The 115,343-nt window shown below is 72.4% G+C and carries 86 protein-coding genes (2 of these 86 only partly in view); 45 read left to right on the top strand and 41 right to left on the bottom strand.

Annotation, left to right across the window (positions count from 1 at the left end; translation table 11 throughout):
- The 3 genes in view from ACH4G3_RS21505 to ACH4G3_RS21495 are tightly spaced (each overlapping or abutting the next) and all read left to right on the top strand, a layout consistent with a single transcriptional unit that may run on beyond the window.
- On the top strand, nucleotides 1–681 hold the 3' portion of the coding sequence (locus ACH4G3_RS21505) for an Ldh family oxidoreductase (protein ID WP_397626003.1). The gene continues 549 nt to the left of window position 1, outside the view; 681 of the gene's 1,230 nt are visible here — the last part of the coding sequence; the start codon falls outside the window, past its left edge; it ends in the stop codon at nucleotides 679–681.
- Nucleotides 678–1,622 carry a Gfo/Idh/MocA family protein gene (locus ACH4G3_RS21500; protein WP_397626002.1) on the top strand — a complete coding sequence of 315 codons (945 nt, stop codon included), beginning with the start codon at nucleotides 678–680 and terminating at the stop codon, nucleotides 1,620–1,622. Before ACH4G3_RS21505 ends, ACH4G3_RS21500 begins: the two co-directional genes overlap by 4 nt.
- Nucleotides 1,619–2,032 (top strand): DUF6917 domain-containing protein, encoded by a 414-nt coding sequence (locus ACH4G3_RS21495; protein ID WP_397626001.1) that lies wholly within the window; start codon nucleotides 1,619–1,621, stop codon nucleotides 2,030–2,032. The genes ACH4G3_RS21500 and ACH4G3_RS21495 overlap by 4 nt, the downstream gene beginning before the upstream one ends.
- Before the next feature lie 2 nt (nucleotides 2,033–2,034).
- On the opposite strand, the gene ACH4G3_RS21490 is transcribed toward ACH4G3_RS21495, so the two are convergent.
- Complete coding sequence (locus ACH4G3_RS21490) at nucleotides 2,035–4,185, bottom strand: 2-oxo acid dehydrogenase subunit E2 (protein ID WP_397626000.1); 2,151 nt, start codon at nucleotides 4,183–4,185, stop codon at nucleotides 2,035–2,037.
- A gap of 1 nt (nucleotide 4,186) precedes the next feature.
- Nucleotides 4,187–5,137: a thiamine pyrophosphate-dependent enzyme gene (locus ACH4G3_RS21485; protein ID WP_397626185.1), complete on the bottom strand. Its 951-nt coding sequence runs from the start codon at nucleotides 5,135–5,137 to the stop codon at nucleotides 4,187–4,189.
- A 429-nt stretch (nucleotides 5,138–5,566) separates the two neighbouring features.
- On the opposite strand from ACH4G3_RS21485, the gene ACH4G3_RS21480 reads away from it, so the two are divergent.
- From ACH4G3_RS21480 to ACH4G3_RS21445, 8 genes are all read left to right on the top strand, one after another.
- Complete coding sequence (locus ACH4G3_RS21480; protein WP_397625999.1) at nucleotides 5,567–6,865, top strand: cysteate synthase; 1,299 nt, start codon at nucleotides 5,567–5,569, stop codon at nucleotides 6,863–6,865.
- Nucleotides 6,862–14,499 carry an amino acid adenylation domain-containing protein gene (locus ACH4G3_RS21475; RefSeq protein ID WP_397625998.1) on the top strand — a complete coding sequence of 2,546 codons (7,638 nt, stop codon included), beginning with the start codon at nucleotides 6,862–6,864 and terminating at the stop codon, nucleotides 14,497–14,499. The genes ACH4G3_RS21480 and ACH4G3_RS21475 overlap by 4 nt, the downstream gene beginning before the upstream one ends.
- 6 nt (nucleotides 14,500–14,505) lie before the next feature.
- The gene (locus tag ACH4G3_RS21470; protein ID WP_397625997.1) at nucleotides 14,506–20,754 is read left to right on the top strand and encodes an amino acid adenylation domain-containing protein; all 6,249 of its coding nucleotides are present in this window, start codon (nucleotides 14,506–14,508) and stop codon (nucleotides 20,752–20,754) included.
- Between the two features lie 57 nt (nucleotides 20,755–20,811).
- Entirely contained in the window at nucleotides 20,812–24,795 is a 3,984-nt protein-coding gene (locus ACH4G3_RS21465; protein WP_397625996.1) for an amino acid adenylation domain-containing protein, read from the top strand.
- 22 nt (nucleotides 24,796–24,817) lie between these two features.
- Entirely contained in the window at nucleotides 24,818–25,030 is a 213-nt protein-coding gene (locus tag ACH4G3_RS21460) for an MbtH family protein (protein ID WP_397625995.1), read from the top strand.
- Nucleotides 25,031–25,080: 50 nt separating this feature from the next.
- The gene (locus ACH4G3_RS21455) at nucleotides 25,081–25,809 is read left to right on the top strand and encodes a thioesterase II family protein (RefSeq protein ID WP_397625994.1); all 729 of its coding nucleotides are present in this window, start codon (nucleotides 25,081–25,083) and stop codon (nucleotides 25,807–25,809) included.
- 36 nt (nucleotides 25,810–25,845) lie between these two features.
- Nucleotides 25,846–26,670, top strand: coding sequence for an SDR family oxidoreductase (locus ACH4G3_RS21450; RefSeq protein WP_397625993.1), 825 nt, complete (start codon nucleotides 25,846–25,848; stop codon nucleotides 26,668–26,670).
- 113 nt (nucleotides 26,671–26,783) lie between these two features.
- Nucleotides 26,784–29,339, top strand: a complete 2,556-nt coding sequence (locus tag ACH4G3_RS21445) for a non-ribosomal peptide synthetase (RefSeq protein ID WP_397626184.1) — start codon at nucleotides 26,784–26,786, stop codon at nucleotides 29,337–29,339.
- A 32-nt stretch (nucleotides 29,340–29,371) separates the two neighbouring features.
- Here the strand turns inward: ACH4G3_RS21445 and ACH4G3_RS21440 are convergent, their stop codons facing one another.
- Both ACH4G3_RS21440 and ACH4G3_RS21435 read right to left on the bottom strand, forming a co-directional pair.
- Entirely contained in the window at nucleotides 29,372–31,483 is a 2,112-nt protein-coding gene (locus ACH4G3_RS21440) for an acyltransferase family protein (protein ID WP_397625992.1), read from the bottom strand.
- Nucleotides 31,484–31,676: 193 nt separating this feature from the next.
- Nucleotides 31,677–33,233 carry an aromatic amino acid ammonia-lyase gene (locus ACH4G3_RS21435; protein WP_397625991.1) on the bottom strand — a complete coding sequence of 519 codons (1,557 nt, stop codon included), beginning with the start codon at nucleotides 33,231–33,233 and terminating at the stop codon, nucleotides 31,677–31,679.
- A 141-nt stretch (nucleotides 33,234–33,374) separates the two neighbouring features.
- Here ACH4G3_RS21435 and ACH4G3_RS21430 point away from each other — a divergent pair, with 141 nt between their 5' ends.
- The 4 genes from ACH4G3_RS21430 to ACH4G3_RS21415 are packed head-to-tail and all read left to right on the top strand — an operon-like array spanning nucleotide 33,375 to nucleotide 36,648.
- Nucleotides 33,375–34,409 (top strand): ABC transporter ATP-binding protein, encoded by a 1,035-nt coding sequence (locus ACH4G3_RS21430; RefSeq protein ID WP_397625990.1) that lies wholly within the window; start codon nucleotides 33,375–33,377, stop codon nucleotides 34,407–34,409.
- Entirely contained in the window at nucleotides 34,406–35,047 is a 642-nt protein-coding gene (locus ACH4G3_RS21425; protein WP_243381700.1) for an ABC transporter permease, read from the top strand. The genes ACH4G3_RS21430 and ACH4G3_RS21425 overlap by 4 nt, the downstream gene beginning before the upstream one ends.
- Nucleotide 35,048: 1 nt before the next feature.
- Nucleotides 35,049–35,711 carry an ABC transporter permease gene (locus ACH4G3_RS21420; RefSeq protein ID WP_397625989.1) on the top strand — a complete coding sequence of 221 codons (663 nt, stop codon included), beginning with the start codon at nucleotides 35,049–35,051 and terminating at the stop codon, nucleotides 35,709–35,711.
- Between the two features lie 10 nt (nucleotides 35,712–35,721).
- Nucleotides 35,722–36,648: an ABC transporter substrate-binding protein gene (locus tag ACH4G3_RS21415; protein ID WP_397625988.1), complete on the top strand. Its 927-nt coding sequence runs from the start codon at nucleotides 35,722–35,724 to the stop codon at nucleotides 36,646–36,648.
- A 44-nt stretch (nucleotides 36,649–36,692) separates the two neighbouring features.
- Here ACH4G3_RS21415 and ACH4G3_RS21410 read toward each other — a convergent pair whose 3' ends face one another.
- The 5 genes from ACH4G3_RS21410 to ACH4G3_RS21390 all read right to left on the bottom strand — a co-directional run bounded on the left by ACH4G3_RS21410 (nucleotide 36,693) and on the right by ACH4G3_RS21390 (nucleotide 41,953).
- Nucleotides 36,693–37,751, bottom strand: coding sequence for a vWA domain-containing protein (locus ACH4G3_RS21410; RefSeq protein WP_397625987.1), 1,059 nt, complete (start codon nucleotides 37,749–37,751; stop codon nucleotides 36,693–36,695).
- 113 nt (nucleotides 37,752–37,864) lie between these two features.
- The gene (locus ACH4G3_RS21405; protein WP_397625986.1) at nucleotides 37,865–38,485 is read right to left on the bottom strand and encodes a GTP-binding protein; all 621 of its coding nucleotides are present in this window, start codon (nucleotides 38,483–38,485) and stop codon (nucleotides 37,865–37,867) included.
- Complete coding sequence (locus ACH4G3_RS21400; RefSeq protein WP_397625985.1) at nucleotides 38,433–38,876, bottom strand: DUF742 domain-containing protein; 444 nt, start codon at nucleotides 38,874–38,876, stop codon at nucleotides 38,433–38,435. Before ACH4G3_RS21400 ends, ACH4G3_RS21405 begins: the two co-directional genes overlap by 53 nt.
- 49 nt (nucleotides 38,877–38,925) lie before the next feature.
- A complete protein-coding gene (locus ACH4G3_RS21395; protein WP_274814499.1) occupies nucleotides 38,926–39,402 on the bottom strand; it encodes a roadblock/LC7 domain-containing protein in 477 nt (158 codons plus the stop codon).
- Nucleotides 39,383–41,953: an ATP-binding protein gene (locus ACH4G3_RS21390; RefSeq protein ID WP_397625984.1), complete on the bottom strand. Its 2,571-nt coding sequence runs from the start codon at nucleotides 41,951–41,953 to the stop codon at nucleotides 39,383–39,385. Before ACH4G3_RS21390 ends, ACH4G3_RS21395 begins: the two co-directional genes overlap by 20 nt.
- A gap of 531 nt (nucleotides 41,954–42,484) precedes the next feature.
- Between ACH4G3_RS21390 and ACH4G3_RS21385 the strand changes: the two genes are divergently transcribed.
- Nucleotides 42,485–43,645, top strand: coding sequence for a substrate-binding domain-containing protein (locus ACH4G3_RS21385; RefSeq protein WP_397625983.1), 1,161 nt, complete (start codon nucleotides 42,485–42,487; stop codon nucleotides 43,643–43,645).
- 80 nt (nucleotides 43,646–43,725) lie between these two features.
- Here ACH4G3_RS21385 and ACH4G3_RS21380 read toward each other — a convergent pair whose 3' ends face one another.
- The 8 genes from ACH4G3_RS21380 to ACH4G3_RS21345 all read right to left on the bottom strand — a co-directional run bounded on the left by ACH4G3_RS21380 (nucleotide 43,726) and on the right by ACH4G3_RS21345 (nucleotide 55,772).
- Nucleotides 43,726–44,661 carry a D-alanyl-D-alanine carboxypeptidase family protein gene (locus ACH4G3_RS21380; protein WP_397625982.1) on the bottom strand — a complete coding sequence of 312 codons (936 nt, stop codon included), beginning with the start codon at nucleotides 44,659–44,661 and terminating at the stop codon, nucleotides 43,726–43,728.
- Nucleotides 44,662–44,819: 158 nt separating this feature from the next.
- Nucleotides 44,820–45,503, bottom strand: a complete 684-nt coding sequence (locus tag ACH4G3_RS21375) for a TetR/AcrR family transcriptional regulator (RefSeq protein ID WP_397625981.1) — start codon at nucleotides 45,501–45,503, stop codon at nucleotides 44,820–44,822.
- Nucleotides 45,504–45,576: 73 nt separating this feature from the next.
- A complete protein-coding gene (locus tag ACH4G3_RS21370) occupies nucleotides 45,577–47,274 on the bottom strand; it encodes an allophanate hydrolase (RefSeq protein ID WP_397626183.1) in 1,698 nt (565 codons plus the stop codon).
- Between the two features lie 5 nt (nucleotides 47,275–47,279).
- The gene (uca, locus tag ACH4G3_RS21365; protein ID WP_397625980.1) at nucleotides 47,280–50,876 is read right to left on the bottom strand and encodes an urea carboxylase; all 3,597 of its coding nucleotides are present in this window, start codon (nucleotides 50,874–50,876) and stop codon (nucleotides 47,280–47,282) included.
- The gene (locus ACH4G3_RS21360) at nucleotides 50,873–51,694 is read right to left on the bottom strand and encodes an urea amidolyase associated protein UAAP2 (protein WP_397625979.1); all 822 of its coding nucleotides are present in this window, start codon (nucleotides 51,692–51,694) and stop codon (nucleotides 50,873–50,875) included. Before ACH4G3_RS21360 ends, uca begins: the two co-directional genes overlap by 4 nt.
- 1 nt (nucleotide 51,695) lies before the next feature.
- Nucleotides 51,696–52,607, bottom strand: coding sequence for an urea amidolyase associated protein UAAP1 (locus tag ACH4G3_RS21355; protein WP_397625978.1), 912 nt, complete (start codon nucleotides 52,605–52,607; stop codon nucleotides 51,696–51,698).
- A gap of 50 nt (nucleotides 52,608–52,657) precedes the next feature.
- Complete coding sequence (locus ACH4G3_RS21350) at nucleotides 52,658–54,256, bottom strand: amino acid permease (protein WP_397625977.1); 1,599 nt, start codon at nucleotides 54,254–54,256, stop codon at nucleotides 52,658–52,660.
- A gap of 130 nt (nucleotides 54,257–54,386) precedes the next feature.
- Nucleotides 54,387–55,772: an acetamidase/formamidase family protein gene (locus tag ACH4G3_RS21345; protein ID WP_397625976.1), complete on the bottom strand. Its 1,386-nt coding sequence runs from the start codon at nucleotides 55,770–55,772 to the stop codon at nucleotides 54,387–54,389.
- A gap of 271 nt (nucleotides 55,773–56,043) precedes the next feature.
- Between ACH4G3_RS21345 and ACH4G3_RS21340 the strand changes: the two genes are divergently transcribed.
- Nucleotides 56,044–56,856 (top strand): hypothetical protein, encoded by an 813-nt coding sequence (locus tag ACH4G3_RS21340; protein ID WP_397625975.1) that lies wholly within the window; start codon nucleotides 56,044–56,046, stop codon nucleotides 56,854–56,856.
- A gap of 41 nt (nucleotides 56,857–56,897) precedes the next feature.
- Here the strand turns inward: ACH4G3_RS21340 and ACH4G3_RS21335 are convergent, their stop codons facing one another.
- Nucleotides 56,898–58,418, bottom strand: coding sequence for a PucR family transcriptional regulator (locus ACH4G3_RS21335; protein WP_397625974.1), 1,521 nt, complete (start codon nucleotides 58,416–58,418; stop codon nucleotides 56,898–56,900).
- 234 nt (nucleotides 58,419–58,652) lie between these two features.
- Here ACH4G3_RS21335 and ACH4G3_RS21330 point away from each other — a divergent pair, with 234 nt between their 5' ends.
- The 6 genes from ACH4G3_RS21330 (at nucleotide 58,653) to ACH4G3_RS21305 (ending at nucleotide 64,218) form a co-directional block, all read left to right on the top strand.
- On the top strand, nucleotides 58,653–59,588 hold the full coding sequence (locus tag ACH4G3_RS21330; RefSeq protein ID WP_397625973.1) for a polysaccharide deacetylase family protein: 936 nt from the start codon (nucleotides 58,653–58,655) through the stop codon (nucleotides 59,586–59,588).
- 122 nt (nucleotides 59,589–59,710) lie between these two features.
- On the top strand, nucleotides 59,711–61,201 hold the full coding sequence (locus ACH4G3_RS21325) for an APC family permease (RefSeq protein ID WP_397625972.1): 1,491 nt from the start codon (nucleotides 59,711–59,713) through the stop codon (nucleotides 61,199–61,201).
- Nucleotides 61,198–61,893: an SDR family NAD(P)-dependent oxidoreductase gene (locus ACH4G3_RS21320; protein ID WP_397625971.1), complete on the top strand. Its 696-nt coding sequence runs from the start codon at nucleotides 61,198–61,200 to the stop codon at nucleotides 61,891–61,893. The genes ACH4G3_RS21325 and ACH4G3_RS21320 overlap by 4 nt, the downstream gene beginning before the upstream one ends.
- 1 nt (nucleotide 61,894) lies before the next feature.
- Nucleotides 61,895–62,668: an SDR family NAD(P)-dependent oxidoreductase gene (locus ACH4G3_RS21315; protein WP_397625970.1), complete on the top strand. Its 774-nt coding sequence runs from the start codon at nucleotides 61,895–61,897 to the stop codon at nucleotides 62,666–62,668.
- A gap of 31 nt (nucleotides 62,669–62,699) precedes the next feature.
- Nucleotides 62,700–63,668 (top strand): agmatinase, encoded by a 969-nt coding sequence (speB, locus tag ACH4G3_RS21310; protein WP_397625969.1) that lies wholly within the window; start codon nucleotides 62,700–62,702, stop codon nucleotides 63,666–63,668.
- Nucleotides 63,669–63,825: 157 nt separating this feature from the next.
- The gene (locus tag ACH4G3_RS21305) at nucleotides 63,826–64,218 is read left to right on the top strand and encodes a VOC family protein (protein WP_397625968.1); all 393 of its coding nucleotides are present in this window, start codon (nucleotides 63,826–63,828) and stop codon (nucleotides 64,216–64,218) included.
- Between the two features lie 170 nt (nucleotides 64,219–64,388).
- Here the strand turns inward: ACH4G3_RS21305 and ACH4G3_RS21300 are convergent, their stop codons facing one another.
- On the bottom strand, nucleotides 64,389–65,801 hold the full coding sequence (locus ACH4G3_RS21300) for a cytochrome P450 (RefSeq protein ID WP_397625967.1): 1,413 nt from the start codon (nucleotides 65,799–65,801) through the stop codon (nucleotides 64,389–64,391).
- Nucleotides 65,802–65,978: 177 nt separating this feature from the next.
- Here ACH4G3_RS21300 and ACH4G3_RS21295 point away from each other — a divergent pair, with 177 nt between their 5' ends.
- Nucleotides 65,979–66,611 (top strand): DUF2461 family protein, encoded by a 633-nt coding sequence (locus ACH4G3_RS21295; RefSeq protein ID WP_397625966.1) that lies wholly within the window; start codon nucleotides 65,979–65,981, stop codon nucleotides 66,609–66,611.
- Nucleotides 66,612–67,259: 648 nt separating this feature from the next.
- Here ACH4G3_RS21295 and ACH4G3_RS21290 read toward each other — a convergent pair.
- Complete coding sequence (locus ACH4G3_RS21290; protein WP_397625965.1) at nucleotides 67,260–67,565, bottom strand: DUF1330 domain-containing protein; 306 nt, start codon at nucleotides 67,563–67,565, stop codon at nucleotides 67,260–67,262.
- 188 nt (nucleotides 67,566–67,753) lie between these two features.
- Between ACH4G3_RS21290 and ACH4G3_RS21285 the strand changes: the two genes are divergently transcribed.
- A complete protein-coding gene (locus ACH4G3_RS21285) occupies nucleotides 67,754–68,656 on the top strand; it encodes a LysR family transcriptional regulator (RefSeq protein WP_397625964.1) in 903 nt (300 codons plus the stop codon).
- Nucleotides 68,657–68,902: 246 nt separating this feature from the next.
- On the opposite strand, the gene ACH4G3_RS21280 is transcribed toward ACH4G3_RS21285, so the two are convergent.
- From ACH4G3_RS21280 to ACH4G3_RS21270, 3 genes are all read right to left on the bottom strand, one after another.
- Nucleotides 68,903–69,859: a hypothetical protein gene (locus ACH4G3_RS21280; protein ID WP_397625963.1), complete on the bottom strand. Its 957-nt coding sequence runs from the start codon at nucleotides 69,857–69,859 to the stop codon at nucleotides 68,903–68,905.
- A gap of 3 nt (nucleotides 69,860–69,862) precedes the next feature.
- Nucleotides 69,863–70,276, bottom strand: coding sequence for a hypothetical protein (locus tag ACH4G3_RS21275; RefSeq protein WP_397625962.1), 414 nt, complete (start codon nucleotides 70,274–70,276; stop codon nucleotides 69,863–69,865).
- A 240-nt stretch (nucleotides 70,277–70,516) separates the two neighbouring features.
- Nucleotides 70,517–74,014 carry a CHAT domain-containing protein gene (locus ACH4G3_RS21270; RefSeq protein WP_397625961.1) on the bottom strand — a complete coding sequence of 1,166 codons (3,498 nt, stop codon included), beginning with the start codon at nucleotides 74,012–74,014 and terminating at the stop codon, nucleotides 70,517–70,519.
- A 269-nt stretch (nucleotides 74,015–74,283) separates the two neighbouring features.
- On the opposite strand from ACH4G3_RS21270, the gene ACH4G3_RS21265 reads away from it, so the two are divergent.
- The 3 genes from ACH4G3_RS21265 to ACH4G3_RS21255 all read left to right on the top strand — a co-directional run bounded on the left by ACH4G3_RS21265 (nucleotide 74,284) and on the right by ACH4G3_RS21255 (nucleotide 76,656).
- On the top strand, nucleotides 74,284–74,706 hold the full coding sequence (locus ACH4G3_RS21265) for a hypothetical protein (protein WP_397625960.1): 423 nt from the start codon (nucleotides 74,284–74,286) through the stop codon (nucleotides 74,704–74,706).
- Nucleotides 74,684–74,869 carry a helix-turn-helix domain-containing protein gene (locus ACH4G3_RS21260; protein ID WP_397625959.1) on the top strand — a complete coding sequence of 62 codons (186 nt, stop codon included), beginning with the start codon at nucleotides 74,684–74,686 and terminating at the stop codon, nucleotides 74,867–74,869. Before ACH4G3_RS21265 ends, ACH4G3_RS21260 begins: the two co-directional genes overlap by 23 nt.
- A gap of 401 nt (nucleotides 74,870–75,270) precedes the next feature.
- Entirely contained in the window at nucleotides 75,271–76,656 is a 1,386-nt protein-coding gene (locus ACH4G3_RS21255; protein ID WP_397625958.1) for an MFS transporter, read from the top strand.
- Nucleotides 76,657–76,714: 58 nt separating this feature from the next.
- Here ACH4G3_RS21255 and ACH4G3_RS21250 read toward each other — a convergent pair whose 3' ends face one another.
- The 4 genes from ACH4G3_RS21250 to lnt form a co-directional block, all read right to left on the bottom strand.
- On the bottom strand, nucleotides 76,715–78,661 hold the full coding sequence (locus ACH4G3_RS21250; protein ID WP_397625957.1) for a helix-turn-helix domain-containing protein: 1,947 nt from the start codon (nucleotides 78,659–78,661) through the stop codon (nucleotides 76,715–76,717).
- Nucleotides 78,662–78,735: 74 nt separating this feature from the next.
- Nucleotides 78,736–79,536 carry a 3-hydroxybutyrate dehydrogenase gene (locus ACH4G3_RS21245; RefSeq protein WP_397625956.1) on the bottom strand — a complete coding sequence of 267 codons (801 nt, stop codon included), beginning with the start codon at nucleotides 79,534–79,536 and terminating at the stop codon, nucleotides 78,736–78,738.
- A 54-nt stretch (nucleotides 79,537–79,590) separates the two neighbouring features.
- Nucleotides 79,591–80,070, bottom strand: coding sequence for an NUDIX hydrolase (locus ACH4G3_RS21240; protein ID WP_397625955.1), 480 nt, complete (start codon nucleotides 80,068–80,070; stop codon nucleotides 79,591–79,593).
- A 67-nt stretch (nucleotides 80,071–80,137) separates the two neighbouring features.
- On the bottom strand, nucleotides 80,138–81,754 hold the full coding sequence (lnt, locus tag ACH4G3_RS21235) for an apolipoprotein N-acyltransferase (RefSeq protein ID WP_397625954.1): 1,617 nt from the start codon (nucleotides 81,752–81,754) through the stop codon (nucleotides 80,138–80,140).
- 315 nt (nucleotides 81,755–82,069) lie between these two features.
- Here lnt and ACH4G3_RS21230 point away from each other — a divergent pair, with 315 nt between their 5' ends.
- Entirely contained in the window at nucleotides 82,070–83,077 is a 1,008-nt protein-coding gene (locus ACH4G3_RS21230) for an O-antigen ligase family protein (RefSeq protein ID WP_397626182.1), read from the top strand.
- Nucleotides 83,078–83,089: 12 nt separating this feature from the next.
- Here ACH4G3_RS21230 and ACH4G3_RS21225 read toward each other — a convergent pair whose 3' ends face one another.
- Complete coding sequence (locus ACH4G3_RS21225) at nucleotides 83,090–83,644, bottom strand: hypothetical protein (RefSeq protein WP_397625953.1); 555 nt, start codon at nucleotides 83,642–83,644, stop codon at nucleotides 83,090–83,092.
- 168 nt (nucleotides 83,645–83,812) lie between these two features.
- Entirely contained in the window at nucleotides 83,813–84,598 is a 786-nt protein-coding gene (locus tag ACH4G3_RS21220; protein ID WP_397625952.1) for a glutamate racemase, read from the bottom strand.
- Between the two features lie 39 nt (nucleotides 84,599–84,637).
- Between ACH4G3_RS21220 and ACH4G3_RS21215 the strand changes: the two genes are divergently transcribed.
- Entirely contained in the window at nucleotides 84,638–85,831 is a 1,194-nt protein-coding gene (locus tag ACH4G3_RS21215; protein ID WP_397625951.1) for a glycosyltransferase, read from the top strand.
- Between the two features lie 28 nt (nucleotides 85,832–85,859).
- Here the strand turns inward: ACH4G3_RS21215 and ACH4G3_RS21210 are convergent, their stop codons facing one another.
- Complete coding sequence (locus ACH4G3_RS21210) at nucleotides 85,860–87,158, bottom strand: TerD family protein (protein WP_397625950.1); 1,299 nt, start codon at nucleotides 87,156–87,158, stop codon at nucleotides 85,860–85,862.
- 296 nt (nucleotides 87,159–87,454) lie between these two features.
- On the opposite strand from ACH4G3_RS21210, the gene ACH4G3_RS21205 reads away from it, so the two are divergent.
- The 4 genes from ACH4G3_RS21205 to ACH4G3_RS21190 all read left to right on the top strand — a co-directional run bounded on the left by ACH4G3_RS21205 (nucleotide 87,455) and on the right by ACH4G3_RS21190 (nucleotide 92,199).
- Nucleotides 87,455–87,886: a DUF6643 family protein gene (locus tag ACH4G3_RS21205; protein WP_059423876.1), complete on the top strand. Its 432-nt coding sequence runs from the start codon at nucleotides 87,455–87,457 to the stop codon at nucleotides 87,884–87,886.
- Nucleotides 87,887–87,931: 45 nt separating this feature from the next.
- The gene (locus tag ACH4G3_RS21200) at nucleotides 87,932–88,750 is read left to right on the top strand and encodes an MOSC domain-containing protein (protein WP_397625949.1); all 819 of its coding nucleotides are present in this window, start codon (nucleotides 87,932–87,934) and stop codon (nucleotides 88,748–88,750) included.
- 174 nt (nucleotides 88,751–88,924) lie between these two features.
- Nucleotides 88,925–89,530, top strand: a complete 606-nt coding sequence (locus ACH4G3_RS21195; protein WP_397625948.1) for an Rv1733c family protein — start codon at nucleotides 88,925–88,927, stop codon at nucleotides 89,528–89,530.
- 227 nt (nucleotides 89,531–89,757) lie between these two features.
- Nucleotides 89,758–92,199: a right-handed parallel beta-helix repeat-containing protein gene (locus ACH4G3_RS21190; RefSeq protein ID WP_397625947.1), complete on the top strand. Its 2,442-nt coding sequence runs from the start codon at nucleotides 89,758–89,760 to the stop codon at nucleotides 92,197–92,199.
- Here the strand turns inward: ACH4G3_RS21190 and ACH4G3_RS21185 are convergent.
- A complete protein-coding gene (locus ACH4G3_RS21185) occupies nucleotides 92,169–94,610 on the bottom strand; it encodes a hypothetical protein (RefSeq protein ID WP_397625946.1) in 2,442 nt (813 codons plus the stop codon). The two genes, ACH4G3_RS21190 and ACH4G3_RS21185, sit on opposite strands and share 31 nt — an antisense overlap.
- A 282-nt stretch (nucleotides 94,611–94,892) precedes the next feature.
- Between ACH4G3_RS21185 and ACH4G3_RS21180 the strand changes: the two genes are divergently transcribed.
- Both ACH4G3_RS21180 and ACH4G3_RS21175 read left to right on the top strand, forming a co-directional pair.
- Nucleotides 94,893–95,723: a DeoR/GlpR family DNA-binding transcription regulator gene (locus ACH4G3_RS21180; RefSeq protein ID WP_086854236.1), complete on the top strand. Its 831-nt coding sequence runs from the start codon at nucleotides 94,893–94,895 to the stop codon at nucleotides 95,721–95,723.
- A gap of 63 nt (nucleotides 95,724–95,786) precedes the next feature.
- Nucleotides 95,787–96,257, top strand: a complete 471-nt coding sequence (locus ACH4G3_RS21175; protein WP_397625945.1) for an SRPBCC family protein — start codon at nucleotides 95,787–95,789, stop codon at nucleotides 96,255–96,257.
- A 31-nt stretch (nucleotides 96,258–96,288) separates the two neighbouring features.
- Here ACH4G3_RS21175 and ACH4G3_RS21170 read toward each other — a convergent pair whose 3' ends face one another.
- Nucleotides 96,289–97,413, bottom strand: coding sequence for an L-cysteine desulfhydrase Cds1 (locus ACH4G3_RS21170; protein ID WP_397625944.1), 1,125 nt, complete (start codon nucleotides 97,411–97,413; stop codon nucleotides 96,289–96,291).
- Nucleotides 97,414–97,816: 403 nt separating this feature from the next.
- Between ACH4G3_RS21170 and ACH4G3_RS21165 the strand changes: the two genes are divergently transcribed.
- Both ACH4G3_RS21165 and ACH4G3_RS21160 read left to right on the top strand, forming a co-directional pair.
- Nucleotides 97,817–98,140 carry a hypothetical protein gene (locus ACH4G3_RS21165; protein WP_020274729.1) on the top strand — a complete coding sequence of 108 codons (324 nt, stop codon included), beginning with the start codon at nucleotides 97,817–97,819 and terminating at the stop codon, nucleotides 98,138–98,140.
- Between the two features lie 183 nt (nucleotides 98,141–98,323).
- Nucleotides 98,324–98,857 carry an ATP-binding protein gene (locus ACH4G3_RS21160; protein WP_397625943.1) on the top strand — a complete coding sequence of 178 codons (534 nt, stop codon included), beginning with the start codon at nucleotides 98,324–98,326 and terminating at the stop codon, nucleotides 98,855–98,857.
- A 53-nt stretch (nucleotides 98,858–98,910) separates the two neighbouring features.
- Here ACH4G3_RS21160 and ACH4G3_RS21155 read toward each other — a convergent pair whose 3' ends face one another.
- From ACH4G3_RS21155 to ACH4G3_RS21145, 3 genes are read right to left on the bottom strand one after another with little or no spacing between them, the layout of a single operon-like run.
- A complete protein-coding gene (locus tag ACH4G3_RS21155; protein ID WP_397625942.1) occupies nucleotides 98,911–101,472 on the bottom strand; it encodes an ABC transporter permease in 2,562 nt (853 codons plus the stop codon).
- On the bottom strand, nucleotides 101,469–102,224 hold the full coding sequence (locus ACH4G3_RS21150; RefSeq protein ID WP_397625941.1) for an ABC transporter ATP-binding protein: 756 nt from the start codon (nucleotides 102,222–102,224) through the stop codon (nucleotides 101,469–101,471). Before ACH4G3_RS21150 ends, ACH4G3_RS21155 begins: the two co-directional genes overlap by 4 nt.
- Entirely contained in the window at nucleotides 102,221–102,502 is a 282-nt protein-coding gene (locus ACH4G3_RS21145) for an SHOCT domain-containing protein (RefSeq protein WP_397625940.1), read from the bottom strand. Before ACH4G3_RS21145 ends, ACH4G3_RS21150 begins: the two co-directional genes overlap by 4 nt.
- 187 nt (nucleotides 102,503–102,689) lie before the next feature.
- Between ACH4G3_RS21145 and ACH4G3_RS21140 the strand changes: the two genes are divergently transcribed.
- Genes ACH4G3_RS21140 through ACH4G3_RS21130 form a run of 3 tightly spaced genes read left to right on the top strand, consistent with a single transcriptional unit; the run spans nucleotide 102,690 to nucleotide 104,748 of the window.
- Nucleotides 102,690–103,253 carry a TetR/AcrR family transcriptional regulator gene (locus ACH4G3_RS21140; RefSeq protein WP_397625939.1) on the top strand — a complete coding sequence of 188 codons (564 nt, stop codon included), beginning with the start codon at nucleotides 102,690–102,692 and terminating at the stop codon, nucleotides 103,251–103,253.
- 11 nt (nucleotides 103,254–103,264) lie between these two features.
- On the top strand, nucleotides 103,265–103,843 hold the full coding sequence (locus ACH4G3_RS21135; protein WP_397625938.1) for a DUF4865 family protein: 579 nt from the start codon (nucleotides 103,265–103,267) through the stop codon (nucleotides 103,841–103,843).
- Complete coding sequence (locus tag ACH4G3_RS21130) at nucleotides 103,840–104,748, top strand: phosphotriesterase family protein (RefSeq protein WP_397625937.1); 909 nt, start codon at nucleotides 103,840–103,842, stop codon at nucleotides 104,746–104,748. The genes ACH4G3_RS21135 and ACH4G3_RS21130 overlap by 4 nt, the downstream gene beginning before the upstream one ends.
- Nucleotides 104,749–104,766: 18 nt before the next feature.
- Here ACH4G3_RS21130 and ACH4G3_RS21125 read toward each other — a convergent pair whose 3' ends face one another.
- The 4 genes from ACH4G3_RS21125 to ACH4G3_RS21110 form a co-directional block, all read right to left on the bottom strand.
- Complete coding sequence (locus tag ACH4G3_RS21125; RefSeq protein WP_397625936.1) at nucleotides 104,767–105,189, bottom strand: PPOX class F420-dependent oxidoreductase; 423 nt, start codon at nucleotides 105,187–105,189, stop codon at nucleotides 104,767–104,769.
- A gap of 19 nt (nucleotides 105,190–105,208) precedes the next feature.
- On the bottom strand, nucleotides 105,209–106,099 hold the full coding sequence (locus ACH4G3_RS21120; RefSeq protein ID WP_397625935.1) for an NAD(P)-dependent oxidoreductase: 891 nt from the start codon (nucleotides 106,097–106,099) through the stop codon (nucleotides 105,209–105,211).
- Between the two features lie 188 nt (nucleotides 106,100–106,287).
- The gene (locus ACH4G3_RS21115) at nucleotides 106,288–107,529 is read right to left on the bottom strand and encodes an ROK family protein (RefSeq protein WP_397625934.1); all 1,242 of its coding nucleotides are present in this window, start codon (nucleotides 107,527–107,529) and stop codon (nucleotides 106,288–106,290) included.
- Nucleotides 107,530–107,567: 38 nt separating this feature from the next.
- Nucleotides 107,568–108,209, bottom strand: a complete 642-nt coding sequence (locus ACH4G3_RS21110; protein ID WP_397625933.1) for an alpha-ketoglutarate-dependent dioxygenase AlkB family protein — start codon at nucleotides 108,207–108,209, stop codon at nucleotides 107,568–107,570.
- A 77-nt stretch (nucleotides 108,210–108,286) separates the two neighbouring features.
- On the opposite strand from ACH4G3_RS21110, the gene ACH4G3_RS21105 reads away from it, so the two are divergent.
- Nucleotides 108,287–109,420, top strand: coding sequence for a methyltransferase (locus ACH4G3_RS21105; protein WP_397626181.1), 1,134 nt, complete (start codon nucleotides 108,287–108,289; stop codon nucleotides 109,418–109,420).
- On the opposite strand, the gene ACH4G3_RS21100 is transcribed toward ACH4G3_RS21105, so the two are convergent.
- Nucleotides 109,410–110,270, bottom strand: coding sequence for a class II fructose-bisphosphate aldolase (locus tag ACH4G3_RS21100; RefSeq protein WP_397625932.1), 861 nt, complete (start codon nucleotides 110,268–110,270; stop codon nucleotides 109,410–109,412). The two genes, ACH4G3_RS21105 and ACH4G3_RS21100, sit on opposite strands and share 11 nt — an antisense overlap.
- 13 nt (nucleotides 110,271–110,283) lie before the next feature.
- Nucleotides 110,284–111,165, bottom strand: coding sequence for an SIS domain-containing protein (locus ACH4G3_RS21095; RefSeq protein ID WP_397625931.1), 882 nt, complete (start codon nucleotides 111,163–111,165; stop codon nucleotides 110,284–110,286).
- Between the two features lie 119 nt (nucleotides 111,166–111,284).
- On the opposite strand from ACH4G3_RS21095, the gene ACH4G3_RS21090 reads away from it, so the two are divergent.
- The 3 genes from ACH4G3_RS21090 to ACH4G3_RS21080 all read left to right on the top strand — a co-directional run.
- Nucleotides 111,285–112,064, top strand: a complete 780-nt coding sequence (locus ACH4G3_RS21090) for a DeoR/GlpR family DNA-binding transcription regulator (protein ID WP_397625930.1) — start codon at nucleotides 111,285–111,287, stop codon at nucleotides 112,062–112,064.
- A gap of 149 nt (nucleotides 112,065–112,213) precedes the next feature.
- Nucleotides 112,214–114,049, top strand: coding sequence for a glycoside hydrolase family 15 protein (locus ACH4G3_RS21085; RefSeq protein ID WP_397625929.1), 1,836 nt, complete (start codon nucleotides 112,214–112,216; stop codon nucleotides 114,047–114,049).
- A 131-nt stretch (nucleotides 114,050–114,180) separates the two neighbouring features.
- Nucleotides 114,181–115,343, top strand: the start of a protein-coding gene (locus ACH4G3_RS21080) for an aKG-HExxH-type peptide beta-hydroxylase (RefSeq protein ID WP_397625928.1). Its footprint extends 2,824 nt past the window's final position; the window shows 1,163 of its 3,987 coding nt (coding positions 1–1,163); it begins with the start codon at nucleotides 114,181–114,183; the stop codon falls past the right edge of the window.

Raw genomic sequence — 115,343 nt, 5'->3', positions numbered from 1 at the left:
GGCCGGCAGCGGATCGTCCGCCCGGTCGGCGGACGCTCCCCCATGCTGGGCACGAACCCGCTCGCGCTGGCCGCCCCGGCCGGCGACCGGCCGCCGTTCGTCCTGGACATGGCCACCACGGTCGCACCCACCGGCAGGGTCCGGGCCGCCGCACGCGCCGGGCAGAGCGTGCCCGCGGGCTGGCTCCAGGACGACGACGGCGTGCCGGTGACCGACCCGGCGGCCTTCGACCGCGGCCAGGCACATCTGCGCTGGCTCGGCGGTGACCCGGACACCGGAGGCTACAAGGGCTTCGGGCTCGGTCTGCTGGTCGAGGTCCTGTCCGCACTCGTCCCCGGAGCGGGAACCGGGCCGCGGGAGGAGACGGCGGAGCCGGCCGGCCCTGACGACGACATCGGCTGTTTCCTGCTGGCCGTAGCCCCCGGGCGCCTCAGGCCCGAGGCGGAGTTCCGCAGCGACGCGGCCGGCCTGTTCGGCGCCCTCCTCGGCTGCCCGCCGGTCCGGGCGGACGAACCGGTGCGCTATCCCGGCTGGCCGGAGGACGCCCGCTCTCGCGAGCGGCGCGTTCACGGCGTCCCGCTGGAGCCGGTCCTGCACCGGGAGATGCTCGATCTGGCCCGGAGCAGCGGTCTCGGCTTCCCGGAACCCGTACCGCCCACAGAGGCGGGGAGCCCGGCATGACGCTTCCCCGCATCGGTCTCATCGGGCTCGGTGTCATCTCCCGCTTCTACCTGGCCGCGTTCGAAAACGCCGCGTGCGCGCGGCTGGTGGCGGTCTGCGACCCCGACGGGAACCGGCTCGCCGCCGCGCCGGCGCACGTGCCGCGCTACCGCGACCACCGCGAGCTGCTGCGGGCAGCGGACCTGGACGCCGTGGTGGTCAACGTGCCCAACGACCTGCACTACCCGGTGTGCAGGGACGCGCTGGCGGCCGGACGCGGGGTGTGCGTGGAGAAGCCGCTCGCCACGCGTCCGCACGACGGCCGTCATCTCGCGCGTCTCGCCCGGCAGAACGGCGCCGTGCTGTTCACCTCCTTCCACCGCCGCTACAACAGGGAGGTCGACGCGCTCCGCCGGCGCATCGCCTCCGGCGCCCCGATCGTGTCGCTGACGGTGCGCTACGAGGAGACGATCGAGGAACACGCCGGCCTGGACCGCTGGTATCTCGACCCGGAGCGCTGCGGGGGCGGCTGCGTCGCCGACAACGGGCCCAACGCGTTCGATCTGGTCCGCCTGTTCCTCGGAGACGTACGGGTGACCGAGGCCACCGTGCACCGCGACGCGCGCGGCGTCGACCGGCAGGCCCGGGTGTCGCTGACCGCCCCGTCCGGCGCGGCGGCCCGGGTGGTGCTCGACTGGTCCCGTCCCGGCGAGCGCAAGACGGTCGAGGTGCGGCTCGCCGACGGGACCGTCGACCGGGCCGACATGCTCGCGGGCCATCCCGGGTTCAAGGGGTCCCTCTGGCATGAATACGTGGGCGTGCTGGAGGACTTCACCGGCGTACTGTCCGGCCGCCGGCCGAACTGCCCCGACGGTCTGGCCGCCCTGGAGCTGGTGGCCGCCACGTACGCCTGCGAAGGCGCCGCCCGCTCCCACCCCCGACAGGAGGTACGCCACCCGTGACACCCGGAGAGGACGGTGCCAAGCGCGCCGTGTACGGACGGCTGGTGAAGGTCCTCACCCACCGGCGTGAGGACCGGGGGATGACTCTGGAGGAGTTCGCGAGCCGGTGTGTCCGACAGGGGGAGGTGCACGAACTGGTGACCACGGACCACACGGAGACCGCCGCCGGCGCCCGGATCGACCGGGTCGGATTCCTGGGCTTCGTGGAGATCGGCTGCGCCGGCGTCATCGACCGGGGCGACGAGGTCCGGGCCGGCGGGAACCTGGTGGGGACGGTCCTCGGGTTCGACGCCTGCCATTTCCCGAACCACTACAACATCCTCATCACGGCGCCCGAACGGCTCACCGGCCCGCAGCTCGGCCTGGCGCCCGAGGCCGAGGTCGGGTTCGGGCCGCGCTCGCAACGGTGAGTTCACGGAGCTGGGACGTCTTCGCCCCCGTCGGCTTCTTCGGCGGCGGTGATGCGCGCGATCACGTGGCGCAGGAATCCGGCCGCGGTGCCGCCGTCGCAGACGCGGTGGTCGAAGGTCAGAGACAGGTGGGTGACCTTGCGTACCTCCACGCGGCCGTCCACCGCCCAGGGACGGTCGACGAGGCGGCCGAGACCGAGCATCGCCGTCTGGGGGTGGTTGAGGATCGGGGTGGCGCCGTCGACCCCGAGGGGACCGTAGTTGTTGAGGGTGAAGGTGCCGCCGGTGAGGTGGCCGGCGGGGACCGCGTCGCGCCGGGCGAGGTCGGTGAGGCGGCGCAGTTCGGCGGCGAGCGCGTGGAGCGGCAGCCGGTCGGCGTCCCGTACGACGGGAACGACCAGGCCGTGACCGGTCTGAGCGGCGAAGCCGAGGTGCACATGGGGCAGCCGGACGATCTCCGCCCGGCCGGTGTCCACCCGGGCGTTCAGTTCGGGGAAGGCGGCGAGCCCGGAGAGGCAGGCGCGGGCCAGCAGGGGAAGCAGACCCGTGCCATGGGTGTCACGGGCGGCGAGCAGGCCCGTGGCATCCGCGTCCGCCCAGATGGTGACGGCGGGTGTGTCGCGGTGGGCGCGGAGGAACTTCTCGGCGGCAGCGTCGAGGGGGATGCGTATGCCTGGCTGATGAGCGGTGCCGGGCTCACCGTTCTCCGGGGAGCCGGCCTGGTTCGCCACGAGGCCGCTGCGCGCTCCGGTTCCGTACCCCGTGAGCACCGCCCCCGACCCGGTCCCGGGAGAGGTGCCGGCACCCGAGCCCGCCTCCGGAGCCGAGTCGGCATTCGCCCCGCCCTCCCCGGGAGCCTGCGCCACCGACATCAGTCGCGCTCCGACCTCGACGGTCTCTCCGGCGGCGCAGTGCAGGGCGGTCACCGTCCCGGCGAACGGGCTGGGCAGCGTGACGACGGCCTTGGCCGTCTCGACCTCGGCCACGGTCTGGTCGTGGGTGACGTGATCGCCCACGGCGACCGTCCATTCCAGTACCTCGGCCTGCGCCAGACCTTCGCCCAGGTCCGGGAGTCGGAAGGTGCGCACGGTCCGGCCGTCGGTGCCCGCCCCGCCGGCGGGTACCGCAAGCGCCCGCCGTACGGCCACCCCCGGCCGTCCGCCGTCGGGCAGCAGTCGCCGCAATCCGTCCAGCACCCGTCCGGCGCCCGGCAGATGCGCGCTCTCCAGCAGCGGTGGCGGGTAGGGGATGTCGAGGCCCGTGACGCGCAGCACGGGGGCCTGCAGAGCGTCGAAGCAGCGTTCCTGGACCCGTGCGGCGATCTCTGCGCCGACCCCGGCGAAGCCCTGTGCCTCGTGCACGACCAGGCAGCGGCCGGTGCGCCGTACCGACTCGGTGAGGGCGTGGTCGTCGAGCGGGACGAGGGTGCGCAGGTCCAGTACCTCGATGTCCATGCCTTCGGTCGCCGCCGCCCGGGCGGCCTCCAGGGCGACGGCGACCGACGGGCCGTACGCGACGAGCGTGGCGGCGGTGCCGGGGCGGCGGACCGCCGCGGTGCCGAACGGCTCGGTGCGTGTCGGTAGCCGGACGTCGTCCTTCGTCCAGTAATGGCGCTTGGGCTCCAGGAACACGACAGGGTCCGGGTCGTCGACGGCTTCCCGCAGGAGTGAGTACGCGTCGGCCACCGTCGCGGGCGTGACGACCTTCAGGCCCGGCGTGTGCGCGTAGTACGCCTCGCTGGAATCGCTGTGGTGCTCGACTCCGCCGATTCCGCCACCGTAGGGGACGCGGATGACGAGAGGGAGGGTGAGGGCGCCGCGAGTGCGGTTGCGGAGCTTGGCGATGTGGGAGGCGATCTGTTCGAACGCCGGGTAGGCGAACGCGTCGAACTGCATCTCCACGACGGGCCGGAACCCGGCCATCGCCATGCCGACCGCGAGGCCCGCGATGCCCGCCTCGCAGGCCGGGGTGTCGAAACAGCGCCGTTCGCCGAAGGTGTCCGCGAGCCCGTCGGTGATCCGGAAGACTCCGCCGAGCCGGCCGACGTCCTCGCCGAAGACGACGACCCGCTCGTCCGCTTCGAGCGCGTCCCGCAGGGCGGAGTTCAGGGCCTTCGCCATCGTGGTGGCCGTCGCCCGGGTCGTCACCGTCATGTCAGCGTCCTTCCGACTCGGCGTGCAGGGCGGCCTGTTGCTCGGCAAGTTGTGGGGTCGGGGCGCTGAACACATGGTCGAGGAGGGCGAGTGGGTCCGGGGCGGGGTGCTCGGCGAGGCGGGTGCGCAGGCGGGCCGCGTACTCCTCGGCTTCGGCCGCCGTGGTGGTGATGTCGTCCTCGGTGAGCAGGCCGCGGTCGCGCAGCCGGGCCTCCAGCCGGTCGATCGGGTCGCGCCCGCGCCAGTGCTCGGCCTCCTCGGCCGGACGGTAGCGGGACGGATCGTCGGCGCTGGTGTGCGGACCCATGCGGTAGGTGTGGGCCTCGACCAGCCAGGGGCCGCCGCCCGCCCGCGCGTCCTCGACGGCGGTGGTCAGGACGGCGAGTACGGCCGCCGCGTCGTTGCCGTCCACCTGCTCGGAGCGGACGCCGTGGCCCACGCCCTTGTACGCCAGGGTCGGTGCCGCCGTCTGGTCGGCGAGCGGGACGGAGAGGGCGTACCGGTTGTTCTGCACGAGGAAGACCACCGGTGCGCGCAGGACGCCCGCGAGGTTCAGGGCCTCGTGGAAGTCCCCCTCGCTCGTGGCGCCGTCGCCGAGAAGGGCGAGGGCGACCGTGTCCGTGCCCTTGAGGCGCTCGCCGTGGGCGAGGCCGGTGGCGTGGACGGCGTGGGTGGCCAGCGGGGTGCACTGGGGCGCGGTGCGGTGCCGTACCGGGTCGTAGCCGCAGTGGGCGTCGCCGCGCATCAGGGTCAGCGCCTCGACGGGGTCGATGCCACGGCTGATCAGGGCGGTGCAGTCCCGGTACGTGGGGAACAGCCAGTCGGTGTCGCGCAGGGCGAGCGCGGCGCCGACCTGGCAGGCCTCCTGGCCGAGGCTGGACGGGTGGACCGCGAGCCTGCCCTGTCGGGCCAGCGCGGTCGCCTGCACGTCGAAGCGGCGCCCGACGACCATCTTGCGGTACGCGGCGAGGAGTTCATCGGGCGCGGGCTCCTTGTATTCCCCGGAGGATTCACCGTCACCGGCTTTTCCATTCATTGGGAAAAAGCTGACCGGAACATGGGAAGGCAGCCATGGCGAAGGTGAAGGATCTGCCCGCTCCGTCACGACTTCCTGTGTCGACTTCTCGCCCATTTCCCCGCCGTTCCTTCGTCGCGACATGTGCGCCACGGATCGTTGCCCATGACTCATGCCAGCTCAACCACCTTCCCAGGAAGGGGAGATGAAGCGGAACTGAACAGTCCATTGGTATAGACCAAATCGCGAAAGCGGGCAGAATGTCAACTGGGCGTTAGGGAGACGGCAATACAGGAGTCGCCTCGAATTCGCAGTGGCCCGGCTGGAATTGACCCGAAGCGCGGCCCTGCGGAAGGCAATGGAAAAATGTCCCGAGTACACCCCCAAGTACGTCCGGGAAATCGGCACTACACGATCGTGTGCTCCTCCTGCGGAGCCCGGTACGAGGACGACGGCCTCATCCTCGACTGCTCCCGCCGGCATGAACCGGCCTTTCTGCGCACCGAGTACGACGGCCCCGCGGAGCACAGCGGCACCGGGCTCTTCCGTCACGCCCGGCTGCTGCCCGTGGCGCGGACGTTCCCCGACGTGCCCGGCCCTGTCGTGTACCGCGCGAGGGAGCTCGGCCGGCGTCTCGGCCTGACCCGACTGTGGGTCGCGTTCAACGGCTACTGGCCGGAGCGCGGGGCGCAGCTGCCGACGTGCACCTTCAAGGACCTGGAGGCCTACACGGTCCTCGGCCGTCTGCCGGCCGACCCGCCCGTCCTCGTGATCCCTTCGGCCGGCAACACCGCCGCCGCGTTCGCCTGGGCCGCCACCCGTCACCGGACGCCCTGCCTCATCGTCGTGCCCGCTCCCGCCCTGGACGGCATGCGCTTCGCCGGCCCGCTCGACCCCTGCGTCCGTATCGTCGTCCTCGACGGCGACGCCACCTACAGCGACGCCATCTCCTGCGCCGATCTGCTGGCCCGGCTGCCCGGCCACCAGGCCGAGGGCGGCTCCCGCAACGTCGCCCGCCGCGACGGTCTGGGCACCGTGATGCTCGCCGCTGCCGAGGCGATCGGAGGCCTCCCCCGGACGTACGTCCAGGCCGTCGGCAGCGGTACGGGAGCCATCGGCGCCCATGAGGCGGCACGCCGCATCCGCTCGGGCGACGAGCCTCTGCCGCGTCTGCTGATGTGTCAGAACACGCCCTTCGCCCCGCTGTACGAGGCCTGGCGCTCGGGCGGGCGGGCCCCCGCCGACCGTGAGCACGAGCCGCTGGCCCGCGAACTGACCAACCGCCGACCTCCGTTCACCGTCCGGGGCGGTGTGCGCGAGGTGCTGGTCGAGAGCGGCGGGGAGGTCCTGCGCGTGGACAACGAAGCCGCCCTCGCCGCCATGGCCCTGTTCGAGGAGATCGAGGGCGTGGACATCGAGCCCGGTGCCGGTGTCGCGCTGGCCGCGCTCGCCGACGCCGTAGGGGCCGGGCGCGTCGGCCGCGACGAGCTGATCCTCCTCAACGTCACCGGCGGCGGCCGGGCCCGCCGGGCGGACGACCTCGCGCTCGTCCCCGCCGAGCCCTGGCTGCGCGCCGCCTGGTCCCCCGGGGGCGAGGGCCCGCAGGCGGTCGCCGAGCAGGTGGGGCGGCAGCTGTCCACCACCACGTCGGGAGCCGGCCGATGACCGTGCCACGCACACTCACGCCGTCCGCCGCCCAGCGCTCGATGTGGTTCGGCCAGCGGCTCGACGGAGCCGGCGGCGCCTACAACGTCGGCGAGTACACCGAGATCCACGGCCCCGTCGATCCGACGCTGCTCCGCGCGGCCGTACGGCAGGTGGTGGACGCGACCGAGACGCTGCGGTCCCGGTTCGCGTCCGACGACGACGGCGTACGCCTGCTCGTCGACCCCGAGCCCGGCGAGAGCGGTCCCGGCTGGACCCTGCCAGTCGTCGACGCGGCCGGAGCCGAGGCCGCGCGGGAGTGGATGGCGGCCGACTTCGCCACGCCCTTCGACCTCGGCCGTGGCCCGCTGTACCGGTACGCGCTGCTGCGGCTCGCGGACGACCACTGGATCTGGTACCAGGCCTACCACCACATCGCCGTCGACGGCTTCAGCTGCTCACTGATCGCCCGGCGGGTGGCCGACGCCTACACCGCGCTCGCCGAGGGCACCCCGCACACCCCGCCACCCGCTCCCCTGGCCCCGCTGGTCGCCGCAGACGGCGCCTACCGCGCGGGCGAACGGCACGAGCTGGACCACGCGCACTGGACGCGAGCCCTCGCCGACCGGCCCGACCCCGTGGACCTGACCGGCCGCCCGCCGCACGTCGCCGACCGCTTCCTGCGCCGCACCGGCCACCTGCCCGGACCGGCGGGCGACCTCGTACACTCCGCCGCCGAACGCGCCGGCACCCGCTGGTCGCGGGTCGTCCTCGCGGCGACCGCCGCCTATCTGCACCGGCTCACCGGCGCCCGGGACGTCGTCCTCGGCCTCGCCGTCACCGGCCGCGAGAGCGACACCGAGCTCACCACCCCCGGCATGGCGTCCAACGTGCTCCCGCTGCGGCTGTCGGTACGGCCCGACACCCCCGCCGTCGACCTCGTACGGCAGGCCGCCCGCGCCACCCGCGAACTGCTGGCCCACCAGCGCTTCCGGGGCGAGGACCTGCGCCGCGCGCTGGACTGGCCGCAGGACGGGCGCCGCTTCTTCGGCCCGGTCGTCAACATCATGGCCTTCGGGCCCGAGTTGCGTTTCGCAGGGCATCCCACCACCCGCCACAACCTGTCCACGGGGCCGGTCGAGGACCTCGCCGTCAATGTCTACGACCGCTCGGACGGCAAGGGCGTCCGAGTCGACCTGGACGCGAGCCCCGAGCACTTCACGGACGCCGGGCTGACCGCCCACCACCAGCGGCTGCTCCGCTTCGTGGAGCGGTTCGCGGCGGCGGCCGTGGGCCCCGGCACGGTGGTGGGCCGGGTGGAGCTGGTGGCGCCCGGAGAGGGGGCCCGGCTCGACGGGCCGGTTCCCCTCCCGGGGAACAGCCGTACCGTCCCCGGCGTCTTCGCGGCGCGCACGGCCGCCGAACCCGGCGCCACGGCCGTCGTCCACGGCGACCGTGAGACCACCTGCCGGGACGTGAGCGCCCGCGCCAACCGGCTCGCCCACCGCCTGCTCCGGCTCGGAGTCCGCCCCGAGGACCGGGTCGCCGTCCTGATGCGCCGCTCCGACGACCTGATCGTTGCTCTGCTGGCCGTCCTCAAGGCGGGTGGCGCCTACGTCGGTCTCGACCCGCGCGCCCCGGCCGCGCGCACCGCGCGGATCCTCGACGAGACGGGCGCGGAGGTCCTGCTGACCGACGGCACCGGCGACGCGAGCGGCACGGGCGGCGCGTACGACGGTCTCCGCGTGGTGGGCGCCGCCGACCCGTCCCTCGCCGCCGAGCCCGGCACCGACCCGGACGTGCCGCTGCACCCGGACCGGCTGGCATACGTCAGCTACACATCCGGTTCCACCGGCACGCCCAAGGGTGTCGCCGTCACCCACCGGGACATCACCGCCCTCGCCGCCGACTCGGCGTTCGGCGGTGGCGCGCACGATCGGGTCCTGGTCCACTCGCCGACCGCGTTCGACGCGTCCACGTACGAGATGTGGGTGCCGCTCCTGGGCGGCGGCACGGCCGTGGTCGCACCGGCGGACGAGGACCTGAACGCCGCCGCGGTAGCCCGCCTCACGGCACGGCACGGACTGACGGCGCTCTGGCTGACGGCAGGGCTGTTCCGGCTGGCCGCCGAGGAGGACCCCGGCTGCTTCGCCGGGCTGCGCCAGGTGTGGGCGGGTGGCGAGGCCGTCCCCGCGTCCGCGGTGCGCCAGGTCCTCACGGCCTGCCCGGGGCTGACGGTCACCAACGGCTATGGCCCGACCGAGACCACCACCTTCGCCACCTGCCGCCCCTGCCCCGACACGGCCTCGGTGCCCGACGCACTGCCCATCGGCCGCCCGCTCGACGGTATGCGCGCCTATGTGCTCGACAGCGCCCTGCGACCGGTCCCACCGGGCACTGTCGGCGAGTTGTACGTGGCCGGGCCCGGTGTCGCCCGCGGCTACCTCGGCCGCCCCGACGCCACCGCCGAACGCTTCACCGCCGACCCGTACGGCCCGCCGGGCAGCCGCATGTACCGCACCGGGGACCGTGTGCGGCCGGCCGAGGACGGCGAGCTGGAGTTCCACGGGCGGGCCGACGGCCAGGTCAAGCTGCGCGGGTTCCGGGTGGAGCCCGGCGAGATCGAGGCGGCCCTCGCCGCGCACCCGGAGGTCGCCCAGGCGGTCGCGCTCGTCCGTGAGGACCGTCCCGGCGACCGCCGTCTGATCGCGTACGCGGTTCCCGTCGAGGGCACGGCACCGCACCCGGACGCCCTGCGCGCCCACCTCGCCGACCGCCTGCCCGACTACCTGGTGCCCTCCGCGGTCGTACGGCTGGACGGACTGCCCCTGACCCCCAACGGCAAGCTGGACCGTGCCGCCCTGCCGGTCCCGTCCGTGCGCACCGGCGGCCGCGCCCCGCGCACCCCGCGGGAGGAGGCACTGTGCGGCCTCTTCGCAGAGGTCCTGGGCCTGCCCGCCACCGGTCCGGACGACAGCTTCTTCGCCCTCGGCGGCCATTCCCTGCTCGCCCTGCGCCTGATCGGCCGGATCCGCGACACGCTGGGTGCGGACCTGACACTGCGGGACCTGTTCGGGGCGTCCACTCCGGCGGCCCTGGCCGCCCTGATCGGCACGGACACCGCCGTACGGCCCGCCTCCCGGCCGTTCACGCCGGGTGCCGTCGTCGACGAGGCTCCGCTGTCGTCCGCGCAGCGGCGGCTGTGGTTCCTCGACCGGCTGGAGGGGTCCGGTGCGGCGTACCACATTCCGCTCGCCGTACGGCTGACAGGGCCCGCGCTCGATCCGGACGCTCTGCGCGCCGCCCTGGCCGACGTCGTCACCCGGCACGAGATCCTGCGCACGGTCTACCCGGACGCCGACGGCACACCGCGCCAGCGGCTCCTCGACCCGGCGCAGGCCCGGCCACGGCTGCACGCCGAGAGTGTCACGGAGGCCGAACTCCCCGACCGACTCGCCGAGTTGGCGCGCCACGAGTTCCTGCTCACCGAGGACGCCCCGTTCCGCGCCCACCTCCTGGCCCTCGGTCCCGAGGACCACGTCCTGCTGCTGGTGCTGCACCACATAGCGGCCGACGGCTGGTCCTTGGAGCCCCTCGTCCGCGATCTGGCCACGGCGTACCGGGCGCGGCTGGAGGGACGGGACCCCCAGTGGGCGCCGCTGCCGGTGCAGTACGCCGCCTTCGGCGTCCGGCAGTGGGAACTGCTGGCCGACGACGAGCTGATGGACCGTCAGCTGGCGTACTGGAAGGGGGCCCTGGCCGGGCTGCCCGTCGAACTCGCCCTGCCCGCCGATCGCCCCCGCCCCACCCGCGCCACGCACCAGGGCGGCGACATCCCCGTACGGCTGGACGCGGAGCTGCACGGGCGGCTGCGCGAGCTGGCGGGCGAGACCGGCACGACGGTGTTCATGGCCGTACAGGCGGGCCTCGCCGCGCTGCTCACCCGGCTGGGCGCGGGCACCGACATCCCGCTCGGCACACCGGTCGCGGGCCGCGCCGACGAGGTGCTCGACGACCTGATCGGCTGCTTCCTCAACACGCTCGTCCTGCGCACCGACACCTCCGGCGCCCCCACCTTCCGGGACCTCCTCGGCCGGGTCCGGGAGACCGACCTCGCGGCCTACGCCCACCAGGACCTGCCCTTCGAGCAGCTGGTCGAGGCCCTCAACCCGCCGCGCTCGCTCGCCCGGCACCCGCTGTTCCAGGTGATGCTCGCCTTCCGCCCCGGCGGCACGGAACCCCGGCTCGACCTGCCGGGCCTCACGACCGGCGCGCTGGCCGTGGAGACCGGTGCCACCAAGATCGACCTGACCTTCAACCTCGGCGAGCGCCGCACCCGCGACGGCTTCCCGGACGGCATCGAGGGCATCCTCCAGTACAGCGCGGACCTCTTCGACCGGCAGACGGCCGAGGAGCTGGCCGCCCGGCTGGAGCGACTGCTGCGGGCCGCCGTGGACGAGCCCGACCGTCCCATCGGCGCGCTCGACATCCTCGGCGAGGGCGAACGGCGACGCCTGCTCGTCGAGTTCAACGACACCGCTCGTGAGCTGCCGGTGACGGCCTTCCACCGGATGTTCGAGGCGCGGGCGGCCGAGACGCCGGATGCGGTGGCCGTGACGGATGCCCGTACGAACCTGACCTACGGGCAACTCGACGCGCGTGCGGACCGGTTGGCCCGGGCACTGACCTCGCACGGCGCCGGGCCGGGCCGGATCGTCGCCTTCGCGCTGCCACGGTCCGTCGACCTCGCGGTGGCTGTGCTGGCGGTCCTCAAGGCGGGTGCGGCCTATCTGCCGCTCGACCCGGAGCATCCGGCCGAGCGAACCGCGTATCTGCTGTCCGACGCCGATCCCGTGTGCCTCATCGCCGGGGAGGAGCCGCCCGTCGCCGTGGCGTGCCCGATCGTGAGCCCGGACGCGGACGCCCCCGGCATCGAGCTCACCGAGGCCCGCCCCGCCGACCCGGCCTACCTGATCTACACCTCGGGCACGACCGGCCGCCCCAAGGGTGTCGTCGTGGAACAGCGCAACCTCACCACGTACGTGGCGCGCTGCGCGGAGGCGTATCCGAGCCTGCGCGGTGCCTCGCTGCTGCACGCCACCATGTCGTTCGACGCCACCGTGACGACCCTGCACGGCGCGCTCGCCGTGGGCGGACGGGTGCACATCGCCGCCGTCCACGAGGCGGGCGCGCAGCCGCTGTCCGGCGGCTACACGTTCCTCAAGGCCACACCCAGCCACCTCGCGCTGCTGCCCGCGCTGCCGCACGACATCTCGCCCGCCGAGGAATTCATGCTGGGCGGCGAGGCCCTGGTCGGGGAGGCGCTGCGTTCCTGGCGCCGGGACCACCCCGGCGTACGGCTGATCAACCACTACGGCCCGACCGAGCTCACCGTCGGTTGCACCGACCACCGCATCGAACCCGGCGACGACCTCCCGTCCGGCCCGGTGCCCATCGGGCGCCCGATGTGGAACACCCGGGCGTACGTCCTCGACGCGTGGCTGAACCCCGTACCGGCCGGTGTGGAAGGCGAGTTGTACGTGGCCGGCGACCAAGTGGCGCGGGGTTACCGGAACCGGCCGGGCCTGACCGCGGAGCGGTTCGTCGCCGACCCCTTCGGGCCGCCCGGGGAGCGCATGTACCGCACCGGCGACCTGGCCGTACGTCGCGCCGACGGCACGCTGGAGCTGCGCGGGCGGGCCGACGACCAGCTCAAGATCCGGGGCCTGAGGATCGAACCCGGCGAGATCGAGGGCGTGCTCACCGCGCACGAACACGTCGAGCAGGCCGCGGTGGCCGTGCGCGAGGACCGGCCGGGCGTACGACGGCTGGTCGGGTACGTCGTGGGGCCGGCCGAGGTGGACGGCGCGGACGTACGGGCGCATGCGGCGCGCCGTCTTCCCGGCCACATGGTTCCGGAGGCGCTGGTGGTGCTGGACGCCCTGCCGATGACGCCCAACGGCAAGTTGGACCGGGCCGCGCTGCCGGCTCCCTCCGTCACCGTGAAAACGGACAGCCGGTCCCCGCGTACCTCGCAGGAGGAGACCCTGCGGGGGCTGTTCGCCGAGGTGCTCGGGCTCGACCGGCACGGTGTGGGCGTCGACGACGGCTTCTTCGACCTCGGCGGAGACAGCATCGCCTCCATCCACCTCGTCAGCCGCGCCCTCGCGGCCGGGCTGCGCCTCACCCCCCGCGATGTGTTCGAGCAGCGCACGGTCGCAGGCCTCGCGGCGGTGGCGGTGACCCGCCCGGCCCCGGCACCGGTGGCCGCGGCGCGGGAGCCCGCCGTCGGTGAGCTGCCGCTCACTCCGGCGATGCACCGGTTGCGCGAACGCGGCGGTCCCATCGACTCGTTCAGCCAGTCGGTGCTGCTGGTCACGCCCGCCGGGGCCGACGAGACGGGCCTCTCGAGGGCGCTCCAGACGATCCTGGACCACCATGACGCACTGCGGATGCGCCTGAGCGGCGATTGGGAAGCCCATATTCCGCCGCCCGGCTCCGTCGACGCGCGCACCCTTCTGGAACGCGTGACGACCGTCCCGGACTTCGGACAGCTGCCCGAACTGCGGCCGGAGGCGGGCGAACTGGTACGTGCCGTCTGGTACGACGCCGGACCCGACCGTCCCGGACGGCTCCTGCTGACGGTGCACCACCTGGCTGTCGACGCCGTTTCCTGGCACATCCTCCGCACCGACCTGGCCGCCGCCTGGCGCGGGGAGGAACTGCCCCCGGTCGGCACGTCGCTGCGCCACTGGTCGCTGCTGCTGGAACGGCAGGCCCGGACGCGGACGTCCGAGCTGGACGTCTGGCAGCGGATGCTCCAGGTCCCCGACCCGGTGCTGGGCGCGCGCCGGCCCGACCCGGGGCGGGACGTCATCGGCACGATGCGCCACCTCACGCGCACGCTGCCCGCCGCAGTCACCGGCACCGTCCTCACCACGGTCCCCGCCGCCTTCCACGCCGGCCCCGAGGATGTCCTGCTTGCCGGGCTGGCCCTCGCGTTCACCCGATGGCGGGGCCACCCGGTGCTGCTGCTGGACATCGAGCGGCACGGCCGCGAGGAGGTGGCCGAGGGTGTGGACCTCTCCCGGACGGTGGGCTGGTTCACCAGCGTCGTCCCGGCGCGGCTGGACCTCACCGGGCTCGACCCGGACGACTGCGCGCAGGTGCTGCGGAGTGTGAAGGAGCAGTTGCGCGTGGTTCCGGACAACGGCATCGGACACGGTCTGCTCCGGTACCTCGACCCCGCCACCGGTCCGGCACTCGCCGCCCACCCGGCTCCGCAGGTCGGCTTCAACTACCTCGGCCGTACGGCGAGTACGGGGCGTACGGCGGACGGCGACTGGTCACCGGCTCCGGAACCGCTGCCGTACCCGGGCGGCACCGCCCACGACCCCGCCCTCCCCGTCGCCCACGGCCTGGAGATCACCGCCGTGGCCGGCGACGAAGGGCTCCGGGCCACCTGGTCGTGGGCGCCCGGCATCTGGTCCGAGGACGACGTGCGCACCCTCGCCGGCCTGTGGTGCGACGCGCTGACCGGCATGACCAGCGCCACGTCGGCGGGCGGGCACACCCCGTCCGATCTGCCCCTGGTGTCGCTGTCCCAAGCGGAGATCGACGAACTCGAAGCCGAGTTCGCGAGCGAGTGGAGGTAACCCACGGTGACTCGGTCCGGAATCGCCGACATCCTGCCCCTGTCGCCGTTGCAGGAGGGGCTCCTCTTCCACGCCCTCTACGACGACGACCAGAGCCCCGACGTGTACGCCGCCCAGCAGATCCTGGAGCTCACGGGCGATGTCGACCCCGCCGCCGTACGAGCCGCCGGGCAGGCCCTCCTCGACCGGCACCCGAACCTGCGGGCGTGCTTCCGCCGCCGCGACGCCGGCCGGCCGCTCCAGATCGTGCCGACGGACGTCGTACTCCCGTGGGCCGAGGCCGATGTGTCCGCACTCGGGGAGAGGGAGCGGGAGGCGGCCTGGCAGCGGCTGCTCGACGAGGAGCGTGCTCGGCGCTTCGACCTCGCCAAGCCCCCGCTGCTGCGTCAGCTGCTCGTCCGCTGGGCCCCGGACCGCTACCGGCTGCTGATCACCAACCACCACATCCTCCTGGACGGCTGGTCCAAGCAGCTGCTCGTCCGGGAGTTCACCGCCCTGTACGGGGGTGAGCATCCGACCGTCCTGCCGCACGTGCCGCCGTACCGCGACTACCTGGCGTGGCTCGCCGGTCAGGACCGTACGGCCGCCGAGGAAGCCTGGCGGGACGCCCTCTCAGGGGTGGTCGAGCCCACCTTGCTCGTCCCCGAAGCCCCGGCCACGACCGTCCTCCCGCACGAAGTCGTGGTCGAACTCTCCGAGAAGCTGACCGCCACCGCCGAGAGGACGGCTCGCTCGCTCGGCGTGACCCTCAACACCCTCGTCCAAGGCGCCTGGGGTGTGCTGCTGGGCCGGCTGACCGGCCGCACCGACACCGTGTTCGGCCAGACGGTGACGGTCCGCCCGCCGGAGCTGCCGAACGTGGCCTCGATGGTCGGCTTCTGCATCAACACAGTCCCCACGCGCGTCCGCTGGGACGACGCCGACTCGGTCGCCGATCTGCTCACCGGCATCCAGAGCCGGCAGTCGGGCCTGCTGCCCCACCAGTACCTCGGCCTCGCCGACATCCGGCGCGCCACCGGCACGGGCGATCTCTTCGACACCCTGCTGGCGTTCGAGAGCTACCCCGCGCCCGCCGGCCAGGACGCCTCGCGGGTCACCCAGCTCACCGGCCGTGACGCCACCCACTACCCGCTGACCCTCTCCGTACTGCCCGGCCGCAGCCTGGCGGTTCGGCTGTCCTACCGGCCCGACGTCCATGACGAGAGCGGTGCCCGTGCGCTCCTGGACCGTTTCGCCGCTGTGCTCGCGGCCCTGGCGACCGCGCCGTCGCGTCCCGTCCGAGAGGTGGAGGCGCTGCTGCCGGGCGAGCGGGAAGAGCTGCTCGGTGAGATGCGTACGGCGGAAAGTCCGGATGCCACGCTTCCCGAACTGTTCGCCCGCCGGGTCGAGCGCAGCCCCCACAGCACGGCTGTCGTGTACGAGGGCATCCGGCTGACGTACGCCGAACTGGACGAGCGCTCCAACCGCCTGGCCCACCTGCTCGCCGGGCGAGGCGCGGGTCCGGAGCGCCTGGTCGCCCTCTCTCTGCCGCGCACGCCCGATCTGGTCGTGGCCATTCTCGCGGTGCTGAAGACGGGTGCCGCCTACCTGCCGATGGACCCGGAGTACCCTGCGGACCGCCTGGCCTTCATGCTCGACGACGCTGATCCGGTGCTGCTGGTGACCACGGACGGCGCGCCCGTGACAGGCACGGTCCCCGCCGTCACGGTGGCCGAGTCGCTCGCCTGTCCCGCCACGCCCCTGCCCGCCCCGGCCGCCCACCCCGGCAACACGGCCTACGTCATCTACACCTCAGGCTCCACGGGCCGCCCCAAGGGCGTCGCGATACCCCACCGGAACGTCGTACGGCTCTTCGGCTCAACCCGCCACTGGTTCGCGTTCGGCCCCGACGACGTATGGACCCTCTTCCACTCCTACGCCTTCGACTTCTCGGTGTGGGAGCTGTGGGGCGCGCTGCTGCACGGCGGCACGCTGGTGGTCGTGCCGTTCGCGGTGAGCCGTGAGCCGGAGGAGTTCCTGCGGTTGCTCGTCCGCGAGAACGTCACGGTGCTCAACCAGACGCCGTCGGCCTTCGGGGAACTGCTGCGCGCGGACGCCGCGTCACCGTCGCTCGGTCGGCGATCGTCCCTGCGGTACGTGGTGTTCGGCGGCGAGGCACTCGACTTCGCGCGGGTCGCCGAGTGGTTCACCCGGCACCCGCGGGAAGCGCCCGTGCTGGTCAACATGTACGGCATCACCGAGACGACGGTCCATGTCACGGGCCTGCCCCTGACCCAGGACAGGGCACGCGCCGCCACCGGCTCCATCGGGCACGCCATCCCCGACCTGCGCGCCTATGTCCTGGACGCGGGGCTGCGGCTCGTACCGCCGGGCGTGGTCGGCGAGTTGTACGTCGCCGGGGCGGGCCTGGCACGCGGGTACCTGGGCCGGCCGGGGCTGACGGCCGGGCGGTTCGTGGCCGACCCCTTCGGCGGGCCCGGCGAGCGCATGTACCGCACGGGCGACCTGGTGCGCCGGTCGGCGGGCGGTGAGCTGGAGTACGCGGGCCGGGCCGACGACCAGGTCAAGATCCGCGGCTTCCGTATCGAACCCGGCGAGGTGGAGGCGGCCCTCGCCGGCCACCCGGACGTCACACAGGCAGTCGTCCTCGTCCGGGACGAGCGGCTGGTCGGCTACGTCGTAGGAGGCGCCGTCGACGCCGGCGAACTGCGCCGCCACGCGGGCCGCACGCTGCCCGAGCACATGGTCCCGGCCGCCGTGGTCGTCCTGGACCGGCTGCCGCTGACCGCGAACGGCAAGCTGGACCGGGCCGCCCTGCCCGAGCCGGTCGCACCGTCCGGTGGGGGCCGCGCCCCGCGTACCCCGCAGGAGGAGATCCTGTGCGGGCTGTTCGCCGAGGTACTCGGTCTTCAGGCGCACCGGGTCGGCGCCGGCGACGGCTTCTTCGACCTGGGCGGCGACTCCCTGCTCGCCATGCGGCTGACCGACCGGATCAGGGCCGCCTTCGGCAGGGCACTGCCCGTACGCGCGGTCTTCGAGGACCCGACCCCCGCCGGGCTGGCCGGGCGGCTCGGCTCCGGAGACGACGCACGGCGCCCCGAACTCGCCCCGGGGGAACGCGGACACGCCCCGATCCCGCTGTCGTACGCGCAACAGCGGCTGTGGTTCATGAGCCGCCTGGAGGGCGGCGAGACCACCTACACCGTCCCCTGGGCCCTGCGGCTCACCGGCCCCCTCGACCGGGAGGCGCTCCGGGCCGCGCTCGCCGACGTCGTGGCCCGGCACGAGCCGCTGCGCACACTCCATCCCGACTTCCAGGGGACTCCGTACCAGCGCATCCTCGACGCGGAGGCGGGCCGCCCGGAGCTCGCCGTCGTACCGGCGACCGAGGCGGAACTCCCCGCGCTCCTCACCGCCGCCGCTCGGCACCGCTTCGACCTCACGGCCGAGACCCCGCTGCGCACCACCTTGTACGCGCTCGACGACGAGACGCACGTGCTGCTGCTGCTCGCCCACCACATCGCCGTCGACGGCTGGTCCAGGGCACCGCTGCTGCGCGACCTGGAGACGGCGTACGCCGCACGGACCGCCGGGGAAGCCCCGCGGTGGCGGAAGCTGCCCGTCCAGTACGCCGACTTCGCGCAGTGGCAGCGCGAGGCACTGGGCTCCGCGACCGAGCCCGGCAGCCCGATGAACCGTCACCTCGCGTTCTGGCGCGAGGCGCTGGCGGGGGCCCCCGACGTGCTTCCCCTCCCGGCCGACCGTCCGAGGCCCGCCGAACCCAGCGGCGACGGGGGCCGGGCCGGCTTCACCATCGACGCCGGACTGCACGCGGACCTCGGCGACCTCGCAGCCACCTCGAAGGCCACGCTCTTCATGGTGTTCCAGGCGGCGCTCGCCGCGCTGCTCACCCGGTTCGGCTCAGGCACCGACATCACCCTCGGCACCCCGGTCGCCGGACGCGACGACAGCAGGCTGGACGACCTGGTCGGCTTCTTCGTCAACAGCCTGGCCCTGCGCACCGACACCTCGGGCAACCCCACGTTCCGCGAACTCCTCGACCGGGTCCGGGACTTCGATCTGGCGGCCTACGCCCATCAGGACGTGCCCTTCGACGTCCTCGTGGACGCCCTCAGCCCGGGACGCGACCTCGGCCGCCACCCGCTCTTCCAGGTCGTGATCGCCTTCACCGGCCACGGCACCGGGCCGGAGCCGTCCCTGCCCGGGCTGGTCGTCGCCGACGAGCACATCGAGACGGGGGCCGCCCGCTTCGACCTCTGTCTCTACCTGCGTGAGCGCCGCGACGCCGACGGCGGTCCGGCGGGCATCGACGGTATCGCCGAGTACAACACCGACCTGTTCCTCCCTGCCACCGCCGAGCGGATCGCCCGCGCGCTGGTCCGCTTCCTGACCTCCGTAGCCGCCGACCCGGGGTCACGCGTCGAGGACGTCGACCTGCACGGGGACGACGTGCACCGCGAAGTGGTGCGGGAGACGGCTGTCTCCGTGCCGGGCCGCCCGGCCGCGCCCGCCGGACAGGAGCCGGCGACCCCGGCCGAACGCATCCTCGCCGGGCTCTTCCGCGAGCTGCTCACGTTGCCCGAAGTCCCGCTCGACGAGGACTTCTTCGCCCTCGGCGGCGACAGCATCTCCACGATCCGGCTGGTGAGCCGGGCGGCCGAGGCCGGCGTCGTGATCAGCGCCCGGGACGTCTTCAAGTACCAGACGGTGAGGGAACTGGCGGCGGTGGCCCGGGGGGCGGCCGGTGCGGGCACGGTGCCCGTCCACGCGCCCGGTGACGGCACGGGTGCCGTCCCGCTCACTCCGGTCATGCGGTGGCTGTTCGAACGCGGTGGCCCGATCGGCCGGTTCAGCCAGTCCGTCCTGCTGACGGTTCCCGCGGGTGCCGGTCTGCAGCCGCTGACCGACGCCCTGCAGTCCGTGCTCGATCACCACGACATGCTGCGTTCGCGGCTCACTCCGGCTCGGGAACTCCACGTCAGCCCGGCCGGCCAGGTACGCGCCGCCGATCTACTCGACCGCAGGGACATCTCCGGCACGTACCTCGCATCGGACACGGAAGCCCTCCACACGATCGTGACCGAGGAGTTCGAACGGGCCGTGGGACTGCTCGATCCGGTGGCGGGGGCGATGATCCGGGCGGTGTGGTTCGACGCCGGAGCGGAGCGAGCCGGGCGGCTGTTGCTGATCGTCCACCACCTCGCCGTGGACGGGGTGTCCTGGCGCATCCTCGTACCCGACCTGGAGACCGCCTGGGCGGCCGTCACCGCCGGGCGGCGGCCCGAACTGCCGCCCGTCGGCACCTCGTTCCGCCGCTGGTCCGTGGCGCTGGGCGAGCAGGCGCGCACGCCGTCGCGGGTGGCCGAGGCCGAGCTGTGGCTCCGCATCGCGGACGCGCCCCGCACCCCGCTGGGCTCCCGGCCGCTCGACCCCGACCAGGACACCGCCGCCACGACACGCTCGCTGCGGCTGACCCTGCCGCCGGGGACGACGGGCCCGCTGCTCACCACCGTCCCGTCCGCCTTCCGCGCCGGCACCCAGGACGTCCTCCTCACCGGTCTCGCGCTGGCCGTGGCCGAACAGCAGGGCTCCCCGCACGTCGTGCTCGACGTCGAGGGGCACGGCCGTGAGGAGCTGGCACCCGGGCTCGAACTGTCGCGCACCGTGGGCTGGTTCACCTCGCTCTACCCGGTCCACCTGGACCTGGCGGGCATCGACCTGAGCGATGCGCTGGCCGCCGGGCCCGCCGCCGACGTCGCCGCCGCCCGGGTCGCCGAGCGGCTGCGCGAACTGCCCGACCACGGCGCCGGGTACGGCCTGCTGCGCCACCTCAACCCCGACACGGCAGCCGAGTTGGCCAAGGCACCCACTCCGGCGATCGGCTTCAACTACCTCGGCCGGGTCACCGCCGATGACACCGCCGACGCCACCGCATGGACCTTCGCCCCCGAGTCGTCGGCGCTCGGCACCGGTTCCGACCCCGGCCTGGCCGCCGCCCACGTCCTGGAGGTCAACTCGGTCGTCCGTGACACCGGTTCGGGTCCGCACCTGGTGGCCGACTGGTCATGGCCCGACGGCGTGCTCACCGAGCCGGAGGTGCGGGCTCTGGCCGAGTCCTGGTTCGCCGCGCTCACCGCTCTCGCCACCCGGGTGGACCGGAGTGCCTCCGGCATGTCGCTGAGGGGGCTGGAGCAGGACGAGCTCGACGAACTGGCCGCGGGCCTCGACGGCTGATCACGGGGACCAGTGGACCACCCGCACCAAACGGACCAGACAGCGAGACGAGACGACATGACGCAGCCCGCGCCGGCCGACGTACTCCCCGTGACCCCGCTCCAGGAGGGTCTGCTCTTCCACGCCCTGTACGAGCACGAACGGGACGCCCCCGACGTGTACCTCGTACAGCTGGTCTTCGAACTCGAAGGCCCGGTGGACGCCGACCGCCTGCGCGCCTCGGCCCAGGCGCTGCTGGACCGACACCCCAATCTGCGGGCGGCCTTCCGGCGGCGGCGCGGCGGCCAGCCGGTGCAGGTCGTCCCGCACCGGGCGACGCTTCCCTGGGCGGAGGCCGACCTGACGGCTGAGGGCGTCGACACGGAGGAGGCGTGGGCGCGGCTGCTGGACGAGGACCGGGGGCGCGGGTTCGACCCGGCCTCCCCTCCCCTCCTGCGCTGCACCCTGGTCCGCACGGGCGAGCGCCGCCACCGGCTGCTCGTCACCCACCACCACGTCCTGCTCGACGGCTGGTCGGTCTCCGTACTCCTCCGGGAACTGCTCGCCGTGTACGCCGCCGACGGCGACTCCCGCGTGCTCACGCCCGTCCCGCCGTACCGCGACTTCCTCCAGTGGCTGGAGGGCCGGGACCGCACCGCCGACGAGGCCGCCTGGCGGGACGCGCTGGACGGCGTGACGGAACCGACCCGGCTGGCCCCGTCCGCCACGCCGGGCACCACGGACCTCGCGCAGGCGCGCATCGAGCTGCCGGCCGGCACCGGGGCCGCGCTCACGGCCCGCGCCCGGAGCCTCGGCGTCACCATGAACACCCTGGTCCAGTCCGCCTGGGCGATCCTGCTGGGCCGGCTGACGGGCCGTGACGACGTCGTGTTCGGCACCACCGTCTCCGGCCGCCCGGCCGAACTGCCCGGCGTCGAGTCGATGGTCGGCCTGTTCATCAACACCATCCCGACCCGCGTCCGGCTGCGCCCCGCCGACACCCTGGGCGACCTGCTGCACCAGGTCCAGGAGGGTTACGTCCGCCTCCTCGACCACCACTACCTCGGCCTGGCCGACATCCAGCGGGCCGTCGGCGTCCCGGAACTCTTCGACACGCTCCTGGTCTTCGAGAACTATCCAGTGGACCCGGAGGCGATGGGTGGGGGCGGGGTCGTCCAGGGCACGGGCAGTGCGGGCGGGGACAGCCGAGAGCGTGAGGGCCTCCACGTCACCGGCTCCAGCGGTCGCGACGCCACCCACTACCCGGTGACCCTCGTGGCCCTGCCCGGCCCCCGGCCCCGCTTCCGGCTGGCCTACCGACCCGGCCTGTTCGACGCCGACTGGGCCGACGCCACGCTCGCCCGTCTGATGCGGATCCTGGAGGCCATGGCGGCCGGCCCCGAGCTCCCGCAGGGCCGCCTGGGTCTCCTCCCACCCGGGCAACTCCCCCGGCACCCCGAGCTCCCGCCGCCCCCGGGCCGTACCCTCGGCGACCTCTGGTCGGCCCAGGTCGCGGCCACCCCGGACGCCGACGCCGTACTCGACCGCGGCACCCACCTCACCTACGGGGAACTGGACGCCCGGGCCGGGCAGTTGGCCGCCCGGCTCGCCGCCCTGGGCGCGGGCCCCGAGCGGGTCGTCGGCATCGCCCTGCCCCGTACGGCCGAGCTGATCGCCGGCGTCCTCGCGGTGCTGAAGACCGGTGCGGCCTACCTGCCGCTCGACCCCGCGTACCCGGCCGACCGCCTGGCGTACATCGTCGCCGACGCCCGGCCGGTCGTCGTCCTCGCCACGACGGAGACGGCGGGAGCGTTGCCGGAGGGTACGCCGCTGCTCGATCCAGGCAGCGAAGGCAGTCGGCAGCCGATCGAGCCCGAGTACTCGAGCCCGTCCAACCTCGCCTACATCACCTACACGTCCGGTTCCACCGGCCGCCCCAAGGGCGTCCTGGCGACGCACCGGAACGCCGTCGAGTTCGTCGAGTGGACGCATGCCGAGTTCGGTCCGGACCGGCTGGCCAGGGTGCTGTTCTCGACCTCGCTCAACTTCGACGTGTCGGTGTTCGAGATCTTTTCGCCGCTGCTGTGCGGGGGCCGGGTCGAGATCGTCGAGGACCTGCTGGCGCTCACCGACGGCACAGCCCGGGACGTCGGCCTGATCAGCGGCGTGCCCACGGTCATGGCGACCGTGCTCGCCGAACGGCCGGCCGTGTCCCCGCACACCGTGGCCCTCGGCGGGGAACCGATCTCCGAACAGCTCCGTGCCGACATCGAGGCCGTCTTCCCCGGGGCGCGGCTCGTCAACTTCTACGGGCCCACCGAGGCGACGGTCTACGCCACCGCCTGGCAGTCGGACGCCCACCCGGACGACAAGGCGGCCCCGCCCATCGGCCGCGCCCTCGCCCGCAACCACGTCCACCTCCTCGACCACGCCCTGCATCCCGTGCCCGACGGAGCTGTCGGCGAGGTGTACATCGCGGGTGGCGGCCCCGCGCGCGGCTACCTCGGCCACCCGGGGATGACGGCCGAGCGGTTCGTCGCCGACCCGTTCGGCGGGCCGGGTGAGCGCATGTACCGCACGGGTGACCTGGCGGTGCGCGGCCCGGACGGTCAGCTGCGCTTCCTGGGCCGCGCCGACCAGCAGGTGAAGCTCCGCGGCTTCCGTATCGAACTGGGCGAGATCGAGGCCGTCCTCGCCACCCACCCCGCCGTCGCGCAGGCGGCGGTCACGGTACGCGAGGACGGCCGCGGCGAGAAACAACTCGTCGCGTACGTTGTCCCGTCCGAAGGGGCACAGCCGGGAGTCCAGGGAGGATCGCGGCTCCCGGGTGCGGCGACGACCGCCGACGACCTCCGCGAGCACCTCGGCCGGACCCTCCCCGCCCATATGGTCCCCTCGGCGTTCGCCGGTCTGGGCTCGCTCCCCCGCACCGCCAGCGGCAAGCTGGACCGCAAGGCGCTGCCCGCGCCGGATACGCGGTGCACGGCGAAGACGGCGCCGCGTACCGGGCGGGAGGAGACCCTGCGGGCGATCTTCGCTGAGGTCCTCGGACTCACCACCGCTCGCGTCGGCGTCCACGACAGCTTCTTCGACCTCGGCGGCCACTCCCTGCTGGCCCCCCGCCTGACCTCGCGCATCCGTGCCGAGCTCGGCACCCGACTGCCCATGCGCGCCCTCTTCGACACACCGACCGTGGCCGCGCTGGCCCGACGGACCACCGGACACGAGGCACCGGAAGCGCCGTGCGCCGACCGGCCCGGCCAGTCCGGTACGGCGCCTCTCGGCCCCCTGCTGCCCCTGCGTACCCGAGGCGACCGCGCCCCCCTCTTCTGTCTCCCCCCGGCCTCCGGCCTGGCCTGGGGCTTCGCGGGACTGGCCCGCCACATCGAACCGGGCCGCCCGCTGTACGGTCTGCAGTCCCGTGGTCTGATCCCCGGGCAGAAGCCGGCCGGCAGCCTGGCCGAGGTGGTGGCCGAGCACACCGCCCGTGTCCGAGAGATCCAGCCGCACGGCCCGTACCACCTGCTCGGTTACTCCATGGGCGGCCTCGTCGCGTACGACGTGGCCGTCGGCCTCCAGGCGGCCGGAGAGCAGGTCGCACTCCTCGCGCTGCTGGACTCCTTCCCCGGAGCCTGGCTTCGGCAGGGCCCTGCCCCTTCCGACCGCCCGGCACTGCTGCGCAGTCTCCTGTCCATCCTCGGCCGCGAAGTGCCCGAGGACGAGACGCAGCCGCTGACGGACAACCGCTTCGCCGAACTGGTCCGCCGTGTACCGGACATGCCCGGCAGCCTCGATGACGCGGAGCTGGCCGCGCTGGTCGACGTGACGGCGAACAACCGCCGCCTGCTGGGCGAGTTCGCCCCCACCTCGTACCGCGGCGACCTGCTGTTCTTCACCGCCGAGGCGGATCCGGACGCGGTGCACGGACGGTACGGCTCCTGGCAGCCGTACGTCGAAGGCCGCATCCGCAACCACGACATCCCCTGCACCCACGGAGAGATGACCCGTCCCACGTCACTGGACCGCGTCGGACCGGTGCTGGACAGCCATCTCCGGAAGTGACCACACCCCCAGGAGGAGAGAGATGACCACCAACCCCTTCGACGACGACAGCATCGAGCACTACGTCCTGGTGAACGACGAAGGCCAGCACTCCCTGTGGCCGGCGTTCGCCGAGGTGCCGGCCGGCTGGACGATCGTCCACGGCGCCGCCGGCCGTCAGTCCTGCCTGGATCACGTCAACGAGCACTGGACCGACATGCGCCCGGCCAGCCTGATCGAGGCCATGGGCGAGTGACCCCGGACCAGTCAACCCCGTACCACCCCACCAAGGAGAGACCGACTGCCATGCCCACGGATGACCGGACCGACGCACCCGACGCCCTCGAGCTCGTGTGCCTTCCGTATGCCGGAGCGGGCGCCTCGTTCTACCGCCCCTGGGCCGCCCTGGCCGGGGACGCGGCAGAGATCCTGCCTCTGCAACTGCCCGGCCGTGAAAGGCTCATCGACGACGAGCCATACCGGGATGTGCACAGGGCCGTCGACGGACTCGTGGTACAGCTGCGGGAACGGCTCGGCGCCGGTGACCACAGGGTTGCCCTCTTCGGGCACAGCCTCGGTGCCGTACTCGCCTACGAACTGGCCCACCGTCTGGTCGCCGAGCCCGGTGTCGAGCTCGTCCACCTTTTCGTCAGCGGGTCGCCGGTGCCCGACCGCGGTCGTGAACAGCGGGCCGGCGGCCTGTCCGACGAGGACTTCCTCACCCGCGTCCGCGAACTGGCGGGCTACAGCCACCCCGCGCTCGACGACCCCGAGATGCGTGAGCTGGTCCTGCCGGCCCTGCGCGCCGATGTCGAGATGCACGAGAACTACGTACCGAGCACCCGCCTCCCGCTGGACGCGCCCCTCACGGTCGTCCGGGGCGAGGACGACGACCTCGTCACCCACGACGACGCCGCCTCTTGGAGCAAGGCGACCGGCCGCGACTTCGAGCACGTCGAGCTCCCCGGCGGCCACATGTACCTGACCGAGTCCGCGCCCGCCCTGGTCGGCCTCATCGTCTCGACGCTGCGCTGAGCGTTCGCCCCCCTCACGACTCCCAAGGAGTATCCGATGCGGCTGCAAGGCAAGTCGGTCCTCATCACCGGCGCCGCCCGCGGACTCGGCCGGACCGCGGCGGTCGCCTGCGCGGCCGAGGGCGCCGACCTCACCCTCCTGGACATCTGCGCCGACCTGCCGGGCGTGCCCTATCCGCTGGGCACGCCGGGCCAGTTGGAGCACACCGCCGCGCTGTGCCGGGAGGCGGGAGCGGCGGTCCTCACCTCCGAGGCCGACATCCGCGACCTGCACGCCGTACGGGAGGCCGTGACACGCGCCGAGGACCGGTTCGGCCGGATCGACGTCGCCGTCAACAACGCGGGCATCGCCGCTCCCTCGGGCAAACCGGTCCACGAGATCGATGAGGACGAGTGGTCCCTGATGATCGACGTGGACCTCTCCGGGGCCTGGCGGGTGATCCGCGAGGTCGGCAAGGCGATGAGCGCCCGGCGCGCCGGAAGCATCGTCAACGTGGCGTCGACGGCCGGGCTGGTGGGCTACCGGCACTTCGCCGGGTACGTCGCCGCCAAGCACGCCGTCATCGGTCTCACCAAGGCCGCCGCGCTCGACTACGCGCCCACGAAGGTCCGCGTGAACGCGGTCTGCCCGGGTTCGGTGCGCGACGACGCGCGGGCCGAGGGCCGGATGCTCGCCGAGATCGCCAGGGCGCTGGAGGTGCCCGTCCACGAACACGAGAAGACCTTCGCCGCGGCACAGCCCATGAACGCGCTGATCGAGCCCGAGGACGTCGCCGCCGCCGTCGTCTTCCTCGCCTCGGACGAGTCCCGGCAGATCACCGGATCGGTCCTGACCGTGGACGGCGGGTTCAGCATCCGCTGAGCGCCCCTTCCCGCTCGTCGATCTCCGTATCTCACGCTCTCCCCGCACCAAGGAGTACGGCCGTGTCCGCCTCGCCGCCCGATCCCCTCCCCGCCCCCGCCCACTGGCACGCGATGCGCGTCCGCCCGGCCCCCTCCCAGGAGCCCACCGGCCGACAGGGGGTGTGGATCGACGACCTCCCCGTGCCGTCCACGGACCCGCTCGCCGAACGCCGCCGCGCCGCCGAACTCGCCCGCCCGGCCCGCGCCCCCCGCCGAGTCCTGCTCCGGTACGCCGACGGCCTGTGCGACCTGATCGTCGTGGCCCCGCGACGCGGCCCCCGCCGTGCGGCGGCAGCGCCGGCTCCCGCGCCCGCTCCGGCCTGGGGCCTGGCCGACGACGGCCCCGAGACCGCCTTCTCCGTCCTGCTGGAGCACGAAGGCGACGAGGCGAGCTGGCTCACGGCACTCGCCGTCACCCTGCGCCGCTACGACCCCGACACCCAGCCGGTCATCGGCACGGATCAGGGCGCATTCACCGTCGAACCGGCCGCCACGCTCGGCGAGTCGAAACCGTCGCCCGCGTCGGGCCCGGTGCTCGCAGGCCTGCTGTTCGGCAACCCTGTCGACGACCGTGGGGTGGGCGAGGGTGGGGCCGAGGGCGAGTACGTGCCCTGTCTGGCGCCCCCGTTCCCGCTCACCGTCTCCGTCTTCCGGGACTCCGGCGGCCTGCGGCTGCGCTGTGACCACCGGAGCAGCCATGTCTCGGCGGACATCGCCACGCAGTTCGTACGGCACCTCGTACATGTGCACCACCAGGTACTGCACGCCCCACAGACGCGGATGGACGAGGTCGAGCTTCTCGACGAGGCCGAGCGGACCCGCACGGTGGCACTCGGCCGCCCGCCCCGTGCCCCGGCCACCGCGCCGATGAGCGTGACGGAGGCGTTCGCCCGGGTCGTCGCCGCGACTCCGGACCGCATCGCCGTGACCGACGGCGAGACCGGTCTGACCTACCGCGAACTCGACGAGCGCGCAACACACTCGGCATCGCGCCTGCGGGCGCTCGGCGTCACGGGCGGCGACCGCGTCGGCGTATGCCTGGAGCGCTCCGCCGAACTCGTCGTCACCCTGCTCGCCGTACTGAAGGCCGGTGCGACGTACGTGCCCGTCGACCCGGCCTACCCGGCCGACCGGCTCGCCCACACGGCACGGGACGCGGAGCTGGGTGTGGTGGTCACCCGGCTTCCCGGGTTCCCGTCCGTGGCGGGGCGCGTTCAGGTGACGCCGGACGAACTGCTCGACGAGACGGCCGCCGCGAGCGGCGCGAGCCTGCCGCACCCGTCACCCGACGACCCGGCCTACGTCATCTACACCTCCGGCTCCACCGGCCGCCCCAAGGGCGTCGTCGTACCGCACCGGAACGTGATCGCCCTGATCGACGCGACGCGCGAGGAATACGCGCTCACCGGGGCGGACGTATGGACGTGGTTCCACTCCAGCGCGTTCGACTTCTCGGTGTGGGAGATCTGGGGCTGCCTGCTGACCGGCGCACGGCTGGTCGTGGTGCCGTACTTCGTCTCCCGTGAACCGGACCGCTTCCGCGATCTGCTCGTGGCCGAGAAGGTCACCGTGCTCAGCCAAACCCCCTCGGCCTTCGCGCAGCTGCTGGAGGTGGACCACACGGAGGTGGGCGTACGGGTGGTCGTCTTCGGCGGCGAACCTCTCGACGCCCGGGTGCTGCTGCGGTGGTTCGACCGGCACCCGGAGTCCGGCTGCCGCGTGGTGAACATGTTCGGCATCACGGAGACCACCGTCCATGTCACCGAGCAGACCCTCACCCGGAAACTGGCGCTCGCCGCCACCCGCTCGGTCGGCCGTGCCCTGCCCGGCTGGCACCTGTATGTGCTGGACCGGTACGGACGGCTCCTGCCCCCCGGAGTCGCGGGCGAGATCTGCGTGGGCGGTTCCGGCGTGGCACTCGGCTACCTGGGCCAGGAGGAACTGACGGCCCAGCGGTTCGTACCGGATCCTTTCACCGGCGGCACGATGTACCGCAGCGGCGACCTCGGCCGCCTGCGCCCCGACGGACGCCTCGAACACCTCGGCCGTATCGACAGCCAGGTCAAGATCCGCGGCTTCCGCATCGAACTCGACGAGATCCGCTCCGTCCTGCTGGAGGACCCCGCCGTGCGCACCGCGGCCGTCGTCGTACGCCGCGACGACCCGGCCGACGCCGCCACGGCCAGGATCGACGCCTACGTGGTCCTGTCACCCGGGGCCGACCCCACCACGATCCGCGAACGGGCAGCGGGCATCCTGCCCGACTACATGCTCCCCGCCACGGTCTCGCCCGTGGACACGCTCCCGCTGACGCCCAACGGCAAACTCGACCCGACGAAGCTCCCCCCGGCCGGCCGCCCACCGGCACCCGGGAACGCGGTCCCCGCCAGGGCGGCTACGGCCACTGACGACCTCACCGCGCCCCTGACGGAGATCTGGAGCGACATCCTGGGCGTCCCGGTCGGCCCGGACGATGACTTCTTCGAACTCGGCGGCAACTCCCTCTTCGCCGTCCGCATCACCGCCGCCCTGCGCGCCCGTGGCCTCCCGCCCTTGCGCCTGCGGGAGCTGTACCGTCACCCGACGATCCGCGAAACGGTGGCGAGTCTCAGGACCTCGGACGGATGACGGGCCTCAGCGGCTCCCCTTGCTCTTGGTGCTCAGCGCGCGCCCATGAGGCGATCCAGCGACGGCGCCAGAACCGGGGTGAGCGCCTCGGCGTAGGCCTCTGAGAGGTGGCTGTCGTCGCGGTAGACGGCGGTGTCGGCGACGACCACGGGGCAGATGCCGGTGCGGGAGGCGCAGAGCCAGGGGGTGGGGTCGATGACTGTGGTGGCCGTTGCCGATGCGGCGGCCCGGATGGCTGCGCCACGGGTCGCGTCGCGGGTCGCCTCCGGCAGGTGATGGGCGCAGGAGCGCAGTTGCACGGAGTTCCCGGCGGCGCAGTCGATCGGGTCGCCCTTGGGCCATGGCGTGTCGAGCAGGGCGGCGACCCGGGCGCCGGAGGTGCCCAGGTCACGGAACGTGTTCTCGAAGCCGGTGGTCCACTGGTGGAGGGGGTCGGCGGCCGGGCGGGCCGGGTCGCCGGCGTCCGAGGAGGAGACGACGACCAGGTCGGGGCGCAGTGTGTTGATCCTCGCAATGGCGTCGGAGCGCCAGGTGTCGCAGGCGGTGTACGGCTTGTGGCCGCTGACGATGGTCACGTCGGCGACCTTGCAGGAGGCCTTCGTCAAGGAAACCAGTTTCCAGCCGCGTGCGGTCGCGAGCCGTTGCAGGGCCGGGAACCACTGGGCCGCGTGCGAGTCGCCGAAGAGGACGATCGTGCGGGAGGATGACCGGTCGCCGTAGACGCAGGGCCGGGCTCGGGTGGTGGAGTGGTCGGCGTGGCAGCCGTCCCGGTAGACCGCGGAGCGGGAGGACTTCACCTTCGGCAGGGGCGGGGCGAGGTTGCTCGGCAGGGCGGTGGGGGACGTCGTCAGGAGTTCGGTGAGACGGGCCTGCGGGGCCGGTGCGTCGGAGAGTGACCGCGCCAGCGCGGGCGCGGGGTCGCCCACCTCGATCGTCGGCGGGACCGCCGTCGCCGTCAGGGACAGCGCCGAGACGCCCGCGGACAGCGCGGCCCCGAGCACCAGGGCTCGGCGGGGGCGCCCGCGGAAGGACCGGTGGAAGCGGACCGGGTTCTCCACGAGGCGCAGGGTCAGCCACGCAAGGCCCAGCGCCGCCGCGGACAGCCCGAGCGCGAGCGGCACGTCGGCCGTGCCGTCGGCGCGGCCCAGCGCCACCGGGGCGATGACCAGCAGCGGCCAGTGCCACAGGTACCAGCCGTACGAGAGTCCGCCGAGCCACACCAGCGGTCGCCGCCCCAGCAGCCACCCGGCGCCCTGCGAGGTGGGAGCACAGCCGCCGGCCAGCACGAGCGCGGTGCCGGCGACCGGCAGGAGGGCGTGGTGGCCGGGGAAGGGCGTCTCGTCGTCGTACCAGAGCGCTGCCAGCGTGACGCAGGCCAGGCCGAGCCAGGTCAGCGGGGCCGCGAGGGCGGCGGGCAGTCGTTCCAGCCGGCCGGTGGCCAGCGCCAGGAGCGCGCCGGCGCCCAGTTCCCATGCCCGGGTGAGGGAGCCGAAGTACGCCCAGGGCGCCGAGGAGTCCGTCACGAGAACGCCCGCCGCGAACGACCCCAGGCACAGCACCCCGAGCGGCACCGCGACCAGTCGGCGCCGACCGCGGGCGACCCGCCAGGTGAGCAGCAGGAGCAGAGGCCACACCAGGTAGAACTGCTCCTCCACGGCGAGCGACCAGAAGTGCTGGAACGGTGACGGCGGGCTGTTCTGGGCGAGATAGTCCGTACCGGCCGCCGCCAGCCGGAAGTTGACCGCGTACAGCGCACTGGCGAGGGCGTCGCCCGCGTACTCGGCGAGCCGCGCTTTCGACAGGAACAGCCAGGCCGCGCCCAGCGTGACGGCGATGACGAGGGACGAGACGGGAAGCAGCCGCAGTGCCCGGCGGGCGTAGAAGGAACGGACCGACACCCGGCCGGTGGTGGCGAGTTCGCGCAGCAGCAGCGACGTGATGAGGAAGCCGGAGATCACGAAGAAGACGTCGACACCGATGTAACCGCCGCTGACCCGGGACACGCCGGCATGGGAGAGCACCACCAGCCCGACGGCCACCGCGCGCAGCCCCTGGATGTCGAGCCGCGGGGCGTGGCCTCGGGCAGGCGCGGATCTGCCGCTCGTCGGGACGGTACGTATCTCGGCGGACATGACGCTGGGCATCGGGGGGTGACTCCTCGGGCCGACTGACTGGCATGTTTCAGCCAAGAAGACCTGTCCGGCCGCCATACGATTCCGCCGTCGACGCCCCGACTTCGCTCAGGCGAGAAGGTTCAACCGCGGGAAACCATGGGTTCACCCTGATTCAGCCCAGCAGGACACACGCCGGACAGCATGCTCGGTGGCGCGAGGTCCTTCACTCGGCCCTCCTCCAGATGGCCGTGAACCGGTCGAGCAGTGCGGCCGCCGCCGTCACGTCATCCGTGAGCGGCCGGTCGGCCTGGTCCTCGTCGAGTACCGACAGGGCGAGCTCCAGAGCGCGGCCCACGGGAAGATCCGGATCGGGCCGGAGCTCACGCTGGCGCAACGCCCTTACGGCGGCGACGAGTTCGCAGCCCACGACCAGACGGTACGCACCGCACGCACGCAGCGTCTGACGTGCGGCGAGGGAGGCGAAGCTGGCTTGTTCCTCGACGCCTCGGGAGAGTACGGCGTGGCCGAGGGACGCGGGCGCCGAGAAGGCCCGCAGATCGCCGAGGGCGGCGCCGGCTGCGTACTCCAGGATCATGACGCCGGAAGAGGCGGGTTCGTGGTCGGCGAGGAAGGGGCGCAGGCGAGTGTAGGCGGGCTCGTTGAGGGTGGAGAGCCGTGACGTCGACAGCCGGGCGACCTGGGTGAGGGCCAGCCTGAAGTGGTCCAGGGCGAGGGCGAGTTGGGACTGGTAGAAGCCGCCGTGGTGGTAGGCCGCCATGTCCTCGGGGGTGATCAGCGGGTTCTCGGCGGCCGCGTTGATCTCGATCGCGACGACCTCTTCCAGCGCGTCGGCCGCGTCATGGGCGGGACCGTGGACCTGGGGGAGACAGCGGAAGCCGTACGGGTCCTGGAGCCGACCGAGCGGCGGGGTGGGCCGGTCGGGGGCGCCGAGCAACTCCCGCATCTGCCGGGCGACTTCGAGGGAGCCGCGGTGCGGCCGGGCGGCGTGCACGGGGGCGGCGTACGCCTCGTGTGCCCCATCGACCGCCAGCACCGACAGGGCGCCGACGACCTGGGTGGCTTCCAGCAGCCCCCGCAGTTCGTGCAGGGCGAGCGCGGCCTGACCGAGCGTGAGGGCGTTGCTGCTGATGAAGGCAAGGGCGTCGTTGTTGTCGAGGTGCTGGGACTCGGGGGCACCGACCACAGCTCGCGGCTCGGCAAAAGCACCGCCCGAGAAACCCGCTTCGCGCCACGGGTGCTCCCCCGCCAACGCGAGTCCCACCTGGGCCAGCGCCGCGATGTCCCCGGTACCCACCGATCCGAACTCGTTGACGACCGGATACGCCCCGCTCTCCAGCGCCTCGCACAGCGCGGTGACCACGGTCGGCCTGAGCCCCGCACCCCCGGCCAGCAGCTGGTTGGCGCGGACGGCGAGCATCGCGCGGACCTGGCGGGCGGGCAGCTCCTCCCCGATGGCGCCGGCGTGGCTGCGCAGCAGCCGGAGGCCGTGCTCGGCGGCCGCCTCGGTGGGCACGTCCTCGTTCCGGTTGGCGCCGACGCCGGTGGAGCGGCCGTAGACGCGTCCGGTCGCGGCGATCTGCCGGGCGGCGTCCCAGGACTCCGCCACCCGCTTCATCGCGTCGGCCCCGGGTACCGGGCGCGCCGCCCTGTCGGCGAGGCGCACGACGTCCTCGACCCGGAGTCCGATCCCGTCGAGGACCACTGGGCCGGTATGCCCGGAAGACACAGCACCGGCTGCGTCCACGATCTGAGACGACATCACGCCCAAACTCCCCTCAAGGTGGACATTCGATCTTGCCTGGCGGTCAGCCGTTACGTCGGATTAACGCCAACCCGTTGACAACCTATTCACGTACCGAGAACTCTGCATGACGTTATACAGCCGGGCAAGGGACATCTCATGATCCAGTTCGACGCGGTCCACAAGCGCTTCCCCAACGGCACGACAGCAGTCCACGACCTCACCCTCGACATGGCGGAAGGCGGCGTGACCGTTCTCGTCGGATCCTCCGGTTGCGGCAAGACCACCACCCTGCGCATGATCAACCGGATGGTCGAGCCGACCTCCGGCGCCATCCGCGTCGGCGGCAAGGACGTCACCCGGCAGGACGCCGCCGAACTGCGGCGCTCCATCGGATACGTCATCCAGCAGGCCGGCCTCTTCCCGCACCGCACGGTGCTCGACAACATCGCCACCGTGCCGCTGCTCCTGGGCCACGGCCGCAGGAAGGCCCGGGCCCGCGCGGCCGAGCTGCTGGAGACCGTGGGCCTGTCGGCCGAGGCCGGCAAGCGCTACCCGCACCAGCTCTCCGGCGGCCAGCAGCAACGCGTCGGCGTGGCCCGCGCGCTCGCCGCCGACCCGCCGGTGCTCCTCATGGACGAGCCGTTCGGCGCGGTCGACCCGGTCGTGCGCACCCAGCTCCAGGACGAACTGCTCCGGCTTCAGAAGGAGTTGAGCAAGACCATCGTCTTCGTCACCCACGACATCGACGAGGCCGTACGGCTGGGCGACCAGATCGCGATCTTCCGTACCGGTGGCCACCTGGTCCAGTGCGCCTCACCCACCGAGCTCCTGGCCCGCCCCGCCGACGACTTCGTGGCCGACTTCCTCGGCGCCGAGCGCGGTCTGAAGCTGCTCTCGCTGAAGACCCTGGCGGCCGTCCCTCAAGGCCCGGCCCCGGAGGGCGGCCCGTGGGCCCTCGTACTCGACGCGGCGAACAAGCCCCTGCACTGGGCCTCGGGCGATGCCGAACTCCCCGTGCGACCGCTCAGGGACGACGACTCCCTGCTGTCGGCCCTCAACGAGTCCGTCTCCTCCCCCACCGGCCTGATAGCCCGCGTCGACGCCGACGGCGTCCTCACCGGCGTCTCGTCCCGTGACGACATCCACCAGCACGCGGGGCAGGCCCACACGGAAGCCCGGGTGGCCGCATGACGATCGACTGGTCGTGGATCGGCGACCACACCGACGACCTCACCACCCTCACGGTCTCCCACCTCCAGGCCGCCCTGTCCGCCGTCCTCTTCGGCGTCCTGATCTCGCTCCCCCTGGCCGTCGTGGCCCACCGGATCCGCCCCCTGCGGGGCTTCCTGCTCGGCATCTCGAACGTCCTGTTCACGATCCCGTCGATCGCGATCTTCGTGCTCCTGCTGCCGGTCAGCGGCCTCACCCGCACCACCACCGTGATCGGCCTGACGGTCTACACGCTGGTCGTGCTGCTCCGGAACACCGTGGAGGGCCTCGACTCGGTCCCCGCGAAGACGAAGGAGGCGGCGAAGGCGATGGGCACGCGCCCCCTGCGCACCCTCCTCACGGTCGAGTTCCCGCTGGCGCTCCCCGTGATCATGGCGGGCGTCCGCATCGCGACGGTCATGTCGATCTCCCTCGTCTCGGTCGCGACCTACATCGGGGACGGCGGCCTCGGCCAGCTCTTCACCGACGGCTTCCAGCGCAACTTCCCGACGCCGGTGATCGCGGGAGTGGTCCTCACGATCCTCCTGGCCGTGGTCGCGGACGCGGCCCTGGTCGCCGTCCAGTACGTCCTGACCCCGTGGCGGAGGCGGCGAGCCTGACATGTACGAACTCTTCGAGAACCTCGGCGGCTGGCTGACCAGCGGCGCCCAGTGGTCCGGCTCGGACGGCATCGCCCACCGCCTCGCCGAACACCTCCAGTACTCCCTCCTCGCCACGCTCATCGCGGCCGCCATCGGCCTCCCGCTGGGCCTGCTGATCGGCCACACCGGCAAGGGCGCGTTCCTCGCGATCAACCTGGCTTCGTTCGGCCGCGCGCTGCCCACCGTCGGCCTGGTCGTCCTGGTCTTCCTGGCCGGCGGACTGTCCATGCTCCCGGTCTACGTCGCCCTGGTCGCCCTGGCGGTCCCGGCCATCGTCACCAACACCTACGCCGGGATGACCGCCGTCGACCCGGACGTGAAGGACGCGGCGCGCGGGCAGGGCATGCGCGGCCACCAGGTCCTGTTCCACGTCGAGTTGCCGCTCGCCCTCCCTCTGATCATGACGGGCCTGCGCCTGGCGCTCATCCAGGTCGTCGCCACGGCCACGATCGCCGCGTACGTCTCCTTCGGCGGCCTCGGCCGGTACGTCTTCGACGGCCTGGCCCAGCGCGACCTCGTGCAGGTGCTCGGCGGCGCGGTGCTGGTCGCCGTCGTGGCCGTCGTACTCGATCTGCTGCTCAGCGCCCTCCAGCGCTTCCTCTTCCGACACCGCACTGCCTAGGGACCCCTCGATGAACCGACGCACTCTCCTCGGCGGCCTCTTCGCAGCGGCCTCCGTCCCCGCCCTCTCCGCCTGCGCGAGCGGCATCACCACCCTCGACAACCAGGGCACGACCTCCGGCGGCGGCTCCAGCAAGGGCGGAGTCACCATCGGCACCGCCAACTTCACCGAGAACCAGGTGCTGGGGTACCTGTACGCGGCTGTGCTCACGGCAGCCGGCGTCAGGACGAACGTCCGCCCCAACCTCGGCACCCGCGAGATCCTCATCCCCGCGATCAAGGGCGGCGACATCGACCTCCTGCCCGAGTACCAGGGCGCCCTCCTGCACTACCTCGACCCGAAGGCGACGGCGACCGAGGAGGGCGAGATGCAGAACGCCCTCACCGTCGCGCTCCCCGCCGGCCTCCAGGTACTGCCGTACGGCATGGCGGAGGACTCGGACGCCTTCGTGGTCACACGGGAGACGGCGAAGAAGTACGGCCTGGCGTCCCTGGCCGACCTGAAGAAGCAGAACGGCAAGCTGGTCATCGGCGCGGCGCCGGAGGTGAAGAAGCGCCAGGTGGGTGTGGTCGGCCTCAAGGACGTCTACGGAGTGGAGTTCAAGGAGTTCAAGTCCCTCGACTCCTCCGGCCCCCTGGTCAAAGGCGCCCTGAAGAAGGGCGACGTCGACGTGGCGAACCTCTTCACCACGGACACCGACATCCAGGCCAACGACTGGGTGGTGCTGACGGACCCCGAGAACCTCATCCCCGGCCAGCACGTCGTCCCGCTCATCGCCGACCGCAAGGCCGACTCCGCGGTCCGCAAGGCCCTGGCCCGCCTCGGCAACGTCCTCACCACGGCCCAGCTCACCGAGCTCAACCGCCAGGTGGACAAGGACAAGAAGGACCCGGAGGACGTGGCCAACGCGTACGCGAAGCAGCACGGGCTGGCTTGACGTCGCACGGCTCCTGCCCGGTGACGATCAAGAGCTCATTGATTTCAGAGCATGATGAGCAGACGGGTATTCGGCTTGAGCTTCCTGTTGACCGAACGACTCTGTACGTAAACCTCCAGCTTGGGGTTGTTCCCCGCTTTCACCGAGACGGTTCCCCGGACGTCCGCACCGAAAAGAAGGCTGCGTGCAGCGTCGCCCGTATAGGCTCGGTCGGTGTCCTTTTCCACCACGATGACTTCCTTGTTCTGCTGAACCTGAGCCCGGGCGCCCAACTGGTAGTAACACGAACCACGTTCGTACGTCACGCCAGGATGGGAGTTGACGAAGGAGCGTATCTCCGCCTCCTTGTCGACCTTCAGGAGGCGGTACTTGTCGGCCGGAATCGGTTCCAGATTCGCCCGTACCTCGTCAACCGATATGTCCTGACCGACGGCGAACAGGTTCTTCGTGCCGCGCACCCCCTGCTCGCGCCCGCGCAGGAAGCTGGTGGCGGCAGCGCGCACGGTGCCGATCGCCTCCTCGACGCCCTTCTGGGAGTCCGCATCCCAGATGGCGATGTTCCCGGCCGGGAAACCGTAGTTCTGGGCGGTCCGCTTGGCCAGGGAGTTCGGAACGAGGATCGCGGAAGTCCAATGACCCGGCAGCCCGCCCATCTTCGCCGTGATCTTGTCGAGCCAGGGGCCAAGGATGGCCATGTCGCCGTCGTGCCGCCGGTCGCCGCCGGAGGCGTTCTCCTCGCCGTCCGTCACGACGATCTGGAGGAAGCTGTGCTCGCCGTATTCCTCCCAGATGTGCCCCAGATCGTCAAGGGACTTCAGAGAAGCCTCGATAAGGGCCGTAGCCCCATTGTCGACCTGGTACAGCCCGCGCATGGACGGAAGATGCTTGACGTCCATGTCCCAGACCAGATTCTCCACCCTGTGGTCGAAGGAGTAGAGGCTGATCCGGGTCTCGTGGCCGAGGCTGTCCGATTCGGCCTTCAGCCCCGCCACGAACTCGTCCACGACTCGAATGAGTTGATTCTCGTGCGGACGCATTGAACCCGAACAGTCCACCACCAGCGCGACGTGATTCACCTTGTGCTGGATCTTGTTTGCGGGCATGTTTGTGCTCCCCCTTCGAGGCTCCCCGAGTGATGTCTCCACTCTATGGGGAGGCACTGACAACGGCCTTTGACGCTCAATCACCTGCCCGCATCCAGCGCTGTGTCCGGCAATCAGGTTCGGGGCATCACGGCCGCTTCGGCCCGGGCCAGGGCGACTTCCAGTACGACCAGCAGCGCGTCGCGGACCGAGCCCGTCTTGCGTGCGTCGAAGACGATCAGCGGAACGTGCTCGGCGATGTCCAGTGCCCACCGCACCTCGTCGAGGTCGTGCTCGACCTGCCCGTCGAAGGCGTTGACGGCGACCGCGAAGGGGACGTCCTTGTGCTCGAAGTAGTCCACCGCCGCGTAGCAGTCGTCCAGTCGGCGGGTGTCCACGATCACCAGGCCGCCCAGGGCGCCCTCCACCAGGTCGTCCCACATGAAGCCGAACCGGTCCTGGCCCGGGGTGCCGAACAGGTACAGCTTGAGCGTCGGGTCGATGGTGATGCAGCCGAAGTCCATGGCGACCGTGGTGGTGGTCTTGCCCGGAGTGTGCGTGAGATCGTCCACCCCTGCCGCGACCTCGGTGATCGCGGCCTCCGTGGTGAGCGGCCGTATCTCGGAGATCGAGCCCACGGTCGTCGTCTTGCCGACGCCGAAGCCGCCGGCGATGACCAGTTTGACCGGCGTCGGCGGCTGTTCAACTGGTGTCACGGAGTGTCCCCCGTGAGTCGGGGACGGCACGAAGACCATCGATAACCCTTCGCAGTACGGAGAGATCCTGGGCGGTCCCGGCGTTCGGCCGGTGGACCGCCAGATGCCCTGCGGCACGCAGGTCCTCGGCCAGCACGCGGACCACGTTGAGGTGCAGTCGCAGCCCGGCGGCCAGTTCCGCCACCGACTGCGGCCGCCGGCAGGCCGCGATGATGTCGTGATGTTCGAAGGTGAGCGAGTGCAGGACGGCGAGCCCCGCCGAGGTCGACACCAGCTGGGTCTCGACCGGGATCGGCAAACCCGCGCCGCCCCCCGACACCCGGCCTGCGGTCAGCAGGAACGGCCGGATCGCGGGGGCGCGGCCGACGGCCGGGTCCGGCGAGCCCCCGGCGTGCCCCGCTGCGTCGTGTGCTGGTCCGCCGACGGCCATCACGCTCCCTTTCCGAAGTGCCTGTACCCGTGCCCCGGGCGGGGGACGGTCAGCCGGCCGGGGCCGCGCCGACACTGTTCTTCAGCTCCAGCACCAGCTGGGGGGTGAGCGCGGCCCCGGCCCGGTTGGCGAAGAGAGTCATCTCGTAGGCGATGTTGCCGAGCTTCGCCTCCTTGGAGGTCACCACCCCGAGGACGGCGCCGCAGCCGATGGCCGACACCAGCACATGGCCGCCCTCCAGGTCGATGATGACCTTGTTGAGGCCGCCGAGCCCGTAGTTGCCGGATGCGCCCGCGGCGAGGCTCGTCAGGCCGGACACGATCGCGGCGAGCCGCTCGGAGTCGGCGTGCTCACGCAGCTGGGAGACGGCGATCAGCAGGCCGTCGGACGACACGGCGATGGCGTCGACCACACCGGCGGTCTCCGTGGCGAACCGGTCCAGCAGCCAGGTGAAATCGGCTGCGGCGGCGCGCAGATCGGTGGGTTCCGGCCGCTCGGAACTGCTGTCAGCTGTCGACGTGGTCACTGCCGGACTCCTTCTGGGATTGCTGATGGTGCGATGGTGCTGGTTCCGTCCGGGCATGAGCGCTGTCCTGCTCCGCCCTGCGTACGGCCGCCTCGAACTCGTCGAGCTCCGAGCGGACGGCCTCGGCGTCGGCGGGCTGCCGCACGGTCGGCGCCCCCCGGTCTCCCCGCGACGAGGTCGTGGCGAGTGTCGCGCCCCGTACCCGCCGCCGCAGGGGCCGTGAGTCCTCTGCGGGACGCCGTTCGCCCGAGGTCGCCGACCGCTCCCCGCCGGCGTCCTCGACGGTCCGTTCCGCGATGGTCCGCTCCGTGATGGACGGTCCCGCGGAGGTGCGCGCCGGGATGCGCCGGGGAAGCGCGTCGTGCGACGAGGGGGCCGCCGACCGCCCGGTGGCACCGGCGCCGGAGACCGGTACGCGCGACGGCGCGGGCGCGGCGGTCTCCTGCCCGGTCCTCACCGGGAACGCCGCCACGGCTCCGATCGGGCCCGTGCCCACGGGCTGCTCGGCGTCCGCGGGCTGATCGGCGTCCAGGAGCTGCTCGGCGTCTTCCCGGTCCTCGGGACTCACGGTCAGCAGGAGCGAGGCGGGGATCCAGACGGTTGCGGTGACCCCGCCGCCCGGCGTACGGCTGAGCGACACGCGCACGCCCCACCGCCGGGCAAGACTGCCGACCGCGAAGAGGCCGAGCACCCTGGTCGGCACGAGGTCGAGCCGTTCCCGGCGCACGAGCCGGGCGTTCTCCTCGGCGAGGCGCTCCGCGCTCATGCCGAGGCCGTGGTCGATGACCTCGATCAGCGCCCCGCCGTCCTCGGTGACGTCGGTCCCGGGGCGGACGGCCACCTCGACGGGGGTATGGGAGGGCGAGAACGCGACCGCGTTCTCGAGCAGTTCGGCGAGCATCAGCGTCAGGTCACCGACGATGTCGGGCGCGACCGAGACTTCCGTCTCGGGCCGCAGGGACACCCGCTGGTAGCCCTCGATCTGGCCGAGCGACGCCCTGATGACGTTGGCCAGGGGGGTCGGCCAGGCCTCCGCGCCGGTCTCCCTGATTCCGGCGAGCAGCATCAGGCTGTCGGCGTTGCGCTGGAGGCGTACGGCGATGTGGTCGATGCTGTACAGCCGTTCCAGCAGTTCGGGGTCGGTCTCCTCGCGTTCGACGGCGTCGATCAGCATGAGCTGACGAGTCGTCAGATTGCTGACCCGGCGGCCGACGTTGCCGAACATCTCGGCGACGTTGCGCCGGCTGAGCACCTGCCGCTCCAGCAGCTGGGCGGCGGTGACCTGAACCTGGTTGAACGCCTCGGCCAGTTCGCCGATCTCGTCACGGACCGGGACCGGGATCGACCTCGGTCGCAGGGGGGTGCTGTCAGCGGACTCGTCGTCGGAGACCCGGGCGAGTTCCTCGCCCGCCACGTCGACGACCTCCTGGGCGGAGCGGGTCAGGGCTTCCAGGGGGCGCACGACCGAACGCCGGATCAGGACACAGAAGGTCAGCCAGGCGGCGAAGCCGAGCAGAGTCAGTCCAAGCAGGTAGACGGCGTTCCGCAGCGCGTCCGCGGAGACGGCGTCGGCCCGGGCGGCGGTCTGCTCGATCAGCGACCTGGTGATGCCGAGTCGGGCTTCGGACTGCCGGGTCCCATCGGCGATCGCCTTGCGCAACTGCGTCGGCGTCTGGCCCTGCAGGGCCCCGGGATCGATCTGGAGCTCCGCGAACCGGGCTTCCACACCGTACTGTTCGGCACTGCGCCGCATGCCGTCCATGCGCAGGACCTGCGCGGGTGTGGCGATGCGCTCGAACCGGTCCAACTGGTGGTCGTAGAGCTTGCGGGCGCCGACCGCCCGGCTGTACTCGGTGAGGGCGTTGGCGTCCCTGGTCTGGGCGGAGAACACGGCGCTCTCGAAGGCCGCGTGGGACGCGTCGGCGCGCAGCACCGTGTCCAGGATGGTCACGACCGAGGACGACGAGGTGCCGGAGTAGCGCCCCAGGCCGATGCCGTCGATCAGGTACTCGACCGCGGAGGCGTACGCCGGGTCGATGTTGGCGGCGGGGACATAGCCCCGTTCGAGTTTCTCGCGCAGGACACCGAGGCCGCGGATGTAGTCGAGAGCCTGCGCCTCCTCGGGCGGCAGGCCGGAGGCGAACGCCGAACGCACGGCGGCGGCTTGCGCGTCGGTGCTCCGCTGTGCCCGTCGGTAGTCGGAGGTCGGCGGCAGTGGGGCTCCGGGGCGGGCCGAGTCGTACTGCACGGAGAGCAGGAGCGCCTGCCGGTGCTCGGCCTGTACGTCGTTGATGAGCCGCGCGACCTGTTCACTGTCGCGCACCAGGTCCGCGATCCGGTCGGCGTCCCGGGCCTGCTCCACCTGGCCGTAGGCGCCGACTCCGAGCAGTGCGCCGACGACCGCGATGGGCGCGATCACCAGGACGTTGAGCTTACGCCGGAAGGGCCACCGGTCGAGAACGGTCGCCGCCCTGCGGCGAAACCGCGGAGTCCGGCGGGCATGCCTGGGCGGGTCCGGCGCGTGCGGTGGGTTCCCTGTGGTGGCGGACACCCGGGCCTCCTTCGATGTGCTGCTGAGCGGTGACGGGGACCCCGTGCTCACGGACCGCCGACCGGTCGGCACCGGACGTGACACTTTCGCGGTCTTCGTCGCTGATAGGAACGATGAGATCGCGCCAGGTGTCTGGAACCAGCTGGGCGAGAGTACCGCTTTTACCATGACATGACAAAGTTTGGGCCATAAAGAATCAATGACGGAACGTTTGCGAAGTATCTCCCGAGTGCAATGCTTCGCCCGGTGAGGCGCCCGTCGTACGGCACACCGCTGATCGATCCACGGTGCTCAGTGCGGACGTTGGCGCGGACCAAGGCCAGTCGAACGCGCCCCTCGGCTCCGGCAGGCGCCGCCGCCCGGCGCCACTCGGGCCACCGCCGGACCTCGTCGCCCACCGGCCTTGCGGTCCTCTCCTCCCGTCGTCGGCCTGATCCTCACGACTGTGACCACGCGCGGGAACCGTCGCCGACCCACGCCCCGCCTCCCCGCCCGGCCCTGCCCTCTCTCGAACCGTGTTGGAGACCCCCCGTGCACCCCACCCGCAAGGCGGCCGTGACGGCCACAGCTCTCCTGGCCTCGGCCGCCATCACCCTCGCCACCGGCTGCGAGAGCGCTTCCACCACCGGCGGATCCGTCGCCGCCTCCCCCGGCGGCTCGTCCAGCCCCGGATGCCCCACCGCCCTCGCCGAGGCCAAGCGGGCCGTCAAGACGGCCGAGGACGTCAACGCCCCCTGGTCCGGGCCGACCAGCGGGCCCCGAGCCGTCCCCGGCAAGACCATCGTCTACATCGCCCAGACCCTGACCAATCCCGGCGTGGCGGGCGTCGCCAAGGGCGTCCAGGAAGCCGCCGGCATCATCGACTGGCGCGTCCTCACCCTCAACGGCCAGGGCACGCCCGCCGGAATCAAGGCGGCCTTCGCCGAGGCCCTGGCTCTCGAACCCGACGGCATCGTCATCGGCGGTTTCGATCCCACCTCCATCGCCGCACAGGTCGAGCAGGCGAACGCGGACGGCATCCCGCTGATCGGCTGGCACGCCGTCGCTGCTCCCGGCCCCAGCGAGAATCCGAAGCTGTTCAGCAACATCACCACCAAGGTCGAGGAAGTCGCGGAGATCAGCGCCGATTGGATCATCGCCCGGTCCAACGGTCGCGCGGGCGTCGTCCTGTTCACCGACGCCACGATCCCCTTCGCCAAGCGCAAGTCGGATCTGATCAAGAAGGAACTCGCCACCTGCTCCGGCGTCAAACTGCTGAGCTACGAGAACGTCCCCATCCCGCAGGCGGGCAGCCTCACCACCAAGAGGGTCGCCTCCCTGGCCTCCCGCTTCGGCGACAGGTGGACCCATTCCGCCGCCATCAACGACCTGTACTTCGACCACGCGGCCCCCGCCCTGCGTGCCGCAGGCAGGCAGGGCGACGGTGCTCCGCACAACATCGGGGCCGGTGACGGCGACCCCTCGGCCTTCCAGCGCATCAACAGCAAGGAGTTCCAGGCCGCCACCGTGCCGGAACCGCTGTCCGAACAGGGCTGGCAGATCATCGACGAGTTCAACCGTGCCTTCGCCGGCAAACCGGCCAGCGGATACGTCGCCCCCGTCCACGTCACCACCGCCGCCACCAGCGGCGGCGCACTGTCCTGGGACTCGGAGGGCTACCGCGAGGCATACCGCAGGATCTGGGAGAAGTAGACACTCAGCAGACCGGCGACCGGCCGGCCCCGTTCACCGTGGGGGCCGGCCCCCACGGTGAACACTGCCGTCAGCTCAGGTCAGTCCCTCTGTGCGCCCGTCGGCAGGGTGCGCAGCCGCATGGTGCTCGCCGAGCTGGTGCCGAAGGCGTAGTCCAGCAGCTTGGCGGCGTCCGTATAGCGGTACTGGTCGTTGAGGAGCACGCCGATGACCGTCTTCTCGTTGCGGGTCGCGGCGAAGACGAGGCAGGGGCCGGACGGCGTGTTGGTACCCGTCTTCACCCCGATCGCGCCGCTGTACGAGCCCAGCAGCTGGTTGGTGTTGTACCAGGTGTACGTGCGGGTGCCGCCGGTGCTGGTCGTCGCGTACTGGACCGTCTTCGGCTTCTTCACGATGCCCGCGAACGTCGAGTACTTCATCGCGCTGCGCGCGAGCTTGGCTAGGTCGCGCGGCGTCGTGTAGTTCGTGTTCTGCGTCGAGTTGCCGTCGAACGAGTCGAAGTGCGTGTTGGTCAGGCCGAGGGTGCCCGCCTTGGCGTTCATCTTGCTGATGAACGACTTGGTCCGCGCCGAGACGGTCGTACCGGTGCCGAACGTGTCCGCGAGGGCCATCGCGGCGTCGCAGCCGGACGGCAGCAGCATCGCGTGGAGCAACTGGCGGATGGTGACCTTGTCGCCGGTCTTGAGATCCGCGGTGCTCGCGCCCTTGGCGGTGACGTAGTCCCGGTAAACCTGCTTGATGGTGATCTTCCGGTCGAGGTTCAGGTCGGGGGTGCTCAGCACGACGCGAGCCGTCATGATTTTGGTGGTGCTCGCCATGGGCCGCTTGGTGTCGGCGTACTTGCTGTAGAGCGTGGAGCCCGTCGCGCTGTTGAGCATGAACGCGCCCTTGGCGCTGACCGAGGGCGCGGTCGCCGCCTGCGCGGGCGCGGTCAGGGCGCCGCCCGCGAGCAGCGCGCCGGCGCCGGCGACAGCTGCGGTTCTGCGGATACGTACGCCCTTGATGCCGGTTATCACTATGAACGCTCCGAGTGTGCCAAATGCCGGATGACATTTGCGAAATGAAGCGGGGGGAGGCTCTAGGGAGACTCGCGGGGGGCACCGAGGGTTGTAGGGCGGGCGGAAGTAATTCAGGAATCTGCCTGGAGTCAGGCAGCCGTTTCACGCCGGAGCCATCATTCCAAGCGGCTCAGCAGGACCTGTGACTCGTCCCTGGCGGCGGCCACCTCCGACTCGCCGAGCCCGCACAGCCGCAGGCACGACGACGCGATGGCCTCCGTGTCGGCCGCCTCCGGCGCACGGGAACGCCGTATCTGGATGACGACCTCCACCAACTGGATCAGCAGTTCGCCGAGCCGCTCGGCGGGCAGGGTGCGGGCGACACCCTCGGCCGCCGCCAGGGCGCCGAGAGTGCCGTAGCTCTCCTGCAGCCGGCCCCGCTCGGCGCGGAAGGCGTCGAACCGCTCGGTCCGCACCTCCGGGAGCAGATAGAGGGTGCCGATGTTGTACGGAGTGCGGCTGAGGGTGCGTACGTCCATCGCGGCCACCGCGTAGAGCGCCGCGGCCGGAGTCGCCCGTGCGGGCACGAGTGCCTGGATCCGCTCCACCATCTGCAGACTGGGCCGCACGGAGGTGGCCAGCAGCTCGGCGAGGATCTCCTCCTTGGTGGCGAAGTGGTAGTAGAGCGAGGCCTGCCTGATGCCCACGCGTTCGGCGATCATCCGGGTGCTGGTGCTGGCGATCCCGCGTTCCACGAAGAGCGCCCCGGCGGCGTCGAGGATCTGTTCCCGGGCCGAGGTGCCAGGGTCGGACGGCGGCGTGTGCCGGGGCCTGCCCTGGCGGGGACGCGTGATCGACATGGTTCCATCCTGTCACCTGGGTGGCGGGCCTCTGCCGTGCCCGGCACGGGGGCTCGGCCCTCTCGCCCGACGGTCACGCGGACGCGGTGTAGGCCCGCCAGCCGCCGAAGTGGGTGATGTCGGGAGCCCCTTCGACGGCGTACGGCTCCACGAGAAAGCCGCTGACCTGCTGCCCGTCGGCCAACTCGACGGTGCCGATGGTCATCGGCGCGGGAACGGCGGCGGTGAACGCCCCGAACCCCGAAGCCGGCAGCCGCCAGATCTCGCCCTCGATGCCTCTTCCCGCCCCGCCGTCCGCTGCCGTGTCCCTGCCCGGCCCGGTGCCCGGCCAGCTCTCCGGCACCCGGACCAGGCCCGGCTTGGGCGGTTCGGTGGCCAGGGCGTACAGCCGGTAGCCGCCTGCGGTGCGGGCCGGGCCCACCAGCGTGCCGCCCGCCTGCACCAACTGGGCGTTGAGCGGCTGCCCCGTGAGGTGGGCACCCACCACGAACAGGTCGAGCCCCGGGTCCGCGAGCCGCTCGGCCAGGGCGGCCAGGGCGCGGTCGGAGAACGCCGGGCCGGTGAACATCACGCCGAACGGCAGACCGTCCACGAACCCGGCGGGAACGGCGAGCGAGGCGTAGTCGAGCAGGTTGGCGAAGTTGGTGAAGCGCCCCATCCGGGCATTGGCGCCGACCGGATCGGCCGCCACCTCGTCGAGGGTGGGGTGCCAGGTGGTGGTCGGGGTCAGGAGCGCCACGCAGCCGTCGAGGGCCTCGCGTCCGGCGGCGCCGAGGGCGGCGAGCCGGGCGGTGTCCGCGACCCAGTCGGCGGCGGTCTTCTCCCGGCCGGCCAGCACGATGGCGGCGACGGTGGGGTCGAGGTCCGTACCGATCAGGTCGCGGTGCTTCTCCAGGTGCTCGCCCACGGCGGCGTACCGCGCGGCGACGAACGCGCCGCCGTACAGCAGTTCCGCGGCCTGAAGGAGTGGAGTGATGTCGACCTCGACGATGTCCGTTCCGGTGCTCGCCAGGCGGGCTACCGCGGCGTCGAAGGCCTCGCGCCAGCCTTCGGCCATGCCCGCCAGGTGCTCTGGGGCCGGGACGGCGACCTTGGGGCGCGCGGGTGGCGGCGGGAGTTGGGGGCCGGTGCGGGAGAGCGGGTCGGCCGGGTCGGGTCCCTCGGCGACCTCCGCGGCGATGCGGGCGAGCCGCAGGTCGCGGGCGAAGACGGTCACGCAGTCGAGGGTGTCGCAGGCGGGGACCACCCCGGTCACGGGCACCAGGCCCTTGGTGGGCTTGACCCCGACGATGCCGTTGAGGGCGGCGGGCACCCGCCCGGAGCCGGCCGTGTCGGTGCCGAGCGCGATGTCGGCGATGCCCAACGCGACCGCGACGGCGGAGCCTGAGGACGACCCGCCGGAGATGCGGGCGGTGTCCCAGGCGTTGCGGACCGCGCCGTAGGGGCTGCGGGTGCCGACCAGGCCGGTGGCGAACTGGTCCAGGTTGGTCTTCCCGAGCACCACCGCGCCCGCCGCGCGCAGCCGCGCCACCGCGGGCGCGTCGGCCCCCGGCCGGTAGGCGTACGAGGGGGCGCCCGCGGTCGTGGGCAGGCCGGCCACGTCGATGTTGTCCTTGACGGCCGCGACCAGGCCGGCCAGCGGCAGCGCCGGGTCGATCCCGGCCGCCTCGGCGAGCACCTCGTCACGGGGCCTGAGGTGGATCCAGATCTCGGGCCGGCCGGCGCTCTCGATGCGGTCGTAGGCGGCCTCGACGCGTGCGGCCGGTGTCATGGCGCTCATGCAGCCCTCACCGCCGCGAGGACCTGGCCGGGGGCGACCTGTTCGCCGGGCTTCACGTAGATCGCCAGCAGTGTGCCGGCGGCGGGGGCGCTCACCTTCGACTCCATCTTCATCGCCTCCAGGGAGAGGATCGGGTCACCCTCGGCGACGACGGCGCCCGGCTCGGCGACGGTCTGCCAGACGGTGGCGGTGAACGGCGCGGTGACCGGGACCGCGCCGTCCGGGACGGTGACCGCGACGGCACTCGCGGCCGGTCCGGGATCGTCGTCCCGGTCGAACTCGCCGGCGGCCCGCCAGCGTTCCTTCTCGGCCTCGAACGCGGCGCTCTGCCGCTTCCGGAACGCGGCGATCGAGTCGGCCTCGGCGGACAGGAAGGCGTTGTACTCGGCGATCGAGAAAACCCCCTCCTCCGTCTGGAAGGCGCCGCGGCCGGCGTCGGTCTCGGCGCGCAGTTCGAGCAGTTCCTCCGCGGTGACGGGATACCACTCGATGCGGTCGAAGAAGCGCAGCGCCCACGGCGAGTCCTCGAACAGCCCGCCCTTGCGGAACCGGTTCCAGATCTGCACGGTGCGGCCGACGAACTGGTAGCCGCCGGGACCCTCCATGCCGTAGATGCACAGATAGGCGCCGCCGATGCCCACGGAGTTCTCCGCGGTCCAGGTGCGTGCCGGGTTGTACTTGGTGGTCACCAGGCGGTGCCGGGGGTCGAGCGGGGTGGCGACGGGGGCGCCGAGATAGACGTCGCCGAGGCCGAGCACCAGGTAGGAGGCGTCGAAGACGGTGCGGTAGACGTCGTCGGCGGTGTCCAGGCCGTTGACGCGGCGGATGAACTCGATGTTCCACGGGCACCAGGGGGCGTCGTCGCGCACGCCCGCCATGTACCGCTCGATGGCGAGCCGGGTCGCCGGATCGTCCCAGCTCAGCGGCAGCCGCACCGTGCGGGAGGGGACCACCAGCTCGTTCGTGGGCGCCACTTCGTCCTCCAGCTCGCGCAGCAGGACGGTGAGGTCGCCGGCCTTCAGCCGGCGGGCGTCGGTGTGGATCTGCAGGGAGCGGATGCCCGGGGTGACGTCGACGATGCCGTCGGGAGCGTGCGCGGCGAGGGCCTCCTGCAGGGCGTGCACGCGCATCCGCAGGCCGAGGTCCAGCACCATGGGGCCGTACTCGACGAGGACGTTGTCGTCGCCGGCCCGGCGGTAGGTGACCGAGGGGCGGTCGTCGGTGGCCTCCAGACGGCCGAGAATGCCGTCGTCACCGTCTCCGCCCGCGCTGATCAGCGCGGGCGAGGCACGGCGGGCGTCCAGGGCGGCGGCCTCGGCTTCCCTGACCGGTACGAAGCGGACGGTGTCGCCGGGGCGGAGCTGACCGAGCTTCCACAGTTCGCCGCTGGCGACCACCGCGGGGCAGACGAAACCGCCGAGGGACGGCCCGTCGGGGCCCAGGACGATGGGCGTGTCGCCGGTGAAGTCGAGGGAGCCCACCGCGTACGGCGTGTCGTGGATGTTGGAGGGGTGCAACCCGGCCTCGCCGCCGTCCTGGCGGGCCCACTGGGGTTTGGGCCCGATCAGGCGGATGCCGGTGCGGGCCGAGTTGTGGTGCACCCGGTAGTCGGTGGCGTAGAGGGTGTCGATGTCGTCGCGGGTGAAGAACTCGGGCGCCGCGTGCGGGCCTTCGGTGACACCGATCCGCCAGTGGGAGGGGATCGCGGGCCGGCGCTCGGGCGGGGTCGGGCCGCCACTGGTGGTTGCTCCGGCTCCAGGCCGCAGGACGTCTCCGGCGAGCAGGGCGCGCCCGCCGTGCCCGCCGAAGCCGCCGAGGGTGAAGGTCGAGGCGCTGCCCAGGTATTCGGGTACGTCGAGGCCGCCCTGGACGGCCACGTAGCTGCGCAGGCCGGGGCCGTGGCAGGCGCCGAGGACCAGGGTGCCACCGGCCGGGACCGGTACCGGCTCCCACAGGGCCGCCGCGGTGCCGTCCACCGTGACCGGGACGGGGGCGCCGGTGACGGCGACCACGCAGGCGGCCGAGAAGCGCAGGGTCAGCCCGCCCGCGGTGACCTCCAGCGCGGGCGCCCCGGCCGGGTTGCCGACGGCCAGGTTGGCCTCGGCGAAGGAGACGGGGTCGAAGGGCCCGCTCGGCGGCACGCCGACATGCCAGTGGCCGAGCCGGCCGGGAAGGTCCTGGACGGTGGTCATCGCTCCCGGCACCAGGACGTCGATGCGCGGCTCGGGATCGGCGGTGGTGGCGAGGGTGCTGGTGCTGTGCACGGCCCCGCGCACCTCGTCCCGCACGGTCAGCGAGCGCAGCAGACCGAGGTTGGTGACGACGCCGTCGACCCGGCTGGCGGCCAGGGCCCGGCCGAGCACGTCGAACGCGGTGTCGCGGTCGTGGCCCTTGGCGATCACCTTGGCGAGCATGGGGTCGTAGTACGGCGAGACCTCCAGGCCGGTCTCGGCGTAGCCGTCGACGCGGACGCCGGGCATCTCGTCGGCGCCCTGGCCGGGGAAGGCCGCCCGGGTGATCAGGCCCGGGGAGGGAGCCGAGTCCTTGCCGGGGTCCTCGGCGTAGACGCGGGCCTCCACGGCATGGCCGGTGGGCGTCCACTCCCGGTCGAACACCTCGTCGTCGACCCTGCCGTCGCGGGCCAGGGTGAGCATGAGTTCGACGAGGTCGACGCCGTACGCCTCCTCGGTCACCGGGTGCTCGACCTGGAGCCGGGTGTTGACCTCCAGGAAGGCGGCCTCCTCGCGCACCGGGTCGTAGACGAACTCCACGGTCCCCGCGCCGCGGTACCCGATCGAGGCGAGCAGCCGGTGCGACGAGTCCCGCAGCAGGTCGCGGACATGGCCGGGCAGGGCCGGGGCCGGGGCCTCCTCGATCACCTTCTGGTTGCGGCGCTGCAGCGAGCAGTCGCGGTCGCCGAACACGGCGATCCGGCCGGTGCCGTCGCCGAAGACCTGCACCTCGACGTGGCGGGCCGGGCGCACCAGGCGCTCCAGAAACACCCCGGCCGACCCGAAGTTGGACGTGGCGAGCGCCGCCACGGCGGCGAAGGCTTCGCGCACTTCGTCGGTGGTGGCGCAGGCCCGCATGCCGATGCCACCGCCACCGCCGGTGGCCTTGACCATCACGGGCAGCCCGATCGACTCGGCCGCGGCTACGGCCTCCTCGGCGCTCGCGAGCAGTTCCGTCCCGGCCAGCAGCGGTACTCCGGCCGCCTTGGCGAGGGCGCGGGCGGTGTGCTTCTCGCCGAAGGCGGTGATCTGGTCGGCGGTCGGGCCCGCGAAACGCAGGCCGGCCTCCTCGACGGCACGGGCGAAGGCGGCGTTCTCGGAGAGGAAGCCGTAGCCCGGGTGGATGATTCCGGCGCCATGGGTGAGCGCGGCCTCGATGATCGCGTCGCCGCGCAGATACGAGTCGCGTGCGGGCGCCGGACCCAGGTGGACGGCGTGGTCGGCCTCGCGGACGTGCGGGGCGGCCCGGTCGGCGTCGGAGAAGACGGCGACGGTGCCGAGGCCCATCTTCCGGGCGGTGCGGATGACACGGCGGGCTATCTCACCGCGGTTGGCGACGAGGACAGCGGTGGGGCGACTCACGCGGCGTCCTCCGGGGTGCTTGCGAACCCGAGGCGGCCCGCGACAGGGCTCGCCGGGCTGTCGGCGCTCTGCGGGTCCACGACGATCATCCGCAGCGGGGTCGGGTTGAAGTCGTTGCACGGGTTGTTCATCTGCGGGCAGTTGGACACCATCACCAGGACGTCCGTCTCGGCGCGCACCGCGACCCGGCGGCCGGGCGCCGACATGCCGTCCACGATGCCCAGCGCGCCGTCCGCCTCGACGGGCACGTTCATGAACCAGTTGAGGTTGGAGACGATGTCCCGCACCCCCAGACCGCGCCGGCCGGCCTCGGCTAGGAAGTTCTCGCGGCAGCCGTGATGGAACATCACGTGGTGGCCGTAGCGCAGGGTGTTGGACTCCTTGCCGCATGCGCCGCCGATGGTGTCCTGCCGGTCGATCTCGTTGGCGACGACGGTCATCAGCGGGCGGCCCTCGTTGCTGCGCAGCACGGTGCCCGTGCGCACGTAGGCGTTGCCCTGCCAGGCGAGGGTGTCGGGGACGCTGTAGCGCTCCTCGGGGTCGTCGGCGTTGTAGAGCAGGCAGTCGGCCGACTGGTTGCCGCCGACGTCGACGATGGTCAGGACGTGCCCCTCCTTCACGACCGCCGACCAGGGCGCGTTGGGGGCGACCTTCTCGTCCAGGACGACGGTGCCCTCCACCAGGCTCGCTCCCCAGTCCAGGGTGGAGCCCTCGTCGTACACCGCGCCGACCGGGACGGTGGAGGCGAGGGAGCCGCCCGAGGTGGTCGGGTATGTCGGGTACGTAGTCGACGTGCTCTCGGTCTGACTGGTCGCCATGTCACAGCCCCCGGGCTTCGCAGTAGTCGACGGTGTTGAGGTACGCCCGGTGCAGCTCGGGCGTGGCGGTGAACCGCGGATCGCCCGGGCCGGTGGCGGCGGAGCGCCAGGCGTGCACGCGCAGCGGCCCGACGACGTAGTCGGGGCGCGGGTCCAGCGGGTGGGCGACGTTGGCGATCAGCACCAACAGGGGCATCTCCGCGACGAGTTCGACATACGTGCCGGGACCGGCGCTGCCCCGCCAGGCGAGGGCGCCGTCCGCCTCGACGCGTACTCCCTGGAAGAAGGAGAGGCTGGGCGGCAGATCGCGCCGGGACAGGCCGTGCTTGGCGGCCGCCTTGAGGAAGAGTCCGCGGCCGGACGGGGACGGCCCGTGGGGCCGGGCGTCACCGTACTTGCGTTCGTTCCAGGCGTCGGTGGTGGTGCCGCAGAAGGCGTCGTGCCGGCCGGAGGAGTCACCGGTGACCACGGCCAGGATCCGGCCGTCGCCGGACAGCAGCGGATGGTTCTCGCCCAGGTAGGCCTGCCAGGGGATCTTCTGGGTGTCGGCCACGTTGAGCCGCTCGACCGGTTCCAGGGCGTTGAAGAGCAGCAGGTGGGCGCAGGCGTCACCGGTCGGGTCGTCGAAGCGCAGCCGGGTGCCGCGGGCGAGGACTTTGTGGGTGTAGCCGCCGGGCGCCACCGTCTCCGCCCACACCAGGGCGGCCGGGTCCACGCCCGGCGGGCAGTGCGGGCTGCCGGACGCCGGGAGGTACGGCATCCAGTCGCTCGCCTGCCCGCTCTGGGCGCGGGCGTCGTCCTGGGCACTTCGGACACTGTCGGTCTGGTGCAGATCACGGACTCCGGCGGGGGACGGCCCGGTGGGGTCCTGGTCGTGCGGTGCGGTGGTCGTCGGCTCTTCGGCTGTGGTCATGGATGTCCCGTCATCCCTTCGTGGTTACGTCGTCAGGGCCTCGGAACGGCTCAGGCGGGCTCGGCGACGGCTGCGGTCTCCTGGGCGGGCGGCTCGACGTGCGTGTGGGGTACGTGCCTCAACTCGATGCGGCGGTGCAGCCGGCGGGCGAGGAAGTAGGCGGCGCCGACGGCGAGGCTGAGCCCGATGAACAGCAGGGCGCTCCACCGCAGCCACCACGTGCCGTCGGTGAGGTCGTAGATCTCCGGGCGGGGCCAGATCAGGTTGACCGTCATGCCGATCTGGTAGAGCACGGCGAGCGTGTTGACCGCCAGGCCCCAGCGCCCCAGCGAGAACAGCGGCCGGCCCGTCTCGTCGACGCCCGCCGGGAGCCCCCGGTGCCGGAACCGGGCGACCAACTGCGGCAGCGTCACGCCCAGATAGGCCAGGTACAGCATGGCGATGCAGAGGCTGGCGAGGGCGGTGAAGATCGCCGCCTGGCGGAGGTTGACCACGAGCGCGATCGCGGCGCCCACGCCCACGACGACCGATGTGGTGATCGGCGTACCGGTACGGGCCGACACCTTGCCGAGGTGCCGGTGGAACGGCAGGGCGCCCTCGCGGGCCATGGAGTAGATCATCCGTGCGCCGGAGGTCTGCACGGCGAGGGTGCAGGCGAACACCGCCACCGCGACGCAGCACAGCAGCAGCCGGCCCAGGACGTCTCCGAGCCGGTCGGTGAGCACCCAGGAGAGACCGCCGGTGGCGAGCTTCCCGTCGGTCAGGCTGCTCGCCGCCATGAGTCCCGAGAGGATCAGCAGCGCGCCGCCGACGCCCGAGAGGACCAGTGCCCGCAGGATGGTCCGGGGAGTGGTCCGGCGCGGGCTGTGCGTCTCCTCCGCCAGTTCGCCCGCCGAGTCGAAGCCGACCATGACGTACGCCGCCATCAGCGAGGACGCGAGGAAGGCCCCGAAGTAACCGCCGTCTCCGGCCCAGCCGGTGGTGTGGGCCACCACCTCCGGGCCCCGCTCGGGCAGGAAGAAGAGCACCAGCACCAGTGCGATCACGCCGACGATCTCGACCGCCACGCCGACGCTGGTGGCGGCGGCCATCTGGCGGATGCCGAGGATGTTCACCACGGTGGTGATCACCAGCAGGAGGCAGCCCAGGAGGACCGCGTTCTGCGCGCCGGTCGGGGAGCCGACCGACGGATCGGCTCCCGCTCCGCCGACGATCTGGAATCCGGACCAGATGCCCGGCAGTACCGCCTGCGCCGCGATCGCGGCCGCCGCGACGGTGAGGATCTGACCGATGATCATGATCCAGCCGACGAACCAGCCCGTCGTGGTGCCGGCCAGCCGGCTCGACCACTGGTAGATCGCCCCGGAGATGGGCCAGCGTGCCGCCAGTTCGGCGAAACAGAGCGCGACCAGCAGCTGGCCCGCGAAGACCAGCGGCCAGGTCCAGAAGAAGGCCGCCCCACCGAGGCCGAAGCCGAGGCCGAACAGCTGGAAGACGGTGGTGAGGATCGACACGAAGGAGAAGCCCGCGGCGAACGACGCGAAGCTGCCCACCCCCCGGCGAAGTTCCTGCTGGTAGCCGACGGGAGCGGAACTGCTCGTGACGCCACCGTCGGGGCCCTGCTCAGGGGCGAGTTCAGGCCGGCCCATCGCGGCACCTCCGATCGATCAGGGATACCTGTCGAGTGACAGGTATTGCGATGGTGGGGTGGACGGGTCTCACGCCTGGGTCCCGGAAGTTAACTTCGTGTATCCGGGTGTCACTTGGGATGTCTTGTACCTACTGGGCGGTGAAGTGGTCCTTGCGGATGACCCCGTGCACGCCCACGGTGCGGTCGACGACCTGCGAGATCTCGAAGTCGGCCGCCGCGGACAGGTAGGCGTAGGCGACCGCCCGGTCCATGCCGAGGTCGTCCTGGAGGAAGTCCAGTGCGTTGACCACCGCCCTGCGCATCGCGATGTTCAGGTCGCTGATCTGGCCGTTCCGGGAGCCGTCCGGGTCGGAGAGTCCGATGGGCACCCAGGCGTCAGGGGTCTCGGCGAACGGGTAGCGGAAGGCGACCGAAGGCGCGTCGCCCGAACCCGCCTTGCACACGGTGAGCCGGAACGTGGCACGCAGGGACCCCTCCATGGCGGTCAGCGCCACCTCGCCGTCGCCCATCGCCATGTGCGAGTCACCGGTGTAGAACAGCGCCCCTTCGGCGTACACGGGAAGGAAGAAGGTGGCACCTATGCCTAGCAGGTTGATGTCGATGTTGCCGCCGCCGAGCGTGGGCGGGATGGAGTTCAGCGAGGGGGCGGTGAGGGTGTCGGCGGGGGCGAACGCCACACCCATCATCCCCATGAACGGGTGCAGCGGAAACACCACTTCACCGGAACCGCCGCGCGGCAGCACACCGCTGGGCACGCCGTCCCGCCCGCGGCGCACCGGTGTGAAGACCGAGACGTCGCCGTATCGGGTGGGATCACCTGTGGCTCGCCCGTCCGTGCCCACCGGCGGCATGATCTCCTCCAGGGTGATCCCCGCCGGCACGCCGCCTCCGGCGAGCCGGGGCAGGGCGCCCTTGCCGTGGCGGCTGGAGACGACTCCGTACGGTACGCGCAGCAGCATCGAGAGCATCTCGACCTTCAGGACGTCTCCCGGCTCGGCGCCCTCCACGTAGACCGGCCCCGTGACCACGTGCGGGCCGTCCACGTCGAAGTCGCGCTCGGTGCGGGAGTAGTCAGCGGCGATCGCGACGGCGTCGTCGAGCACCTGGTCGCGCGGTACTCCCTGCCGGCCGAAGTACGCCACCGGGTCGCGGCCCTGGTCTTCCAGGATGCCCTCGTGCGACACCGCGTCCACGGTGATCGTCTCCCCCGACCGCATCCGCGCCACGGGCTCGCTGTCCAGAGCCGGCACGTAGCCCCACCGCACCTGGTCCGGCAGGGAGGGGAGGTAATGCTGCCCGTGGATGGGTCCCTTGCCGGGCTGCAGGATCTCGCGGGGGAAGAGGGAAGGCGCGGCGGCGGACGGGGAACCCGGCGCGGCCGAAGCGGCCTGGGCGCCCAGCAGGCTCCCGGCGGCTCCGGTCACCGCTGCCGCGGCGCGCAAGAAGCCCCGTCTCCCCAGCCTCTCGATGAGCGCCTCGCGCACGGCGCGGTTCGTCGGCCTCGACGATTCCATGGGTCCTCCAGCAAGAGTCTCGGGGCGGCCGGGGCCCGTCGGACAGTGTCCTGCGCACCCGGTCACCCGGCGGTTGCGACCAGGCTGGTGGGCGGTCATGGCGCTCGGCCATGCGACTGGGACACAGAACTCCGGGGCACGTCCGTACCCGGGTATGAACGGGAACGCGCCGCACGGGGACTGCCCGGGCGCGGCACCACCAGCGGCATCGGGGAAGGGAACGTAATGCGACAGTGCCAGGGCGGTAACAGGCCGCCGTTTTGCTGGACGCGTGCCACACACCAGTCCTGTCCTCGCCGAACTGACGGGGGCCTGGCATCGCTCCCTTCTTGTCGAGGGCGACGGCAGCCGCGATGTCACCAGCACCGTCACCTGGCTCCAGGGCCCCACCCGCTACGCCGACCTGCGTCAGGCCGCTGACCGGCCGCACCCCCAAGGCAGTCGAAGTCTCGGTGACCTCACCTTCGGACAGCTGCTCGACCTGGCTCGGCAGGAGGGGTTCGCCGGGCGGCTGCACCACGCCGACGGTGCCTTCCACTGGAACCGCGCCGTCGACTTCGCGCCCACGCCCGTTCCGGACGCCGGGGTGCTGACCTGGCGGGGACCGATGCTGGTGGAGACAGGCCTGCACGCTCCGTACACCGAACACTGGCTTCCCGGCGCGGGCGCCGGCCTGCCCTGCGCGGCCGTGGAGTTGGCGGATCCGGACTCCGGCGCCATCGCCCTGCTGGTGCGCACGCGAACGTGGTTCGGCTACGCCCGCAGCCGTCCCGAGCCGCTGCCGGCCCACGCCCCGCTGGCGGAACTGGTGGCGGGAGCCGGAGACCTCGGCCGGGCCCGGCAGATCCTCGACTGCGAGGTGTCACTCGGCCGGGTCGTGGGCCACCGCTGGACGCTGCACCGCTCGACCCTGCCGCACCGCGTGGGCCGGACCCTCGCCCCCGTCCTGGTCGGATCCGCTGGGCTGCTGCTCGCCGACACCGGTCCGGGAGGTGCCCCGTACGCCCGCCGCTGGGAGGTCACCGCGGCCGAGGGGCGCCTCGACGTCCTTTCCTCGATCTCGGGTTCCTCGGCTGGTACTTGACGGTCCACCCGGTGGGCTGCCCCTCTCAAAGGCCATCGGCTTCAGCCGCGCACCGGACCGCGGCTGTGGACCAGGTCGTGGGCCCGCACGGCGAACCACAGCTCCGCTATGTGATCGGTCTGCGTGACCCCGCGGCCGGTCAACTGCTCGATCTTGCGCAGCCGGTAGCCGAGGGTCTGTTTGTGGATGTGCAGTTCGTCGGCGGCCAGCCGCCACGACCGATTGCTGCGCAGGGCGACCCGGAGCGTATGCAGGTACTCGGTGCCGTGCTCGGCGTCGTGTGCCATCAGCGCGCCCAGCACTCTGGACACCAGGACCTGGGCCTCGGCAGGGGTACGGGGCAGCGGCAGCGCGGTCTCGTCGCCGTACCGGACCACACGCCGGTTCTCGGCCTTGGCGGCGCCCAGCGCCCATTGGGCCTCCTGCCGGGCTTCGGCGACGCGCCCCGCCGTACCGATCCGGTCGCTCACACCGATCGGCGCCGAGGAGCCCAGCGAGATCTGCTCCAGCAGCTCCGGACGGTCGTCCAGCACGATGTGCAGGCTGTCGTCGCGGCGCAACAGCAGGTGGGGCACCCGTGGTCGGGACAGACGGCGGTGGACCTCGTCGGCGACGCTGTCGCAGGCGGCGGGGGTGAGGACGAAGACGGAGCCGGCCGGTGCGATGCCGCTGTCCGCCAACTGGTGCTCGGCTGCCGACGGATCGAGCCTGCGCTCCAGCAGGTGCAGCAGCAGGTCGGCGCCCCGGCGACGGCGGCTTTCCCGGTCCGCCGCGAGCTGCGCCAGCTCCAGCGCGCCGACCGTCGCGACGTGCTGCAGCAGTCCGAGACCGGGCGGCTGTTCCCCGGTCGGCTCGGCGACCAGCGCCGTCGGCTGATCGCCCGGCACGGCGACGGCCAGCGCCGTGGCCCACCGGCCGTCGCTCTCCCGGCGGCGCAGCCTCAGCACGCCCGGCATGGCACGGGAATGGGCCGCGAACTCGGCGGCCAGCGCGTCGGCGAAACTCGTCTCGAGGCCGTCGTCGAACAGCGACAGGCCCGTCTCGGGATCGACCAGGAACAGTCGCGCGTCCAGCTCCCGGCCGAGCCTGTCGAACATCTCCGGCCCGGACAGGCCCCTGGCCATCGAGGTCCGCAGCAATGCGTACAGCCGCGCCACACTCGCGAGCTGCCGGGCGCCCTCACGCTCGTTGACATCGGCCACCGCCCGCGCGACCGCGCTGAACGGCACGCTGTACGGCACGGACACCACCGGCAGCGACAGCGCGTCGGCCCGCTCGGTGAGGGCACGGGTCAGCGGCGGCCCCCCGGTGCCCAGGCCCAGGCCGAAGGCGCTGGGAGCCGCCTCGGCGAGCTGCTCGATGAAGGAGGCCTGGCCTGGTGGATCGGCAGGCAGACCCGTGCCGTTGGTCAGCAGCAACTCGCCCGAGGCGAGCCACGCCCAGGGGTTGGGCAGGTCGGACGGGTGCACCCAGCTGACCTCGCGGTCCAGGCCGCGGGCACCGGCGTGCAGCGACATCTGCAGGTGCGGCATCGCGAGAAGTTCGCCCACGGTCACCGCCATCGCTGCCTCGCCTCCCGGACCCCGGCCTGCGGTTTCTCCGGCGGTGAACCTATGCACGCCGGTCACTCCGGTGATGAGACCGGCGTGAATTCCTTGTTACCGGCGCTCGGGCAGCCTGACCGTTCATACCCCGGTATGACACGGGGCGGAAGATCTGCGTCCGGGTCGCATGGCGGACCCGCGGGTCCCGTTCGCATGCTGTGCGCACCCAGTAAGCGAGCGGAGTGTGCGGCGATGACCCGATCCGATGCCCACCAGCGTGACGTGAACACCCCGGCCGGCCCCATCGACTGGCCCGAAGGCTTCACCGCGGCCGCCTGCCTCACCTTCGACATGGACGCCGAAGCCGCCGTGCTCAGCACCGACATCTCGTCCGTCGACCGGATGAGCCCGATGAGTCACCAGTCGTACGGACCGCTGGTCGGGGTGCCCCGGATCCTGGACATGCTGGAACGCCACGGCCTCAAAGCCACGTTCTTCGTCCCCGGATACACGGCACACCGCTACCCCGCGACCGTCAGGTCGGTGGCCGAGGCAGGTCACGAAGTGGCCCACCACAGCTACTTCCACGAGAACACCGTAGGCATGGACGCCAGGACCGAGGCCGACATGCTGGACCTGGGGATCAAGGCCCTGCAGGAGGTGGCGGGCGTCACGCCGGTGGGCTACCGGGCGCCGATGTGGGAGCTGAACTACCACACGCCGCGGCTGCTCGAGGAGCGCGGATTCCTGTACGACTCCAGCCTCATGGACGCCGACCATCCCTACCGGCTGGCGGTGGACGAACGGCCGCAGGCGGGCAGCATCGTGCAGGTACCCGTCTCCTGGGGCCTGGACGACTGGGAGCAGTACGCGTTCCTGCCCGGGCTCATCGGCTCCGGTGTGATCGAGAGCCCGGCCAAGGCGCTTCAGATGTGGACCTGGGAGCTGGAGGCCATTCACCGCCTCGGCGCCTGCTTCGTCCTCACCTGCCACCCCTTCCTGTCCGGCCGCCCCTCGCGCGCCGAGGCGCTGGAGCGGCTCGTCGAGCGGATGAAGGAGCTGCCCGGCCTGTGGATCACCACGGTCGCCGAGGTCGCCCGCCACACCGCCTCCCTGGACCTCACCCCGCGCACGTGCCCGCAGCCCCGGATCCCCGAACAGGCGTACTGGGTACCGCGGCGCCTCTGACACCGGGACCGCGTGCGTTCCGCCTGTCCCCCACTTCTCCCACCACGGGCAACGGCGCCTGTCGTGTACGTCCGTACGCCCACGGCGGCCCGCCCCCGGCCGCCCCTTCGACAGGAACCGTCATGCCTGAGAACACCACCACCGCCCCGCCGGGCCTGCCCGCCGACGAAACCGGCACCGTCGTCGGCGAAGAACTCAAGCAGCAGTACACCCTGAGATCGGCGTTCGCCCTCGCCTTCTCGGACGTCTCCCCCATCGTCGGCCTGTACGGCGTGTTCGCCCTGGGCGTCGTGACCGCCGGTCCCGCCTTCTGGTGGGCGTTCCCGGTCGTCCTCGTCGGCCAGCTGCTGGTCTCCGGCGTCTTCGGCGAGCTGGTGTCCCGCTGGCCGCTGCAAGGCAGCGTCTACCAGTGGGCACGCCACCTGATCGGTCCCCGCTACGGATGGTTCACCAACTGGGCGTACATGTGGGGACTCACCCTCGCGCTGTCGGCCCTGTCCTACGCGGCGTCCGGCTTCCTGATCGAGGCGATCGGACTCACCGGCGTCAGCGGTACGACGCAGGCGCTGATCGCGCTGGGAGTGCTGCTGTTCGGCTCGGCCGCCAACATGATCGGAGGCCGGGTCCTGAAGGTACTGCTGTACTGCAGCCTGGCGGCGGAGCTCGTCGCCACCCTGGGCATCGGGCTCGTGCTGCTCTTCGTGCACCGGGAGCACGCCTTCTCGACCCTGCTGAGCGGCGGCGGCACCGCACACGGCGCGCAGTGGCTCTTCGGGCCGTTCCTCGGCGCGGTCGCCATGGCGGGCTGGTCCTTCGTCGGATTCGAGTCGGCCGGCTCCATCGCCGAGGAGGTCAAGGAGTCCCGGCGGGTGCTGCCCAAGGCCATGCCGCTGGCCCTGGCGGCCGTCGGCCTGCTCGTCATGTTCGCCAGCCTCGGCATCCTGCTGGCCATGCCGGACATCGCGGCCGTACTGAGCGGGAAGGACGCGGACCCGGTGTCCACCACCCTGCAGGCGCGGCTAGGCTCCTCGACCGGCAAGGCACTGCTCATCGCCCTGGTCGTCGGTTTCACCGCCAGCCTGATGGCGGTGCAGGCGGCGGTGAGCCGGTCCATCTGGGCCTGCGCCCGGGACAGGGTCATCCCCGGCTCCCGGCTGCTGGGCACCCTGTCCGGGACCGAGCGGGTGCCGCGGAACGCGATCGCGCTGACCGTGGTCGTCGCCGGATCCCTGCTCTTCATCAGCGCGTCGAAGATCTACGCCCTGCTGCTCTCCTTCGCCAACGCCGGGTTCTACCTCTCCTACGCGCTGCCCGTGCTCGGCGCGGTCTACGTCCGGCTGCGCGGCACCTGGGAGCCCGGCGAGGTGTCCATGGGCCGGTGGGGCACGCCGGTGACCTTCGCGGCCGGGGCATGGGTGGTCTTCGAGTCGGTGAACATCGCCTGGCCGCGCGCCCTGAACGGAGTGTGGTACCTCGACTGGGGACTGCTGATCATGACCGGCGTGCTGGGAGTGATCGGCGTGCTGGTGAGCCGGTGGGCGTTCCGGCCCGGTCGCGCGGCACCGGCGGCCCCCGCCCTCCGCTCGGTGGCGCTCGACGAGGGCGGAGCATGAGCACTCCGGTCGCCCTGATCACCGGCGCCGCCGGCGGTATCGGCGCCGCGACCGCCGAGGTGCTGCGCGAGGCGGGCTGGCGCACCGCCGGGCTGGATCTCCGCCCCTCCCCCACGGATCTGCCGCTCCTCGCCGACGTGGCCGACCGCCGCGCCGTCGCGGACGCCGTCGACCGCGCGGCCGGTCGGTTCGGCCGGCTGGACCTGGTGGTGACCGCCGCCGGGTACTACGAGGATGGCATCGACGTCGGCGACATCACCACCGACCAGTGGAACCGCATGCTCGCCGTCGCCCTGGGCGGCACGGTCAACACCTGCGCCGCCGCCCTGCCGCACCTTCTCGCCGCGGGCACGGGCACCGTGGTGGTGATCTCCTCCGAGCTGGCCCTCGGGGGCAGCACCGGCGACCTGCACTACGTGGCCGCCAAGGGCGCGGTGCTCGGCTTCGCCAAGTCGCTGGCGCTGGAGGTGGCCGACTCGGGGATCCGGGTCAACATCGTCGCCCCCGGCCCCACCGACACCCCGCTGCTGGCCCCGGACTCTGCTTGGCGCGATCCGGCCTACCTGGCCACGCTGCCGCTCGGGCGGCTGGTGACCCCGGCCGAGGTCGCGTACACGGTGCTCCACCTGGCCACCGAGGGCCGCATGTACTGCGGGGACGTGCTGTCACCGAACGCCGGGGCGGTGATCTGACGTGACATCGGCTGCACCCTCCGGGCACAGCGGCATCGCCCTGGTCACCGGGGCCGCCCAGGGCATCGGCCGGGCCTGCGCGCTGCGGCTGGCCGCCGACGGTCACACCGTGGCCGTGAACGACGTCACCGACGACGGGCGGCTGTCCGAACTGGCCGACAGCATCGGCGGCATCGCCGCGCCCGCCGACATCGCCGACCCGGCCGCGGTGGCCACCATGCTGGACCGGCTCCAGCGGCTGGCCGGCCCGGTGGAGGTTCTGGTGGCCAACGCCGCCACGATGTCGATGGGCCCGTTCCTCGACCAGAAACCCGAGGACTGGTGGCACCAGATCGACGTGAACCTGTCCGGGCACTTCCGGGTCGTCCAGGCCGTCCTGCCCGGCATGCGGGCCCTCGGCCACGGCCGGATCGTGGTCATCGCCTCGGAGTGGGGCGTGATCGGGCAGCGCAACGCCACCGCCTACGCCGCCTCGAAGGCCGGACTGATCGCCCTGGCCAAGGGACTGGCCCGCGAACTGGGCCCCCAGGGGATCCGCACGAACTGCGTCGCCCCGTCGTACGTGGACACCGACCAGCTCAGGGTGGACGCCGCCGACGCCGGCGTGACGCTGGAGGAGCTGCGGGCCCGCTACCGGCGGTTGATGCCCGTCGGCCGGCTGGCCGAGCCCGCCGACATCGCGGCAACCGTCGCCTTCCTGGCCTCCCCCGGCGCGGGCGCGATCACCGGCCAGATCCTCCAGCCCAACGGCGGCTCCACCCGCGCCCGTGCCTGAACACTCCCGGAACCCGGAAGAGGAACCTCCCATGTCCGACCCGTCCCGTGACCCGGTACGCCCCGTGGACGGCACGGCCGTTCCGCGCTTCGCCGGAAGCGGAAGCTTCGCCCGGGTGCCGGAGATCGACCGGGTCGGCGACTACGACGTCGCCGTCCTGGGCGTACCGTTCGACAGCGGCACGTCCTACCGGCCCGGTGCCCGGTTCGGCCCGATGGCGGTCCGTCAGGCGTCCCGGCACCTGCGCCCGGAGTACCACGTGGAGCTGGGCATCTCGCCGTTCACCGCCCTCCAGGTCGTTGACGCCGGTGACGTCCCGGTGACCCCGTACTCGATCGACACGGCCCTCGGCCAGATCACCGACCACGCCCGGGACGTGGCGCGCGGCGGACGCCGGGTCCTGGCGATCGGCGGCGACCACACGATCGCGCTGCCGATGCTGCGGACGGCGGTGGCCGCGCACGGTCCCGTCGCCCTGGTGCACTTCGACGCGCACCTGGACACCTGGGACACCTACTTCCACGCGCCGACCACCCACGGCACGGTGTTCCGCCGAGCGTTCGAAGAGGGCCTGCTCATCGAGGACCACTCCATCCATGTGGGCATCCGCGGCCCCGTCTACGACCGGGCGGACCTCGACGCGGACAAGCGGCTCGGCTTCCGTACGATCCGCGCCGGCGACATCGACCTGCTCGGCACGGCCGGTGCGATCCAGGCGATCACCGAACGGGTGGACGACCTCCCGGTCTACCTGTCCGTCGACATCGACGTCCTCGACCCGGCCTTCGCACCGGGCACGGGTACGCCCGAGTCCGGCGGCCTGACCAGCCGGGAACTCCTGCGGGTCCTGCGCGGGTTGACCGGGCTGAACATCGTGGGCGGCGACGTGGTGGAGGTGGCTCCCGCCTACGACCACGCCGAGATCACCTCGATCGCCGCCGCGACCGTGCTGTTCGACCTCGTCACCCTCATGGCCCGCAAGGCCGGGAACGCCAGGTGACGGCGGCGCGGCAGGACTCCTGCCCCGCGTCTTCACGGTCTCGGGGGTGAAGGAGGGCGACCATCCGGACGCTGTCCGCGTGGCGTGCGCACGGCTGGGGCGCGTGTGGTGTGCCCTGAAGTGTCAGGACGGCTCACGCACGAAGGAGACACACGGCATGTTCGGACAGTCCCAGGCGTTCAGTGGCTTCGCGGTCGACGACCTCGGCGAAGCCCGCCGGTTCTACGGTGAGACGCTCGGTCTCCAGGTGGAGGAGTCCGGGGAGGGGGACATGCGGATGCTGACGATCAAGCTCGGCAGCGGCGCGCAGGTCTTCGTCTACCCCAAGGAGACGCACACCCCTGCCACGTTCACGATCCTCAACTTCCCCGTGGACGACATCGAGTCCGCCGTCGACGAACTGGACCGGCGCGGCGTGACCATGGAGCGCTACTCGGAATTCGATCACGACGCGAAGGGCATCGTCCGGGTCGGCAACGGCGGCCCTGCCGCGATCGCGTGGTTCACCGACCCCGCCGGAAACGTCCTCTCCGTGCTCCAGGAGAACTGACCGGCCGCCTGCCTCTTGCCCGGCACTTCCGAGCGCGACGCTGCCGCCGCACCGCCCACGGCCGCGATGCCCCGCCCGTGGGCGGCAGGTCGTGCCGCAGGTCAACGGCCGCTGCCCGGCTTTGGCAAACGGAGGGCCGCCCCGCGCATGCGGGCTGCTCGACCGACCCGTCAGCCGGCCGAGTCCGAATGGAACTCCACGGCCAAGGCGTCGGGTTTCACTGTGATGACGGCCTGGGCACGCGGTGGACGGGAGGTCACCTTGAACCGGGGCCAGATTTGGAGGACCGTCGCGAGGATGATCTGCAGCTCAACCCACGCGAAGTTCTCTCCGATGCACTTGCGTCGGCCGTCGCCGAAGGCGAGAAAGGACCCTCGGGTGGCCGCGACGCGGTCTGCCTCCCAACGGTCCGGATCGAAGGTGTCCGGGTCGGGGAAAAAGGAGGAGTCGTGCTGGTGCAGATAGGGACTCCACACGACATCGGCGCCCTCGGGTATGAGGTGTCCGCCGAGGACGATGTCGCGGGCGGCGGTCCGCGTCACCATCCAGGACGGTCCATACTTTCTGATGGCCTCCTGCAGAACCCGTCGGGCGTACGGGAGTTGGTCGATGTCGTCGTAGCGCAACGGCCGGTCCCCGCACACCGAGGCCAGTTCCTCGCGCAGGCGTCGTTCGACGGCGGGATTGCCGGCGATCTCGTACAGCGCCCAGGCGAGCGTCGTGCCGGTGGTCTCGATCGCGCCGGCCAGGAGGGTGATGGCCTCGTCCTGGAGTTGCCGGCGGCCGAGTTGGTCTTCAACACCGAGCAGGGTCTCGAACAGACCCCTCTCCTCCCGGCGCGCCTCGGACGCATGCGGGCATGCCTCGGCGCCGGATCCACTGTCCGCCGCAGCGGATCCGGGTGCGGTGACGTCGATGTGATGGTCGATGGCCTGGTCGATGAGGGCGCGCAGGCGGGCGACACGGTCGGCGTGCGCGCGGTTGGCGGGCAGCGGCAGCCGCATGATCCAGGGCGGAAGGATGACCTGCCGAATCGTCCCTTTCATGATTTCGGGCATGAGGGCGGTGAACTCGCCCTCCAGGTGTGCGGGCAGGTCCGCGCCGAACACGGCGACGAGGAACGTGGCCAGGGTGATCTCGTTCATGCCGGCGAACATGTCGCGCGGCTCGGCCGCGGGCCAGGCGCCGACCATCGTCCGCACCTGATCGATCATGGCGTTGCCGCGCTCGGCGATATGCGCCCTGCTGAACATGGGCTGCATCAGACGGCGGTTGCGCAGATGAATGTCGCCGTCGGCGACGGTCGCGACTCCGTCGCCGAGGAAGACCCGCAGCGCGTCGTAGTACCTGCCGCCCTTGGGGAACTGGGCGGCGTCGGTCACCAGGACCTGGCGGGTCAGTGCGGGGTCCGTGACCACGTAGGCGGGTGTGGGGCCGATGCGTATGCGCACCACACTGCCGTATTCGCGCAGCGAGGTGATGAACGGCAGGGGGTCGCGGACGAGGCGGAGTCCGTGCCCGATCAGCGGCAGTCCGCCGGGGGCCGTGGGGGTGGGGATGGGTGCCGTGGTGGGGGCGCTCATCAGGCGCTCACTCCTCGTGGGGGAGGGGGCAAACGCCCAAATACATGCCCATGACAGCTTCCCTCGATGCACCGAGACGACGATCGGTGCGTCACATACCGCTCCGCCCCATGTCTACGTCTCCCTGCTCGTCTCACTTTCCCCGCGCGCGGATCACGCCTGAGCTACCCTCTGCGCATGCGCGGACAGTTCACCGGCTGGCCGGAGCAGGCCATGGACGTGTTGTGGCATCTCCAGGGCGAACCGACCCACGCGACCCGCGAGCGCTACCGCGCGGACCGCGAACGCCTGGTCCGGCAACCGATGATCGCCCTGCTCAACGACGTCGCGGACACCGACCCCCGGTACGAGGACTTCTCCGTCTGGCACTACCGCACCAACTCATGGTGGTGGCAGCACCAGAGCGCGGTGATCCGGCTCGGCCGCAAGATCGAGATCGGTCTCCGGTTCGACCTGGACGGCCTGCGGATCCAGGGCGCCTGGTGGTACCCCGATCCCGGCCAGGTGGACATGTTCCGCAAAGCCGTGGCCTCCGAGGGGAGCGGCCGCGAGCTGTCCGCCATCGTCGAGGACGTACGGAAGAAGGGCTACGACATCTCCGGGGACGTGATGAAACGCCCCCCGCGTGGCTTTCCGACGGACCACTCCCGTACGGACCTGCTGCGCCACCGTTCGCTGATCGCCGCCCGTCCCCTCGGCTGTGAGGAGTGGCTGCACACCCCCGAAGCGGTCGACCGGGTCCTCACGGCCGCCGCCGACCTGGACGCCCTGCTGATGTGGATGGTCCGCCATGTGAATCGCGCCGCCTGACATCATGAGGGCGCTGCTGTGACACTTGGTCACATGAAAGAGATGCGCTGCGAGCGATGCGACAACATCATCGGCATGGGGTGCGCCTGCCCTGCTGATGGCAGCGTGCCCAAGGCACACCCGGAGGAAAGGCGTGTTCGACAGGAGTGGCGGCGGTTCCCCGGCAACGCCATCTTGATCAAACAGAATGGTAAGGCGCACGTTCCAGGCGCCTGCGATCACATGGCGGAAGACGAGGTGCGGCCTCCGAAGTGGGGTTGGATCCTCGATCCGTCCCCCGGAGATTGGGACCGTATCAGCGATAGCAGCCCAGCCATCGCCACTGGGGGGAACGCGCAGCTGCGGGCGACGAGCCGGTGCATGACGTGCATGGGGACTCTCGGCGGCTGACGAGCTGCAGGGCGTGCTGAGCTGTGGGACAGCTGACCAGAGGACCGACGGCTTGCCGTCGGGCCTCGTTCGTCTCGTGGTTCTGGGCACGCCGGATGCGGCACGACTCGGTTCGATGGTCGTACACGTTCACATCGGCCGTTGCTGCTGATCAGATCCCCTGACGCGGGATCCACCTCAGCACCAACAAGATCGGCAAGGCCACCACCAGCAGTTTCGTCGAAGTGACGGGTGCTCAGCGATGGCTGGGCCCGCCGGTCAGTCGATGCCGTCGATGATGCGGAAGTCGCGCTCGACGCCGTCGGGGAGGGCCACCAGCGCCTTCTGGTATGCCTCGCTCTCGTATGCCGCGACGGCCTGTTCAAAGCTGTCGAACTCGATCAGAACGACGCGTTGCGTGATTCCGGCCTCGTGGGCGACGACTCGACCGCCATGGGACGGGATCCGGGACAGGACGCGCCCGCCCCCAGCCTGGACAGCCGGACCGGCCAGCTCGTCGTAGGCAGTCAGCCCCTCAGGGTCGGAAATGGCGGGGTAGACACTGACCCAGTAGCCCTTAGCCATGGAAACCTCCTGTGTTCGGCCGGACACGTCCGACTTCGAATTGACACTCAGATCGATCGATCCCGGCGACGAGTACTGCGGTCAGTTGAATCGCCGTATGCGCAGGTTAGGGCTTGATATGCGGTCGAGGGAAAGACCGGTACGGGATAGAGTCAGAACGGATCGTTATCAATCGGCAGGGAGGGCACGTGGCGCCGGATACGGTGAGCCTGCGGTACTTCCTGGTGCTGGCGCAGGAGTTGAACTTCACCCGCGCGGCCGCACGGATCGGTATCGCACAGCCCGCACTCAGCGCCCGGATGCGCCGATTGGAGGCGGAGCTCGGTACGGCCCTGCTGGTCCGCAACACGCGTAGCGTCGTATTGACCACGGCCGGTGCGGCTTTGGCGGAGTCCGCGCCGCCCGCGCTGGCGGCGCTGGACCGGGCATGGGACACCGCCCGGAGCGCGGCGGCGGGTGAACTGGGCACGCTGCGCATCGGATACAGCCTCAGCACCGGGGCCGAGACGGTACCGGCCCTGGTGGACAGGCTGATTCGCGGCAACAGCGGACTCGAGGTCGGCGCGGTCCCGATGGCGACACCGGAGATATCCCCCGCGGTCGCCGACGGCCGCATCGATGCCGGGATCACCCGCGGTGAACAGCCGGGCCGTGACGTGCGCCGGTTCCTGCTGCGGCGCGCGCGCATCGGGGTCCAGCTGGCGCAGCACCATCCGCTGGCCGAACACCCGGAGATCGAGATCGCCGACGCGGCCGCGTATCCGCTGCGACTCCCGGACCGTGCGGCCAACCCCGTGATCCACGATCAGCTGTCCGCCCTGTTCCGAGACACCCGACCACACCCCCGATTCCACACGCCCGCAGTCTCTTTCGACATGTCTCAGCGCGACCTGCGCGACGGGGTCACCCTCGCCCCGGCCGGAGAAGCCGCCGCCACGGTGCAACCGGCCGGTCTCACATGGCGACCGCTGCGAGGCGCGCCCAGCCTGGCGATCCACCTGGTCCTCCCACGCGAGCAGTCGCCACTCCACCGCCGCATCCGTGCCGTCGCCAAAACACTGGCGCACGAGCTGCACTGGCTGCCGGACTGACGCGCAAGAGGTCAAGCGAGACGGACGCCTGCGGTGGCGAGGCCAAAGACCCTGCGCCCGGCGGACTTCGCGGTGATGACGACAACGGTGGTCTCGCTGAATGTCCGACACCGCGTTCAGCGGTTCGGCGGCAGGCAGCAGTGCACGAAAGCAGTCTCTCCTGACGCCTACGCACACCAGCAACTGTATTGGGCCTCTCTCCCCTCAACACCGGCTCCTGAGCCGCGTTCCTGGCCGACGGTCGCGTCACGGTTGTCCGTGGGCGGGTGGTGGAGACGGCGGCTGGGGCTGGCCTGCGAGGTGGCGGGTGAGGGCGTCGCCGATGTCCGTCGGCGAAGTGGCGGTGTCCAGACCAAGGTGGTCGGCGAGTTCACGGGTGTGGATGCGGGTGGCGGCCTCCAGCAGCACGGCGTAGGTGTCGGTCGCAGCACGGGTACGGCGCCAGCCCGTGAGGCCGAGGGCGCCGCTGACAGCCGCGGCGGGCCACCACCACCAGACCAGCGGCAGGTACAGCGCTGCCCAGGCGGTGAGCGTGGTGGCGCGGGTGAGGGCTTGGCGGGCGGCGGTGATCTCCGTGCGGGTGGCGTCCGGCAGGATCAGCCACAGGTGGGGCCAGCAGACGGACGCATCGACGTGCAGGTCCCGTTCCAGGCGGACGGCCACGGCGTTGAGCCGGTCGCCGCACCAGGTGAACCGGTCGGGGGCCTCCGGGGCGATGCGCGTCATGGCCCGGTACGCGGCGCGGCGCGCGGCGGGGTCGGCGCGCTGGCTCCGGGCTCGTGCTCGGGCGGCTTCCTCCCTCAGCTGGTGCCACCGCGTGGCGGCGGAGTTCCAGCGGCGCCGGCGGCGGGCGACGAGGCGGCCGGTGGCATGCCGCAGAGGGCCGGGCCAGTCGCGCCAGTCAGCGGCCAGGGTCAACCGTTCGACCAGGACGCCCAGCCCCTGCGCGGCGAGCCCGGCCACCGCTGCTGCGGCCAGGCCGGCGGCCAGCAGCACGACCTGGCCTCCGATACTGCGCGCGGCCGGGGTGCTGGCCCAGGCGGTGACCTGGTCACCGAGGCGGGGTAGGTCGGCGGGGTGGGCATGGCCGAGGGTGCGGGCCGCGGCGACGACGGCCATGAACAGTGCGCCAGGTAGCACGAGCAGTGAGAACCACCGCTCGGCGAGCTTCTTTCCGAACTCCGACAGGAAGCCGGTGACCACTTACTACAGCCAATCCCGGCGCAGGACGTCACCGCTGATCGCGCACCGGGGGACGGGCGTGTCACCACTCGGCCACCAGTACCGCACGCACCGGCCGCCCGGGCACAGGTACACCGTCTCACCCGGGTCGGCGGCGCTGATGCCGGCCGCCCGTATGCCGCGCGTCCCGGCGCCACCACCATCGGCGTAGCCGTTGAGGCCCAGGGCATCGCCGTCGGCCTGGAGGGCGATGTGTAGGGCGTCGAGCAGGTCGGCGATGTCCTCGCCGGCGCGCGCGGCGGCCAGCACGCGCTCCAGCGGGCCGGCGTCCCCGTGCGAACCGTCGCGCAGGTCGGCGCGGATCTCCTCCACATGTGCGCACACGGCGGCTATCCCCTCCGCAGTGCGCTCTGCGGCGTCGTCCGATGCCACGGTCATCGTCTGTCCTCCCATGCCGTCTGCCCTTGCAGCACGCCTGACCGAAGAGTTCCGAGAGTCTAACGAGGCGCCTCCCTTCCGCGTGGCGCTGTGTCCGACCATCGGATTGCGGTGAAACGCCCAGGTCTTGGGGAGTTGGCATTCGCTCATGGAGCGTGCGCGGACGGGCGGACCTGGTTACGGGGGCTGCGCGCTCACTGCCTGGTGATCGACTTGTTCCGAGGTGTTGTGTGGGCGGTTCTATGTGCCGGTGTGGATATGGGCGGCCCAGAGGGTGGGAGTGGCCAGGTAGTCGGTTCTGATGCGGCGAATGGCGTGGTGCAGAGCGAGAGCGGTTCGGCTGGTGTGGGGTGGATGGGTGCCGTGGTCGGTGAGGCGGGTGTAGACGTCGACTGCGATGCGGGTGGCGGTGTGGTCGTCGATGGGCCACAGGGTGCCGATGACGTTGCGGTAGCCGGCGAGTTGGAACGCGGCAGTGATGTGCACGGCTTCGTCGGCAAGGGTGGGATGGGTGTCGGTGGTGCTGCAGGCGGACAGGTAGGCGAGGTCGGCATGGGTGAGGTGCAGTCGGGAGACGGCGGTGACGGTGAGCGGATGGCTGGTGTGGTCGTGCAGGAGCAGTCGGCTGGTGTCGGGGGACGTCCATTCGCTGACGCCGTGGCAGGAGAAGTGGGCCACCGCATGGCGGGGCAGGGCGGCGGTGACGGCGTCGTGTGTGGCGCGGTGCCCGCGCAGAACGGTCGCTCCCGGGAGCAGGCTGGTGAGCCGGCGGGTTTCGTGGCTTGCACCGGGCAGTGAGGGGGCGCCTGGTGTGTCAGGCATCGCGACGATCACCGCCGGCCCCCGTTGTGTGGTGGGGGCGGGGGATGCGGGTGCCTGGCGGGCGTAGGCGAGGGCACGGATGGTTGCCGTGTACGAGGAGGCCACGCGATCCAGCACGGTGCGCGGCTGCGGGGCGCCGGTGGTGATGTCCTGGTGGTGGCCGGCGGCGTGCAGTGGCAGGAGCGTCATCCCGCCGACGGGGCACCACCACAGTCGTGGCCACGGCCGGCCCGGCTCGGGTGTGCGGGTGTACCCGAGGTCGGCCAGGATCGGCCCAGTGGTGGTGTCCCACAGCCAGGCGAGGATCTCGTGCAGGACGGCCTGGGCGTCCTTGCGTTCGGCGCGGTTGGTGGCGGTCACGGCTGCCCGGCGGGCGTTGAAGAAGCGGACCGCTTGCTTGTAGACGGTGTCCTGGGTGAGGTCGGTCAGCGGTATGTGCCGTACCGGTTTGTCGGAGTCGGCGGTCAGGACCAAGGCGTCGCAGCGGCCGGCGTCGGTGCTGACGATGACGATCGGCCCGGGCTCGGCCTGCGGTCGCAGCCGGTCGACGGGGGGCGGGGTCAGGAAGTCGGCGAGGCGGGGGCGGGCGCGGATGCGATCGAGCAGCGTGTTCCATTCGGCCGCGGCTTCGCGTCGCTGGTCGGCCAGCCGGCGGGCACGGTCGAGGTCGGGCGCGTCGGCGAGCAGCCCGCTGCCGCCCGGGGACGGGGCGGTCTCCAGGTACGCCAGGTGGTCACGGAGGTGGGTGAACTGGTCGGCGAGGTCGGGGGCGTGCGCCCGCAGCCGGGCTTGATCGGTGCGGGCGTCCATGGTCTCGGCCAGCAGCAGCCCGCGGGCCTGTTCAAGGAGTTCCACGGCTCGGTCGGCCCGGCCGACGCGGAGCGCGGCCGCCGCGGCACCCGCGCCGATGCCGGCCACCTCGCCGAGTCGGTGGGCGCGGTCGGCGCGGCGCAGTTCGCGGGAGGCCACCTGTGGCAGCAGGCTCACCACCGTTTCCATCGCGGCCAGGGCAGCGGAATGGTCGCCGGCCAGCGCGTCGGCCTGTGCCTGCAGTCGCCCGGCCCTGATCCGGTCGGTGACGGCGGCGGTGGGTGACTCGGCCGCGCGAGCCAGTGCGGCCCGGGCCTGCGAGAGGGACTCCTGATCCCCGGTTTGTTCGAATGTCTTGCGCAGTGCCGCCGCCAGGCCGGTCAGGTAGTCGGCGTCGGGGGTCACCGCGACCGCCGCACGGCTGGCTGCGACGGCCTCGCGCAACGCGTCCGCATCACCGGTCTCGTCGGACAGCAGGCTCAGAGTGACCCCGAGGTTGGACAGGTATCGGGCGTGCAGTGGGTGGTCGGCCGGGGTGGCCGCCAGGGCGGCACGGCCGGCTGCGACGGCCTGGCGCAACGCGTTCACATCACCGGTCTTATCGAACAGAGCAAGGAGACCGATGCCGAGATTGGACAGGCTTCCGGCCCACAGCGGGTGGTCCTCGGGGATCTCCGCGACGGCGTCCCGGCCGGCGGCGAGGACTTCCCGCAAGGTCTTCAGGTCACCGGTCCGGTCGTACACCGCGAGGAGTGTGTTCCCGAGGTTGGTGAGACGGCTGGCCCGCTTGAGATGCCGGTCGGGGGTGGCGGCGACGGCGGCCCGGTGGGCAGCGGCCGCTTCGTGCAGCAGATCCACGTCTCCGGTGTGCTCGAACAGCTCGCGCAGGCTCACGCCGAGGTTGGCCAGAGCCATCGGGTGGTCGGGGTGGCCGGCGGGGGTGGCGGCCACGGCGGCGCGACCGACGGTGACCGCCTCGCGCACCGCGTCGACATCCCCGGTGTGCTCGTACAGCACTTCCAGCACACCGTTGAGATTCGTCAGGGGTCCGGCACGGCCGGGGTCATCGTCCGCGGTGGCCTCCACCGCAGCCCGCGTGACGGCAACTGCCTCGTGGAGTGTGGCCAGATCGCCCGTTTCACCGAATGAGAGGCGCAGCACGGTCCCGAGGTTGGACAGGCAGGTGGCCCGTTCAGGATCGTCCGCCGGCAGGGTGGCGACCGCTGACCGTCCGGCGGCGACCGCCTCGCGCAGCGCCTCCGCTTCCCCGGTGTGCTCGAACAGCTTGTGCAACCTCCTGCCGAGGTTCGTCAAGTACACCGCCCGGCTGAGACCGTCGTCCGGAGTCGCCGTCACTGTGTCCCGCGCCAGCCGCACCGCCTCCCGCAGCATCTCCATGTCCCCGGTGTGCTCGAACACGGACTCAAGCGCGAGTCCGACCTCGTTGACGCGGTCGACGTACTCGGGATCGTCATCGGCAGTGGCCTCCAGCATGGCCCGCCCCACGTTGACCGTCTCCCGCACCGCGTCCATGTCTCCGGTCCGCTCGGCCAGCGAGGACACCGCGGTGTGCAGGTTGGACAGGCATATACCCCGCTTGGGGTGCTCGTCCGGGACAGCGGCCAGGGTCGCCCGGAACACGCGGACGGCTGCCTGCAGCGCATCGAGGTCACCGGTGCGCTCGTACCACTCGTACAGCAGGCCCCCTTGGCCGGTGTAGTCGGCCGGACTACCACGCTCGGCCTGGTCACCGCCCTGAGGCCCACTGCCCGGCGGCGTCTCCTCCTCGTAGAAGGTGCGCAACAGCTCCGGCACGGCCTCGGGATCAGCGGCGTACACCGGCTCCAGCACCATCAGGGCCAGCTGCAGATCGTCGTCCCACTCGCCGACCGGCAGCATCTGGACACGCTGCCAGTACAGCCAGCCGAGCGCGTGCAGCGCCTCCAGATCGACGGGTTCATCAGGATCCACCGCCGGCCCCAGCACCCGCGCCAGCAAGGCGTCCGCCTCCTGCATGGCATCCGGGGCCAGCACCGGCCGAGAATCATCGGTCTCGATCGCCTGCGCGGTCCGCGCCCGGACCGCCGCGAGCAACGTCTCCCGCACCCGTGACCTCCCGCTCCACATCGTGTCCGGAGACGATAGCGGCCGTCCGGCTGTCGGCAGGAACTACTCGGCCGGACACCATCCCGTCGCGGCCCCCCCCCCCCCCCCCTCAGCGGACACATCACCATCCGAACGCGGGCAAGCAGGCGACGGCCATCCCTCTTGATGAACACGCCGTACGCCCAGCGGCTCACAGCGCCACTGTCCATGCGGTCGCGTCCCTCGAAACACCCGTTCCGAAAGGCGACTTGCTCCTGCAAGACGGCACCATGACCTGGGACATCCCAGGCTCACCGCAGCTGCTCGCCGTCCTCATCACCTGGCCCTGCGGCGCCAGGCTCTTCCGGTACGGCTCCCAGCGGCTCTCGTTGATCGCGCCGGCCCAGCAGTGGCTGATCGCCTGCGGCCGTCACCGGCCGCGATCCGCATCGATGAGGGGACCAAGGCGCAGCACCGAGCCGAGGGCGGCAAAGGGCGTAACCAGTGGTCCCCCGGCGGCAGTTGAGTTTGGTGTGAAGAAAAACAACCATCTTGTCGAGGGCCTTGACGGCCTTGCCTACACCGCCCGCCTGCCGCTGTCGAGTGCCACACTGAACTGGCTCGCCGCCCTGATACGCGGCCATCTGAAGAAGATCGGCTCCAGGTGGCGGGCGCTGCCTCGCCGGCATCGTGCTGGCGGTACTGCGCTGTGACCAGCGGCCCGGTGACGTGGCCGGCGGCAGCGGCATCCACCGCGCCACCGTCACCCGCTGGGTACGGGAGGTCGTCGGCCTGCTCGCCGACCGTGCCCCGCGTCGCGCACTGAAGAAGATCGCCCGAACGGGTGGCGGAGCAGTACTGCTGGACGGCTCCTGATCCGCACCCGGCGCCCCACCGGAACAGCGGACCGGAAGAGCTATTCCGGCAAGCACAAACACCATGGCCTGCTGGTGATCGCACTCACCGACGACAAGAGCGCCGTCACCTACCACACAACGACTCTGAGCCGATGAACCCCAGATGTCCGAGTTCAACGGAGCGTAGTCAGCACGGGAGTCAGCACCGCACCGTCAAATCGTCCCGAACAGCGCGTCCCGGACAGCATGCGTTCTGCCCGCCTCGGGGCCCCTGAACCGCCCTTCCGCGAGCCGGCATGGTGGCCACACGCATAGCCAACCCCCGAACTATGTTGCCCCACCACATGTGCGCCTGACCTGCATGTTTCTACCGTGTGCCGACACGTACCCGTCCCCACCGCACACGAGGAAGTGGCGCACATGGCCTCCGGAACCACCGCTCCCCCACCCGCCGGCAACCTCAAGCGCATCGTCGCCGCCAGCCTCATCGGCACCACCATCGAGTGGTACGACTTCTTCCTCTACGGCTCCGCCGCCGCGCTCGTGTTCAACAAGCTGTTCTTCCCGGACTCCGACCCGCTCGTCGGCACGCTGCTGTCGTTCCTGACGTACGCGGTCGGGTTCGCCGCCCGGCCGCTGGGTGCGCTGGTGTTCGGGCACTACGGTGACCGGCTCGGGCGCAAGAAGCTGCTGGTGCTGAGTCTGCTGCTGATGGGCGGGGCGACCTTCGCGATCGGGCTGCTGCCCACACACGCCACCATCGGGTCGGCAGCGCCGGTCCTGCTCACCGTGCTCCGGCTGGTGCAGGGGTTCGCGCTCGGCGGCGAATGGGGCGGTGCCGTGCTGCTGGTGTCGGAGCACGGGGACGCGCGGCGGCGTGGGTTCTGGGCTTCGTGGCCGCAGACCGGCGCACCGGCGGGGCAGCTCCTCGCCACCGGTGTGCTGTCCCTGCTGACCGCCGTACTGTCGGACGCCGCGTTCGGCAGCTGGGGCTGGCGGATCCCGTTCCTGCTCTCCGGGGTGCTGGTGATCGTCGGTTTGTGGATTCGTCTGTCTGTCGATGAATCGCCCGTCTTCAAGCAGGCGTTGGCGCAGGCCGAGGCACGCAAGGCGGACCGGGCCACGGAGGCCGAGAAGCTGCCGCTCGTCGCCGTGCTGCGGCATCACTGGCGTGACGTCCTGGTCGCGATGGGCGCGCGCATGGCGGAGAACATCAGCTACTACGTCATCACGGCGTTCATCCTCGTCTACGCCACCACCTCGGCCGGTGTCTCCAAGCAGACCGCGCTCAACGCCGTACTGATCGCTTCGGCCGTGCACTTCGCCGCCATCCCGGCGTGGGGAGCGCTCTCCGACCGGATCGACCGCCGTCCCGTGTATCTGATCGGTGCGGTCGGGGTCGGGCTGTGGATGTTCCCGTTCTTCTCGCTGATCGACACCGGCGGCTTCGGCAACCTGCTCCTCGCCGTCACGGTGGGGCTGATGCTGCACGGTGCGATGTACGCGCCCCAGGCCGCGTTCTTCTCCGAGATGTTCGCGACGCGGATGCGCTACTCCGGAGCGTCCATCGGCGCCCAGTTCGCCTCGGTCGCGGCGGGTGCGCCCGCGCCGCTGATCGCCACCGCGCTGCTGTCCGACTACGGCAGCTCGACGCCGATCGCCCTGTACGTCATCGCCGCCGCCGTGCTCACGGTGATCGCGGTGGCGGCGGCCAAGGAGACCCGCCACCGGGATCTGGCCGACGTCGCTGCTCCGGCCGACGCGGGCCGGACCGCGGAACCTGCGGCGGACGCCCGGACCCTCTGACACATCCCGGCACCGGCCCCCGTGCGTCCGTCCCCGCCCCCGGGGACCGCGCACGGGGTCAGTGCCGTGCCGGCGCCGACAACCGGTGCAGGCGCAGGGCGAGTTGGATCTCCAGGGCGCGGGCCGGACTCTGCCAGTCGTCGCCGAGGAGACGCCCGACGCGCTCCAGGCGCTGGGCGACCGTGTTCACATGGACGTGCAGCTCGTCCTTGGTGCGGGCCGGGCTCATACCGCAGGCGAAGTACGCGTCGAGGGTGCGCAGCAGTTCCGTGCCGCGTCGTCGGTCGTACGCGACGACCTGGCCGATGGTGCGGTCGACGAAGCCGGGGATGTCCCGGTCACCGGCCAGGAGCAGCCCGAGGAAGCCGAAGTCCTCGGCGGCGGCCCCGTCCCCGGAGCGGCCGAGGAGCCGCAGGGCGTCGAGGCAGCGCCGGGCCTCGGCGTAGGCCGTGGCCACGGCGTCGGGGCGGGCGGCGAGGTTCTCGGCGGGTGCGGAGGCGCCGACGGTGACCGGGGCGTGGACCGCTGTGCCCAGGTGCCGGGCGGCACTGCGGGCCAGTTCGGTGGCGGTGTCGCCGGGGCCGAGGGGCAGCAGCAGGACGGTGCCGCCGTCGCGTGCCGCGGCCAGCCCGTGCCGGGTCGCGGCGAGGTGGGACGCGGCGGCGGCCAGGCGTCTGCGGGCGTCCGCCTCCTGGTCGGCGTCGGGCGCGTCGCCCTCCAGGCGTGCGGCCAGCACGACGTGGAGCGCGTCGAGGTCGGCGTGCAGGCGGGCAGCGCGCTCCCGCAGCAGGCGCGGGTCGCGGTCGCGGGCGTCGAGCAGGTCGTCCAGGAGTTCGCCGCGCACGCGTTGTTCGGCCTCGGCCGCGGACCGGCGGGCCAGGAGCAGCAGGGACGTGACCATGGCGGCGCGCTCCAGGGTGCGCTGGTCGACGGGGTCGAGCCCCGGGTGACCGCGCAGCACGAGCGCGCCGAGCAGTTCCCCGCCGGCTGCGACGGCGGCGATCCAGTCGTCCTCGTGCCGCACGGCGTGACCCTCCGCGCGGGACGCCTCCAGGGCCTCGGCCGGTGCCGCGGCGGCCTCGGTGAACTCGACCGTGCCGTCGAGGACTTCGGCGACGGCGGCGGCCACGTCGTGGACCCCGCCGCCGCGCAGGACGAGTTCGGCGAGTCGGTCGTGTACGTCGGAGGCGCGTTCGATGACACCGCTGCGGTCCTGGATGATCTCGTTGGCCCGCTCCAGGTCGGCGAGGGCCGACCGGGTCTCGGCCAGCAGGTTGGCGGTGTCGATGGCGGCCGCGGCGAGGGCGGCGAAGGAGCCCAGCAGGGCGATCTGCTCCCGCTCGAAGACCCGGGCGCGGCGGTCCGCGGCGAACAGCACGCCGATGACGTGATGCCCGAGCGTGAGCGGCACGCCGAGGATGGCCACGAGCCCCTCGTCCCGCACGCCGGCGTCGATGGTGAGGGTGTGCTGGAAGCGGTCGTCCTTGAAGTAGTCGTCGGTGACATAGGGACGCGCGGTCTGTGCGACCAGGCCGCCGAGACCCTCCCCCATGCCGAGCCGCAGCTGCTGGAACCGGGCCGCGACCGAGCCCTCGGTGACCCGCATGTAGGTGTCGCCCCTCGCCGGGTCGTTGAGACTGAGGTAGGCGACGTCCGTGCCCAGCAGCGACCGGGCGCGCTGCACGATCGCCTGGAGTACGGCGTCGAGGTCGCGCAGCCCGGCGAGGTCGTGGGCGGTCTCGAACAGTGCGGACAGCTCGGCCTCGCGGCGGCGCCGTCCCTCCAGCTCCGAGCGGACGCGCAGGGCGAGCGGCTTGGCCCGCTGGAGCGCGGCGATCCACTCCGCCGGCCGCCCTTCGGCGCGCGCGAGCAGCACCGGCTGCTCGTAGGCGTCGGCGGACGCGCCCCGGGCCAGGAGCTCGAGAAACGGCGTCTCCGCGCCGGCCGGTGGCGGTTCGGCGAGGCCGGCGGAGCGCTCGGCTGACTGCACGTGATCGCTGGACATGTTCACAGGATTCACCATGACCGGGCCGTCCCGTCAGCCCTGTGGACAACTCCCGGGCGGACGGGGCCGGAGGCTCAGTGGGCGGTCCAGCCGCCGTCGAGCACGAGTGAGGTACCGGTCATGTAGGACGCCTGCGGACCGCACAGATACGCCACGGCCTCGGCGACCTCCTCCGGTTCGATGAGCCGCTTGACGGCGCTGTCCTGGAGCAGCACCTCGGACAGGACGCGCTCCTCGGGGATGCCGTGCGCCCGGGCCTGGTCGGCGAGCTGTTTCTCGACCAGTGGGGTGCGCACATAGGCCGGGTTCACACAGTTGGAGGTGACACCGTGGGAGGCGCCTTCGAGGGCGGTGGTCTTGGAGAGTCCCTCCAGCCCGTGTTTGGCGGCCACATAGGCCGACTTGTAGGCCGAGGCGCGCAGCCCGTGGACGGACGACACATTCACGATGCGGCCCCATCCCTGTCCGTACATGTGGGGCAGGGCACCGCGGATGAGCCGGAAGGGTGCCTCCAGCATCACGGTGAGCACCGTGTGGAAGACGTCGGGCGGGAACTCCTCGATGGGGCGCACGAGCTGGAGCCCGGCGTTGTTGACGAGGACGTCGGTGCCCGCGGCGGTGAGTTCGGCGGCGTCCAGGTCGGTGAGGTCGAGGACGTGCGGTTCCACGGTGCCCGCGAGGTCGCGACCCTGTCCGGCGAGCGCCTCCAGGCCCGCGGCGTCCCGGTCGACCGCTCTCACCTTCGCCCCGGCGGCCGCGAGCCGCAGCACGCAGGCGCGGCCGATGCCGCCGGCGGCGCCGGTGACGAGCGCGGTGCGGCCGCCGAGGTCGAGCGGCAAGGCGTGGGGAGCCGGAAGGACACGGGACGCGGTCATGCCTCGACCCTAGGCAGCACCATGGGCGCGCCCCATGTGGTCACGCCCTACAGTTCAGCCGGATTCAGTGGGGTCGAACCATGTGGGGGCGTCCGACAGAGCCTGCTTGATCCGGAACAGCCCGAACTCGTCCAGCCCGGGCAGGGCGTCGATGTCGAACCAGCCCACGTCCAGCGACTCGTCGTCGTTGACCCGTGCCTCGCCGCCGACGGCCCGGCAGCGGATGGTGATGTCCATGTACTGGCAGATGTCACCGTTGCCGTAGGTGACGGGTTCCAGGGCCTGGACGAGGACGACCCGTTCAGCGACACAGCGTACGGCTGTCTCCTCGTAGACCTCCCGCACGGCGCAGGCCGCCGGCTGCTCCCCCGGTTCCGGGATGCCGCCGATCACGGACCACTTGCGGGTGTCGGACCGGCGGTTGAGCAGCACTCTGCCCTCGTCGTCGAAGACGAGGGCGGTGACTCCGGGGAGCCAGAGCAGCTGGTGACCGGCCGAGGCGCGGAGGGTACGGATGAAGTCGGGAGTAGCCATGGCCCGACCCTAAGGGGCGGGATGCGGCGCCCCGGCGGGTTTCAGGAGGCGTGCGACCGGCGTACGGCTACGCGTCACCGGCGCGTCGCCCGCGCAGACCGGCCCCGACAGCCCAGCCGAGTCCGCCGGCCGCGACCAGCACGAGGGCGATCTCCGGCAGGATGCCGAGCTGTGTGGCGGGGGTCTGCGAGGAGCGCAGCGGCACCTTCTGCACGAGTGAGTCGGCGACGAACATGCCAGTCTTCTGCGTGATCTTCCCGTCCGGCATGATGATCGCGCTGACACCGCTGGTCACCGGCACCACCACGGTCCGGCTGTGCTCGACCGCGCGGACGCGGGACATGGCGAGCTGCTGGTAGGTCATCTCGCTGCGGTCGAAGGTGGCGTTGTTGCTCGGCACGGAGATCATCTGGGCGCCGTCGGTGACCTCGGAGCGGACGGTCCAGTCGAAGGCGGCCTCGTAGCAGGTGACGAGACCGACCTTGGCGCCGTCCATGGTGAACACGCCCGGCTTGGTGCCTCGGCTGAAGTCCTGGCGGACCATCGCCGTCCAGTTCTCGTTGATCGCGCCGATGAGCGAGCGCAGCGGGAGGTACTCGCCGAACGGCTGGATCTGGCGCTTGTCGTAGGTGTCGACGGGGCCCTTCGCCGGGTCCCAGAGGATCTGCTCGTTGTAGAGCTTGCCGTCCCGCTCCACGACGCCGCCGACCGAGATGGGCACGCCGACGGCCTTGGCCGCCGTGTCGATCACGGCGCGGGCGTCGGGGTTGGCGAAGGGGTCGATGTCGGAGGAGTTCTCCGGCCACAGCACGAAGTCGGGCCTCGCGACCTTGCCGGCCTTGATCTCCGCGGCCAGGCGTTCGGTCTCGCGCGCGTGGTAGTCCAGAACGGCCCGCCGCTGGGAGTTGAAGTCGAGGCCCGCCCGCGGCACATTGCCCTGGACCACGCCGACGGTGACGCTGCCGTCCTCGGCCTTGTCGCTGACCAGCGGCCGGGCGGCGACGGCGCCGATGACCGGGACGGCCAGGCTCAGCAGGCCCACGGCCGCCGCAGCCCTGCGCACCGTGCCGGTGCGCCGCCACACCACAGCCAGGCGGGCGACCTCGTACAGCCCGAAGCCGCACAGCACGACCGCGAAGCCGAGCACCGGGGTGCCTCCCACAGCGGCGAGCGGCAGGAACACACCGTCCGCCTGCCCGAACGCGACCTTCCCCCAGGGGAAGCCCTCGAACGGCACGCGCGCGCGTGCCGCCTCGCCTGCGATCCACACGGCGGCCGCCCACACCGGCCATCCGGGCAGCTTCGACACGGCGGTGACTCCCGCGCCGACCAGCGCGACGAAGATCGCCTCGATCGCCACCAGGGCGAGCCAGGGGCCGGGTCCGACCTCCACTCCGGTCCACACCAGCAGCGGCAGCAGGAAACCGAGCCCGAAGAGGTAGCCGAGGCCGAGCCCCGCCTTCCAGCCGCGGCCGCGCAGCACCCAGCCGAAGACCGCGAAGGCCGGCAGGGCCAGCCACCACAGGGTGCGGGGCGGGAAGCTGACGTAGAGGAGCAGGCCGGACAGCGCGGCTGCGGCGGCCGGGAGGAGGCGCACGAGCCGCCGGGCCCACGTCCGCGCCCCGGGCGCGGTCCGCGGTTCCAGCTGGTCCGACTCGCCGACGGAGGTTGCGGTGACGGTCACTCCCGGAGTGTAAGGCGAGCGACCTTGACGCCGACAGCGCGGTCCACGAGGTGGCGGCGTCCCGGCCTCGCCGCGCGTCTGCTGCAACGTTCCTGCTCATTTCGTCACGACACATCCACAAACCGTCCACCAGCGGCTACGGTGTGCCGAAGCCTCAGTCGCGCTGCCGGTGGCGGCCCGTGCGGCCGGGGTCTTCACAGGTCGGGGGCGACGCGGCGCGGGGGGCGGGGCGGGGTGGGTTCCAGTGGGCTGACGTCCGCGTCCGGGCAGGACGCGGACGGTGACAGACGAATCGTTGTGGACGCGGCCGGCGTCATGGTGCTGGGGGCCTGCGCCGGCTGGTCCCTGATCACGGCGGCGATGCACGACGGCCGGCCCGAGGGTGTGCTGCTCGCGGTGCTGGCCGTCGCGGCCGGTTACGCCGCCGGGCGGATCGGCGGGGCGCTGCTGCCCGTCGGCGCGCCCTGCGCCGGGGCTCTGGCGGGTATCGGGCTGACCGTGGCCGTGCCGCACCTCGCGCCGGGCCCGCAGATCACCACACCTCTGGGGCATGCAGGGGCGACGGCTGCCGTGCTGACCCTGTCGGCCGGTGCCGCGTGCTGCGCGGCCTGGGCCGCTCGCGTTCCGGCCGTGCGGTTCACCCTGCGGCTGGCGGCTGCCGGCGCCGCGGTGCTGGCGGCCGCGCTCGGCTCGGCCACCGGATGCGTCGCTTCATTCGCGGTGCTGTTGTGCTCGCTGGCCGCCGGCCGCACCCGTCACCGCGGCGCGGGCCTCGCCGCACTGGGCGCGGTCGCCGTCCTGGTGACCGGCCTGACGTGGGCGGTCGCGGCACGGGCCGTACCGGGCGGGCTCGCGGCAGCCCTGGAGGAGCGGCTGACACCGCACCGGGTGCAGCTCTGGCAGGACGCCTGGCATCTGCTGCGCGACGACGCCGCCCTGGGTGCCGGCCCGGGGCGCTTCGGGGAGCTGAGCACGACGTCCGCGCAGTCACTGCTGTCCGACGGCAAGCCCCACTCGGCCCCCCTCCAGCAGGCGGCCGAACAGGGGATCGTGGGTGTGGCCCTGCTGGCGGCGGCGTTCGCCTGGGTGCTGTACGCGTTGTGGCGCAGCCCGCGCCCGACCCCGGTGGCGCTCACCGCGGGCGCGGCCCTGACGGCGGTCGCGGTCATCGCCGCGTTCGGCAACGCGCTCAGCTTCACCGCGGTGTCGGTGGGTGCGGGCCTGCTGGCGGGCATGGCCACGGCCCGGCCGCTCACCGAGGAACCGTCGAGCCCCGCGCCGGACACGCGCCCCCGGGGCGCCGGACGCACCCCGGCGTGGTGAGCGGACGTCCGCTCAGTGCGCGGGGGCGCCCGGCTTGGTCCGCCCCAGCCGCGCCTTGATCACCTGTACGGCCGCCTCCGCGTCGTCCACGGTGATCGTGAAGGTGTGTCCGTCCCACATCTCCAGCACGACGCCCTCACCCCGTCGCACGACCACCGCGGTGCCCTTCTCCGGCCGCCATCGATAGCCCCAGCCACCCCAGTGCCGGGGCGTGACGTGCGAGATGTACGTGGCGCCCGCCACCTGGGAGAGCGGGATACGGCGGCGGGGCAGTCCGATGTGGCCGCAGCGCACCTCGAGGTGCTCATGGTCGACCCGCAGGGCGACGTGCACGAAGGCGAGCGTTCCGAAGAGGACCAGCAGCCCGGCGGCGATGCAGCCGACCACGGCCATGGCCAACGGGGCGATGCCGGATGTCCAGGCCGAGTCGACGGCCAGTTCGATGCCCAGCGCCATGCAGGCGGCGCCGATGAGCGCCAGCAGCCACTGGACGCGGTTGGTGGCCCGGCCGGTCCAGACGTCGGTGTGCGCGTGGGGAGCGTGCTCGCCGTGGCGGTGGTCCCTCATGTCTATGAGGTTACTCAGGTTTCGCTCCGCTGGTACCTCGTAGCGGAGCGTTACTGCGCCGGCCGGGCGGCGGGACGGATCCCGTACGCCGACCGTGCCGGGCCGACACGGTGTGCCGACGAAGCGGCGCGTTTCCGCACGTCGGCCTCGCCGGGTGGCCGGTGCCGGTCAGCCGGTCGGCGTGACCGCCTGCAACAGCCGTCCTTCGGCGTATGCCAGGGCGGTTGCGGGCAGCGGGCCCTCGCGTCCGCTCAGCAGTACGGTCAGGCTGCCGTGCGGCGTGGCCCCCGGCGCGGGCTGCCGGCCGAGCCGGCGCAGGGCCTGCGCGGCCACGGCGCCCGCGGAGCCGTGCAGCACGAGGGGCGGCCGGCCGGGGCGCTGGACGGCGGCCCGGATGCGCTCGGCGACCAGTTCGTAATGGGTGCAGCCCAGGACGACGGTCGTCACCTCGTCGGGGGTCAGGGCGGCGGCCGCGGACACGGCGGCGTCGATCGCCGCCTCGTCCGCGCGTTCGACGGCCTCGGCGAGGCCCCAGCAGGGCACCTCGGTGACGGGAACCCCGCCGGCGAAGTCCCGGATCAGGGTCCGCTGGTACGTGCTGCCGGTGGTGGCCGGGGTGGCCCAGATGGCGAGGTGTCCGCCGCCGGCCGCGGCCGGCTTGATCGCCGGGACGGTGCCGATGACCGGGAGCTCCGGTTCGAGGCGGGCGCGCAGGGCGGTGAGCGCGTGCACCGTCGCGGTGTTGCAGCCGACGATCAGGGCGTCGGGGCGGCGCGCGGCGGCCGCCTCGGCGACGGCCAGGGCGCGCTCGGTCAGGTCTTCGGGGGTCCTCGGGCCCCACGGCATGCCGTCGGGGTCCAGGGAGAGTACGAGATCGGCGTCGGGGCGCAGCCGCCGAACCGCGGCGGTGGCCGCCAGCAGACCGATTCCTGAGTCCATGAGCGCGATCTTCACCCGATCACGATAGACGATGAGCGGTGCCGGGCGGTTCCGGTGGGGCAGACTGCGCGCGTGAGTGCCGTTGTGTGGACTGCCGCTGGATCACTCCTCGCCTGGCTGTGGCTGCTGCTCTGTCAGGGCTTCTTCTGGCGCACGGATGTGCGACTGCCATCGCGCCGGGAACCGGACGCCTGGCCGTCCGTGTGTGTCGTCGTCCCGGCCCGCGACGAGGCTGCGGTGCTTCCCGACGCGCTGCCGTCGCTGCTCGGGCAGGACTATCCGGGGCGGGCGGAGGTCCTCCTCGTCGACGACGGCAGTACGGACGGCACCGGTGACCTGGCGCGGGAACTGGCACGCCGGCACGGCGGGCTGCCGCTGACGGTGGACTCGCCGGGCGAGCCGCCTGCCGGCTGGACCGGCAAGCTGTGGGCGGTGCGCTACGGCATCGGCCTGGCACGCGCGCGTGCTCCCGAGTACCTGCTGCTGACGGACGCCGACATCGCGCACGCGCCGGACAGCCTGCGGGAGCTGGTGGCGGCGGCCCGTACGGGTGGGTTCGACGTCGTCTCGCAGATGGCCCGGCTGCGGGTGGAGAGCATGTGGGAGCGGCTCGTCGTCCCGGCCTTCGTCTATTTCTTCGCGCAGCTCTACCCCTTCCGCCGGATCGGCGGGAAGGGCACCCGGACGGCGGCCGCGGCCGGTGGCTGCGTCCTGCTGCGGGCGGAGGCCGCCGAACGGGCGCGGATCCCGGACGCGATCCGGCACGCCGTGATCGACGACGTGGCCCTCGCGCGGGCGGTGAAGGGCAGCGGCGGCCGCGTCTGGCTGGGGCTGGCAGACCGGGTGGACAGCGTCCGGCCGTATCCGCGGCTGGGCGACCTGTGGCGGATGGTGTCGCGCAGCGCGTACGCCCAGCTGCGGCACAACCTCCTGCTGCTGGCCGGGACGGTCGCCGGGCTGGCGCTGGTGTATCTGGTGCCGCCCGTCGCGGTCGTGGCCGGCCTGGCGACGGGGAACGCGGCGACGGCCATCGCCGGAGCGTCGGCCTGGCTCGTGATGACGGGGACGTATGTCCCGATGCTCCGCTACTACCGGCAGCCGCTGTGGCTCGCTCCCCTGCTGCCGTTCACCGCGTTCCTCTACCTCCTCATGACGGTCGACTCGGCGGTGCAGCACTACCGGGGACGCGGCGCGGCCTGGAAGGGCCGCACCTACGCCCGCCCGGACGCCGTGCCCGACGAGGGCTGACGGCCGCGCGCACGGCCGCCGGGAGGAGTCACTTCCTGCCGGGGGTCCAGTTCATGCCCCACCCGTAGGCGTAGTCGACGGTCCGCTGCGGGCTCACCCCGCGCTCGGGCACGAGGTAGCGCGCCTCGCGCTGTACGACGAGGTCGCCGCCCGTGTTGGTGATCAGGGCGAGCGCGCACACCGGCGAGGGGACGGTGCACTCGTCGAGGAAGAACTCGACGGGGGCGCCGTGCTGCGGCTGGAGGGTGACGGTGGCGTTCAGGTCGGCGAACGACCGGGCGCCTTCGTAGATGGTGACGAAGACGAGGATGCGCCGGAGGGCGTTCTTGTGGTCGAGATTGACGGTGAGGTTCTCACCGGTCGACACGGCGCCGGTGCGGTCGTCGCCGTCGAGGTGGATGTACGGGGGCTGGTGCAGCGCCCCGAAGGCGTTGCCGAGGGCCTGTACGACGCCCTTGCTGCCGTCGGTGAGTTCGTACAGCGCGCACAGGTCGAGGTCGAGGTCGGAGTGCATCGCGGCAGGGCGGCCGAACTTGCTGCTCCACCCCGAGAACTGCTTGCGCACCTGCCAGTTGAGGTTCACGTGGAGGGTGCCCGAGGTTCCGCCCTGCTTGGTGAGCGACACCGAGGGAGCCGCCTTGGTGAGCGTCACCTTGGTGAGGCGGACGGGCTCGGGCGGTGCCGCCGGGGGCGCGGCCGGCGGGGGCGGCGCCACCGGCCGGGTGGGCGGCGGGGGTGTGTACGCCGAGGGCGCGGCCACGGGCGGCACGGGAGTCGCGGCCGGGACCGGTGCCGGGGCCGCCTGCTGCGGTTCGTCCACCGTGATGCCGTAGTCCGTAGCCAGTCCTTCTAGTCCGCTGCTGTAGCCCTGGCCGACGGCGCGGAACTTCCAGGCGCCCTGGCGGCGGTAGAACTCGCCGAGCACGAAAGCGGTTTCGGTGGTGGCGCCCGGGTTGTCGAAGCGGGCGACCGGCGATCCCTGAGCGGTGTCCTGGACCTCGATGTACAACCCCGGGACCTGCCCGAAGGCGCCGCCGTCGGCGGAGGCGGCGAGGACGATCGTCTCGATCGCGGGCTCCACGCGCGTGAGGTCGACGAGGAGCGTGTCGGTCACCCGGCCGTCGGCGTTCCGCTTGCCCTCGTGCCGGATCGCGCCGGAGGAGTGCGCGGGCTGGTTGTAGAAGACGAAGTCCGCGTCCGAGCGGACCTTTCCGCTTACCAGCAGCAAAGCGGAGGCGTCGGCGTCGGGCACCCCCGGGCCGGCCCGCCAGCCCAATTCCACGCGCAACGCCGCGGTGGGCACAGGAGTATTTGAACCTTTCAGCATTTGCATGTCCGCCCCCATTGCGAGTCACCGCGCCAGGCACATCCCGGCCGTCCGTCGAGTTCCGTCCGCACAACCTATTCCTCCCCGCGGCGAACTCCCATGCACCGCCGGCGGAAGACCGGTGGCCAACTCCTGGTAACCGGCCCGGAACTCGGCCTTTACACGATCGGAGCCTTGTTCGGCGCCCCTTTTTGCCGAGTTCGCTCGCATTGGGGATACCCGGTCACTGCGGACACGGAAAACAACCCTCTTATCGGTCTCCCCAACCAGCACATCGTGGGCTTAACTTATGTGCCATGACCTCCCCCCGCTCCACCTATGGCGGCGGCTACTACTCCGCCTCCTTCCCGGACACCCCGATCTACGACAAGCTCGTCGCCGAGCGGGGCACCCCGCAGATCGCCCCGATCCGGGTCCCCGCGCAGTACGACACGCCGGGCGGCAACCTGCCCGCCCTCCCCTCGGCGCTGCCCGCTCTTCCGGCGGCCCCGTCCCAGCCCGCCTACGGGTATCCGCAGGCGCAGCAACCCGCCCCGCTCCAGCAGGCGCCCGCGGCGTACATCCCGCAGCAGGCGACCGCACCGCGCGGCTACCCCGGCCCCCAGCCGCAGCAGCCGCGCCCGGCCGCACCCGGCGCCGGCTACGAGGCGATGCGCCCCGCGGCTCCCCGGCCCGCCCAGGCTCCCTATCAGGACCCGTACAACAACCAGCAGTACCGCGGCTACTGAGCCGCCCACCCGGGGGCTGTCGGTGCCGGCTGGCACGATGGCCCCATGGGGAACGCACACCTGCACTCGATCCACGTCCATCCGGTCAAGGCGGTCCGGGGCATCGCGCCCCGGGAGGCCGCCGTGGAGCCCTGGGGGCTGGCCGGAGACCGGCGCTGGGTTCTGGTCGACGACGCGGGCAAGGTCGTCACGCAACGCCAGCAGCCGCGCCTGGCACTGGCCGCCGCCGAGCTTGTGCCGGACGGCGGCGTCCGGCTGTCCGCACCCGGCATGGAGCCCCTGACGGTGCCGGTTCCCCGGCCGTGGGGCACGGTGCCGGTGCAGATCTTCCGCGACAAGGTGGACGCAGTGCCCGCCGAGGACGAGGCCGCGCACGCCTGGTGCAGCGCCTACCTCGGCATCGGCGTGCGCCTCGCGCACATGGACGACCCGGCCACGCGTCGGCCCGTCGACCCGGAGTACGCACGTCCCGGTGAAACCGTCTCCTTCGCCGACGGCTTTCCGCTGCTGCTCACCACCACGGCCTCCCTCGACGCCCTGATCGCGCAGGATGACCACGCGGACGAGGGCCCGCTGCCCATGAACCGTTTCCGGCCGAGCGTGGTCGTGACGGGCACCGACGCCTGGGCGGAGGACGACTGGTCGCGCCTGACCATCGGGGACGTGTCCTTCCGCGTCGCCAAGACCTGCGGACGATGCGTGGTGACCACCACCGACCAGGGCACCGGCGAGCGCGGCCGCGAGCCCCTGTACAGCCTGGGGCGGCACCGGCGGCTCGGCGGCAAACTGGTCTTCGGGCAGAACCTGGTGCCCCTGTCCGGGGGCACGATCCGCGTCGGTGACCCGGTCAGGATCCTCGAGTAGGCCGGGCCGGAGGCCTGCACCCGGGCGGGAACCGCCCCGTGCGCCCGGGCGTTGGCCTTGTGTGAGAAGTTCATGAGAGTCGCCGGTGAGAGGTGATTTCGCTCTCTCTTCGCCGGGTCGGCGCGTGGACGGCTCCGCCGGGGGTTATCACGGAGCGGGAAGGGGGTGCAGGCAGTGCGAGCGATCAGTGGACTCTGGCGCTGGCGGCGCAACCCACTGTGCCGCGCCACCGATCTGGCCGAGGCCTGGGTGGCGCTGGCGGCCCTGGTGCTGATCCTCCTGGCCGCCCCGATGGCCGGTTTCCTCGTGGGGGGCGCCGCCCAGGACGCCCTTCAGCGCTCCGTCCGCGAGCAGCACGAAGCACGGCACCTCGTGACGGCCACAGTGGTCCGCAAGCTCGACCGCTCCCCGCTGGACGCCGACCCGGAGACGTCCACGGGCCGGGATCTGCGCACCCGCGTCCTCGCCGATTGGACGGCGCCGGACGGCACCGCACAGCACGGCTCGGTGCTGGCGAGCCTCAAGGACCCGCAGCAGGGCGACGAGTTCCGGATATGGACCGACCGGCAGGGCCGGATGGTGGCCCGCCCCCTCGACTCCGCGACGGCGTCGACGCACGCGGTCCTCGCCGGCTTCGGCGCGGCCCTGGTGGCCGGCGGTCTCATCGAGGGCGGCAGACGGCTGATCGTCTGGCGCATGGTCCGCCGCCGGTACGCCCGTTGGGACCAGGCATGGGACAAGGCGGGCCCGGACTGGGGCAGGACGGGCACCGGCAGCTGACAGCCTTCCGGCTCTGGTCATCCCACCAGCCGCGCGCACGCTACGGTGGTCCGGCCGAACCGTTCGGCACAACCCGCGCGCGAGCGAGCAGGAGGGGCGCGCCGGTCTCGATACCGCGTGCGCGCGCAGGCCCCAAGCCAGGCACGGTCGCGGTCCCGACACCGGAGGAAGCCGTCCCGAAGGCGAACGAGCCATCAGTACGACCGAGGTGGGGGCACAGCTACACCATGGCACAGGGCACGGTCCAGGTGACGCACACCGGCACGTCGCGGTGGCGGCGCCGCACGGGTGAGTACGCATCGCTCGCCGCTGCCCTGGAGGCCGCGGCCGACGGAGACGTCCTCACGGTCGCCCCCGGCACCTACCGGGAGAACCTGGTGGTGCAGCGGGCGGTGACGCTGCGCGGCCCCGAGGGTTCCCCCGGCTCGGTGCGGATCGCGCCCGTGGACGGCGTGCCGCTGACCGTGCGTGCCTCGGCGGTGGTCCAGGACCTGCACGTGGAGGGCCAGGACGCGGCGGCCCCCGCGGTGCTGGTGGAGGAGGGCACGCCGGAGCTGAGCAACGTACGGGTGGTCACGCGGTCGGCGGCCGGGATCGAGGTGCGCGGCAGCGCCCGGCCCACGGTCCGGCGCTGCGCGGTCGACAATCCGGCGGGCATCGGCATCGCCGTGCTCGACGGTGCGGGCGGGGTGTTCGAGGAGTGCGAGGTCGTCGCGGCCGGCCAGGCGGGCGTGGCGGTGCGCGGCGGCGCCCATCCCCGTCTGGAGCGCTGCCGGGTGCACCACACCTCCGGCTCGGGCCTGTCGGCGACCGGGGAGAACTCCGCGCTGGAGGCGGTGGGCTGCGAGATCTACGAGGTCCGGGGCAGCGGTGTGCAGATCACCGGCCGGGCCACCGCGCACCTCACCGACTGCGATGTGCACCGCACGACGGCCGACGGTGTCACGCTCGACACGGACGCGGTGCTGACGCTCGCCGACTGCCGTATCCACGACATCCCGGAGAACGCGGTCGACCTGCGGTCCCGTTCCGTCCTCACGCTGACGCGCACCACGGTGCGGCAGTTCGGGCGCAACGGCCTGTCGGTGTGGGACCCGGGCACACGCGTGGACGCCAACCAGTGCGAGATCTTCGACAGCACGGGCGACTACCCGGCGGTGTGGGTGAGCGACGGCGCCACGGCGGTGCTCGACTCGTGCCGGGTACACGACGTGCCGGACGCCCTGTTCGTCCTCGACCGCGGCTCGCGCGCGGACGTCGTCGACAGCGACCTGTCGCAGGTGCGCAACACGGCCGTGTCGGTGAGCGACGGGGCGACCGCGCAGCTCGACGACTGCCGGATCCGGGACGCGGCGACGGGCGCCTGGTTCCGCGACCACGGCAGCGGCGGCACCCTCAGCAACTGCACGCTGGACGGCACCCAGACCGGCGTCATCGTCACCAAGGGCGCCGACCCCACGGTGGAGCGCTGCACGATCGACTCACCCGCGGAAGCGGGGGTGTACGTCTCGGCCGGCGGCCGCGGCAGCTTCCAGAACTGCCGGGTGACGGGCAGCGGGGGCTACGGCTTCCATGTGATCGACGGCAGCCGTACGACGCTGCGGAAATGCCGCACGGAGCGGTGCGCGCGCGGCGGTTACGAGTTCGCGGACAGCGGCGCGGACGCGTCGTCCGGGGCAGGCCCCGTGTTCGAGGACTGCACCAGCGACGAGAGCGCGGGCCTGCGGGCACCGGCGGCGCGGGAGACGGCCGTGCAGACGGTGAGTCACTCCCCCGGCCTGCTGGGCGCGGTCCCGGGGCAGCGCACCGAACCCGAGCCCCCGGCCCCGGCCCCGGTCGCGGAGCCCGAGCAGACGGCCCGCGCCTCCAAGGACGTGCTCGGTGAACTGGACGCGCTGGTCGGCCTGGAGAGCGTCAAACGCGAGGTGCGCGCCCTCACCGACATGATCGAGGTGGGCCGGCGCCGGCAGCAGGCGGGCCTGAAGGCGGCGTCGGTCAAGCGGCACCTGGTCTTCACCGGCTCCCCCGGCACGGGCAAGACGACGGTGGCCCGGCTGTACGGCGAGATCCTCGCGTCGCTCGGTGTGCTGGAGAAGGGCCACCTGGTCGAGGTGTCCAGGGTCGACCTGGTGGGCGAGCACATCGGCTCGACCGCGATCCGCACGCAGGAGGCCTTCGAGAAGGCGCGCGGCGGTGTGCTGTTCATCGACGAGGCGTACGCACTGTCCCCCGAGGACGCGGGCCGCGACTTCGGCAAGGAGGCCATCGACACGCTGGTGAAGCTGATGGAGGACCACCGGGACGCGGTCGTGGTGATCGTCGCGGGCTACACGGCCGAGATGGAGCGCTTCCTGTCGGTCAACCCCGGGGTGGCGTCCCGCTTCTCACGGACCATCACCTTCAGCGACTACGGCCCCGAGGACCTGCTGCGGATCGTGGAGCAGCAGGCCGAGGAGCACGAGTACCGGCTGGCGGAGGGCGCGGCGCAGGCACTGCGGAGGTACTTCACGGAAATGCCGAAGGGCCCGGCGTTCGGCAACGGCCGCACCGCGCGGCAGACCTTCGAGGCGATGGTGGAGCGGCACGCGAGCCGGGTCGCCCAGCTCCCCGAGCCGAGCACGGACGATCTGACGCTCCTCTACGCCGAGGACCTGCCCGAGCTGCTCTGAGGACCGGCGTCCGCACCGGCCTCCGCACCGGCCTCCGCCTCCGCGCCCTGCTCGGCCTCCGGGCCCGGGCAGGGCGGCTCGGCCGTGTGACGGGGTGCCGGCAGGCCCGGTCGCAGCCGGGCCAGCAGCTTGCGGCGCTCCTCGGCGAACACCGGATCCGCCTGGTAGTCGGAGTGGCCGAGGATCGGCGCGGGCAGTGGATGCAGGTCGTTGCGGCCGTAGGAGAGGGGATCCTGCAACGGCACGTGGTCGACCCCGAGGTCGTGGTTGCCGGGCAGGCGCACCGGGCCGCCGATGGGGTCGGTGAGCCGGTACAGGTTGCGCCAGCAGTCGATCTCCCGGTGCAGGGAGCTGAGCGCGGCGGGGCCGAAGTGCGCCGGGAACCAGCGGCCGTAGAGCCGCTCCAGCGGCGAGCCGTACGTCAGCAGCGCGACGCGTCTGCGAGTGGACGGCGCCAGTTGCCAGGCCGCGGCGGCGGCGAGGACGCTGCCCTGCGAGTGCCCGGAGATGACCAGCCGTCCGCCGGTGACGCGGGTCCAGGTCGCGATCCGCCAGGTCAGGTCGGGCACCGCGCGTTCGGCGTAGCAGGGTGGGGCGAAGGGGTGGGCGGCGCGCGGCCAGAAGGTGCCGACGTCCCACAGGATGCCGATGGTGCGGCGGGCGGCGGCGTCCTTGTAGGCGCGCCTGCCCCAGGTGACGAACAGTATGAAGCCGAGGCCGATCAGCCAGGAGCCGAGGGCCTGGGCGGTCTCGGCTGCGCCGTGGACCACGGGGTAGGTGCCCTGCGCCGCCTCGCCCGGTGTCTCGTCGGTGGTCAGTGCGCCCACGAGGGCGCCGGCGCCGAGCAGCAGGGTGACACCGGAGGTGACGGCGACGACGCGGGGTCCCCGGTCGGTGAGGGAGGCCATCGCGCGGGTGTAGGCGATACGGCTGGTGCGGGCGCGGTCCTGGACCTCGTCCGGATAGTCGCGGGCGACCGCCTCGCGTTCGGCGCGGGCGAGCTGCCAGGCGCGGTGGGCCAGCCAGCCGAAGAGCACCAGCAGCACCACGATCAGGGGCGGGATCACGGACGCCTGCCAGGTCAGCAGGACCGGCGGGCCGTCGATCGACGTCCCGGTGCCGTCCAGCCAGTCGGACACGCGCTGCGACACGCCGCCGGACATCACGCCGCCCAGTGCGCAGGCCAGCATCGCGACGGCCGGTCCGCCGAGGCCCCGCAGTACGGCCCGCCGGTCGGGGTCGGTGCGGTGCAGTGCGTGCGCGACGCCGGCCAGGACGATCACGAGCAGGCCCTGGACCAGGGCGAGACCGCCGAAGGTGGCGTCGCCCGGCAGCCGGCCTGCCGACTCCCAGCCGGGGCGCTCCCAGCCCGCGTACAGCAGGGCGAGGGCGAGCAGGACGAGGGCGGCGAGCGGCAGACGTCGTACGAAGCGCTCGTCGAGTTCCCGGTCGATGCGTCTCTCGCTGCGGCCCCGGCGGCACACCACCCAGACCACGGCGACGGCGCAGGCCACCAGGGCGGCCTCCAGGAGCAGGCCCATGGTGTTCAGTGCGGCGGGGCCGCCGGGCTCGCGGTCATGGCGGGCGGCGGCGCCGGCGACCGCGGCGGCGACCGTGACCAGTCCGGCGGCGGTGTGCGCGGCACGCAGCCGGGCGACCAGCCGGCGTCCGTACCAGAAGCCGGGCCGGCCCAGCGCGGACGGACGGTCGCCGTCCTCGTCGGGCTCGGGGTCGCGGGCCGGCGGCTGCTGGGACTCGTAGTCGCTCCAGGTGCGCCGGGACAGGTACCACAGCAGACCGGTCAGGGCGGTCGGGACGAAGGACGCCAGGGCGAGTCTGCGGCCGGGGCTGCTCCACCAGCCGCCGTCCGAGACGGTGGGCGACAGGAAGCCCAGCCAGGAGTGCCGGTCGGCGCACGCGCGCGTGCCCGCGCACTGCCAGGCCACCAGGTCGAGGGCGACCTCGCAGGCCGCCGAGACGAGCAGCACCGTCAGGGTGAGCCCGGCGAGCCGCACCAGGAGGCCGTACAGGCGCACGGTGCGGCGGCGGCCGCGGGCGTTGGGGCGCATCCAGTGGGCGAGGTTGACGACCATGAACGGCAGCAGCAACAGCCACAGGGCGCGGGTGCCGTTGCCGGAGGTGAGGTTGCACCAGACGTAGGCCTCGGGCACCGGTCCGTCGCGGCGGCGGCCGTCGGGGCTGGTCTCCGCGTCGACGTCGTCGGCGCGCCGGAAGACGGCCGCGATGCCGTCGCCGGTGATCCGCACCGTGCGCGGATCGTCGAGCATCTCCTGCGGCGTGGTGCCGCCCACGCCGTGGACCAGGAGTTCCAGGGCGGTCCCCGTCTCACCGGGCCGCCGGGCGGGCTGGTCCGGCCCGCCGGTCGAGGCCTGTTCCTGCGCACGTTCCACTGATTCGCACTTCCCCCGTGACACGCCGTCGGCTCTGTCCGTGCGGGCACAAGGATCTCCACTTCCGCGCCGCCGCACACCTCCTGTCACGGAATCTCCCCGATCCGTGACCATGCGGAGAGCCGCGGGTGACATGTGCGCGACGAGCGGTCGGTGGCGCCGCCGGCTCCGCGACATGCGAGGATGAGGCGTCCGCGCACCGGAGCCGGGAGAGAATGTCCTGGTTGGGGCAGGTGTGCTGGGCCTGACGGACGGCATTGAGGCGAAAGGACCGGAGCGTACGTGAGCGAGAATCAGAACCTCCTCGCGGAGCAGCGGCGATCCCTGATCCTCGACGAGGTCCGCCGCCGGGGCGGGGTCCGGGTCAACGAGCTGACCCGCAAGCTCGGCGTGTCGGACATGACGGTCCGCCGCGACCTCGACGCGCTCGCCCGTCAGGGCGTGCTGGAGAAGGTGCACGGCGGCGCGGTCCCGGTGGTCGAGGCGAGTACGCACGAACCGGGCTTCGAGGCCAAGTCGGGGCTGGAGCTGACCGCCAAGGAGGACATCGCACGGGCGGCGGCCAAGCTGGTCGCGCCGGGCGCGGCGATCGCCCTGTCCGGCGGCACGACGACGTACGCGCTGGCGCAGCAGCTGCTGGACGTGCCGGACCTGACGGTGGTCACCAACTCGGTGCGGGTGGCCGACGTCTTCCACGCGGCGCAGCGCACCTCGGGGCCGCGGCAGGGCGCGGCCACGGTCGTGCTGACCGGCGGTGTGCGCACCCCGTCCGACTCACTGGTGGGGCCGGTCGCCGACCAGGCGATCGCGGCGCTCCACTTCGACCTGCTGTTCCTCGGGGTGCACGGCATATCGGTCGAGGCCGGCCTGTCCACGCCGAACCTCGCGGAGGCGGAGACGAACCGGCGGCTCGTGCAGTCGGCCCGGCGGGTCGTGGTGGTCGCCGACCACACCAAGTGGGGCAAGGTGGGTCTGAGTTCGTTCGCCTCGCTGGAGCGGATCGACACGCTCGTGACGGACGCCGGTCTGCCGGACGAGGCGCGCGGTGTGGTCGTGGAGCATCTGCGACGGCTGGTGGTGGCCGGGGAGCCCGAGGAAGGGGCAGACATCTGACGGGCCGCCAGCTAGGGTGACGCTGCCGGCCATCGCCCGCTCCCGTGCAGGAGGGCTTCGTCCATGGCTCACCGTCTGCGCCCGGTGGGGCTCGACTTCGTCGGGATCGCGCCCGTACGGCACGTCTCCGTGCGGGAGATCTCCGCTCCGGTGGAGGCCGTCTACCGGGCGCTGGCGGACGTGCCCGGCTGGGCCGACTGGTTTCCCCAGGTGAGCGCCGCTCGCCCGATCGACGACGGGAAGGGCCGCGACATCCGGCTCCTGGGAGGGGTCCGGTTCCGGGAGTCGATCATCGCGGCGCGGGAACCCGAGGTGTACGCCTATCGCGTCGACGTCACGAACGTGCCCGGGGTGCGTGCGATCGCCGAGGAGTGGCGGCTCGCCCCGGCCGGTGCCGGCACGCGGGTGCAATGGACGTTCGCGACCGACGGGACGGCGGCGTACCGGCTCGCCATGAAGCCGGTCCGGGCGGCTCAGGCCAAGGCCTTCCGGGACGCCGTCTCGGCGCTGGACCGGAGGCTGGCGGCTTCGTAGAGCCGCCCGCCGGCGGGCCCGGGGTGCCGTGTCAGTCGGGCCAGACGCCCGTCTCCAGCAGCGAGTCGATGACGGCCGTGTACGGCCCGATGTCCAGCCCCTGGGCGGCCAGCCAGGTGTCCGAGTAGTACTTGTCGAGGTACCGGTCCCCCGGGTCGCACAGCAGTGTCACGACGCTCCCCTGCCGTCCCTCGGACACCATCTCCGCGACGATCTTCAGCGCGCTCCACAGGCCCGTGCCGGTCGAGCCGCCCCCTTTTCGGCCGATGGCGCGCTCCAGTGCCCTCACCGCGGCGACACTGGCCGCGTCGGGCACCTTCATCATCCGGTCGATCGCGCCGGGCACGAAGCTCGGTTCCATACGGGGCCGGCCGATGCCCTCGATCCGGGAACCGCAGTCGCAGGTGACGTCCGGATCGCCGGTGGTCCAGCCTTCGAAGAAGCAGGAGTTCTCGGGGTCGGCCACGCAGACGCGGGTGTCGTACTGCATGTAGTGCACGTAGCGCGCGAGGGTCGCCGAGGTGCCGCCGGTGCCCGCCGTGGCGACGATCCACGCCGGCTCGGGGAACCGCTCCCTGCGCAGCTGCCGGAAGATGGACTCGGCGATGTTGTTGTTGCCGCGCCAGTCCGTGGCCCGTTCGGCGTAGGTGAACTGGTCCATGTAGTGGCCGCCGGTCTCGGCCGCGAGGCGGGCGGACTCCTCGTACATCGTGCGGGGGTCGTCCACGAAGTGGCACCGGCCCGCGTGGAACTCGATGAGGCGGATCTTCTCGGCGCTCGTCGTGCGCGGCATGACGGCGACGAAGGGCACGCCGATGAGCTTCGCGAAGTACGCCTCGGAGACGGCCGTCGAGCCGCTGGAGGCCTCGATCACCGGGCGGCCCGGCCGGATCCAGCCGTTGCAGAGGCCGTAGAGGAAGAGCGAACGGGCGAGCCGGTGCTTGAGGCTGCCGGTGGGATGGGTGGACTCGTCCTTCAGGTACAGGTCGACGCCCCACCGCTCGGGCAGGGGGAACTGGAGGAGGTGCGTGTCGGCCGAGCGGTTGGCGTCGGCCTGGACTCTGCGGACGGCCTCTTTCAGCCATGCGCGGTAGGCGGCGTCACTGTGGTCGACGTCGAGGGTCACACCGGTCCGGGTCTGCTGGGGAGTGCTCACGAGGGGGCTCCTAACGCTGCGCGCCGACGACGCGTCGCGCGGCCGACACCCCGATCATAAGCACCTTCCGCACGCTTCTCACCTGCATAAACGCACCTTTGAGCCCCCCAAAGCGCCCCCTGGGGCAGGGCCCGGGGCAAGGGGGCGCGCGGTCCCGGGGGCGCACTTGTGTGTGTGCTCCGGGCGCCCCCTGGAGAGGGGGTCTGCTGTACTGGTGCTCGACGCCGGGTGGGGGCAGACTTCAACCGCGGGACCGGAGCCCCGGACGGGGTACCGGCAGGGGTAGGGCGCACCACCGGAGCGGGTCTCCGGACGGGGGCACACTGGATCAGGACACGAGCCTGTGCCGGGCACCGCGCAGAGGGCGGGCCGGTGCACCGACGCGCACAAGGGGGCGGGTGGCATGGCGGAGCCGGAGTTCAGGGCCACGGGCGTGCGGATCGGGAAGCGGCTGCGTTCGCTCACCCGGGCCGGACAGGTCCGGATCAGCGACGGCCGGCTCGAGTTGCTGACCAGCTACGGCAGTGAGATCGACAGCGCGCCGGTGCAGGCGGTGCGCGCCTCCAAGCCCTGGTTCGGCCCCGATGACCGGGCCACGGCGGATCTCAACGGCAACCGCTACCAGCTCACGCTGGGCGACCACGATCCCGCTCCGGGCGAGCCGGGGCCGCCGGCGGCACGGCGCTTCATCGAGGCCGTGCGCAGGGCGGCGGGGCGCGGCGGCTGAGATGTCCGCGAGTTGCGGTACCCCACCCCCTGCGTCACTCTGGTCTCACGTCACTCTGGGTTTACCGGCGATAACGCTGCGAACCAGCCCGCCGGCCACGACAGCGGGCGACAGCGTCACGAAGGCGCCCTGCTGGATCCGAACTCCGTGTTCTTCCGGACCTCACGTCGGGGAGTCGCAGCCGTGATCAGCTACCCAAGCAGGCACTGCACGGTGGAGCTCCAAGCCCTGCCGTCGCGGATCGGCCAGGTCCGCAGAATCGTCTCTGCGCAGTTGCGCTACTGGCATCTGGACGCTCTGATCGACCGGGCCTCGCTCGGGGTGACGGAGCTGTTGTCCAACGTCCACCGGCATGCCCAGCCCGACAAGACGTGCACCGTGGAGATAGAGCTGCTGCTCGACCGGCTCACGGTCTCGGTGCGCGACCACGACCCGCGGATGCCCGTGGTCGACGACGCCGAGCCGCTGGCGACCTGCGGGCGCGGGCTCGCGATGGTGGCCGCCATGAGCGAGAGCTGGGGCGTCCGGCCGGACGGCGAGTCCGGCAAGGTCGTGTGGTTCACCCTCCCGACGACCTCCGCCGCGGTGTCGCCGCCGTCTCGCCCGGCCCGGCGCACGGTCCAGGAGAAACCCGCGCGCAGGTTCGCGGAGGTCGGGCACGCCGCCGACGGGCTGCTGCCCGAACATGCTCCCGCCCGGTCCGCCGTTGCCGGTTGACCGGGCGGTGACCACCCTTCGCACGGGGGCCGCGTGGGCGGACACCCACGGGGTCACTCGGTGGCGATGGCCCGCAGCACGTCCAGGCGTGCCGCGCGCCGGGCCGGGCGCAGCCCCGCGAGAGCCCCGGCCGCGAGACCCACGAGGGCCACGACCGCCAGCTGCCCGGGCGGTATGGCGAAGGCGAAGGCGCTGTCACTGGCGCCGTCCGAGGCCCTGACGAGGACCCAGCCGAGGAAGGCGCCGAGGGCGAGCCCGCCGGCCGTACCGAAGGCGGCGACCAGCACCGACTCCCAGCGGACCATGGCCCGCAGCTGGGAGCGGGTCTGGCCGACGGCCCGCAGCAGGCCGAGTTCACGGGTGCGTTCGTGGATCGCCAGGGTCAGGGTGTTGGCGATGCCGAGGAGCGCGATGACCACGGCGAGGGCGAGCAGGGCGTAGACCAGCGTGAGCATCATGTCGATGCCGCCGGCCGAGGACTGCGCGTACTCGTCGCGGGTCTGGACCTCCGGGTTGCCGTACCGGGCGGCGGTCTTCTCCACCGCCGCCTTGCCCGCGTCCGTGCTCACGCCGTCCTTGAACGTGACGGCGACGAGGGTGTCGGAGTCCTGGGTGCGGTGCGGGGCCCAGGCGGCGCGGGTGATGACGTAGTCACCGGCGAGTTCGGACTGCCCGTAGACCGCGCGGACGGTGAACGTCTCCTTCCTGCCGTCGGTGAAGGTGAGCTGGGCCTTCCCGCCGGTGGTGAGGTGCTGCCGGTCGGCTTCCTTCTCGGTGACGGCGATGCCGTCGGTCCCGAGGTCGCGCAGGGAACCCTCGATCCTTCCGAGGTCGAAGGTGCGTTCCAGGGCGACCGGGTCGGTGACCGTGAGGGCCCGGCCCTCGCCGTCGACCTTGGCGACACCCCGGCCGAGTCCGACCGCTGTGCTCACCTCGGGCAGCTTCTGGACCGCGCCGGCCAGCCGAGGGCTCAGTCCGCTGCCGCCGGCGCCGAAGGACGGGGCACTGACGGCCACGTCGCCCGCGAAGGATCGGGACACGGTCTGGTCCATGGTGGCCTTCAGCGAGGCACCGAACACCGTGAACAGCGACACGACGGCCACGCCGATCATCAGGGCACTGGCGGTGGCGGCCGTGCGCTTGGGGCTGCGCAGGGCGTTGCGCCGGGCCAGCGCGCCGGTGACACCGCGCAGCCGGCCGAGCGGGCTGCCGAGGATGCGGACGGCGGTGGCGGAGGCCACGGGGCCGAGCACCACGAAGGCGACCAGGGCCAGCACGGCGCCGGAACCCGCCAGCCAGACGGACGGTGACACGAGGACGCCGGCCAGGGTGAGGGCGAGGGCCAGCACCACCAGGCCCGTGCCGGTGACCGCCCGCAGGCGGGACGCGCCGGAGGTGTCGACGGCCGTCTCGCGCAGGGCGGCCAGGGGTGCGGTGCGGCCGGCGCGTACGGCGGGCAGCAGGGCGGAACCCAGGCAGACGACGATGCCGACGGCCAGTGGCAGCGCCAGGGACAGGCCCTTGACCACCAGGTCGCCCTCGGGGAACGGGAAGCCGATGGCCGGGAACAGTGCCTGGAGCCCGGCCGCGACGCCGATGCCGCCCGCCAGGCCGGCCAGGGACGCGGTCACGGCCACGGCGGTGGCCTCCGCCAGGGTGGTGACGGTGACCTGGCGGCGGGAGGCGCCCAAGGCCCGCAACAGGGCGTTCTCACGGGTGCGTTGGGCGACGACGATGGCGAAGGTGTTGTGGATGGAGAAGGTCGCCACCAGCAGGGCGACGCCGGAGAACACCAGCAGGAAGAGCGTGAAGATGCCCAGGAACTGGCTGGAGATCATCTCGTTGTTCTCCTCGGCCGACTCCTGGCCGGTGATGGCCTCGACGCCCGGGGGCAGGACGGGTGTCAGCCGGTCGACGAGCTCCTGCTGGCTCACCCCGGGGCCGGCGCGCACCTGGATGCTCGCCGCCTCGCCGGGCCTGGCCGTGAGGTACTTCTCCGCGTCGGCCGCGGTCATCCCGGTGAAGGTCACCTGCGCCATGCCGTCCGCACCGGCGAAGGTGGCGAGGCCGACGACGGTCACCCGGACCGGGTCGGGGGTGCGCAGGGTGGTCGTGTCGCCGATCTTCAGGTCGCCCTTCTCGGCGGTGCCGCGGTTGACGACCACCTCGCCGGACTTCTGCGGGGCCCGCCCCTCGGCGAGCCGGTACGGGTTGAGCTGCGGGTCGGTGATCCAGTTGCCGGCGAGGGTGGGCGGGCCCTGGCCGCCGATGGGGTCGCCGTTCGCGCCCACGAGCTGCCCGGCGCCCTGGATGTTCGGCACGGCGGCCGCGACGCCCGGGACCTTCTCGACGGTCCTGACCAGGTCGGTGGCGACCGGCTGCCGTACGCCCTGGCTCTCCCCGGGCGTGGTGATGGCGTCGGCGCTGCGGACCACGGCGTCGGTGCCACTGGTCGCCTTGCCGAACATCGAGTCGAAACCGGCACGCAGCGTGTCGCCCATGACGAGCGTCCCGGCCAGGAACGCCACGCCCAGGAACACGGCGAGGAACGTACCGGCGAAGCGCCGCCGGTGGGCGCGCAGGGAGGACACGCTCAGGCGTACGGAGGCGTTCATGAGGGCACCTCGAAGGCCTTCATCCGGTCCAGGACCCGGTCGGCGGTGGGGGATTCCATGCGGTCGACCAGGCGTCCGTCGGCGAGGAAGACGACCTCGTCGGCGTGCGCGGCGGCCACGGGGTCGTGGGTGACCATGACGACCGTGCGCCCCGTCCGGCGTACGGTGCGGCCGAGCAGGCCGAGCACCTCCTCGCCGGAGCGCGAGTCGAGGTTGCCGGTCGGCTCGTCCGCGAAGACGACGTCCGGCTGTCCGGCGAACGCCCGGGCCACGGCCACGCGTTGCTGCTGTCCGCCGGAGAGTTCGGCGGGCCGGTGGTGGAGCCGGTCACGCAGTCCGACGACGTCGATCAGCGCGTCGATCCACTCCGGATCGCCCCGGCCGCCCGCCAGGTCCAGGGGCAGCCTGATGTTCTCCGCGACGGTGAGGGTCGGTACCAGGTTGTACGCCTGGAACACGAAGCCCACACGGCCGCGGCGCAGGAGCGTGAGGCGGCGGTCGTCGAGGCCGCCCAGGTCGGTGTCGCCGATGGCGGCGGTGCCAGAGGTGAGCGTGTCCAGCCCGGCCGCGCAGTGCATCAGGGTGGACTTGCCGGAGCCCGAGGGCCCCATGATCGCGGTGAAGCGGCCGGCCGGGAAGCTCACGGTCACGCCGTCGAGGGCGCGCACGGCGGTGTCGCCACCGCCGTACACCTTCACCGCGTCGACGACCCGGGCGGCGGGCCGCGTGGTCGTCGTGGCGGTCGTCGTCATGCCGCACCTCCCTTGCGGCCGAACTCCTCGTTCAGCACGGACAGCCGGCGCCAGTACTCGTCCTCGTCGATCTCGCCGGAGGCGAAGCGGTGCCCGAGGACGGCGATGGGCGAGTCGTTCCCGACCGGGGGCTGCCGCCAGGGGCCGCCGCGGCGGCCACGCCACACCGTGCGGCGCAGCAGCGCGATGCCGCCGCCGATGACCAGGGCCCAGATCACCGGGAAAAACAGGATCCACGGGCCGGGGCCGCCGTCACCGAAGTTCGCCAGGGTCTGCATGTCGTCCAACTCCTCGGATGCTTTGCTGCCATGTCCTGTCTGTGCTTGACGAGAGTCGTCCCGCGAGGGGTCCCCGGTCGTCGTACGGCCAGCGGCACTGTGCGTACCCCGTGGGGAGTAGGCGGGCGGGTCCCGGGTGCTCCCCGCGGTCTCGACTTCTGTAACTACTGGTATGTACAGTGAGGTCATGAGCACCTCGGAACGGCTGATCGAGTCCACGCGCGAGCTGCTGTGGGAGCGCGGCTACGTGGGCACGAGCCCCAAGGCGATCCTGGAGCGCGCGGACGCCGGGCAGGGCAGCATGTACCACCACTTCAAGGGCAAGCCCGACCTCGCGCTGGCCGCGATCCGGCGGACCGCCGAGGAGATGCGGACTACCGCCGCGGGAGTACTCGACGGCCCGGGAACGCCCTACGAGCGCATCGAGGCGTATCTGCGGCGCGAGCGGGACGTACTGCGGGGCTGCCCGATCGGCCGGCTGACCATGGACCCGGACGTGATCGCCAGCGCCGAGCTGCGCGCCCCGGTCGACGAGACGCTCGACTGGATCCGGGAGCGGATCGCCGGGATCGTCGAAGAGGGCAAGGGGCAGGGCCAGTTCGCGCCCTCGCTGGACGGCGGGGAGATCGCCGCGGCGGTCGTCGCGACCGTCCAGGGGGGATACGTCCTGGCCCGCGCCTCCGGCTCCCCCGCCGCGTTCGACGCAGGGGTGCGGGGGCTGCTGTCCCTGCTGGCACCCCGTTCCGCCTGAGGAGGGCCTGAATGCACGCCATGCAGTACGAGCTCACCCTGCCCGCCGACTACGACATGGGAGTCATCCGCGACCGGGTCGCCCGCCTGGGCCGGCTGCTCGACGACTGGGACGGGCTCGGCTTCAAGGCCTATCTGGTGCGCGAGCGCGGTCTGCGCGGCTCGCCGGTCAACCAGTACGCGCCCTTCTATCTGTGGAACACCGTCGACGGCATGAACGCCTTCCTCTGGGGCGGCGGGTTCCAGGGGCTCAGTGACGACTTCGGGCGGCCGTCCGTACGGCAGTGGACGGGGCTCGCGTACGAGGAAGGGGGCGGTGCGCAGGCGCGGTTCGCGGTACTGCGGCGCCAACCCGTCCCGGCGTCGGGGCCGTTGGCCGAGGCGGTGGAGGAAGCGGTCCGGGAGGCGCGGCGGCTGGCTGCGGAGGACGGGGCCCTGCTCGCCGCGGCGGCCGTCGACACGAGCCGCTGGGAGCTGGTGCACTTCTCCCTCTGGGAGCACGACAGGCCCAAGACCGATGGCGACGTGTTCGAGGTGCTGCACCTGTCGGCACCGGGCCGGGACAGCCTGCCCCGGGGGCGCCGGTGGTGAGCGCGGTCCGCACGGTACTGGGGGACGTGCCGCCCGCGGCGCTCGGCGTGTGCGACGCCCACGACCACCTCTTCTTCGGCAGTCCCCGGCTGCCCGGCCAGGAGCTGCGCGGCGTGGCGGCGGCACGGGCGGAGCTGGTCGCGTTCCGGGAGCAGGGCGGCGGTGCCGTGGTGCAGTGGACGCCGTACGGGCTCGGGCGGCGGGCCGCCGATCTGCCGCCGCTGTCCCGGGAGACCGGGGTGCACGTGGTGGCGGCGACCGGACTGCACCAGGCCGTCCACTACGACGAGGGCACACTGAGAGGGCTGCGCCACCGGCTCGCCGGTGTCTTCGTCTCCGAACTCACCGAAGGCATCGGCACGTCGGGAGTGCGCGCGGGGCTCGTCAAGGTCGCGGGCGGTTTCCACGCCCTGGACGCGCACGCCCGCTGGACCATGACGGCGGCCGCCGAGGCGCATCACGCCACGGGCGTGACCATCACCGTGCATCTGGAGCTGGGCACCGGTGCGCTGGACGTACTGGACCTGCTGTGCGGGGAGTTGGGGGTGCCGCCGCATCGCGTGGTGCTCGGGCACCTCAACCGCTCGCCCGACCTCGTGCTGCACCGGCAGGCCGCCGAGTCCGGCTGCTATCTGGCCTTCGACGGCCCGTCGCACGCCCACCACGCCACGGACTGGCGGATGCCCGACGCCGTGCGGGCCCTCGCCGACGCCGGGTTCGGCGACCGGCTGCTGCTGGGCGCGGACACCACGACGGCCGCCGCCCGCTCGGTGTGCGGCGGCCCCGGGATGCCGTATCTGCTGCGCCGGGTGCGCCCCCGGCTCGTCCACGCGGTGGGCGAGGACCTGGTGGGGCGCATCCTCACGGAGAACCCGGGCCGGGCGTTCGCGGTGGAATGGCGCTGACCGCGTGGTCCGCCGGTCTCAGCCCATGGCCTGGTCGTTGTCCTTCAACTCACCCCAGCCGTGCCAGCGGTCGACCTCGATCCAGGCACTGACCCGGGGCCGGACGCGGTTCGGGTAGGGCTTGCCGAGGTAGTGCCGGGAGAGCAGGTCGATGTCGGTCAGGTCCTGGTCGTCGTACATCTCGGTGACGCGGCCGATCAGGGTGATGTGGGTGTACCAGTTGTCGTCGGCGAGGACGGTGAGTGTCACGCGCGGGTCGCGGCGCAGGTGCTTCAGGCGGACCCGGCCCTCGTCGAGGTTGATCAGCACCCGGCCGTCCTTCCACGCGTACCAGGTCGCGGTGGAGACCGGTGTGCCGTCGGAGCGCAGGGTGGCCATGACGCACGGGTTGGGCCGGCTCAGCAGGGCTTCGGCCTCGGGCGGCAGCGGCGGCTTGGACATGGGGGAACCTCCCGGGTGATCAGGCGGACGGGTTTTCGTCGAAACTCGCGAAGTAGGCGGCGGCCATGTCCTCGTCGCCGTGGCCCTGGGCTGCCGCACGCTCCATGCGGGCGGCGGCGGCTTCGGCCACGTCCAGGCGGACGCCGTGGTCCGCTCCGGCCTCGACGATGAGGCGGGCGTCCTTGGCGGCGGTGGTCACGGCAAACTGGGGCGGTGTGAGCCGGTCTTCGAGGACCATGCCGGACTTGGCATGCAGATAGCCCATGTCGAGGGGGCCGCCGGCGATGAGGTCGAGGAAACCGCGCGGGTCGATGTCGAGGCCCTTCGCCAGTGCCAGGGCCTCGCCGGCGGCTGCGGTCACGGCGAGGACCCAGCTGTTGGCGACCAGCTTCAGCCGGGTGGCGCCGCCGGCCGCCCCGTCCTCGCCGGCCCACACGGTGCGGGCGCCGACGGCGTCGAAGACCGGCGTCACCGTGTCCCGGCCCTCGACGGGGCCGGCGGCGAGCACGGTCAGCTGCCCGGCCTCGGCGGGCTGACGGGTGCCCAGGACGGGCGCGTCGTAGAAGACCAGGCCGTGTTCGCGGGCGAAGGCGGCGAGGTCGCCGATGGCTTCGACGCCGGCGGTCGTGGACTGCACCCAGGCGGCGCCCGGACGCAGGGCGGGGGCGGCCTCCCGCATCGTGTCCAGGGCGGCGGGCCCGTCGTAGAGCATGGTGAGGACGACGTCGGTGTCCCGGACCGCCTGCGCGGGGGTGTCGGCGATGTGCATGCCCTCGGCGGCCAGCGGCTCGGCCTTGGCACGGGTGCGGTTCCAGGCGTGCACGGTGTGCCCGGCGCGCGCCAGGTTGCGGGCCATCGCGGCGCCCATGATGCCGGTGCCCAGGACGCTCACGGTGAGCTTGTCGGTCATGACGTCAACTTCCTCGTTCGTACGGTGCGGGCGAGCCGCCTGCGGTCCAGACTGCCCGCTCAGGCGCGAGCCTTCCCGGAAGCGACGCGGACAAGCCCGTCGGGCGGTGCCTGATCTCCGTTGAGCATCGGATGCGGGGTCTGCAAACCGCCCATCACCCGCGTCAACAACCCTGCGGGTCAATACACCTAGGTCAGCGCTCCCAGGGGATCGTCCAGCACCGGCTGCCACGCCAGTTCCGCGGCGCCGACCAGGCTGTTGTGGTCGAGGGTGCACGGCAGGATGGGGACGCCGCCGCTCTGCCCCCACAGGCTGCGGTCGGCGACGACGGCGCGGAGGCGGTCGGGGTCGGCGTCGAGGAGGGTGCGGTGCAGGCCGCCGAGGATGATGCGGTCCGGGTTGAGGATGTTGACGAGGCCGGCGAGTCCGAGGCCGAGCCGGTCGATGAGGGTCTCGGTGGCGGTGCGCACGCCCGGGTCGTCGTAGTGGTGGCGGACGAGGTCGATGGACTGCTGGAGCAGGGACACCTCGGGGCCCGGTTCGCGTCGCGCCGCCGTGAGGAAGGCCAGCGGGTCGGTCTCCACGTCCAGGCAGCCGCGGCTGCCGCAGTGGCAGGGGCGGCCCTCGGGGTGCACGGTGAGGTGGCCGACCTCCAGCGCGAGGCCCGAACTGCCCCGGTGCAGGCGGCCGTCGAGGACGAGTGCGCCGCCGACGCCCCGGTGGCCGGTGGCCACGCACAGCAGGTCGCGGGCGCCGCGCCCGGCGCCGTGCCGGTGCTCGGCGAGCGCGGCGAGGTTGACGTCGTTCGCGGCGAACGCCGGTCCGTCGAGGCCGGCCGCGCGCACCTGCTCGGCGAAGATGTCCCGGACGGGCGCGCCCGCGGGCCAGGCCAGGTGCAGCGGGTTGAGGGCAAGGCCCTCGGGTTCGGCGACCGCGGACGGTACGGCGAGTCCGGCGCCCACGCAGCGGCGTCCGGTCTCCCGCAGCAGCTCGGCGCCCGCCGTGACGACGGAGGCGAGCACTTTCGCCGGGTCGGCGTCGACGACCTCACAGCCCGGCGCGGTGGCCACGATCCGGCCGCCCAGCCCGACCAGCGCCGCCCGGAACCCGTCGGCGTGCACCTGCGCGGCGAGCGCGACGGGCCCGTCCTCGGCGACGGCCAGCTTGTGCGAGGGCCTGCCCTGCGAGCCCGCCGCCGCGCCGGGCCGGGCGTCGACCCGGATGAGCCCGAGCGCCTCCAGTTCGGCGGCGACCGCTCCGGCCGTCGCCCGTGTCACGCCGAGCTCGGCGGTGAGCACGGCCCGGGTCGGCGCGCGTCCGGTGTGCACGAGCTCCAGCGCGGGTCCGAGGGCTCCGCGCCCCCGGTCCAGCCGCGTCCTCGTCGAGGTGCTCCCATCCCCCGCCGGCCGGGGGTCCGCCTTCCCGCTCATGAGGGCGAGTCTCCCATGATCCGTAGGGCTCGCGGCCCTTACAGGCCGCTGACCCGGAGCGTGATGTTGAGCCGTCCGGCCAGGCCCAGCCCGGGCGGTGCGGTGCCTCCGTGTACCCGGGGCACCGCGTGGTAGGCGAGCCGGGACGGGCCGCCGAAGACGAACAGGTCGCCGCTGCGCAGCTCGACGTCGGTCCAGGGCCGGGTGCGGGTCTCGGTGTTGCCGAAGCGGAACACGCAGGTGTCACCGAGGCTGAGCGACACCACCGGCGCGTCCGACTTCTCGTCGCTGTCGCGGTGCATGCCCATCCGGGCGTCGGCGTCGTAGAAGTTGATCAGGGCGATATCGTACGCCGGCGCCGGTCCGCCGAGTGTCTCGCGCACCGCCCGGCGGCCCAGGTCGCCCAGCCACTCGGGGAACGGCTTCACCGGGGCGCCGTCGCCGTCGACGGCCCTGCCGGCGTAGCCGTACGGGTACCAGTGCCGGCCGAGGCAGACCTGCCGGGCGGTCATGGTGCCGCCGCCGGGCGTGCGGACCGTGCGCAGGCCGGCCGGTGGGCGCGCCCACGCGCGGCAGGCCTCCAGCAGCTCGCGCTGGTGCTCGGCGTCCAGCCAGTCCGGCACGTGCACCGCGCCCGGCGCCACCTGCGTACGGGCCCGGGGGAACAGTTCGCCGTCCATGCCTCCCATCCTCCCCGACCTCGGCTGAGCTGCGGCCCGGCCGGGGGCACTAGCCTGGACGCACGATGAACGACCGTATGACGACGCCCTGGGGCGAGCTCGCGCTGACCCGTTTCCCCGAGGACCCGCGCGACAGGCTGCGTGCCTGGGACGCCTCCGACGAGTACCTGCTGAGGCATCTGGCGCAGGAGGGGGTCCCGCTGTCGGGCACGGTCGTGGTCGTCGGGGACCGCTGGGGTGCCCTGGTCACGGCGCTCGCGGAGCACCGCCCGGCACAGATCACCGATTCCCACCTGACCCAGGAGGCGACCCGGGCCAACCTCGCGCGGCACGGTGTCGAGCCCGGCGCGGTCCGGCTGCTCACCACGCAGGACCCGCCGCCGGACCGCGTCGACGTTCTCCTCGTGCGGGTGCCGAAGAGCCTCGCGCTGCTGGAGGACCAGTTGCTGCGGCTGGCGCCGGCGGTGCACGTGGGGACGGTCGTCGTGGGCACGGGCATGGTGAAGGAGATCCACACCTCGACGCTGCGGCTGTTCGAGCGGATCCTCGGCCCGACCCGCACCTCGCTCGCCGAGAAGAAGGCCCGGCTGATCTTCTGCACGCCGGATCCCGCGCTGGAGCGGCCCGCCAGTCCGTGGCCGTACTTCTACACCCTCCCGGACGGCATCGGAGCGGTCTCGGGGCGCACGGTCGTGAACCACGCGGGTGTCTTCTGCGCCGACCGGCTCGACATCGGCACCCGGTTCTTCCTGGAGCATCTGCCGAGCGGCGGGGGCGGCCCGCGGGTGGTGGACCTGGGGTGCGGCAACGGCGTGGTCGGGACGGCGGTGGCGCTGGCCGATCCGGCGGCCGAGGTGCTGTTCGTGGACGAGTCGTTCCAGGCCGTGGCCTCGGCGGAGGCGACGTACAAGGCGAACGGGGTGCCGGGGCACGCCGAGTTCCGGGTCGGGGACGGGCTGGCGGGCGTGCCGTCCGGCAGTGTCGATCTGGTCCTGAACAACCCGCCTTTCCATTCCCATCAGGCGACGACGGACGCCACGGCCTGGCGGATGTTCACGGGTGCGCGGCGCGCGCTGCGGCCGGGCGGTGAGCTGTGGGTGATCGGCAACCGGCATCTGGGCTACCACGTCAAGCTGCGCAAGCTGTTCGGCAACAGCCGGCTGGTGGCGAGCGACCCGAAGTTCGTGGTGCTGAAGGCCGTCAAGCGGTAGCCGCGCCGAGAGTGTGGAGGGTCCTCGCCACCGTCCGGGTCATGGCCTCCCGCGCGACCGTCAGGTAGCCGCGCGGGTCGACCGCCTCGGGGCGGTCGGCGAGGAACTCCCGGATCGCGCCGGTCAGCGCGATGTTCAGGGCCGTGCCGATGTTGACCTTGGTGATGCCGCCCGCGACCGCCGCCGTGAGTTCGCCGTCCGGGACGCCGGAGGAGCCGTGCAGGACGAGCGGGACGTCCAGCGCGGCGGACAGTTGTCCGAGGAGGGTGTGGTCGAGGGCGGCGGTGCGGGTCGTCATGGCGTGGGCGCTGCCGATGGCGACGGCCAGGGCGTCCACGCCCGAGTCGGCGACGAAGGCCCGGGCCTCCTCGGGGTCGGTGCGGGCGCCCGGAGCGTGCGCGTCCAGCGGGGGTCTGCCGTTCTTGCCCCCGATCTGCCCCAGCTCGGCCTCGATCCACAGCCCTTGCGCGTGTGCCCAGTCGACGGCCGCGCGGGTCGCGGCGAGGTTCTCCGCGTAGGGCAGCCGGGCGGCGTCGTACATGACGGAGCTGAAGCCGGCCTCCGCCGCCTGGTGCAGCAGGGTCTCGCTCTGCACGTGGTCGAGGTGCAACGCGACCGGTACGACGGCCCGTTCGGCCGCTGCGACGGCCGAACGGGCGAGTGGGAACAGCTGTCCGCCGTGGAACTTGACCGCGTTCTCACTGACCTGGAGCACGACGGGGGCGGGCACGGACTCGGCGCCCGCGATGACGGCCTCCACGTGTTCCAGGGTGATGACGTTGAAGGAGGCGACGGCCGAACGGGCCGCGGCGGCACGGGTGACGAGCTCGCCGGTGGTGGTGAGGGGCACGGTGCCTCCAGGGTCAGTGGGCGAGGATCACCGAGCGGGTGAGGTGGCGTGGGCGGTCCGGGTCGAGGCCGCGGGCCGCGGCGACGGCGACCGCGAGGCGCTGGGCGCGGACGAGTTCGGCCAGGGGGTCCAGCCGGCCCTCGATCCACAACGCGCCGGTGGAGCGCACCTGGTCGGCCAGCCCTGCGGGTGCCTCGCCGAACATCCAGGTCGCGGTGCCGCTCGTGGTGACGCTGATGGGTCCGTGCCGGTACTCCATCGCCGGATAGGCCTCCGCCCAGGACAGTGACGCCTCGCGCATCTTCAGCCCGGCCTCGTTGGCCAGGCCGACGGTCCAGCCGCGCCCCAGGAAGGTGAACTGGGCGCAGTCCGCCAGGCCTTCGGGCAGGGGCTCCGTCAGGGCCGTGCGCGCGTCGGTGACGGCGGTGTCGGGGTGCAGGCCGAGGTGGGCGCGCAGGAGGGTGAGGGCCGTGGTGGCGAACCGGGTCTGGACGACGGAGCGTTCGTCCGCGAAGTCGAGGACGGCGAGCTCGTCGGCCGCCGTCCGCACGGGTGTGTCCGGGTCGGCCGTGATGGCGGTGGTGCGGGTGCGGCCCTTCAGTTTGCCGAGCAGTTCGAGGACCTCGGTCGTGGTGCCGGAGCGGGTGAGGGCGACGACCCGGTCGTAGGCGCGGCCGTAGGGGAACTCCGAGGCGGCGAACGCGTCGGTCTCGCCCTGGTCCGCGCCCTCGCGCAGGGCCGCGGCCGCCTGCGCCATGAAGTACGAGGTGCCGCAGCCGACGATCGCGACCCGCTCCCCCGCCGCCGGCAGCACCTCCGCGTGGTCGGCCGCCTGTGACGCGGCGCGTGTCCAGCACTCGGGCTGGCTGGTGAGCTCGTCCTCGACATGCGTCATGCCGCACCCTCCGCTCTGATTGTTCCTGCAAGATATCGCCAGCTTTCGAGCATCATCAAGCATGCGGGCCCGGATCGGGTGCGTTAGGGTCGCCCGGAGATCGAGTCGTGGAGGTGCGGATGTCGCGCGACGCCCGCTGGAAGGCGCTGCTGGAACTGCTCGTCGAGCGCGGCCGGCTGGACGTCGAGGAGGCGGCCGGGGAGCTCGGGGTGTCGGCGGCGACGATCCGCCGCGACTTCGACCGGCTCGCCGAGCAGCAGATGCTGGTGCGCACGCGGGGCGGCGCGGTGGTGCACGGCGTGTCGTACGAGCTGCCGCTGCGCTACAAGACGGCCCGGCGTGCCTCCGAGAAGCAGCGCATCGCCAAGGCGGTCGCCGATCTGGTCGCGCCGGGTGAGGCGGTCGGGCTGACCGGGGGCACGACCACCACCGAGGTGGCCCGGGCCCTGGCCGTGCGCGAGGACCTGGCGTCCGGCTCGCCCGCGCTGACCGTGGTGACGAACGCGCTGAACATCGCCGGCGAGCTGGCCGTACGGCCCCAGTTCAAGATCGTGCTGACCGGCGGGGTGGCGCGGGCCCAGTCGTACGAGCTGGTCGGACCGCTCGCCGACGGGGTGCTCGGGCAGATCACCGTCGACGTGGCGGTGCTCGGGGTGGTCGCCTTCGACGTGACGCACGGGGCCGCGGCGCACGACGAGGCGGAGGCCGCGATCAACCGGCTGCTGTGCGAACGCGCGGAGCGCGTGGTCGTGGCCGCCGACTCCAGCAAGCTGGGGCAGCGGGCCTTCGCCCGGATCTGCGCTGCCGAGGCTGTGGACACGCTGGTCACGGACACGGCGGCCGACACGGAGACGGTGCGGCGCTTCGAGGAGGCCGGACTGCGGGTCGTCACGGTGTGATCCGCGTTCCCGGCCCCTTCACCGGTCCTCCCGCCTAGGGCCTGTCGTTCAACGCCGCAGATGCGCGTGCCAGACCCCGCGTCTGCGATCTGATCCAAACGACAGGTCCTAAGCTGGGGCTGAGGCGTGTACCGGCCAGGGAGGCGGTCATGGGCGGAGCAGCGCGGGACCACGACGTGCCGGGCAGCCGGCGGTATCTGCCGATCGCGGAGCACGGGCTGATCGGCGATCTGCGCAGCGTGGCCCTGGTGGGGACCGACGGCACGATCGACTGGTACTGCTGCCCGGCCTTCGACGCGCCCAGCGTCTTCGCCTCGATCCTGGACGCGGAGCGCGGCGGCTGCTTCGAACTGGCGGCTGCCGTGCCGGCGCGGACCAAGCAGTTCTACTTCCCCGACACCAACGTGCTGATCACCCGGTTCTTCACCGAGGACGGCGTCGGCGAGGTGCAGGACTTCATGCCGCTCGACAGCGAGCCGGCCGAGGCCGAGCGGCACCGGCTGATCCGCCGGGTGGTGTGCGTACGCGGCTCGATCCCGTTCCGTACCCGTGTCGCTCCCCGGTTCGACTACGGCACCCGGCCGCACACCGTCCGGCTGACCGGTGAGACGGCGGTCTTCGAGTCCGCGGGGCTGGCGCTCGCGCTGACCGCGACCGTGCCACTGGAGACGGACGGGCCGGACGTACGCGGGGACTTCAAGCTCGCCGAGGGCGAGTCGGCGGTGTTCGCGCTGGACAAGGTGGGCGGCGACGTGGCGCCCCGCCGGTGTGCGCGCACGGAGGCGGAGGAGCAGTTCGCGGCGACGGTGGCGTACTGGCGGCGCTGGCTGGCGGCGTCCAGGTACCGGGGCCGCTGGCGGGAGATGGTGCACCGCTCGGCGCTGACGCTGAAACTGCTCACCTACGCGCCGACCGGGGCGATCGTGGCCGCGCCGACCACGAGTCTGCCCGAGCGGCTCGGCGGCGAACGCAACTGGGACTACCGGTACGTGTGGGTGCGCGACGCGGCCTTCTGCGTCTACGCCCTGCTGCGGCTGGGCTTCACCGGCGAGGCCGAGAAGTTCATGGACTTCGTGACCCGGCACATCAGCCCGGGCGACGGCAAGCCCTCCGGCCCCTTGCAGATCATGTACGGCATCGACGGGCGCACCGAGCTGCCCGAGACGACACTCGGCCATCTGGAGGGCCATGAGGGTTCCGCGCCGGTGCGGGTCGGCAACGCGGCGGCCGACCAGCTCCAGCTCGACATCTACGGCGCGCTGATCGACTCCATCTACCTCTACGACAAGTGGGCCAAGCCCATCTCCAGCGATCAGTGGGACGACGTGTGCGCGCTGGTGGACTGGGTGTGCGAGAACTGGGACCAGCCCGACGAGGGGATCTGGGAGACACGGGGCGGGCGCAAGAACTTCCTGTACTCGCGGCTGATGTGCTGGGTGGCGATCGAGCGGGCCATCCGGATGGCCACCCGGCGCGGCCTGCCCGCCGACCTGCTCCACTGGCGCCAGTGCCGCGACACGATCTACCGGCGGATCATGAGCCGGGGGTGGTCCGAGGCGCGCGGGGCCTTCGTCCAGCACGAGGACGGCGACGTGCTGGACGCGGCCGTGCTGATGATGCCGCTGACGAAGTTCATCGCCCCGACCGATCCGAAGTGGCTGTCGACGCTGGACGCGCTCACCGAGGAACTGGTCTCCGACTCGCTGGTCTACCGCTACGACCCGCAGTCCAGCCCGGACGGACTGCGCGGCGACGAGGGCACGTTCTCCATCTGCTCGTTCTGGTACGTCGAGGCCATGGTGCACGCGGGCCGGATCGACGAGGCGCGTCTCGCCTTCGAGAAGATGCTGACGTACGCCAACCATCTCGGCCTGTACGCCGAGGAGATCAGCCACACCGGGGAGCAGCAGGGCAACTTCCCGCAGGCGTTCACGCATCTCGCGTTGATCAGCGCGGCCTTCAACCTGGACCGGGCGCTCGGCTGAGGCTCGGCTTCCGACATGGGGAGTGTTTCCGGTTTCTGACTGTGCGAAGGGGAGGCACGGGAAATACTCGAAGAATGGTGAGGAGGACTGATCCGCCGGCCACGTCTTCGTCCGGGGACCGATCGGCCGCCGTGGGCGGGGACGCCCGTCAGGTGGTCACCGGCGACGGCGCGTCCGCGGTTCACGTCGAGAACATCGAGCAGGCGGTTCTGCTCCCGAAGGAGGCGTTTACGCAGGCCGCGTATCACGAGCGGGCGGCCGCAGCGGCGTTCCCTTCGCATGTGGACCTCACCTCGATCCCGCTTGCCGTTCCCCAGCGACGGGTCGCCGCGGACCGGCTGCGCGGGCGGGACGGCCTGGTGAGGGCGCTGACCGGCGACATGGGACGCGATGGGGGTGACAGCCCGGACAACCGCCGCGTCCATGTGCTGACCGGGCTCGGCGGCTGCGGAAAGACCACGGTGGCCCTGGAGGTGGCACACCGGCTCTCGCCCAGGGCGGGCCACGTGTGGTGGGTGTCCTGCGCCGACCGCGAGAGCCTCTGGGGCGCCCTGCACGCCGTCGCATTCGACGCCGGCGCCGACAGCGGAGAGTTCGTCCGCGCGCACGCCGCCGATGTGCTGTGGAAGCGGCTCAACGCGCTCACCGAACCATGGCTTCTCGTGCTCGACAACGTCGACGATCCATCCTTCCTCAGCGCCCGGTCACAACCCCTGGCACGAGGCGTCGGCTGGCTGCGGCCGCCCGGCACCCCGCACGGGACGGTACTCGTCACGAGCCGCGAATCGCGTCGGGAGCGATGGGCGCCGTGGATACAGGTCCTGCCGGTGGACGTGCTCGACATCGACGACGGGGCTCGCATCCTGCTCGACCTGGCACCGGACGCGGGCGATGAGCAGGAGGCGAAGAAGCTGGCCCAGCACCTCGGAGGCCTGCCCCTGGCCCTGGACCTCGCCGGCACCTACCTTGCGCTGGCAGCCGAGGAGCCATGGCCCGTGCCCGGAACGCCCGAGACTTTCGAGGAGTATCGCCGCGACTTCGACGGACGGATCGCGGAGATGGCCGCCGACCCGGACTCCTCGCTCGGGGAGGCGGAACAGGCCCGCCGGGCCATCCTGACGACCTGGGAGATCTCGCTCGATCTCCTCCACGAACAGCGCAACGACCTCGCCCGGCCGCTGTTGCGCCTCCTGTCGGCTCTGGGACCGGCACCGATTCCATACCAGCAACTGCTCGACCCGGAGCTGCTCGCCACCTGCGACCTGTTCCCCACTCCGACCCACAAACGGATCCA

It is taken from the genome of Streptomyces afghaniensis, assembly GCF_044327915.1.
Taxonomy (GTDB): Bacteria; Actinomycetota; Actinomycetes; order Streptomycetales; family Streptomycetaceae; genus Streptomyces; species Streptomyces afghaniensis.
Note: the sequence above shows the minus strand (reverse complement) of the source record. Positions and strands in the feature narration are given on the sequence as shown.

What these genes read in the sequence shown, in the direction of transcription:
- ACH4G3_RS21500 (WP_397626002.1), top strand. Translation starts at nt 678, where the DNA reads ATGACGCTTCCCCGCATCGGTCTCATCGGGCTCGGTGTCATCTCCCGC.
- ACH4G3_RS21490 (WP_397626000.1), bottom strand. Translation starts at nt 4,185, where the DNA reads ATGACGGTGACGACCCGGGCGACGGCCACCACGATGGCGAAGGCCCTG.
- ACH4G3_RS21485 (WP_397626185.1), bottom strand. Translation starts at nt 5,137, where the DNA reads ATGGTCGTCGGGCGCCGCTTCGACGTGCAGGCGACCGCGCTGGCCCGA.
- ACH4G3_RS21480 (WP_397625999.1), top strand. Translation starts at nt 5,567, where the DNA reads ATGTCCCGAGTACACCCCCAAGTACGTCCGGGAAATCGGCACTACACG.
- ACH4G3_RS21475 (WP_397625998.1), top strand. Translation starts at nt 6,862, where the DNA reads ATGACCGTGCCACGCACACTCACGCCGTCCGCCGCCCAGCGCTCGATG.
- ACH4G3_RS21465 (WP_397625996.1), top strand. Translation starts at nt 20,812, where the DNA reads ATGACGCAGCCCGCGCCGGCCGACGTACTCCCCGTGACCCCGCTCCAG.
- ACH4G3_RS21460 (WP_397625995.1), top strand. Translation starts at nt 24,818, where the DNA reads ATGACCACCAACCCCTTCGACGACGACAGCATCGAGCACTACGTCCTG.
- ACH4G3_RS21455 (WP_397625994.1), top strand. Translation starts at nt 25,081, where the DNA reads ATGCCCACGGATGACCGGACCGACGCACCCGACGCCCTCGAGCTCGTG.
- ACH4G3_RS21450 (WP_397625993.1), top strand. Translation starts at nt 25,846, where the DNA reads ATGCGGCTGCAAGGCAAGTCGGTCCTCATCACCGGCGCCGCCCGCGGA.
- ACH4G3_RS21445 (WP_397626184.1), top strand. Translation starts at nt 26,784, where the DNA reads ATGCGCGTCCGCCCGGCCCCCTCCCAGGAGCCCACCGGCCGACAGGGG.
- ACH4G3_RS21440 (WP_397625992.1), bottom strand. Translation starts at nt 31,483, where the DNA reads ATGCCCAGCGTCATGTCCGCCGAGATACGTACCGTCCCGACGAGCGGC.
- ACH4G3_RS21435 (WP_397625991.1), bottom strand. Translation starts at nt 33,233, where the DNA reads ATGTCGTCTCAGATCGTGGACGCAGCCGGTGCTGTGTCTTCCGGGCAT.
- ACH4G3_RS21430 (WP_397625990.1), top strand. Translation starts at nt 33,375, where the DNA reads ATGATCCAGTTCGACGCGGTCCACAAGCGCTTCCCCAACGGCACGACA.
- ACH4G3_RS21425 (WP_243381700.1), top strand. Translation starts at nt 34,406, where the DNA reads ATGACGATCGACTGGTCGTGGATCGGCGACCACACCGACGACCTCACC.
- ACH4G3_RS21420 (WP_397625989.1), top strand. Translation starts at nt 35,049, where the DNA reads ATGTACGAACTCTTCGAGAACCTCGGCGGCTGGCTGACCAGCGGCGCC.
- ACH4G3_RS21415 (WP_397625988.1), top strand. Translation starts at nt 35,722, where the DNA reads ATGAACCGACGCACTCTCCTCGGCGGCCTCTTCGCAGCGGCCTCCGTC.
- ACH4G3_RS21410 (WP_397625987.1), bottom strand. Translation starts at nt 37,751, where the DNA reads ATGCCCGCAAACAAGATCCAGCACAAGGTGAATCACGTCGCGCTGGTG.
- ACH4G3_RS21405 (WP_397625986.1), bottom strand. Translation starts at nt 38,485, where the DNA reads ATGGTCTTCGTGCCGTCCCCGACTCACGGGGGACACTCCGTGACACCA.
- ACH4G3_RS21400 (WP_397625985.1), bottom strand. Translation starts at nt 38,876, where the DNA reads ATGGCCGTCGGCGGACCAGCACACGACGCAGCGGGGCACGCCGGGGGC.
- ACH4G3_RS21375 (WP_397625981.1), bottom strand. Translation starts at nt 45,503, where the DNA reads ATGTCGATCACGCGTCCCCGCCAGGGCAGGCCCCGGCACACGCCGCCG.
- ACH4G3_RS21370 (WP_397626183.1), bottom strand. Translation starts at nt 47,274, where the DNA reads ATGACACCGGCCGCACGCGTCGAGGCCGCCTACGACCGCATCGAGAGC.
- ACH4G3_RS21360 (WP_397625979.1), bottom strand. Translation starts at nt 51,694, where the DNA reads ATGGCGACCAGTCAGACCGAGAGCACGTCGACTACGTACCCGACATAC.
- ACH4G3_RS21355 (WP_397625978.1), bottom strand. Translation starts at nt 52,607, where the DNA reads ATGACCACAGCCGAAGAGCCGACGACCACCGCACCGCACGACCAGGAC.
- ACH4G3_RS21350 (WP_397625977.1), bottom strand. Translation starts at nt 54,256, where the DNA reads ATGGGCCGGCCTGAACTCGCCCCTGAGCAGGGCCCCGACGGTGGCGTC.
- ACH4G3_RS21345 (WP_397625976.1), bottom strand. Translation starts at nt 55,772, where the DNA reads ATGGAATCGTCGAGGCCGACGAACCGCGCCGTGCGCGAGGCGCTCATC.
- ACH4G3_RS21335 (WP_397625974.1), bottom strand. Translation starts at nt 58,418, where the DNA reads ATGGCGGTGACCGTGGGCGAACTTCTCGCGATGCCGCACCTGCAGATG.
- ACH4G3_RS21330 (WP_397625973.1), top strand. Translation starts at nt 58,653, where the DNA reads ATGACCCGATCCGATGCCCACCAGCGTGACGTGAACACCCCGGCCGGC.
- ACH4G3_RS21325 (WP_397625972.1), top strand. Translation starts at nt 59,711, where the DNA reads ATGCCTGAGAACACCACCACCGCCCCGCCGGGCCTGCCCGCCGACGAA.
- ACH4G3_RS21320 (WP_397625971.1), top strand. Translation starts at nt 61,198, where the DNA reads ATGAGCACTCCGGTCGCCCTGATCACCGGCGCCGCCGGCGGTATCGGC.
- speB (WP_397625969.1), top strand. Translation starts at nt 62,700, where the DNA reads ATGTCCGACCCGTCCCGTGACCCGGTACGCCCCGTGGACGGCACGGCC.
- ACH4G3_RS21305 (WP_397625968.1), top strand. Translation starts at nt 63,826, where the DNA reads ATGTTCGGACAGTCCCAGGCGTTCAGTGGCTTCGCGGTCGACGACCTC.
- ACH4G3_RS21300 (WP_397625967.1), bottom strand. Translation starts at nt 65,801, where the DNA reads ATGAGCGCCCCCACCACGGCACCCATCCCCACCCCCACGGCCCCCGGC.
- ACH4G3_RS21295 (WP_397625966.1), top strand. Translation starts at nt 65,979, where the DNA reads ATGCGCGGACAGTTCACCGGCTGGCCGGAGCAGGCCATGGACGTGTTG.
- ACH4G3_RS21290 (WP_397625965.1), bottom strand. Translation starts at nt 67,565, where the DNA reads ATGGCTAAGGGCTACTGGGTCAGTGTCTACCCCGCCATTTCCGACCCT.
- ACH4G3_RS21275 (WP_397625962.1), bottom strand. Translation starts at nt 70,276, where the DNA reads ATGACCGTGGCATCGGACGACGCCGCAGAGCGCACTGCGGAGGGGATA.
- ACH4G3_RS21265 (WP_397625960.1), top strand. Translation starts at nt 74,284, where the DNA reads ATGACCTGGGACATCCCAGGCTCACCGCAGCTGCTCGCCGTCCTCATC.
- ACH4G3_RS21255 (WP_397625958.1), top strand. Translation starts at nt 75,271, where the DNA reads ATGGCCTCCGGAACCACCGCTCCCCCACCCGCCGGCAACCTCAAGCGC.
- ACH4G3_RS21250 (WP_397625957.1), bottom strand. Translation starts at nt 78,661, where the DNA reads ATGTCCAGCGATCACGTGCAGTCAGCCGAGCGCTCCGCCGGCCTCGCC.
- ACH4G3_RS21245 (WP_397625956.1), bottom strand. Translation starts at nt 79,536, where the DNA reads ATGACCGCGTCCCGTGTCCTTCCGGCTCCCCACGCCTTGCCGCTCGAC.
- ACH4G3_RS21240 (WP_397625955.1), bottom strand. Translation starts at nt 80,070, where the DNA reads ATGGCTACTCCCGACTTCATCCGTACCCTCCGCGCCTCGGCCGGTCAC.
- ACH4G3_RS21230 (WP_397626182.1), top strand. Translation starts at nt 82,070, where the DNA reads ATGGTGCTGGGGGCCTGCGCCGGCTGGTCCCTGATCACGGCGGCGATG.
- ACH4G3_RS21225 (WP_397625953.1), bottom strand. Translation starts at nt 83,644, where the DNA reads ATGAGGGACCACCGCCACGGCGAGCACGCTCCCCACGCGCACACCGAC.
- ACH4G3_RS21210 (WP_397625950.1), bottom strand. Translation starts at nt 87,158, where the DNA reads ATGCTGAAAGGTTCAAATACTCCTGTGCCCACCGCGGCGTTGCGCGTG.
- ACH4G3_RS21205 (WP_059423876.1), top strand. Translation starts at nt 87,455, where the DNA reads ATGACCTCCCCCCGCTCCACCTATGGCGGCGGCTACTACTCCGCCTCC.
- ACH4G3_RS21200 (WP_397625949.1), top strand. Translation starts at nt 87,932, where the DNA reads ATGGGGAACGCACACCTGCACTCGATCCACGTCCATCCGGTCAAGGCG.
- ACH4G3_RS21190 (WP_397625947.1), top strand. Translation starts at nt 89,758, where the DNA reads ATGGCACAGGGCACGGTCCAGGTGACGCACACCGGCACGTCGCGGTGG.
- ACH4G3_RS21175 (WP_397625945.1), top strand. Translation starts at nt 95,787, where the DNA reads ATGGCTCACCGTCTGCGCCCGGTGGGGCTCGACTTCGTCGGGATCGCG.
- ACH4G3_RS21165 (WP_020274729.1), top strand. Translation starts at nt 97,817, where the DNA reads ATGGCGGAGCCGGAGTTCAGGGCCACGGGCGTGCGGATCGGGAAGCGG.
- ACH4G3_RS21155 (WP_397625942.1), bottom strand. Translation starts at nt 101,472, where the DNA reads ATGAACGCCTCCGTACGCCTGAGCGTGTCCTCCCTGCGCGCCCACCGG.
- ACH4G3_RS21150 (WP_397625941.1), bottom strand. Translation starts at nt 102,224, where the DNA reads ATGACGACGACCGCCACGACGACCACGCGGCCCGCCGCCCGGGTCGTC.
- ACH4G3_RS21145 (WP_397625940.1), bottom strand. Translation starts at nt 102,502, where the DNA reads ATGCAGACCCTGGCGAACTTCGGTGACGGCGGCCCCGGCCCGTGGATC.
- ACH4G3_RS21140 (WP_397625939.1), top strand. Translation starts at nt 102,690, where the DNA reads ATGAGCACCTCGGAACGGCTGATCGAGTCCACGCGCGAGCTGCTGTGG.
- ACH4G3_RS21135 (WP_397625938.1), top strand. Translation starts at nt 103,265, where the DNA reads ATGCACGCCATGCAGTACGAGCTCACCCTGCCCGCCGACTACGACATG.
- ACH4G3_RS21125 (WP_397625936.1), bottom strand. Translation starts at nt 105,189, where the DNA reads ATGTCCAAGCCGCCGCTGCCGCCCGAGGCCGAAGCCCTGCTGAGCCGG.
- ACH4G3_RS21120 (WP_397625935.1), bottom strand. Translation starts at nt 106,099, where the DNA reads ATGACCGACAAGCTCACCGTGAGCGTCCTGGGCACCGGCATCATGGGC.
- ACH4G3_RS21115 (WP_397625934.1), bottom strand. Translation starts at nt 107,529, where the DNA reads ATGAGCGGGAAGGCGGACCCCCGGCCGGCGGGGGATGGGAGCACCTCG.
- ACH4G3_RS21110 (WP_397625933.1), bottom strand. Translation starts at nt 108,209, where the DNA reads ATGGACGGCGAACTGTTCCCCCGGGCCCGTACGCAGGTGGCGCCGGGC.
- ACH4G3_RS21105 (WP_397626181.1), top strand. Translation starts at nt 108,287, where the DNA reads ATGACGACGCCCTGGGGCGAGCTCGCGCTGACCCGTTTCCCCGAGGAC.
- ACH4G3_RS21095 (WP_397625931.1), bottom strand. Translation starts at nt 111,165, where the DNA reads ATGACGCATGTCGAGGACGAGCTCACCAGCCAGCCCGAGTGCTGGACA.
- ACH4G3_RS21090 (WP_397625930.1), top strand. Translation starts at nt 111,285, where the DNA reads ATGTCGCGCGACGCCCGCTGGAAGGCGCTGCTGGAACTGCTCGTCGAG.
- ACH4G3_RS21085 (WP_397625929.1), top strand. Translation starts at nt 112,214, where the DNA reads ATGGGCGGAGCAGCGCGGGACCACGACGTGCCGGGCAGCCGGCGGTAT.